The organism is Mesobaculum littorinae, assembly GCF_004011175.1.
Taxonomy (GTDB): Bacteria; Pseudomonadota; Alphaproteobacteria; order Rhodobacterales; family Rhodobacteraceae; genus Tranquillimonas; species Tranquillimonas littorinae.
Genome location: NZ_RQXX01000004.1, coordinates 1 through 111,232, shown reverse-complemented (window position 1 = coordinate 111,232; position 111,232 = coordinate 1). Strand labels below are relative to the sequence as shown.

Sequence of the window (111,232 nt, the reverse complement as noted above, 5' to 3'; positions counted from 1 at the left end):
TGACGTAGAAGGTATCGACGACCTGCGCGCCATAGGTCGCGATCACCGCGCTGGCGATCGAGATGTTGTTGGCCGCGAGCGTGCGCGTCAGGTCGTAAAGCAGGCCGGGGCGGTCGCGGGTATCAACCTCGATGATCGTGTAGATCTCGGACCCCTCGTTGTCGAAGGCGATCGAGGTCGGCACGCGGAACCCGCGTTCGCGTTTCTTGATCTTGTCGCGCGGCACCAGAGCGTCGCGCGCCACGACCTCGCCGCGCAGGGTGCGGTGGATCATCGTGGTCAGTCGGTCCAGCCGCGCCTCTTCGAAGGGCGAGCCGTCGGCGTCCTGGATCCAGAACACCGCCGTGGCGAACCCGTCCTTCGAGGTGTAGGTCCGCGCGTCGACCACGTTGGCGCCGACCAGCGCCAGTGCGCCGGCAAGCCGGCTGAAGATGCCGGGATGGTCCTGCATCGCGAAACAGGCGCGCGTGGCGTCGCGGTCCTCGTCCAGCATCAGGTCGATGCGGATCTCGCCGTTGTCCATCTGCCGCAGCAGCCGGGCAAACACGACATGGGCGGCCGTGGGCAGCCCCTGCCAGTAGGGCCCGTAGTGACGCGCCGTCTCGTCGCGCAGGTCGCGCCGGTCCCAGTCGGTCAGTGCCTCGCGCAGGCGCTTCTTGGCCTCGGTTTCGCGCGCTTCGCGGTTGAGATCCTCAAGCCCGTTTTCCAGCGCGTTCGCGGTTTCGTTGTAAAGCGCCCGCAAAAGCTGCGCCTTCCAGTTGTTCCATGTCCCGGGGCCCACGCCGATGATGTCGCAGGCGGTCAGCACGGTCAGCAGGTCCAGCCGCTTGCGGGTGCGCACCGCCTTGGCAAAGTCGCGCACCGTGCGGGGGTCGGACAGGTCGCGCTTCTGCGCCATGTCCGACATCAGAAGGTGATAGCGCACCAGCCATTCGACGGTGTCGGTCTCGGCCTGCTTGAGCCCCAGCCGCGGCCCCACCTTGCGGGCGATGCGGGCCCCGACGACAGAGTGGTCCTCGTCCCGGCCCTTGCCGATGTCGTGCATCAGAAGCGCGACGTAGAGAACCTTTCGGTTGATCCCGCTCTCTTTCATGATCCGGGTGCAGACGGGCAGCGGGTCGTCCAGCTCGCCCCGCTCGATCTGCGCCAGGGTCGAGATGCATTGGATGATGTGTTCGTCCACCGTGTAGTGGTGATACATGTTGAACTGCATCATCGCGACGACGGGTTCGAATTCGGGCAGGAAGGCGCCCAGCACGTTCAGCTCATTCATCCGCCGCAGGCCGCGTTCCGGGTTGCCGTGGCGCAGCAGGATGTCGAAGAAGATGCGGATCGCCTCGGGGTCGCGGCGCATCGCGTCGTCGATCCGGTCGAGGTTGGCGGCGATCAGGCGCATCGCATCGGGGTGGATCAGGTAGCCCGTGCGCATCGCCTCTTCGAAGATGCGCAGGAAGTTCAGCTTGTCGGCAAGGAACGCCTCGGGATCCACGTTCAGGCGGTTCTGCACCAGCCGGTAGCCCGCCTTGACCCGGCGCCGCCGGCGGAAGAAGCCCTGCAGCGTCGGCGCCTTCTTGACGTGGTCGGCTTCGAGCGCGGCAAGGAAGATCCGCGTCAGGTCGCCCACCTGCGTGGCGTGGCGGAAATAGGTCTGCATGAAGTGCTCGACGCCGCGGCGCCCGCCGCGATCGGCAAAGCCCATGCGCTCGGCCACCTCGATCTGCATGTCGAAGGTCAGAAGATCGGAGGCGCGGTTGGCGATGAGATGCATGTTGCAGCGCACCGCCAGCAGGAAATCCTCGGCCCGGATCAGTTCGTCGAACTCGGACCGGGAATAGACGCCGCGGTCGACGAGGGCCGAGGCATCGGTCACGCCGTGGACGTACTTGGCGATCCAGAACAGCGTCTGCATGTCGCGCAGCCCGCCCTTGCCCTCCTTCACGTTGGGCTCGACCACGTAGCGCTGGCCACCCTGCTTGCGGTGGCGTTCGTCACGCTCGGCCAGCTTGGCCTCGACGAAATCGGTGGCGGTGCCGCGGAAGAGGTCCGACCAGAGCCGGCGGCCAAGCTCTTCCTCCAGCGCGGGGTCGCCGGCCAGGAAGCGGTGTTCCAGCAGGGCGGTGCGGATGGTGTAATCCTCGCGCCCCAGACGCAGGCAGTCCTTCACAGTGCGGCTGGAATGCCCCACCTTCAGGTGCAGGTCCCACAGCACGTAGAGCATGGATTCGATCAGGCCCTCGGCCCAGGGCGACAGCTTCCACGGGCTGAGGAACAGCAGGTCTACGTCGGAAAACGGCGCCATCTCGGCGCGGCCATAGCCGCCGACGGCCAGCACGGCGAGGCGTTCGCCCTCGGTGGGGGTCGGGCGCGGGTGCAAATGTTGCAGCGCGCAGTCGAAGACCGTCGTGACGATGCAATCCGTCAGGTAGCTGTACGAGGCGACGACCTGTCGCGCCTGTCGCGGCGCTTCGGAAAAGGCGCGGGCGATCAGCGCGCGGCCGTCATCCATCGCCGCTTTGATCTCGGCGGTGATGATCCTGCGGCGCGCGCCGGTATCGCTGTCGTCCGCGGCAATGGCGGCGTCGATGCGGTGGCGCACGTCCACACGGTCGAAAATGTCGCGTGCCGGACGGATCAGACCGTCCGGCACGCGGTGGGTGTCGTTCGAGGGGGCCGGTTCAGAAACCGAAACCGCCGCCGAAGCTTCTGGGGGCAGGGTCAATCACAATCACCTGATTGTTGCGGATCTGCGCGACGGCAAGCGCGCGTTGATTGGTGCCGTCTGCCTGCAGGCGGAACACGCCGGAGGCGCCCGAGAAACCGTCGGTCTGCGTCAGGCTGCGGCGCGACAGGGCGTCGGCGCGCCCCTCGGCGACCAGCGCGCCGATCGCGGCGATGCCGTCATAGGCGGGCGCGGCCACGATGGGGTGCGGATCGCCGCCGTAGCGGGCGCGGTAGCGCGCGGCGAACTGGCCGGCGACGGCGCGGTCGGGAAGGGCGAACCACGATCCCTGCAGCCCGCGCACCGAAAGCGCCTCGGACGGGATGTCGAGCCGCTGCAGGCCGACATACTGCGCCACCTGCGGCGTCAGCCCGTTTTCGGGCAGGAGGTCGGCAAGGAACGGCAGGGCGCCGGTGTTGCCCGAGGTCAGGAACACCGCGTCGGCGCCCGAGGCGCGGGCTTCCTCGGCCAGGCGCGGCACCGACTGGGTGACGCCATTCTGGCTGAGCTCGAAGCCACCGGTGCCGACGACGCGGGCGCCTGCGTTACGAGCTGCTGCGGCGATCGCGTCGCGGCCCTGGATCTCGGCCACGTCGTTGCCGTGGATGACGTAGATGTTGCCCTTGCCCTGCGCGACGGCATAGCGGACCAGCCGGTCGGCGGTGTTCTGGAAGGTGTTGCCCAGGACGAAGACGTTGCCGCCCGCGATCGAGCTGTTGTTGCTGAGCGACAGCACGTTCACGCCCTTCGACGCGACGGCAAGCCCGGCGGCGTTCGAGGTCTGCGAGAAGACGGGCCCGAGGATCACCTTGGCGCCTTCGGACACGGCCTGGTTTGCCACCTGTGCGGCGCGCGACGGGTCGCCGCCGGTGTCGTAGACGCGCAGGTCGATCTCGACCCCGTTCAGGTCGGCCATGGCAAGACGCGCGGCATTCTCGGCACTTTGCGCGATGGTCGCGCCGCCGTCGGGGGCGCTGCGCGGCACCAGCAGGGCCACGGGCACGGGCGCACCGGGGTCGATTCGCTGTCCGGACCCGCCTCCGGGGCCGGTCAGCCCCACGGGTTCACAGGCGGCAACGGCGATAAGCGCGAGGCCGAGCACGATCCGGGCAAGTCGCGCCGGCAAGGTGCTTAGGGTGGCAAGCATGGGCTGATCCTCGTACAGGTTGGGAACGTCGCGGGGTCGGGGCGACCCTATGCGGATGCGACCTTGCTGTAAATTGCGGGAGAACTGGACAATGACCGAGCGCGCCGAAATCCGCCCGCTCAAGGCGGGGCTCTACCTTCTGGCCACGCCGATCGGGACGGCACGTGACATCACGTTGCGGGCGCTCGACATCCTGGCCTCGGCCGACGTGATCGCGGCCGAGGATACGCGCACCGCCCGCAAGCTGATGGAGATCCATGGCATCGCGGTGGGCGGGCGGCCGGTGATCTCGTACCACGATCACAACGGCCGCACGGTGCGTCCGCGGCTTCTGGCGATGATCGCCGAGGGCAGGTCGGTCGCCTATGCCTCCGAGGCCGGCACCCCGCTGGTCGCGGATCCCGGCTATGCGCTGGCGCGCGAGGCGGCGATCGCCGGGCACCACGTCACCGGTGCGCCGGGGCCCTCGGCGGCGCTGGCGGCGCTGACGCTGTCGGGCCTGCCCAGCGACAGGTTCCTGTTCGCGGGGTTCCTGCCGACGGGTGGCGCGGCGCGGCGCAAGGCGCTGGCGGAACTGGCCCCCGTGCCCGCGACCCTGATTATCTTTGAGTCGCCGAAGCGATGTTTGGAAACTGTTAAGGAAATGGAGACCACACTCGGCGACAGAGAGGCGGCGCTGTGCCGGGAATTGACCAAGAAATTCGAACAGGTGATGCGCGGGCCGCTCTCGGCCCTGCGGCAAAGGCTGGAAGAGGGCCCCGCCCTGAAGGGCGAGGTCGTTCTGGTGGTCGACCGCGACCGCGGCACTGCCAGCGATGAGGACATGCGCGCGGCCCTTGCCTCGGCCCTGCCGGGACAGAGCGTCAAGGATGCCGCACGCGAGGTGGCAGAGCGGCTGGGGCTGAAACGGCGCGATGTGTACCAGGCGGCGCTAGAGATGGGCGGCGCACAGGGAAGGGACGAGACATGAGTGGACGCGTTTCCTATCACGCGGGCCTTGCGGCCGAGGATCAGGTCGCCGCGCACTACACGGCCCGCGGCCATCGGATCGCGGGGCGCCGCTGGCGCGGTCGCTCCGGCGAAATCGACCTTATCGCCCGCGACGGCGACGATGTCGTCTTCATCGAGGTCAAGGCCAGCCGCAGCCATGCCGCCGCTGCCGCGCGGGTCTCGCCGCGCCAGATCGAGCGGATCTTTGCAGCGGCCGGCGAATACCTGGCGGGCGAACCGGCGGGGCAGAACACGCCGGCGCGCTTCGATGTCGCGCTGGTCGACCGCACCGGGCGTATCGACATCTGCGAGAACGCGTTTCTTTAGGGACCCGCGCGCGCTCTGCGTCCCCTTCCTGCCGTGCCGGGCATTGTCAGCCGGACGGTGCTGCGCCATGTAAGGTCGGCACAGCCCTAGCCGGATGGACCGCATGACCCTGACCGTCGCCTTTCAGATGGACCCTATCGAGGCCGTCGACATCAACGCCGACAGCACCTTTCGCCTGGCCGAGGCGGCGCAGGCCCGGGGGCACCGGTTGTTCGTCTACGGCCCGGACCAGATGGCGTGGCGCGATGGCAAGGTCACCGCGCGCGGTCGCTGGGCCGAGGTGCGTCGCGTCAAGGGCGACCATGTCACCCTGTCCGAGATCGAGGAGATCGACCTGTCGACGGTTGACGTGATCTGGTTGCGCCAGGATCCCCCCTTCGACATGGCCTATATCACCTCGACCCACATCCTCGACGTCCTGCACCCCAAGCCGCTCGTGGTGAACGATCCCTTCTGGGTGCGGAACTTCCCCGAGAAGCTGCTTGTCCTGCGGTTCCCCGAGCTTATCCCGCCGACGATGATCGCCCGCGACCTCGCCGCGCTGCGGCAGTTCAAGCGTGATCACGGCGACATCATCGTCAAGCCGCTCTACGGCAACGGCGGTGCCGGTGTCTTCCGGCTGGGCCCGGACGACCGCAACCTCGCCAGCCTGCACGAGCTCTTTTCGCAGCTGAATCGCGAGCCCCTGATCGCACAGGCCTTCCTGCCCGCCGTCTCGAAGGGCGACAAGCGGGTGATCCTCGTGGACGGCGAGCCGGTGGGCGCCATCAACCGCGTCCCGGCCGAGGGCGAAACCCGGTCGAACATGCATGTCGGGGGCAAGCCGGTGCCGTCCGAGCTGACCAAGCGCGACCGCGAGATCTGCGCCGCCATCGGCCCCACGCTGCGCGAGAAGGGCCAGATCTTCGTCGGTATCGACGTCATCGGCGACCGGCTGACCGAGATCAACGTGACCTCGCCCACCGGCATCCAGGAGCTGGAGCGTTTCGATGGTATCGACGTCGCGGGCCGCATCTGGGATGCGATCGAGAAACGGACAGGCGCCTGACAGGCGCCGCCCCGACCTCGCCGCCCGGACGATGCGAAGCTGTCGCTGTCGGTGAGGCCCCCCGGGGGTCACGGACACCCGCAGGGGCGCGAAACCCGGGGCGCGCGGACAGGGTATGGGGTGTGAGGCGCCTCACGCCCCCGGGCCGCGGCCCGACGCGGCGAAGGTTGCCGCCGCTTCAGGGCCGGTTGCCGCCGCGCCTTTTCCTGGCTCGACCGTCGCGCCATAGCGTGAAGATGCCCGCGCAGACGACGATACCGGTGCCTATGGCGACATTCGTCCGCACCGTTTCGCCGAACAGCGTCACCCCGATGATCGAGGCGAAGACAAGCTGAAGGTAGGCGAAGGGCTGCACCGCGCTGGCCTCTGCCAGCTCGTAGGTCTTGATCAGCAGCCAGTGCCCGATGGACGCCGTGACGCACAGGATCGCCATCCACGCCCAGTCGGGCGCGGTCATGGGCTCCCACTGCCAGATCCCGATGACGGTCAGCGCGGCCGCCCCCACGGTTCCGGTCCAGAAAAAGCTGGTGGCGGCGGTGTCGCGCCGCGCGGCATAGCGCGTAAGCAGGCCGTAGAGCGCGAAGAGCGTGGCAGAAGCAAGCGCGATGAGCGCGGCGGGCGAGAACATCGCGACCCCCGGCTGCAAAATCACGAGGATGCCGACAAAGCCGATGCCGATCGCGGTCCACCGCCGCCAGCCCACACGCTCGCCCAGGATCGGCCCCGAAAGCGCGGCGATGATCAGCGGATAGCAGGCAAAGATCGCGTGCGCCTCGACAAGTCCGAGGAACACGAAGGCGAGGATCATGATGTTGACCTCGAAGACCAGGATCAGCCCCCGTGCCGCCTGCAGCAGCGGCTGGGTCGTGGCGGCTGCCTTGCGCAGTCCTCCGGCCTTGCGGGTCGCGATGGCGATCACGAAGGCGGCGAAGAACCAGTAGCGGATCATCACCACCATCAGCACGTTGTATTCCGCCGCCAGGTGGCGCGAAATGCCGTCCTGCGCCGCGAAGATGAACGTCGTCAGGCACATGGCGAGGATGCCCAGACGCGTGGTGTCGCGGGGCCCGTCGCCCTGATCCGCGGCCAGCACCCGGGCGTCGCTGCGGGCGGCGTCGGGCGGGGTCATGCGATCACCGCGCGGGTCATGTGCCGTTTGCGGCCAAAGCCCGGGACGCGCGCCACGTCAAAGCCCGCCGATTGCAGCGCGCGGCGCACGTGGCCCGCGGCGGTATAGGTGGCGGCGGTCCCGCCGGGGCGGGTATGCCCGGCCACGGCCGACAAAAGGTCGGGGTCCCAAAGCTCGGGGTTGCGGGCCGGGGCGAAGCCGTCGAGGAACCAGGCATCCGCGGTGCCGGTCCAGGCCGGCAGGGTGGCGCGGGCATCACCCTCGATCACGCAGAGCTTCATCGGGCCCAGTCGCATCTCGCGCAGACCCCGCGCCCAGCCGTCGTGCAATGCCGCGGCGCGCGGCGCCAGCGCGGGAAAGGCCGACAGGGCACGCGCCATATCATCCCCCGTCATCGGGAAGGCCTCGAACGAGGTAAAGGTGAACGCGCCCGGGATCGCGGCGGCCTCCCATGCGGCGCAGGCGGCCAGCGCGTTCAGCCCGGTGCCGAAGCCCAGCTCGGCAATGGCGAAGCCGTCGCGAAACCGCCCCGGGAGGCCATTGCCGTCGAGGAACACGTGGTGCGTCTCTTCAAGCCCGTTATCGAGCGAGAAGTAGGGATCTTCGAACCGGGTCGAGACCGGGGTCCCCTCGGTCCGCCACTGGACTTCGGCAAAAGGCTCTGGCACCGCACCTCCCGAGGATAGGCCGGGATCCGGACCCGGCGCGTATCGGAAACGAGGTCCGAGAGAATGGCAGCGGCAGACGTCACCGTCATGGGCGCGGGGATCTTCGGACTCTCGGTTGCCTATGCCTGTCTCAAACGCGGTGCAAGGGTGCGCGTCGTCGATCCCGGCGGGCCGGGCGCGGGCGCATCGGGCGGGATCGTGGGCGCGCTGTCGCCGCACGTGCCCGAGAACTGGAACCCGAAAAAGGCGTTCCAGCTGGAAAGCCTTCTGTTGGCGCGCGAATTCTGGCCCGAGGTCGAGGCACTGTCGGGGCGCCCCACGGGCTATGCCCCCCATGGGCGCATCCAGCCCCTTGCCGATACACGGGCGGTCGAACTGGCGCAGTCCCGCGCCACGAGCGCGGCGGCGCTATGGCGGGGCGAGGCGGTCTGGGCGGTGATCGATGCCGAGGCCGCGGCGGCCGGACTGCCGCCGGGCTGGCTGCCCGAGGCCGGATCCGGCGCCTATGTCCGCGATACGCTCAGCGCGCACATCCATCCCGCGCAGGCGGTGGCGGCGCTTGCCGGAGCGATCCGGTCCCGCGGCGGGGAGATCACGACCGCCGCCGTGCCCGAAGCCGCCGTTTCCGAAGCCGCCCTTCCCGAAGCCGCCGCGCCCGAGGGCGCCGTGATCTGGGCCACCGGCGCCGCGGGGCTGGAGGATCTGAGCCGCGCCTTTGGGCGCGCCCTCGGCGTCGCGGTCAAGGGGCAGGCCGCCCTGCTGGGCACCGGCGCCGCGCTGGCGCCGCAGATCTTTGCCGGGGGGCTGCATATCGTGCCCCATCTCGACGGCACGACCGCCATCGGCTCGACCTCCGAGAGGGAGTTCGCGGGGACGGACACGGACGCCCAGCTGGACGACGTGATCGACCGCGCCCGCAGCGTCATCCCCGCGCTGCGGGAGGCGCCTGTTATCGCGCGCTGGGCGGGGCTGCGGCCGCGCGCCTATTCGCGCGCGCCGCTTCTGGGCGAATGGCCCGGCCGACCGGGCCACTTCGTCGCCAATGGCGGGTTCAAGATCGGCTTCGGCGTCGCGCCCATGGTGGGGCAGGTGATGGCCGACTTGGTGCTCGACGGGCGGGACGCGATCCCCGAAGGGTTCGGCTTCCCGCCCGATCTCTGACGCCTACATGCGGTCCAGCAGCGCCGGCGTGGGCCAGGCGTCGGCGGGCAGGCCCAGCTTTTCCTGCTCGGCCTGCACGGCCTCTCGCGTCATCTCGCCCAGGATGCCGTCGGCGCCGCCGACGTCATAGCCCCTGGCCTGCAGCGCCTCCTGCAGGCGGATCATCTGCGCCTCGCCCAGCCCGGGGTCGGGATTGCCCGCATCATAGACCGGCGCGCCCTCTAGCCGGGTGGCGAAATAGGCAGCCGTCGCCACGTAGACAAAGCTCTGGTTCCACTCGAAATAGACAATGAAGTTCGGATAGGCGACAAAGGCCGGCCCCTTGCGCCCCTGCGGCAGCAGCAGCGAGGCCGAGAGGTCGGCGCCGTCCCAGTCGCCATCGCGCGGGGTGACGCCCATCGCCTCCCAATCGGCGACCGGTAGCGTGGTGTCGAGCCCGGTGCGCGACCAGTCCAGATCGTCGGGCACCTCGACCTCTTCCAGCCAGGGCTCGCCCGCGCGCCAGCCCAGATCCCGCAGCATCGCCGCGCCCGAGGTCAGCGCATCGGGGGCCGAGGTCTTGAGCTCGACCGTGCCGTTGCCGTCGGCATCCACGCCGTTGTCCAGGATGTCCTCGGGCAGCATCTGCACCATGCCGATCTCGCCTGCCCAGGCACCGGTGGTGGTGTCGGGATCCATGCCGCCCTGCTGTGACAGCTCGATCGCGGCGAAGACCTGCGGCAGGAACAGCTCGGGCCGGCGGCAATCATGCGCGAGGGTGACGAGGGCATTGGCGGTGTTGAAGTCGCCCTGCACCGCGCCGTAGTCCGTCTCGAACGCCCAGAAGGCCAGCAGGACACCGCGCGAGACGCCGTAGTCGCGTTCGATCGCGGTGAAAACGTCGTCCCACTTGTCCGACATGGCCTGCCCGCGGTCGATCCGGGCCTGGCTGATCAGGCGGCGGGAAAAGTCGATGAAGGGAAGCTGGAACACGCCCTGACGACGGTCGGCGGCAATCACCTCGGGGTCGCGCCGGATACCGTCGAAGAACCGCGCGGCGGCGGCGGGGTCGGCGCCCTGCGCCACCGCGGCCTCTTCGGCGGCGGCCTTGAAGCTGGCGAAATCGCCACCGCATTGCACGGCGAGCGGGGGCTGCGCGTCGGTTTCGGCGGCGGTGGCGTCCTGTTGCGCCCATGCGGCGGGGGTAAGGGCCGTGGTGGCGGCGCCCAGCGTCAGGGCGGCCAATGTCAGCGTCGGTCGGGTCATTCGATCTGCCTTTTGCATCCTTGCAAGGGTCGGGGCGAAGTTGTGGCGGACCCTAGCAGGCTGGGCGGCTCAGACCAATGCAAGCGCCCCCACAACCGCGAGAGCGACAGCCCATCCCTGCCAGATCCGGCGCATGGCGGCGTCGATGTCCTCGGGCCCCGCGTCGTGCCGCCCGCGCGGATTGACGAAGGGAAAGGCCTTGCGCCGCCCGTGGTACGAGCGCGGCCCCGACAGCGCGACACCCAGCGCCCGGGCCAGTGCGGCCTCGGGCCAGCCCGCGTTGGGTGATCGGTGGCGCCGGGCCTCGGATGCGATGGCGTCGCGGTCGCGCAGGCACCGCCCGAGCGTGGCGAAGATCAGGGCGGTCAGCCGCGCGGGCACCCAGTTCAGCACATCGTCCAGCCGGGCGGCGGCCCAGCCGAAGGCCTCGTGCCGCGGCGTGCGGTAGCCGATCATGCTGTCGGCGGTGTTCACCATCTTGTAGACGGCGATCCCCGGCAGCCCCAGCAGCAGGAACCAGAAGGCCGGGGCGATCACCCCGTCGGAAAAGTTCTCGGCCCCGGATTCGATGGCGGCGCGGGCGATGTCGGGGTCCTGCATGCCCGCCGTGTCGCGGCCGACGATCATCGCGACCGCGCCGCGCGCCTCGCTCGTCGAGCGGCGCAGCGCCATGGCCACCGCGGCGACATGGTCACAGAGCGAGCGCTGTGCCAGAAGGATCGCCCCCGCGATGGCTTCGGGCAAGGGGCCCAGCGGCAGCGCCTCGACCAGGTCCGCGAGCACCCAGGCGGTGAGGCAGAGCGCGCCCAAGAGCGTCGCGCCACGCGCCCGCCGATGGCGCCCGCGGTTCAGCCAGGCATCACCCCGCCCGATGGCCCGGCCCATCAGCACCGCCGGATGCGGCCAGCGCCGCCACATCCAGTCGGGTTCGCCCAGCGCTGCGTCTAGGATCATGGCCAGAAAAAGGGGGTAGGCGGCGTCTAGCACAGCGCGGCCTCGACCCGTGGCCAGTCCCGCGGGGCGGGCAGGCCCAGCCGCAGCCAGTGCGGCGCGTAGGGAAAGACGCGCGACAGGATATGCGCGCGACCCAGCCGATCCTGCCAGTGCGCCGCATCCTCGACCTCGTAAAGCCGGAAGAGCGTGGTGCCCCCGGCGACCCGCGCCCCCGCGCCTTGCATCAGGCGATCCAGACGGTCCGCATCGCGGCCCAGCCTGTCGCGCGTGACCTTGGCCCAGGCGCTGTCTTCAAGCGCGCGCGCCCCGATCTCCAGCGCGGGGCCCGACACGGGCCAGGGGCCCAGCATCTCGGCCAGCCGCGACAGCGTGTCGGGCGTGGCCGCGGCAAAGCCCAGCCGCAGGCCGGCCAGGCCCCAGAACTTGCCGAAGCTTTTCAGCACCACGACACCGGGGCGGGCGGCGGCCGAGATATGCGAGGCCCCGGGGACCACGTCGCAGAAGCTTTCGTCGATGATCGTCCAGTCAGGGGCCGCAAAGGCGCGCCGTGTCCCGCCGGAGTGGGGCGCGCCCGACGGCTGGCTGCGCTGCGGGTGCCCGTGCGTCCTGCTGCTGCCCGCCCTGCTGATGCCCGTCTTGCTGCTGCCAGCCATGCCCGCCTCGGCGGCGCCGACGTCGGAAGTGGACCAGAGCCTACCGTCGGGGTTGTTGGGATGGACCAGCACCCGCACCGGCTGGCCGGTATCCATGCTCGCCACATCGTGGCCCGCGGCGCGAAAGGCGGCGGCGTGTTCGTTGTAGGTGGGCGCCGGGATATGGGCCGGGCCGCCGGTCACCGCGGGCAGCCGTGCGATAAGGGCCGAGGCGCCGGGCGCAGCCAGCACGCCCGCACCGTCGGGCACGCCCCAGAAGCTGCGCGCCGCCTGCGTGATCCGCGCCGTGGCGGCGCGGTCGGGCAGGGCGGTCCAGCAGCCGGGGGAAAGGTCCGGGATCGGATAGGGCACCGGGTTGATGCCGGTCGACAGGTCGATCCAGCCGTCCCGTTCGCCGCCCCAGCGGGCCATCGCCGCATCGATGCCGCCGCCATGGTCGCGCGGCGTGGACGGACGCGAGCGGGACGCGTGCGGGCCCGGGGCGGGGGCGCTCATGCCGCGCTCATGTCTCGGGCAGTGGTGGATGGCGGGTCACGAAATGCCCCTTCACCGCCGCGGGCCATGTCCGGTAGGGCACTTGGCCGCTGGGACTGGCCGCATGCAGCCGCGCCCAGTCGAGGATCCCCTGCGCCGTCTCGGGCCCCGCGTCGAACCGGCCGAGCGTATAGCACAGCTTGCCCGCCGCCTGGATCGCCACGTTGCAGCCCGACGCGCAGCCCATCAGGCAGGACGTGCGGCGCAGGCGCAGGTCGGGGTCCTCGGGCGACAGACGCTCTTCGATCAGCTCGAACAGATGGGTGCCGCGCGGTTGCGCCCCCTCGGGGCCGGGTACGCCGCCCTCCTTGCAGGTGTCGCACACCGTGATCCAGGTGGGCCCGACGCTCATGCGGCAGAACCTCGCCTATCGGTGGCCGAATGAAAGGAGTATTCTACCATATCACGAATTGAGGTGATTAGATGGCCATTTAGTGGCATTGTTCGCATCTCGGTGTTATGTTTGTCGCGAGAAGTGCTCGCAATCCTAGTCGTTGAGTGTTTTTTATGAAGATACTTATTGTTGCAAGCGAACTGGCCCTGGCCCAGCTCTGGTCCGCGCATCTCGGGCGCGTGGCAGGGGCCGAGGTGCGCATCGTGGATTCGCAGGACTCTGCGATCCAGGCGCTGCAGTTCGAGGATTTCGATGCGGTGGTGCTGGATCTGGGCCTGACCCGGGGCAGCCCGATGGCGGTGTCGGACTTCGTCAGTTACCGGCTGCCCGACATGCCGGTCATCCCGGTGACGCCGAGCAGCTTTTTCTCGGACGGGTCGGTGTTCCGCCACATTCCGAATGCCGCGACCTCGCTCAACAGCCGCACCCCACCCGGAGATCTGGCGGCGATCGTGGCGCATTACGCGGAACGCCCGGTATCGCGCGCCGACGTGGTCATGCGGACTGCGTCGCGCGCAGCGGTGGTGATGACCGCGGGCACGGTGTGCCCCGGGGTGGGCCCCGGGGCGAACGACCGCGTCAGTCGCCCCGATGATGCGGCTCTTCCCAGTCGAGTACCGGGTTGATCGGGATGATCCGGTAGGGGTTCACCGTGTCATGGCTGTAGTGGTAGTGTCGCACGATGTGGTCCAGGTGGACGGTATCGCGGATGGCGCCGCCCGGCCCCTCCCACTGGTATAGTTCGCGGGTGTAGGCCCAGAGGTTCGGGTAGTCGATGATCCGCTTGCGGTTGCACTTGAAGTGCAGGTGGTAGACCAGATCGAACCGCACCAGCGTCGAGAACAGCCGCCAGTCCGCTTCGGTGATCCGGTCGCCAAGCAGGTAGCGGTTTTCCGACAGGATGCCCTCAAGCCAGTCGAGCGAGTCGAACAGCGGGTGCACCGCCTCGTCATAAGCCTCCTGGCTGGTGGCGAAGCCGGCCTTGTAGACGCCGTTGTTGACGGTGTCGTAGACCCGGTCGTTGATCGGCGCGATGGCGTCGCGCAGCTCCTCGGGCCAGTAATCGTCGGTGTTGCCGGTGATCCCGTCGAAGGCCTCGTTGAACATGCGGATGATCTCGGCGCTTTCGTTCGACACGATGGTGCCGCGCTCCTTGTCCCAGATCACGGGCACGGTCACGCGGCCCGACATCTCGGGCGCCGCCTTGAGGTAGACGTCGCGCAGGTAGGGTAGCCCAAAGAGCTTGTCGCCCGTGGCGCCGGGCCAGTCGGTGCGCAGCTCCCACCCTTCGGACAGCATTTCGGGATGGACGACGGAGACGTCGATCAGGCCGTCGAGCTCTTTCAGCTTCATGAAGAACAGCGCCCTGTTGGCCCAGGGGCAGGCATAGCTGACATAGAGGTGGTAACGCCCCGCCTCGGCCTTGAACCCGCCCTCGCCCGAGGGGCCGGCGCTGCCGTCCGCGGTGATCCAGTTGCGGAAAGACTGCTCCGACCGCACGAACTTGCCGCCGGTTTTCGACGTGTCGTACCACTGGTCCTTCCAGACGCCTTCGACGAGTTTTCCCATGTGACCTCTCCTGCATGCTGCTGTTGGGCAAAGAGCTAGCATAGCCTGCCCCGACGCACAGAGGGGCAGGGGGGCGCGGGGCCCCTGCGCCAGCGCACACGGCACGCGGCGCAGGCGGGCAGGGCAGGCGGGCGGCGCAGGCGGACGGGCCCTGCCGGGGCCGGGGATCATCGTGGTCGGCGCCGGTCGGTCCCCGGCGGGCGGGTCAGGCCGAGAGGTTGGCCGTGTGCGGCTGGGCCGCGGGGGCCGGGCGCCGGGTCCCTGTGGCGGCATCGAAAAGATGCACCCGGGCGGGGTCGAAACCCAGCCATAATGCGCCCGGGTCGGGGGGAAGCGCGTGGCGCGGGGTGACCGCGGTCATCCGTCCGGCGTCGGTGTCGCAATGCAGGATCACGCCCGAGCCCGTCATCTCGGACAGCGTGACGCGGGCGCGCAGGGCGGGCCCGCCGGGGGCGGTGCCGTGCAGCGACAGCGCCTCGGGCCGCAGCCCGGCGATGCTGTCGCCCGGCGCCCGCAGTCCGGGCAGATCGCGGGCCAGGGCGAAGTTCATCGCGGGTTGCCCCAGGAACCCGGCGACGAAGCGGTTGGCGGGCCGGTCGTAGATCGCCTCGGGCGTGTCGAATTGCTGCAGGTGGCCGTCCTTCATGACGGCCACACGGTCGGCAAGCGACAGCGCCTCGGTCTGGTCGTGCGTGACGTAGACGATCGTTGCCTTGAGCTTGCCGTGAAGCTCCTTGATCTCGGTCCGCATCTCGGTGCGCAGCGCGTTGTCGAGGTTCGAGAGGGGCTCGTCCATCAGGAAGGTCGTGGTGTCGCGCGCCATGGCCCGGCCCATCGCCACCCGCTGCCGCTGCCCGCCCGACAGCGCGCCGGGCTTGCGGTCGAGATAGGGGGTCAGGCGCAGCATCGCGGCGACCTCTTCGGCCCGGGCGGTACGGACGGCCCTTGGCACGCGGCGCAATTCCAACCCGAAGGCGATGTTCTGGCGCACCGTCATGTGCGGATAAAGCGCGTAGTTCTGGAAGATCATCGCGATGTCGCGGTCCTGCGGCGCCATGTCGTTGGCGCGCTGCCCGCCGATGGTGATGTCCCCGCCCGAGACCTGTTCCAGCCCCGCGATCAGCCGCAGCAGCGTGGACTTGCCGCAGCCCGAGGGGCCGACGATCACGGCGAACTCGCCGTCGCGGATGTCCATCGACACGCCGTGCAGCACCTGCGGGCCGTGGGCGTAGCTCTTGACGATGTCGGTCAGCTGGATCGCGCTCATGCCGCGTCCCCCCGGAAAGCGGCGCGCCGCGCGATGGCAAGGCTGGGACGGTCGGTGGTGAAGACCTTGACGCCAAGCGCCAGAGCCGCGTCGATCTGCGTCGCGCCGTGGGCGCCCCAGACCCCGAAGTCGAGCCCCGCGTCCTGCACCCGTGCCATCAGCTCGGGCGTGGCGGTGTCGACATGCACCCCGATCTCGGGGATGGACCGTGCGCGGGCCAACTCGATCACGCCCGCTGTCCCCACCTGCCGCAGCACCGGCGGACTGACCAGCCACAGTCGCGGCCGGTCGCTGGCCTGTCCCAGCGCCTCGAGCGTTTCCAGCGGGAACGCGCTGAAGCCCGTCCGCTCCAGCATCCCGCCGTGGGCGAGCGCGTCGACCACCCGGGGTACGAAGCCTGCATAGGGCAGCCCGTCGACCCCGGGCTTGATCTCGCAGCGGAAGGCGACCGGGCTGTCGCGAAAGATCCCGCAGAGCTCGGCCAGCGAAATCGGGTGCCCGCCCGCGGCATGGTCGATCACCGCCGCGCGCACCTCGGCCTCGGTCAATGCGGCGATGGCGCCGCTTCGGTCGGTGGTGCGGTCGAGCGTGGCGTCGTGATGCACCATGATCGCGCCGTCCGCGGTGGGATGGACGTCGAATTCGACCTCCTCCAGCGGCAGGACGGCGGTGGCGGCAAAGCCTTGCGGCGTCGAGTCGCCGAATTCCAGCGTGCCGCCGCGGTGCGAGGCGATGCGGGTCATGTGATGCTCCATTACTTGACGGCCCCCATGGTGATGCCGCGCACGAGGTGGCGTTCGACCAGCAGGAAACCGAGGAGGACGGGCAGGATCGTCAGGGTCGAGGCCGCCATCACCAGCGGCCAGTCGATCGACCCCTCGCCCGGGTTCAGCTTGTAAAGCCGCGCCAGGCCGATCTGCAGGGTATAGAGGTCCTGGTCGCTGACGGCGACGAGCGGCCAGATGTAGTTGTTCCACTCGGATATGAAGATGAAGAGGCCCATCGACAGGATCGCGGGCCGCGCCACCGGCACGATCACCCGCCACAGCACCTGCAGGGGCGTGGCGCCGTCCATGTAGGCGGCTTCGTCCAGCGCGCGGGGGATGCCGCGGATGTACTGGCGCAGGAAGAACGCGGCGAAGCCGTTCGAGATCGCGGGCAGGATCAGCCCCGCGTAGGTGTCCAGAAGCCCGACCCGCGCTAGGGTAAGGTAGTTCGGGATCAGCGTGATGTGGCTGGGGATCATCAGCGTCGCGACCACGGCGGCGAACAGCAGATTGCCGCCGCGAAAGGTCCAGCGCGCGAAGGCAAAGGCCGCCATCGTCGCCATCGCCAGCCCCGCGATGGTGACGAGGCCCGAGACGATGATGCTGTTCATCAGGTAGCGGGCAAAGCCGTAGTCGCCGATCGACACGGCGTAGTTGCGCAGGGTGAAATCCAGCGTGCCGGTATAGTAGGCGTTCGCCGTCTGGAACGACATCCAGATCGAATAGAGCACCGGCGACAGGAACAGGAGCCCCGCCGCCAGCGCGCCCAGCGTCAGCATGCGGTCACGAGTCATAATGCACCTTCCGCCCGATCACGCGGGCCTTCACCACTGCCAGCGTGATGAGCAGGATGAACAGAAGTACCGCCAGCGCCGATCCGGTGCCGATGTCGAACAGGGTAAAGCCCACGCGGTAGAGCATGTTGACCAGCATGTCTGTCGCCCCCGCCGGGCCGCCCCGGGTCATCACGTCGACGATGGTAAAGACCTGGAACGCGTCGATGACCGAGATCACCAGCAGGAAATAGGTCGTCGGCATCACCAGCGGCACGGTCACCCGGCGAAACACGTGAAACCGTCGCCCGCCATCGACCGAAGCCGCATCGTAAAGCTCGCCCGGCACGGCCTGCAGTCCGGCGATGTAGATGATGATGTCGTAGCCCAGCTGCTTCCACGTGTTGACGAGGATCAGCACCCAAAGCGCCAGCTGCGGGTCCTGCATCCACGTCACCTTGGGCAGGCCCAGAAGCTGGAAGAGCCCGTTCACCAGCCCCTGGTCGGTCGCGAAGACCCAGGAGAAGACGACGCCGATCGCCACGGTCGAGGTGACGGCGGGCAAAAACAGCGCGCCGCGCAGAACCCGGGCGGGCAGGGTTTCGCGGACGAGGTAGCTGGCGATGGCCAACGCCAAAACCAGCCGCAGCGGCACCGAGACCAGCGCGAAGACCGCCGTCACCTGCAGCGAGTTCCAGAACTGGTGCGAGGTCAGCAGCAGGCGGTAGTTTTCGAACCCGACGAAGGGCTTGTCGGGCGACAGGAAATCCCATTCGCGAAAGCTGAGGTTCACGCTCATCGCGATGGGGAGGTAGGTGAAGGTGGCGATAAAGGCCAGAAGGGGCAGGACCAGCAGATAGGGCGTCGCCCGCCGCAAGACCTGCTGGCGGGCGGCCCCGGTCCGGCGGGCCCGTGCGGGGCCCGCCGACATGTCGGGGGTCAGGGTCAATTCTGCCGCTGCTCTTCGCGCCGGGTCTGCTCGGCGAAGTCCTGCAGCGTCTCCTCGACCTCGCGCTGGCCCAGCGCCATTGCCTGCCACATGTCGTATTCCGTGGCGCGCATCCACGTCACGACCGGCGGGCGCGGGCGGCCGCGCGCGACGTCGAGCTGGTTGATCGCCACGTCGATCCCGGGCTTGTCGGCCAGAGCGTCCTTGGCCAGCTGCTGGTCGGCGGTGTGGCGGTTGATCGGCATGTAGCCGGTTTCCGAGAACCAGATCGCGTTCGATTCCGGCGAGGCGGCGAAGCTGATGAAGTCGTAGGCGGCGTCCTGCACCCGGGCCTCGGCCGAGGCGATGATGCCGATGCCGGCGCCGCCGATGGGGGTGGCGCAGACCTTGTTGCAGGGCATCGGGCGGACCTTCAGCGCGTCGCCCAGCGCCTCTTTCGATTCACCGTAGTTGCCGGTCGAATTCATCATGATCGCGCTGCGCCCGGCCAGGAAATCCTCCTTCCCGGTATCTTCGTCGGTGACGTTGTCGGGCGAGGCGACATCGTGCTCGTGCACCAGGTCCGCCATCCATTCGTAGGCCTCGACCGTGTTCGGCGCGTCGATCAGGATCTCGCCCGTGGTGCTGTCGATCAGGTCGCTGTCATTGGCCATGATCAGGCCCCAGCGCGCGAACTGGCCCGGCGCCGAGATGCCGCGGATGCCTTCGTCGCCCAGCTCTTCCTGCACCTGTTGCGCCACGGTCAAAAGGTCGTCGTAGGTTTCCAGCGGCGGTTCCTCGTCGAACCCGGCCCGGTCGAGGATGTCGGCGTTGTAGTAGAGAACCGGGGTCGAGCTGTTGAAGGGCACGATGTAGTTCTTGCCCTCGAAGACCCCCACTTCGCGCGCGAAGTCGAAGAGATCGTCGGACAGCGGATCGGCGGCGACCTTGTCGGTCAGGTCCAGAAGCACGCCGCGGTCGGCGAAGAGACCGTAGCGCGTGACCTCCATGATCACCGCGTCGGGGGCGCGGTTCGCGGGGATCGCGGCCTGCAGGCGCGCGACGATGTCGTTGTAGTTCCCGACATGCTCGGCCTCGATGTCGATGTCGGGATGCGCGGCTTCGAAGTTTTCGATGATGCGGTCCAGCGCCGCGCCGGAACTGCCGCCGAAGCTGTGCCAGAACTCGACGGTGGTGGTGTCCGTCTGGGCCGTGGCCGGAATGGCGGTGCCCAGCAGGACAAGCGCGCCGGCGGACATGATGGTCTTGGTCACAGGGATTAGGGCCTCCAAACCCGGATAATCGCGAAACGGTGCGGCGGCCCGGGGGCGCGCCTCGGTCGTCCGTTTGCGGTGCGGGAATGTCCGTCAGGCGACGGATCGATAAACCTTTTGTAAAAGGCTTGACCGAGAGGTCGGGCAGATCAACTGATAGCTGTTGGTCTGCCCGGTGTGCTCGTCCAGAGGTGGCTGTGGCTGAAACGGCGCGCGGGCGCCGCCCCGCGGGTCCTAGCGGTAGACCTCGTCCTCGGACGGGAAGGCGCGGGTCTTGACGTCGTCGGCGTAGGATTTCACGGCCGCTTCGATCTGGTCTGCCATGCTGCCGTAGACCTTGACGAATTTCGGCGGTTTGGGGTTCAGCCCCAGCATGTCCTCGAGCACCAGGATCTGGCCGTCGCAGGCGGCGCTGGCGCCGATGCCGATGGTGGGGATGTCGACGGCCTTCGTGATCTCGGCCGCGAGCGGTTCGACCACGCCTTCGACCACCAGCGAAAACGCCCCGGCCTCGGCCACCGCGCGCGCGTCGGCGATGTGCTGCGGCCAGGTCTCTTCGTCGCGTCCCTGCGTGCGGAAGCCGCCCATTGTCAGCGTCGATTGCGGCGTCAGGCCGATATGCGCCATCACCGGGATGCCACGCTCGGTCAGGAAGCGGATCGTCTCGGCCATCCGGGCGCCGCCCTCCAGCTTCACCGCGCCGCACTGGGTCTCCTTGAGGATGGTGGCCGCGTTGCGGAACGCCACGGCGGGGCTTTCCTCGTAGGTGCCGAAAGGCATGTCGACGACGACCATTGCACGTTTCGTGCCGCGCACCACCGCGCGCCCGTGCACCAGCATGAGGTCCAGCGGCACGCCCACGGTTGATTCCATCCCGTGCATCACCATGCCCAGGCTGTCGCCGACCAGGATCACCTCGGCATGGCGGTCGACGATGGCGGCGGTGTGGGCGTGGTAGGAGGTCAGCGCCACGATCGGGTCGCCCCCCTTGCGCGCGGCGATCTGCGGCGCGGTGATGCGGCGAACGGGTTTCTGGGGTTGCGCGCTCATGCACTCACCTCTTTCTGGTCGATCAGGAGAACCTCGCCGAACCGGGCCGAGATCATGATGCCGATGAGCCCCTCGGGGCGGCCCGTGGCGGGGACGAAGCGCCCGGCTTCGACGATGTCGAGCCCGGTCAGTTCGGCGCGCGGTTCGGTGGCGACGACGTCGCGGATCGCCTGGGCCGCGGCCTCGACCGTGGCGCCGCTTTCGTAGACGGCGGCACCGGCCTGCAGTGCGCGGTGCAGCACCGGCGCGGCGGCGCGGTCGGCGGGCGTCAGGCGGACGTTGCGCGACGACAGTGCCAGCCCGTCGGCATCGCGGAAGGTCGCAACGCCGACGATGTCCAGCCCCATGTGCAGATCGCGCACCATCCGGCGGATCACGGCCAGCTGCTGATAGTCCTTTTCGCCGAAATAGGCGGCATCGGGGCGGATGATGTTGAAGAGCTTCGTGACCACCGTCGCCACGCCACGGAAATGGCCGGGGCGCACCGCGCCGTGAAACTGCGCGGCCAGGCGCGTGGTCTCGACGATGGTCTCGTCGTCGCGGGGATAGATCTCGGCGGCGTCGGGGATCAGCACCGCGTCGGCGCCGAGGGCGCGCAGAAGCTCCAGGTCGGCGGCTTCGCTGCGGGGGTAGGTCTCCAGGTCGCGCGGGTCGCCGAACTGCGTGGGATTGACGAAGATTGTCGCGACCACCCGGTCCCGCTCGGCCCTGGCCGCGGTCACCAGCGCGGCGTGACCGTCGTGCAGCGCGCCCATCGTGGGCACCAGCCCCACGCTGTCGCCCGCGCGGCGCCATGCCGCCAGCATCGTGCGCGTTTCGGCAATCGTGCGGCAGATCTGCATCGCGTGCTCCCCCTTCAGGGCGTCTCGATAGGCCAGAGCGGCGAGGCAGACAACACCCGCCGCGCGGCCACGGTGCCGTGTCGTCCAGCGTGCAGCGACCGCACGGGGCGCGATGCCGACGGCAACCGGGCTGGGGGGGATCAGTGCCGAAGCAGGCGACCTTCGGTGCAGCGGTGATCACGGGGGAGCGGCAGATCGGGCGGATGGCGGCAGCGTGCGGCGGCAACATGCGGGGGCAGGTCGGGTGGCCCGCGACGCCCGACGTCGCATTCGGCGCCCAACACGTCGGCTGTCGCGCCCAAGCCATCGCCGTTTCGCGCCTATTTGGGTCGGGGATGGCGCAGGGATGACTGATATGAAAACCCACGTAAAAGCACTGGTCGTCGGCGGCGGCGCCGTCGGCACCTCGATCGCCTATCACCTCGGCCGCGCCGGGTGGGACACGCTGCTGCTCGAACGGGACGAGCTGACGGCAGGCTCGACCTGGCACGCCGCGGGCCTTCTGCCCTACTTCAACATGTCCTACGCGACGACCCACCTGCACGACTACTCGATCAAGTTCTACAAGGGGCTGGAGGAGGAGACCGGTCTCAACCCCGGGTTCTTCGTCGTGGGCAACCTGCGCATGGCCCAGACCAGCGCGCGGATGGACGAATACCGCCTCTATGCCGCCACGGCCGAAACGGTGGGCGTGCCCTTCGAATGGATGACGCCCGACCAGATCAGGGAACGCTGGCCGCTGTTGCGCACCGACGATCTGGAGGGCGCGCTGTTCCACCCCACCGACGGCTACATCAACCCCGCCGACGTCACCATGGCCATGGCCAAGGGCGCCCGCCAGCTGGGCGTCACGGTCGAGCGTAAATGGCAGGTCGACAGCTACACCTGGACTGGGTCCGAGTGGCGCGTCGGGCTGTCGAAGATGGTCGAACGCGGCGGCAACCTCGTCCCCTCGGGCGAGACGTCCGAGATCGTGGCCGAACACGTCGTCACCGCCACCGGCAACCACGCGCAGCGCACCGCGCGGCTGCTGGGGATCAAGATCCCCGCGATCCCGGTCGAACATCAGTACATCGTCACCGAACCCGATCCGGCGTTGGTCGAGTACCGCAAGACCCATGAACAGCACCCCGTGCTGCGCGACGCCGATGCGAAATGGTACGTGCGCGAGGAACGCGGCGGCTGGATCCTTGGCCCTTACGAGGACGGCGCGCCGGCACGGTTCCTCTACGATGTGCCCGAAAGCTTCCGCGCCGACCTCTTCCCCCTCGATCTGGACCGGATCGAAGAGGAATACATGAGCATGATCCACCGCATCCCAAGCTCTGAGACGGTGGGGCTCAAGGACGACTACAACGGCCCGATCTGCTACACCCCCGACGGCAACCCCTTGCTGGGCCCCGCCCCGGGGCTGCGCAACATGTGGCTGGCCGAAGGCTTCAGCTTCGGGATCACCGCCGCGGGCGGGGCGGGCCACTACCTTGCGCAGGTGATGACCGAGGGCGAGGCCGAGATCGACATGGCATCCCTCGACCCCCGCCGCTACGGGCCGTGGATGACGACCGAGTATGCCGCGCGCAAGAACGAAGAGGCGTATTCCCACGTCTACGTCCTGCACCACCCCGACGAGGAGCGTCCTGCCGCGCGGCCCCTGCGCACCGCGCCGGCCTATGACCGGCAAAAGGCGCTGGGCGCCCAGTTCGGCACCGTCAACGGGTGGGAACGTCCCAACTACTACGGCCCCAAGGACGCGCCCGAAGGCTTCGACCACGACGCGCGGTCGTTCCGCCGCGGCAACTGGTGGCGCCACGCCGCGTCCGAGGCGCAGGCGGTGCGCGAAGCCGCGGGCCTGATCGACGCCACGGCCTTTGCCAAGCACCGCGTCTGGGGGCCCGGCGCGACCGCGTTCCTCGACTGGTTCACCACCAACCGCCTGCCCAAGGTCGGGCGCATCAACCTGACCTATGCCCTGACCGTCGCCGGCACGATCCGCGTCGAATACACCATCATCCGGACGGGCGAGGACGACTACACCCTGATCTCGTCCGGCGGCAACCACGCCTATGACCAGGATTTCCTCTACCACGCCATCGCAGAGAAGGAGCCCGAGGTCGGGCGCATCAACGTGCAGGACGTGACCACGCAATGGGGCGTCTTCGCGCTGGCAGGGCCGAAGGCACGCGACATCCTGTCGACCCTGATCCGCGATGCCGAGCCCGACACCGCACTGTCGAACAAGCGGTTCCCGTGGCTGTCGGTGCGCGATATCGAGCTGGGGATGGTCCCCGTCCGTGCCCTGCGCGTCGCCTACACGGGCGAGCTTGGGTGGGAGCTTCACCACCCCATCGAGATGCAGACCCACCTCTGGGACAAGCTGATGGAGGCTGGCGCGCCGCACGGAATGGTGCCCGTGGGCGCGCGGGCGCAGAACTGGCTGCGGCAGGAGAAATCCTACCGCGCCTACGGCAACGAGCTTGGCCGCGACGCCACCCCGCTCGAGGCAGGGCTGGACCGCTTCGTCGACCTGGGCAAGGAGTTCCACGGCAAGGCCGCGATGCAGGACAAGGGCGTGCGCACCGCCTGCGTGACGCTTCTGATCGACGGCCCCGAGGATGCCGACCCCTGGGGGCGCGAGGCGCTCTACCAGGGTGACCGCCGCGTCGGGCGGCTGACGTCGGGCGGATGGTCGGCGGCCTTCGGCAAGTCCATCGGCATGGGCTATGTCGTGCCCGACTGCGCGACGCCGGGCACCAGGCTCGAGGTGCGGATCATGGGCGACCTCTGGCCCGCCGAGGTGACCGAGGACAGCCCCTACGATCCGCAGAACCTGTCGCTGCGCGCCGACGGCTAGCCGCAGGCGGCGTCCGGTGCCGGTAGCCGGGGCAGGTGTCGGGGCAGCCGCCGACGGGGCGGTGCCGCGGACCCGTCCGGCTGCCAAGTGCGGGGAGCCGGGTTAAGGGGTCATGCCGCGGGCCCGTTGCATGGGCGGGGGACGCTGCCTATAGGAGGAAGGGACGACGCCCCGCACACCGGGGCCGGACAGGTGGCCGCCCGCGCTGCCGACCCAGACCGGGGGCAGGGGGCGGCATCGTCGAGGACGCGGCGCGGGCGCCCGGGGCAGAGGGCCCTGCAGGGGCCCGGGTCCCGCCGCGTCGGCGCGCCCTCCGGTCCGATGACAGACAGGACAGATCATGCGCATCGATTTCGATATCACGGCCCCCGTCCCGTCCCGCGGGCCCGGCATCGCCGCGGCGGCCACGCTCTGTCAGACATCCGGCGCGAAAACGGGTCCGGCCATGGGCGAGACGACGCGCGAAGCCGTCCCCCGCGCACGGGCGGTGGCCCTGCCGGGCGCGGCCGCGGCGGCACTGCTGGGCTCCGCCCTCGCCGCATCCGGGCATCCCGGACACGTGACGCATGTCGCGGGCCATGATCACTGGCTTGCCGCGCTCGCCCTCGCCGTGGCCGGGGCCCTCGCGGGCTTGGCGGTCCTGCGCGGCCTGCGCCGCCGGATCGCGGCGCCTCTCCCCACCTCCAAGCTGCAGGCTGACTGATACCCATGCCCCACGACACGCCCGCCGCCCGCCCCGCGACGCCCGCCAGCCCGGCGACCGCCACCTCTTCCGACACCGTGTCCGCTTCCGGCCCGGGCCCTCTGGGCCCCGAGGGGCTGCACCGCCACGACACCGTGCCGGCGCCGGATCAGCGCGTTGGCGTGATGCTCTGCGGTCACGGGTCTCGCAGCCAGTCGGCGGTGGACGAATTCGCCAACCTCGCGGCGCGCCTGCCCGAGCATCTGCCGCCGGACTGGCAGATGGAATACGGGTATCTCGAATTCGCCAACCCGGTCATCCGCGACGGGCTCGACCGTCTGCGCGACCGCGGCTGCACCCGGATCGTCGCGGTGCCCGGTATGCTCTTTGCCGCGATGCATTCCAAGAACGACATCCCCACCGTGCTGTCGACCTACGCCGCCACCCACGGGATCGAGGTCAGCTATGGCCGCGAACTGGGGGTCGATCCCAAGATGATCGCCGCGGCGGGCGACCGTATCGCCGCCGCGGTGGCCGAGGCCGACGCGACGCACGGGCCGGTGCCCGCGCACGACACCTGCCTCGTCGTCATCGGCCGCGGGGCCTCGGACCCCGACGCGAATGCCAACGTCGCCAAGGTCGCGCGCATGCTGTGGGAGGGGATGGGCTTCGGCTGGTGCGAAATCGGCTATTCCGGCGTGACCTTTCCGCTGGTCGAACCCTGCCTCGAACACGTGGCCAAACTGGGCTACCGCCGGGTGATCGTGTTCCCCTACTTCCTGTTCTCCGGCATCCTGATCGACCGGATCTACGGCTTCACCGACCGCGTGGCGACGGCCCACCCGGGGATCGAATGGGTCAAGGCCGGCTACCTCAACAACCACCCCGGCGTTCTCGCCACCTTTGCCGAGCGGGCCACCGAACAACTGGGCGAGACCCCGCCGCCCAATTGCCAGATGTGCAAGTACCGCACCCAGGTGCTGGGCTTCGAGGCCGAGGTCGGCGCGGTCCAGGAAAGCCACCACCACCATGTCGAGGGGCAGGGCGCCCAGGCGCCGGGATCCACGGTGGCCGACTGCACGCTTTGCGACACCTTCTGCACCGGTGAATGCCGCCTCGCCCCCGAGGCGCCGACCCACGACCCTGCTCAGGCCCATCCGCACGAGCATCACCATGACCACGACCACCGACCTGCCCACCACCATCCACACGCCGACGGGCACCAGCACCACGGGCACCACCACGACCACGGGCACGGCCACCAGCACGACCACGACCACGGCCATCACCACGCGCCCTACCCGCATGCCGACCACCCGCTCGGCCCCGAAAGCGCCCGGCGCAAGAAGGTCTGAGCCATGACGCCCCCGCTTCCGTCCGTCGCACAACCGCCCCGGCTTCTTCTCTTCCAAAATACTCCCGCCGGAGGCGCATCTTTCCACCCCACGCCGTCCGCAGGCCCCTGATGCGCCCCTACAAGAAGGACCCCGCCGCGATCTACGCGGAAAGCTTTGCCACGGTGCGCCGCGAAGCCCGGCTCGACCGCTTCCCGCCGGGGCTCGAGACGATGGCCGTCCGCCTGATCCACGCCTGCGGGATGATCGAGATCGCCGACCGCCTCGCCTTTTCGCCAGACGCGGCCGAAGCGGGGCGCGCGGCGCTGGCCGCGGGCGCCCCGATCCTGTGCGATTGCGAGATGGTCGCCGCCGGCATCATCCGCCGCCGCCTGCCCGCCGGGAACGAGGTCGCGGTGACGCTGAACGCCCCCGAGGTCCCCGATCTCGCCCGCGATCTCGGCACGACGCGCTCCGCCGCGGCGGTCGAGCTCTGGCACGACAGGATCGACGGCGCGGTGGTGGCCATCGGCAACGCGCCCACGGCACTGTTCCACCTTCTGGAAAAGCTCGACCGCGGCTGGCCGCGCCCGGCGCTGATCCTGGGCTTCCCCGTGGGCTTTGTCGGCGCCGCCGAAAGCAAGGCGGAACTGGCGGGCGATCCGCGCGGCGCCGAGTTCGTCGCCCTGCGCGGACGCCGGGGCGGCTCGGCCATGGCCTCGGCCGCCGTCAACGCGCTCGCCGCCGTGGAGGAGAGCGCATGATCCCGCGCCCGGTGCGCCGCGCGGCGCACGTCTCGCCGACGCCGGCAACGAGGGCCCGGAAGGAGCTGATACCCGATGTCTGAGCCCTGGCTGCATATCGTCGGCATCGGCGAAGACGGGATGGCTGGCCTCACCCCGGCCACCCGCGCCGCGGTCGAGGCGGCCGAGGTCATCATCGGCGGCGACCGGCACCATCACCTGTCCGACGCGGTCACGGCCGAGCGGCTGTCCTGGCCTTCGCCCTTCGACGCGATGATCGACACGATCCGCGCCCTGCGGGGGCGCCGCGCGGTGATCCTCGTCACCGGCGATCCGCTGTGGTTCTCGGTCGGTGCCCGCATCGGCCGCGCCATTCCGCCCGAAGAGATCGTCTACCATCCCCAACTCTCGGCCTTTCAGCTTGCCGCGGCCCGCATGGGGTGGAGCCTCGCGGACACCGAAACCCTCACCGTCCACGGCCGCCCGGTCGAGCAGATGATCGCCTTCATCCAGCCCGACGCCCGGCTTCTGATCCTGACCACCGGGTCGGACACCCCCGGGCAGATCGCCCGGTTCCTAGCCGATCGCGGCTTCGGCCAGTCGCGCCTGACCGTGCTGGCGAACATGGGCGGGTCGGGCGAGGTGCGCTTTGACGGCACGGCCGAAGGCTGGGCGCACGAGGTCCCGGCCTTCAACACGCTTGCGGTCGACTGTGTGGCCGCGCCGGATGCCGCCCTTCTGCCCCGGGTGCCCGGGCTCGAGGACACGCTCTTTACCCATGACGGCACGATGACCAAGCAGGAGGTGCGCGCCGCGACGCTGGCCAAGCTGATGCCGATGCGCGGTGCGCTTCTGTGGGACATCGGCACCGGATCGGGGTCGGTCGCCATCGAATGGATGCGCGCCGCGCGCTACGCCCGCGCCATCGGGATCGAACCGCGTGCCGACCGACGGGCCATGGCTGCTGCCAATGCGCTGGCGCTCGGCACCCCCAAGTTCGAGATCGTCGAGGGCGAAGCGCCCGCCGCGCTGGATGGCCTGCCCGCCCCCGATGCGATCTTTGCGGGCGGCGGATTCGACGCGCAGGTGTTCGCCGCCGCCTGGGCCGCGCTGAAACCGCTTGGCCGCTTCGTCGCCAACGCGGTGACGCTGGAAACCGAAACGCTGCTGATGCAGCTGCATGCCGAACATGGCGGGCGGCTGGTCCAGCTGTCCGTCGCGCGGGCCGAGCCGGTGGGCCCCTATCGCGGCTGGCGTCCGTCGATGCCGGTGACGCAATGGAGCCTCGTCAAGAGATGAGCGGCACGCTCTACGGCATCGGCGTGGGCCCGGGCGACCCGGAGCTTCTGACGCTCAAGGCCGCGCGGCTGATCGCGTCCTGTCCGGTCGTAGCCTACCCTGTGCTGCCCGGGACCGACAGCTTTGCCCGCCGCATCGCCGCCGCGCATATTCCGCCAACGGCGCGGGAAATCGCGATGGAGGTTCCGATGCGCCCCGACCGCGCGCCCGCCCAGGCCGCCTACGACACGGGCGCCGCGCACCTTGCCGATGCCTTGGCCGCCGGACAGGACGTTGCCTGCCTTTGCGAGGGCGATCCGCTGTTCTACGGCTCGTTCATGTATCTTTCGGCCCGCCTCTCGGGCCGCTTCCCGGTCGTGGCGGTGCCCGGGGTGACCTCGCTCACCGCCGCCGCCGCCGCCGCGCAGCGCCCGCTGGCCGCGCGCAACGACAGCGTCGCGGTGCTGCCCGGCACCCTGCCAGAGGACGTTCTGACCGCGCGGATCGCCGCGGCCGAAACCGTGGCGATCCTGAAGGTCGGGCGACACCTGCCGAAGATCGTCGCGGCGGTGCGCGGGGCCGGCTGTCTCGACCAAGCGAGCTATGTCGAGCGTGCCTCGATCCCGGGCGAGGAGCGGGTCTGCCCGCTGGCCCAGGCCCCGGCCGAGGCGCCCTATTTCAGCATGATCCTCATCTCGAAAGGCACGGACCCGTGGCTGTGACCCCGAAGACGCCCGCATCCGGTTCCGCGCCGCCGGGCGGCCCCGCCGCCGATGCGCCCACTGCGCCCGAGGCCGGGCCGGCAGCCGCCGCGACGCAGCGGGCGGCGGCCTTCGGGCCGTCCCCCGTCGTGCTGGCCCCCGTCGTGCTGGCCCTGTCGCGGTCGGGCGAGGCCGTGGCGCACCGCGTGGCGGCCGAGCTTGGCGCGCCGGTGCATGGGCGCGAGGGCCGTGTCGAGCGGGCCGACGTGGTCTTTGCCGACGCGCTGGCCCATGCCCGCGACCTCTTTGCCGCGGGCATTCCCGTCATCGGCGTCTGCGCTAGCGGCATCCTGATCCGCGGCATCGCGCCGCTTCTGTCGGACAAGCGGGCCGAACCTCCGGTGGTGTCGGTCTCGGACGACGGGGCCGTCGTGGTGCCCTTGCTGGGCGGTCATCGTGGGGCCAACCGGCTGGCCCGGCGGATCGCGGATGCGCTGGGCGGGATCGCGGCGGTCACCACGGCCGGCGACGTCAGCTTGGGCGTGTCGCTGGACGAACCGCCCGCGGGCTGGCGCGTGTCGGGGGCGGCCGATCCCAAGCGCGTCATGGCCGATCTGCTGGCCGGCGTGCCCTACGTGCTGAGCGGACAGGCCCCGGGGCTCGACGCTCTGGCGACCCGCGATGGCGTTGCCTCTGCGGATGGTCCCGAGGGCGAGGCGCGGCTGACACCCGCGGCGGGGGGCGACGCGCTGGTCTGGACCGAAACCCGGCTGGCCCTGGGCGTGGGCTGCGCCCGGGATACCGCGCCCGAGGATTTGCGCGCTCTGGTGCGCGACACGCTGGCCGAGGCGGGGCTGCGCCCCGAAGCGGTGGCCTGCGTCGCGACGCTGGATCTCAAGGCCGACGAGCCCGCGGTGCTGGCGCTGGCGGCCGATCTGGGCGTGCCCCTGTGCCTGTTTACCGCAACCGAGCTCGAGGCGGAGACGCCCCGGCTTGCCACCCCCTCCGACGTGGTCTTTGCCGAGGTCGGATGCCACGGCGTGTCCGAGGGCGCCGCCCTGGCGGTCGCGGGCGCCGGGGCGAACCTGGCGGTGACGAAGCGCAAGACCGCCAATGCCACCTGCGCCGTCGCCCGCGCTCCCGCGGCGCTGACCGCCCTGCCGGGGCGCCGTCGCGGGCACCTGGCGATCATCGGCATCGGTCCGGGGCAGGCGTCGTGGCGCACGCCCGAAGCCTCGCGCCTGATCGCCGAGGCCGAAGAGCTGGTGGGCTATAGCCTTTACATCGATCTGCTTGGGCCGCTGGCCGCGGGCAAGCCGCGCGCCGATTTCCCGCTGGGGGGCGAGGAGGCGCGCTGCCGCCACGCGCTGGAGCGTGCGGGCGCGGGCGCGCGCGTGGCGCTGATCTGTTCGGGCGACGCGGGGATCTATGCGATGGGCGCGCTGGTGCACGAGCTTCTGGACCGGGGGCCGGCGGCGGGTGGGGTTAGCGATGCCGCGCGGCGGGCCGAGGTGGTGACGGCACCGGGGATCTCGGCGCTGCAGGCGGCGGCGGCGCGATCCGGGGCGCTTCTGGGCCACGATTTCTGCGCGATCTCGCTGTCGGATCTGCTGACGCCGCGCGAAGACATCGTGAAACGCCTGCACGCGGCAGCCGAAGGCGATTTCGTCGTGGCCTTCTACAACCCCGTCTCGGCCCGCCGGCGGACGTTGCTGGCCGAGGCGCGCGACATCCTGCTGCGGCATCGCCCGGCGGGGACGCCCGTGCTGCTGGCCCGGTCGCTGGGCCGTCCGGACGAGTGTCTGGCGCACCGCACGCTGGAGACGCTGGCGGTCGACGAGGTCGACATGATGACGGTGGTGCTGGTGGGGTCGTCCCAGTCGCGCGGCTATGGCTCTGGCGAGGGGGCTCGGATCTATACGCCGCGGGGGTATGCGCGGAAGCTGGAGGGGCAGGATGGAGGGGCGTGATCGCCGCTGCGGAGGGGCGCGCTTGGTGCTGCGTGGGAGCCTCCGGCGGGAGTATTTTGGAAGAAAAGAAACAGGGTGGGGCGCGAACGTATCGAGCGTCGCGATCCCCTGGGGGTGTGCATGAAGGTTTGGTTCGTGGGGGCGGGGCCGGGGGATCCGGAACTGCTGACCCTGAAGGCGCAGCGCGTGATCGCGGCCTGTCCGGTCTGTCTTTATGCCGGGTCGCTGGTGCCGGCAGAGGTCGTAGCCGGGGCGCCCGTGGGGGCGCGGGTGCTGGATACCGCGCCTATGACGCTGGATGAGACGCATGCCGAGATCCTGGCCGCACGGGCCCGGGGCGAAGACGTGGCGCGGGTGCATTCGGGGGACCCGTCGCTTTACGGCGCCATCGCCGAGCAGATCCGGCGGTTGCAGGCCGATGGCATCCCCTTCGAGATCGTGCCGGGGGTTCCCGCCTATGCCGCGGCCGCCGCTGCCCTGGGGCAGGAGCTGACGGTGCCCGAGATCGCGCAGTCCGTCGTGCTGACGCGGATGTCGATGAAATCGACCTCGATGCCGGCGGGCGAGACTCTGGAGACCTTCGCCCGGTCGGGCGCGACGCTGGCGATCCATCTGGGCGTGCGGGCGCTGCGCGAGATCGAGCGGCAGCTGATCCCGCACTACGGCGCCGACTGCCCGGTGGCGGTCGCGGTGCGGGTGGGATGGCCCGACCAGATGCTGATCCGCGGCACGCTGTCGGATATCCGCGAAAAGGTGCGGGCGGCGAAGGTCACGCGAACGGCTCTGATCCTTGTCGGGCCGGCGATGGGACCGCAGGCGGGGTTCGCCGACTCGGCCCTTTACGATGCCGCGCGGCCGCACCTGCTGCGGCCCGGAAAGCGGGCGGGCTGAGGGCGGCAGGGCCTGCGGGACGGGCCGCCGCGCGGCGCTTCGAATCGCAGTGTGCATGACGGTGCGAGCCCCGGGGTGAATGCCTTGCAAGAGGTTGAGATCGGATGAAAATCGCCCTGACCCTGCTGGCAGAAGACTGTTTCGTGACAATTGTCTCGCTGTACTTGACCGGGCGCGGATTCCGGCCATCCTAGAGGGTGGGAGACAAGGGAGAGAGTCATGTCGGAGATCCTGCCTGATCACGTCCTCGAAGGACTGGATGCCGCGCGCCGGATGGCCCGGGGCCGCACCGCGCAGATGCGCATCGAGGTGCAGGGCGACGCCGGCGTGCAAAGCTATCCGCTGTCGCGCTACTGGGCGCGGGGCTTCGCCATTTCCGGCGGCGGGCTGTCGCGCCTGCGCGGCCTGGCCGACCTTTATGACGGCGACCGGCGTGTCGGGCCCTGCCTGATCGTCGCCACCCATCTCGACGACGACGAGACGGTGTTCGAGTTCAAGCGCGCGCCCACGCTGCTGGACCGCCCGCCCGCCGATTTCGCCCCCGACGATTTTGCCCCCGGTGACGTCGCATCGGGCGGGGGCGCGCCGATTGGGTTGCTGCCCCAGCCCGGGGGCTGAGGCAGGGCCCAAGGGGGCCGCGCGTGTCAGCCCAGCGTCGGCATGGTGAACTGCGGGTCGACCATGCCGGTGGGCCAACGCGTCGTCGTGGTCTTGACCCGGGTGTAGAAACGGACGCCCTCCATCCCGTGCATGTGGTGGTCGCCGAAGATCGACGCCTTCCACCCGCCGAAGCTGTGGAACGCCATTGGCACCGGGATGGGCACGTTGATGCCCACCATGCCGACCTCGATATCCTGGCTGAAGCGGCGCGCCGCGTCGCCGTCGCGGGTGAAGATCGCCGTGCCGTTGGCATAGGGATGCGCGTGGATCAGGTCGACGGCCTCCTGGTAGCTGTCGCGCCGCACCATCGACAGGACCGGGCCGAAGATCTCGTCCTGCCACAGGGTCATGTCGGGGGTGACATGGTCGACAAGGCTGCCGCCGATGAAATAGCCGCCCTCGAACCCCTGCGGGGCGGTGAAGTCGCGTCCGTCGACCGCCAGACTGGCGCCCTGAGCCTCGGCACCGTCGAGATACCCGCGCACCCGGTCGAGCGCTGCACGGCTGATCAGCGGCCCCATGTCCGTGGCGCGGTCCGAGGCCGGGCCGATCTTCAGCGCCTCGATCTTCGGCACGAGCTTTTCGACCAGCGCATCGGCTACCGCATCGGTTACAGGCACCGCGACCGACACCGCCATGCAGCGTTCTCCGGCCGAGCCGAAGGCGGCCCCTATCAGCGCGTTCGCCGCCATGTCGAGATCGGCGTCGGGCATGATCACCATGTGGTTCTTGGCCCCGCCCAGCGCCTGCACCCGCTTGCCGTTGGCCGTGCCGGTGCTGTGGATCTGCCGCGCGATCGGGGTCGAGCCCACGAAGCTGATCGCGCGGACGTCGGGATGTGCGAGCAGGGCGTCGACCGCGGCCTTGTCGCCCTGCACGACGTTGAAGACGCCGTTGGGCAGGCCGGCCTCGGTCAGCCAGGCGGCGATCAGCAACGCGGCCGAGGGATCGCGCTCGGACGGTTTCAGCACGAAGGTGTTGCCGCAGGCCAGCGCCACCGGGAACATCCACATCGGCACCATGGCGGGAAAGTTGAACGGCGTGATTCCCGCCACGACGCCCAGGCTTTGCCGGATCATGTGGCTGTCGACGCCGCCGCCCACGTTCTCGGAAAACTCGCCCTTCAGGAAACTCGGTGCCGAGGTTGCGAACTCGACGACCTCGAGCCCGCGCGTCACCTCGCCCAGGGCGTCGTCGTGGGTCTTGCCATGTTCGGCCGAAATCGCCTCGGCCAACTGGTCCGCGCGATCCCACAGGATCGACTTGAACCGGTCGAGCACGCGCGCCCGGCGCAGGGGCGGCGTGGCCGACCATGCAGGCCATGCGGCGTGCGCGGCGGCGACCGCGGCGTCGACCTCGTCCGCCGAGGCCAGAGCGACCGCGCCCGATTCCTCGCCCGTGGCGGGGTTGAAGACGGGCCCGGTCCGGCCCGAGGTGCCGGCCACGCTCTGGCCGCCGATGTAATGCGCGATGTCGGTCATGCTGTCCTCCGATGCAGTCCCGCCCTGTCTGGATCATCCATTTGCGTATAGGAAGGTCTGGATACGGAGAGCCGTTATGCAGATTCGGGGATCGGGATAAGGCCTGCGGTCGGGTGGAACAGGAGGGCGGCATGAACTGGGACGATGCGCGCTATTTCCTCGCCATTGCGCGGGCGGGGCAGATGCTGGGCGCGGCGCGGCGGCTTGGTGTCAGCCAGGCGACCCTGTCGCGGCGTCTGGCGACGCTCGAAGCGGCGCTGGGCGACCGGCTGGTCGAGCGCACGCCACGCGGGTCGCCCCTGACCGAGGCGGGGCAGGCCTTTCTGGCAACGGCCGAACGCATGGAATCCGCGGCGCTGGCCGGTGTGGCGCAGTTGGGCCATCCGGGCGAGGCGGTGGCGGGCACGCTGCGGCTGGGGGCGCCGGACGGGCTGGGCGGCGCGTTCCTCGCCCCGCGGCTGGGGCGGTTGCGCGCGGCGCATCCCGGCCTGCGGGTGCAACTGGTGCCGCTGCCGCGCAACTTTTCCCTGTCGCAACGCGAAGCCGACGTTGCCGTCACCGTGGGGCGCCCCGAACGGGGGCGTCTGCGCACCCGAAAGCTGACCGATTATTCGCTGGGGCTTTACGCCGCGCCAGGGTACCTGGCGGCGCGCGGGCACCCCGACAGGGCCGCGACGCTCGCGGACCACGACCTGGTGGGCTATGTCGACGACCTCGTCCACACGCCGGGCCTGCGCTACGCCGAAGAGTTCTGGCAGGGCTGGCGGTCCTGCGTCGAGGTGTCGACCGCCATCGGCCAGCTCGAGGCGGTCCGGGCCGGCGCGGGCATCGGCGCGCTGCACGACTTCATGGCGCGGGGGCAGGACGGGCTGGTGCCGGTGCTGCCCGAACTGCGCGCGGTGCGCAGCTACTGGGCGGTCTGGCACGAGGATCTGCGCGGCAGCCGCAGGGTGCGCGCCTGCCTCGATTTCCTGGATGCGGCGGTGTCCGAGGACCGGGCCGCGTTTCTCAGGCCGGTCGCAGGCACCGGAGCGGGCTGAGCCCGTCCGCCCCGTCGGGAAGGTTGGCCCCCAAGGTGGCCCCCCCGAAGTGGCTGCGGGGGAAGGGGCGAGGGCCGCGCCTCTTGTCGATCGGTCGGGCGCCGGGCCATCGCGAAAGGCCGGGCGTCCGAAGGCATGGCCGCGATTGGCGGGGCGGACGGCGAAAGCGGCCCGGCAAATCCGCGCGGGACGGGCAGGGACGGCCGAAGCTGCCAGAGATGGTCCGATCGCGCGGCGGCGTTTCAGCCGTTGCGGTCGCGGCGCATCTCGGCGATGGCCCGGGCGGTGTCGGTCAGCGCGGCCAGCTTGGCGGCCGCGTCATCTCCGCCCCACGCGGCGTTCAGGCGCGCGACCATGTCCTGGGTCTCGGTGTTCATCGCCTGCACGGTCGCCGTCGTCAGCGGCATGCGTTCGTGGGCGTCGACGAAATCCTCGGCCATCTGCGCGATCAGCAGCAGCGGTGCGGCGCGGTCGGGGTCGCTTTCGATCATCCGCGTCGCCCGGGCGACGATGATCTGGTAGGCCCGCAGGCCCTTGCCCTCTTCCTCAAGCGCGGTCAGCACGAAATCGAACATCAGTCTCTCTCCGGTTTGGCCGACCCGATGGTCAGCGGGTGGCGCGGCGCGGGCGAGCCGCCGTTGGCCCCCGACCATGCCGCGGGGTCGGCAAGAAATTCCTTAAGCGTCGCGAGCGCGGCGGCGGGAAAGCTGCCATCCTCTTCGGCCACGGCGATGACGTCCTGCCACGAAGCCAGGTGATGCAGGCGCAGCCCCTTGTCGGCCAGAGCATCCGCCGCGCCGGGCAGCGCATCGTAAAGGAAGATCACCAGCGCATCCGTCACCTCGGCGCCTGCACGGCGCAGCGCCTCGGCAAAGCGCAGCTTGGACGAGCCGTCGACGGTCATGTCCTCGATCAGCGCGACGCGCTGGCCCGGGCGCACCCGGCCCTCGACCTGCGCATGGGGGCCGAGCCCGCGCGGACGCTTGCGGACGTAGTGCATGGGCAGTCCCGCGGTCTGGGCGACCCAGGCGGCAAAGGGGATGCCCGCGGTTTCGCCGCCCGCGACGCTTTCGATGTCGCGGGTCCGCCGCGCCAGCGTCTCGGCCAGCCCCTCGATCACCACCTGCCGCGCGGAAGGATGCGAGATCAGGCGACGGCAATCGACGAAGACCGGCGCGGCCAGCCCGCTGCTCATCAGGAAGGGGCGGTCGATCTGCATCTCGATCGCGCCGACGTCGATCAGCGCCCGGGCGGTGGCGCGGCGCAGCGGCTCGGGGGGGACGGCGCCGCTCATCGCGCGGGGTCCGTCACGTAGTGGCTTAGGATGTCGGTCCCGGCGATCAGGTCCGCGACCTCCATCGCCTCGTCGGGGTTGTGCGATCCGTTGCGGTTGCGCACGAAGACCATGCCCGCGGGAATGCCCGCCTGGGCGAAGACCGCCGCGTCATGGCCGCCGCCCGAGGGCATCAGGAACGGATCCTGCCCGGCGCGCGCCATCGCGGATTCCAGCCCCATCACGACGTCGGGATCCATCATCGCCGGCGCGGCGGGGATCTCGGGGCCCAGGTCGAACCGCAGGCCGCGGGCGGCCTCGATCTCGGAGATGTCGCGGTGCAGCAGCTCTTTCATGGCCACAAGGGTGTCGGCGCTCTGGCTGCGGATGTCGAGCGAGAATGTCAGCTCGCCCGGGATCCGCGCGATGGCGTGCCGGTCGGGATCGGTGCCGAGGATGCCGCAGGTCAGCACCAGATCGCCGCCGCGCTGCAGGGTCTGGTCCCAGGTTTCGTCCAGCCGGTGCATCAGTTCGGCAAAGCCCATCACCGGGTCGTGGCGATAGGCCCGGGGCACGGCGCCGGAGTGCCCCGCCTCGCCCAGGCAGCGGGCTGCGCGGTGGCGGAAATTGCCGCGAATGCCGGTGACCGTCGCGGCGGGGATCCCCTTTTCGACCAGCAGCGGGCCCTGCTCGATATGCAGTTCAAGATAGGTGGCCACGTTCGACAGGTCGGCCAGCGCCCGCCCGGGCGCGGCGCCGGCGATGCCGCATTCGGCAATGTGCGCGGACAGCGGCCGCCCGTCGCCCCGGTGGGTCGAACCCAGCTCGTCCGCGGTGATCGCACCCGTCAAGAGCTTCGAGGCGATGTAGCAGGGCCCGAACCACGCGCTTTCCTCGCCCCGCATCGCGATGACGCGGACCGGCAGGGGCGGGCGCTGGCTCGACCGGCGCAACCGGGCCAGTACCAGGAGCCCCGCGACCACGCCCGCCAACCCGTCGAAGTTGCCGCCCTGCGGAACGCTGTCGACATGGCTGCCGATCAGGATGTGCCGCGCGCCGGGGGTGGAGTCGCCCGGCAGGCGGAAGACGCGGTTGCCGCCCGCATCGGTGTCGACCGCCAGTCCCAGGCCGCGGGCCGCCGCCGACAAGTGGTCCAGCACCCGGGTTTCCAGGGCCGAGAAGGCGGGGCGCGACACGCCCGCGGTGTCGGGGGACATCGCGGCGACCTCGTCCAGCAGCCGCGCGGCCAGGGCATGGTCGTCGAGACGGGGCAGATCGGTCATGACTGCGGCTCCGGTACAAGGTCGTGGGGGGCGGGATCGGCCGGCGCCAGGCTGCCCACCAGGTCGGCCAGGCGGGCGACGCCCTGCGCGTCGCACCATTCCTCGATCTCCCGGATCAGGCGGGGCATCAGCGCCGGGCTGCGGAAGGTGGCCGTGCCGACCTGCACCGCGCTCGCCCCCGCGATCAGGAACTCGAGCACGTCGTCGCGGGTGGCGATCCCGCCGCAGCCGATCACCGGGATCGCCACGGACGAGGCCGCCTGCCACGTCATCCGCAGGGCCAGCGGCTTCAGCGCGGGTCCCGAGATACCGCCCGTCACGTTGCCGAGCTTCGGCCGACGCGTCCGCACGTCGATGGCAAGCCCCAGCGCGGTGTTGGTGGTCACCAGCGCATCGGCGCCTGCGGCCTCGGCCGCGCGCGCGACCTCGCGCAGGACGCCGGTATTGGGGCTGAGCTTGGCCCAGAGCGGCAGGTGGGTGGCCGCGCGGATGCGTGCGATGGCCTCGAAGGTGGTGTCGGGCAGCATCGCGAAGGCGTGGCCGTCCGCCTCGATATTGGGGCAGGAGATATTGGCCTCGATCGCGGCGACGCCGGGCACCGTCATCTTTTCGGCGGCGCGGGCGAAATCCTCGGCCGTGTCGGCCGAGATCGACACGACAAGCGGCGCGCCCACGTCGCGCCACAGCGGGACCTGATCGCGCAGGAAGGCGTCGATCCCCTTGCTGGGGATGCCGATCGAATTGAGCATCCCGCCCTCGATCTCGCAAACGCGCGGGGTGGGGTTGCCGCCGCGGCGGGCCTCGGTCACCGTCTTGGTGACCAGCGCGCCCAGACAGGAGAGGTCGAAGACCTCGCCCAGTTCGGCCGAGAACGTGCCCGAGGCGGGCATGATCGGGTTGGCCAGCGTCAGGCTGCCGATGCGGGTGGTCAGGTCGGTCATGCCGCTGCCTCGGGGATCGCCTCGGCCAGCGGAAAGACGGGGCCTTCGCGGCAGACGCGGTCGTGCACGATGCGCCCGTCGCGGCGGAAGGGGCGCACGCAGCACTGGCACATGCCCAGCCCGCAGGCCATCTGCTGCTCCATCGCGATCTGGCCAGGAAGGCCGTGCCGCGCCGCGATCTCCTGCAACAGCGACGTCAGGCGGCGTGACCCGCAGGTGAAGACCGCGTCGACGCCGGGGCCCGCGATCTCGTCCTCGATCAGCGCGCGCACGCGCGCGGGGTCCGAGGTGCCATCGCTGTCGGTCACCAGCCTCACCTCGGCCCCGTGCGCGCGGAACCGGTCGAGCGACAGCGCAAGCTCGGGCGTGCGGGCCGAGCAGATGGCGGTTAGCGCAAGGCCGCGGCGCTGCGCCTCGGCCGCCAGGGGGGCCAGCGTGGCAAGGCCCACGCCCCGCGCCAGCACCAGAAGCCGTCGCCAGTCGGGCGCAAGGGTGAAGCCACGGCCCAGCGGGCCCAGCACGTCGATCCGGTCCCCCGGGCGCAGCCCGGCCAGCGCCCGGGTGCCAGCGCCCGAGACCTTGTAGAGAAACGACAGCCGCCCCTGCGCCCGGTCCCAGCCGTAGATCGACATGGGGCGACGCAGGAACGGACGTTCGGCCCCGGTTTCGGGGCAGAGGATCTGGAAGAACTGGCCCGGCTTGCAATCAAGGATGTGGTCCGGCGCGGCGAGGTGCAGCAACCGGTAGTCGGCATTCGCGGCGTCGTTCGACACGACCTCGACAAGGGCTTCGTGGACTTTCGGGGTCATCGGCAGGTGACGCTCGTTCAGAAGGGGAAAAGGGGCCGGCGCAGTCCGCGCCCGGCTGTGTTACCCCGAATGATTTCGCCGCGGCCTCACCAGGTCAAGACAAAAATCTAATTTTTGAGACGGTGCGCCTGCGGGTGCTTATTCTTCGGGCACTCCGAAGCGGTCTATCAGCGTTTCCACATGGGCGGCCGCCTCGCCTCCCTTGAGCGCGGTCGTCCACAGGCGGCGCGAGATGCCTTCGTGCAGCTCCAGCGCCTCGGGCGCGCGGGTGACCATGCCGACGCCGATGCCGATATTAGGCTGTTGCCCCAGCCGGAAGGGGCTGATCGTCAGCGCAGAGCCCGCCGGGCTGCGCATGATCTGGAACGAGGTCGCCGGCATCGGTTCGCACGCGACGCCCAGTTGCTGGCCGATCGGCTGGTCGCGCAGCAGCGACACGATATAGCGCGTCTCCTCAAGCGCGGCGCGGCGGCGCTGCGCCAGGGTGGCGGCGTCCAGGTCGTTGCGTCCGGTCATGCCGACCTGAAGGAACCGCTCGAGATCCGGGCTCGAGATGATCGAGGCGATGAGGGGGCGGTGGCGGCGGAACCCATCCTTGCGTCGCCGCAGGATGGTCAGGATCTGCGCGATCCGGTCGCGGCCTTCCGGGGCGTCTTCGGGCAGGGATTCGTGCAGCACCTCGGCCAGGATCGTGTCGTAGCGGTCCGAGGTCAGCAGGTAAGAGACGGGGGAGAACACGCCGATGATCTGGTCGCAGCCTTCCTCGAGCTGGCGCATCCGTTCGAAAAAGCCGCTGGCCGTGGGAATGTACTCGGTGCCCACCCCCAGAAGCGTGGGCAGCGACACGCCGAGTTCGGCCGAAATCGCGGTCAGCATGTCGATCTTGGCGATTTCGCCCTTTTCCGCGCGGTAGAGCGCGGCGCGCGAGATCCCCAGGCGGTCGGCCAGCGTTCCCGGCGACAGGCCGCGCCCCATCCGGTGCGCACGCAGGCGCGCACCGATATCGGAAAAGCTGTTGGACGCGGCGCGTTGGTCGTCTGGCATGGATCACAGAATGGTGCGCGGCCCGAAGACTGTCGATCCCAAAATTGATGGCGTCTGACGGCTCGGGCGTTCGGGCGGCCCTTGGCGTCGCGGATCGCGGGGGCGCACCGGCACCGTCTCAAAATAAATCCCGGGTGGCGCACGGGCCTGTCGACCGGCCTAGCCAGCACGGGCCGTATACCGCGGGGCCTGCGCGATGGGGCCAGCGGGGTTCGCCCTTGGAAAGGCTGTTTCCGAAATTAAGGGAGGGAAGCGTGAACCCCGTTGGTAGGCGGGGTTGCAAATGGTGCCCAGGAGAGGACTCGAACCTCCACGACCTTGCGGTCACTGGCACCTGAAGCCAGCGCGTCTACCAATTCCGCCACCTGGGCCGGTGTGCGTGAGGCGGTGAATTACGCATCTCGCGGTGAGGTGTCAACGCGGAAATCGTCAGGTTTCCGCTACGGCGCCTATCTGCGGCCTTGTCTGCCCTTTCGGTCGTGGTAAGACCCCGATCAGGCGAAATCCGGCGAAAGGTCCATCATGGCGAAGCTTGTCACCATCTATGGCGGGTCGGGTTTTATCGGCCGGCATGTTGCGCGACGCATGGCGGCGCAGGGCTGGCGCGTCCGTGTCGCGGTGCGCAAACCCAACGATGCCCACTTCGTGCGTACCTACGGCGTGGTCGGACAGGTCGCCCCGGTGTTCTGCAACATCCGCGACGACGACTCGGTCCGCGCGGTGATGACCGGCTCGGACGCGGTGGTGAACTGCGTCGGGATCCTTGCCGAACATGGGCGCCAGACCTTCGAGGCGCTGCAAGAGGCCGGGGCCGAGCGCATTGCCCGCATCGCGTCCGAAGAGGGTGTCGATCGTCTGGTCCAGATCTCGGCCATCGGGGCCGACAGCGAAAGCGCCAGTGCCTATGCCCGTACCAAGGCCGCGGGCGAGGCTGCGGTGCTCAGGCACATGCCCGACGCGGTGATCCTGCGGCCCTCGATCGTCTTCGGGCCCGAGGATTCGTTCTTCAACCGCTTTGCCGGCATGGCCCGGGGTGGCCCCGTTGTGCCGCTGGTCGGCGCCGACACGAAGTTCCAGCCGGTCTATGTCGACGACGTGGCGCATGCGGCGGCGATGGCGGCATTGGGCGAGGCGCGGCCGGGCGTCTACGAACTGGGCGGCCCCGACGTGAACACGTTCCGCGAGCTCATGCAGCACATGCTGACCGTGGTGCAGCGCAAGCGCGTGCTGCTGCCGATCCCGTTCTGGATGGCGCGGATCATGGCGGGCGGCTTCGGGCTGATCCGCAAAGTCAGCCTTGGGCTGATCCGCGAACCGCTCAGCTCGGACCAGGTGGCGAACCTGCGGCGCGACAATGTAGTGGGCGACGGCGTGATGACCTTGGCCGACCTGGGTATCACGCCCACCGCGCTTGAGGCGGTGCTGCCGGATTACCTGTGGCGCTTCCGTCCCTCGGGCCAGTATGCCGCGATCAAGGACAGCGCCCGGAACCTGCGCAAGTCCTAGGCCGCGCCGGGCCTAGGAATAGGCCAGCGCCAGCAGCACGATCCCGAGGATGATGCGGTAGATCACGTAGGGCGTGTAGCTGACCGCCCGCAAAAGCCGCATCATCAGCGTCAGCGCCAGAAGCGCCGCGCCAAAGGCGAAGACGGCGCCGATGGCCGCGTTGCGCCACAGCTCGGCATCCGCCTCGCCCACCACGTCCGCGCCCAGCAGCGTCGCCGAGGCGAGGATCGTCGGTATCGACATCAGCATCGACAGCCGCGCCGCGTCCTCGCGTCCGTAGCCCAGGACCCGCGCGCCCGAGATCGTGATGCCCGACCGTGACGTGCCGGGGATCAGCGCGAGGGCCTGCCACAGTCCCATGATCACCGCGTGGCGCAGCGACCAATCGCGCGCCTCGTGCGGTTCGGGGCGGCGGTCGGCCCACCAGAGCACGATCCCGAAGATCAGCATCGCCCAGCCGATGACCGCCAGTGAGCGCAGCATAAGGTCGAGCCCCAGAAGCTTGATGACCAGGCCCGCCGCCATCACCGGAATGGTCGCGACGACAAGGCAGAGCGCCAGCCGTGCGCCCGGCGTGTCGGCGCGCCCGGTCAGCAGGCGGGGCAGGCCCGAAAGCCCCAGCGACACGTCGCGCCAGAAATATAGCACGACCGCCCCCAGTGTGCCGACATGTACCGCGACATCGATGGCAAGGCCCTGATCGGTCATCCCCGTCAGAAGCGGCAGCAGGATTAGGTGACCCGAGGACGAGACCGGCAGGAACTCGGTCACGCCCTGAACGATGGCGACCAGCAAGAGGTTGAAGAGGGTCATGATGCGCCTGCCCCGACTCGGTTTCGGCGCCACCCTTAACCGCAGGTCCGGCGAAGGGAAGCGGGGATATAGGTCCGATACGGATCTAAAAATGTCGCGTCAATCGCTGGGATTTTCCGCGAAACTGAAAAATCATTGCATATAGGTCAGCAGTTATGCCTTTTACTGGCGGGCGGCCTGTTTTATAGGGCGCGGGACGAGTGGGAGAACGTGCCATGGCTGTGCAGAAGATGCTGAAATTCGTGACCGTGCCGCGGGACATGCCCGAAAAGCGGGGCGCGGACGAACGGCGCGAGGATTTCGCCGAGATCTACCGTGAGTTCGCGGATGCCAAGGCGGCAGAGCAGGCGGGGCGGTGCAGCCAGTGCGGCGTGCCCTATTGCCAATCGCATTGCCCGCTGCACAACAACATCCCCGACTGGCTGCGCCTGACTGCCGAGGGGCGCCTGCGCGAAGCCTATGAGGTCAGCCAGGCCACCAATACCTTCCCCGAGATCTGCGGCCGGATCTGCCCGCAGGACCGCCTGTGCGAGGGCAACTGCGTGATCGAGCAGTCGGGCCACGGCACCGTCACCATCGGCACGGTCGAGAAATACATCAACGACACGGCGTGGGACGAAGGCTGGGTGCAGCCGATCCGCCCCGGCACCGAGCGTCCCGAAAGCGTCGGCATCATCGGCGCGGGGCCGGGCGGGCTGGCCGCTGCGGACCGGCTGCGGCGGATGGGGTTCCAGGTCACCGTCTACGACCGGCACGACCGGGCCGGCGGGCTGATGACCTACGGCATCCCCGGGTTCAAGCTGGAAAAGGACGTGGTGATGAAACGCGTCGCCCAGCTTGAGGATGGCGGCGTCGAGTTCGTGCTGAACTGCAACGTGGGCGAGGATCTGTCCTTCGACGCGATCCGCGGCAAGCATGACGCCGTGCTGATCGCCACCGGCGTCTACAAGGGGCGCGATCTGACCGGGCCCGGGTCGGGCGCCGAGGGGATCGTGCGCGCGCTCGACTACCTGACCGCGTCGAACCGCGTCGGCTTTGGCGACGAGGTCGAGGATTACCTGTCGGGCGAGCTGAACGCCCAAGGCAAGCGCGTGGTCGTGATCGGCGGCGGCGACACCGCGATGGACTGCGTGCGCACCGCGATCCGGCAGGGCGCAACCAGCGTGAAGTGCCTTTACCGCCGCGACCGCGCCAACATGCCGGGCTCGCAGCGCGAGGTCGCCAATGCCGAGGAAGAGGGGGTCGAGTTCGTCTGGCTTTCGGCGCCGCGCGGGTTCTCCGGTGATACGGTCGAGGGCGTGATGGTCCAGCGCATGCGCCTGGGCGCGCCCGACGCCACCGGCCGCCAGACGCCCGAGCTGATCGAAGGGTCGGACTACGTCGAAGACGCCGACCTGGTGATCAAGGCGCTGGGGTTCGAGCCCGAGGACCTGCCCAAGCTTTGGGGGGTCGAGGGGCTCGAGGTCACGCGCTGGGGGACGGTCAAGGCCGATTTCCGCAGCCACGCGACCAGTCTCGAGGGCGTTTATGCCTGCGGTGACATCCAGCGCGGGGCGAGCCTTGTGGTCTGGGCGATCCGCGACGGCCGCGAGGCCGCAGACGCCATCGCCGAATACATCGGCGCCAGCGCCGAGATCGCCGCCGAGTAAGCCCGGGCCGCGTTCCGCGCCCCAGGGCGCGGCGACGCCCGGCCCGACCGGCGCGGCCCGATCATCGGGTCGCACCGCGCCGGACCTGCCGACCGCCCCGGGGGATGTGCCCCCGGCTTCGCGAAAAGAACCGTCCGAAGGCCGGTCCGACGCCCCCCACTGCGAAACCGGGGCGCGCCTGCCCCAAGCCCGAGGTCCGATCGCAGGTCGGGCCGCCCTGATCCCGCCCACTGCCTTCGCCGCCCTCGCGTGGCAAAGGCCCCACCCGGAGCCCCGAGATGCGCGACAGAACCGGCCAGTGCCTGTGCGGCGACGTCCGCTTTACCGCCCGCGGGGTGGAGTCGGATTTCGGCGTCTGCTCCTGCAAGATGTGCCAGCGCTGGGGCGGAGCGAGCTTTGTTGCCGTCACCGCGGCCGAGGTCGCGTGGCAGGGCGAAGAGCATATCCGCCGCCGCGCCTCGTCCGACTGGGCCGAACGCGGGTGGTGCGACACCTGCGGCACGCACCTGTTTTACCGCGTGACCGCCCCGGGCATCGACGGCGCGGGATGCCACGAGATCCCGCTGGGCCTGCTGGACGATACCGACGGCCTGCGCATGACGCGCGAGATATTCACCGACCGGCGCCCGGCCGCCTACGATTTCGCGGGCCCGCACGAACGTCTGACCGAAGCCCGGACGCTGGCGATGTTCGCCGGCGGGGAGGGCGCGGAATGACCCCGATCCTTTCGACCTGCGCGACGTCCGATCTGTCCGGCGCGCAGACAGCAATCCTCGTTTCGTCGCAGGGGCGCCGCGCCCCGGCGGCGCGACCGCAAGCCCGGGCGACGCAAGCCGCCGCCCCCCGCCAGGGAGATGACCTATGACCAAGTACGATGCCGAATGGGTTGCGCAGGAAGAAGCGCGGCGCGCCTGGATGGCCGAGAATTCGCTGTACCGCGAAGATGACGAGCACGCCTCCTGCGGCGTCGGCCTTGTCGTGTCGGTGGACGGGTCGAAATCCCGCCGCGTGGTCGAGAACGGGATCGACGCGCTCAAGGCCGTGTGGCACCGCGGCGCGGTCGATGCCGACGGGCGCACCGGCGACGGCGCCGGCATCCACGTGCAGATCCCGCTGCCCTTTTTCCGCGACCAGATTGGCCGCACCGGCCACACCCCGCGCGAGGACGAGATGATCGCCGTGGGCCAGGTGTTCCTGCCGCGCACCGACTTCGCCGCGCAGGAGACCTGCCGCACGATCGTCGAAACCGAAGTGCTGCGGATGGGCTACTACATCTACGGCTGGCGCCACGTGCCGGTGCAGATCGAATGCCTGGGCGAAAAGGCCAACGCCACCCGCCCCGAGATCGAGCAGATCCTGATTTCGAACGCCCGCGGCGTCGACGAAGAGACCTTCGAACGCGAACTCTACGTGATCCGCCGCCGGATCGAGAAGGCCGCCGCTGCCGCACAGGTGGGCGAGCTTTACATCTGTTCGCTGTCCTGCCGGTCGATCATCTACAAGGGCATGATGCTGGCGCAGGACGTGGCCGAGTTCTATCCCGACCTGCTGGATGAACGGTTCGAAAGCGCCTTCGCGATCTACCACCAGCGCTATTCCACCAACACCTTCCCGCGGTGGTGGCTGGCGCAGCCCTTCCGCATGCTGGCCCATAACGGCGAGATCAACACGCTCAAGGGCAACATCAACTGGATGAAAAGCCACGAGATCCGCATGGCGCACAGCGCCTTCGGGGACCTGGCCGAGGATATCAAGCCGATCGTCGCGCAAGGGTCGAGTGATTCCGCCGCGCTGGATTCGGTGTTCGAGGTCCTGGTGCGGGCCGGACGCTCGGCGCCGATGGCCAAGACGATGATGGTGCCGGAAAGCTGGTCGAAGCAGGCCGAGGAGCTGCCGAAGCCCTGGCGCGACATGTACTCCTACTGCAACAGCGTGATGGAGCCCTGGGACGGGCCCGCCGCGCTGGCGATGACCGACGGGCGCTGGGTCTGCGCCGGGCTCGACCGCAACGGCCTGCGCCCGCTGCGCTATGTCGTCACCAACGACGGCATGGTCATCGCCGGGTCCGAGGCCGGGATGGTCCCGGTCGACGAAAGCACCGTGGTCGAAAAGGGCGCGCTGGGTCCGGGGCAGATGCTGGCCGTGGACATGGCCGAGGGCAAGCTTTACCACGACGTCGAAATCAAGAATAAACTGGCCGCGGGCCAGCCCTTCGGCGACTGGGTCGGCAAGATCACCGAGCTGGACGAGGATCTGGCCAAGGTATCCGAGACGCCGCTGTTTTCCGGCGACGACCTGCGCCGCCGCCAGATCGCCGCGGGCTATTCGCTGGAAGAGCTGGAGCAAGTGCTGGCGCCGATGGCCGAAGACGGCAAGGAGGCGATCGCCTCGATGGGCGACGACACGCCCTCGGCCGTGCTGTCTAAGACCTACCGCCCGCTGTCGCACTTCTTCCGCCAGAACTTCAGCCAGGTCACCAACCCGCCGATCGACAGCTTGCGCGAATACCGGGTGATGAGCCTCAAGACCCGGTTCGGCAACCTCAAGAACGTGCTGGACGAAAGCAGCGCGCAGACCGAGATCGTGGTGCTCGACAGCCCCTTCGTCGGCAACGCGCAGTTCGACCGGCTGGTCGAGCAGCTGAATTCGCCGGTGGTCGAGATCGACTGCTCCTTCGATGCCGAGGGCGGCCGCCTGGGCGATGCGCTGCGGCGGATTCGGGGCGAGGCCGAGGATGCCGTGCGCTCGGGCGCGGGGCACCTTGTCCTGACCGACCAGCACCAGGGCCCCGACCGGGTGGCGATGCCGATGATCCTGGCGACCAGCGCGGTGCACAGCTGGCTGACGCAGAAGGGCCTGCGCACCTTCTGTTCGCTGAACGTGCGGTCGGCGGAGTGCATTGACCCGCATTACTTTGCCGTGCTGATCGGCTGCGGCGCGACCACGGTGAACGCCTACCTCGCCGAGGACAGCATCGCCGACCGGATCGAACGCGGCCTGATCGACGGCAGCCTGACCGATGCCGTGGCGCGCTATCGCACCGCCATCGACATGGGGCTGCTCAAGATCATGGCGAAGATGGGGATCTCGGTGATCTCCTCCTATCGCGGCGGTCTGAACTTCGAGGCGGTGGGCCTCAGCCGCGCGATGGTGGCCGAGTATTTCCCCGGCATGCACAGCCGGATCTCGGGCATCGGTGTGTCCGGCATCCAGAAAAGCCTGACGGCGGTGCATGACCGCGGCTTCCGCTCGGCCGGTGGCGGCGTCGCCGTGCTGCCCATCGGCGGGTTCTACAAGGCCCGGAGGTCGGGCGAGACCCACGCGTGGGAGGCGCAGGGCATGCACATGCTGCAGGCCGCCTGCGACCGCGCGTCCTTTGAACTGTGGAAGCAGTATTCGGCCAAGATGCGCTCGCAGGCGCCGATCCACCTGCGCGACCTTCTGGATATCAAGCCGCTGGGCAAGCCGGTGCCGATCGAGGAGGTGGAGAGCATCACTTCGATCCGCAAGCGGTTCGTGACGCCGGGCATGTCGCTGGGCGCGCTGTCGCCCGAGGCGCACAAGACGCTGAACGTCGCGATGAACCGCATCGGCGCGAAATCCGACAGCGGCGAGGGTGGCGAGGATCCGGCGCATTTCGTTCCCGAAAGCAACGGCGACAACCCGTCGGCGAAGATCAAGCAGGTCGCCTCGGGCCGCTTCGGGGTGACGGCAGAGTACCTCAACCAGTGCGAGGAGCTTGAGATCAAGGTCGCGCAGGGCGCCAAGCCCGGCGAGGGCGGGCAGCTGCCCGGCATGAAGGTCACCAAGCTGATCGCCCGGCTGCGGCACTCGACCCCCGGCGTGACGCTGATCTCGCCGCCGCCGCACCACGACATCTACTCGATCGAGGACCTCGCGCAGCTGATCTACGACCTCAAGCAGATCAACCCGCGCGCCAAGGTGACGGTCAAGCTGGTGGCCTCAAGCGGTGTCGGCACGATCGCCGCGGGCGTCGCCAAGGCCAAGGCCGACGTCATCCTGATCTCGGGCCACAACGGCGGGACGGGGGCGTCGCCTGCGACCTCGATCAAGTACGCGGGCCTGCCGTGGGAGATGGGCCTGACCGAGGCGCACCAGGTGCTGGCGATGAACAACCTGCGCGAGCGGGTGACTCTGCGCACCGACGGCGGGCTGCGCACCGGGCGCGACATCGTCATGGCGGCGATGATGGGGGCCGAGGAATACGGCATCGGCACCGCCGCGCTGATCGCGATGGGCTGCATCATGGTGCGTCAGTGCCAGTCCAACACCTGCCCGGTGGGGGTCTGCACGCAGGACGAACGCCTGCGCGAGAAGTTCACCGGGTCGGCCGAAAAGGTGGTGAACCTCATCACCTTCTACGCCCAGGAGGTGCGCGAGATCCTCAGCCAAATCGGGGCGCGCAGCCTCGACGAGGTGATCGGGCGGGCCGACCTGCTCAGCCAGGTCAGCCGCGGGTCGGCGCATCTCGACGACCTCGATCTCAACCCGCTGCTGATCACCGTCGACGGCACCAACCGCATCTCCTACGACCGCGACCGGGCCCGGACGGCGACGCTCGACACGCTCGACGCCGATATCGTCAAGGACGCCGCGCGGTTCCTGAATGACGGCGAGAAGATGCAGCTGTCCTACGCGGTGCGGAACACCTACCGCACCATCGGGGCCCGCACCTCGAGCCATATCGTCAGCCGGTTCGGCATGCGCAACGCGCTGCAGCCCGACCACCTGCATGTCAAGCTGACGGGCAGTGCGGGGCAGTCGCTGGGGGCCTTCGGCGCCCCGGGGCTGAAGCTCGAGGTGTCTGGCGATGCCAACGACTATGTCGCCAAGGGGCTGTCGGGCGCCACGGTGGTGGTGCGGCCGCCGATGCATTCGCCGCTGGTGGCGGCGGACAACACGATCATCGGCAACACCGTGCTTTACGGGGCGACGGGCGGCTACCTCTTCGCCGCCGGGCGTGCGGGTGAACGCTTTGCCGTGCGCAACTCGGGCGCCCATACGGTGATCGAGGGCTGCGGCTCGAACGGCTGTGAATACATGACCGGCGGCATCGCGGTGATCCTGGGCGAGATCGGCGCCAACTTCGGTGCCGGGATGACCGGCGGCATGGCCTATCTCTGGGACCCCGAGGGCAAGGCGCAGACGCTCATGAACATGGAGACGCTGGTGACCTGCCCCGTGACCCAGGAGCACTGGGAGGCCGAGCTGAAGGGCCTGATCGAGAGGCACCTGGCCGAAACCAAGAGCCGGCGCGCCGCCGACATCCTGCAGCACTGGGAGGAGTCGCGCGGCAGCTTCCTGCAGGTCTGCCCGCGGGAGATGCTGGCCCACCTGTCGCACCCCCTGGGTATCGAAGAGGCGCAGGTCCCGGCCGAGTGATGCGGGCGCCTGCCGCCTGATCGCAATCGCGGCCGGCTGCCCCCCCGGGGTGGCCGGCCGTTTCACATCGCGCGCCGGGGCCGTATGCCCCGGCCCGGCGCGTGGCCCCCGCGGGGCGCCCGGGGCACAGTCCCCGGCAACCGGGACGGGCGGCTTGACCCGCCGCCGGGCGCATCGGATAGGGTGCAGCTTCGGGTAGGGGACGGTCGAACACAGGGCGGGGCAGGCGCGCAGGTGGCCAGGCGAAGCAAGAAGACGGCGAAAGCCAGGCCCCGGCCCATGCGCTGGCTGATGCGCTGGGCGCTGCGGGGGGCGCTGGCGGTGCTGTGCCTTGTCGCGCTGGGGATCCTCGCCTTCGACTTCATCAATCCGCCGACAACGCCCTACATGGCCGCGGAATCGCGGCGGCTGGGCGGGGTGTCACACGAATGGGTGGCGATCGACGCCATCGCCCCGGTGATGCAGCGGTCGGTCGTCGCTGCCGAGGACGCCAATTTCTGCGCCCACTGGGGTTTCGATATCGGCGCGATCCGGGCCGCGCTGGACGCGGGCGCGTCGCGCGGCGGCTCGACCATCAGCCAGCAGACCGTGAAGAACGTCTACCTGTGGCAGGGCCGCAGCTGGCCGCGCAAGGCGCTGGAGGCCGCGCTGACCCCGCTGGTCGAAGCGGCCTGGTCCAAGCGGCGCATCCTCGAGGTCTATCTCAACGTGGCCGAGTTCGACGCGGGCGTCTTCGGCGTCGAGGCCGCGGCGCGGCACTACTACGGCGTGCGTGCCGCGGACCTGAGCGCGGGGCAGGCCGCCTATCTGGCCGCGATCCTGCCCGACCCCAAGGACTGGTCGCCGCTGCGCCCGTCCGACAGGGTGCGCCGGCGCGCGGCTCAGATCCGCGACGGGGCCGCGACAATCGCCGCGGACGGCCGCGCCGCCTGCTTCGCACCGGATGCCTGACCCGCGGCCGTCCCTGCGGTAGCCTGCCGTCCGGTCCGACACGCCCAGCCGATGATCCGCGGCGGCTCGTATGGCTGGGCAGGGGGGCTCGGGATCCGACGCTCCGACACACCCCGACGCACAGGAAACCCGACGTGCGGCAAGGGGCTTAACCCGGTGCTGCCCCGGGCACATCACGGGCTCGCCTCGTCGCGCCACATGCCCAGGGGCGCCGGGGCGGGGTGCGTGGCGGGGGATGGCGACGCGTGGGCAGCACGTGGGCGCATCTCGGAAAGGCCGGACCCGGCACGGGCGCGGGCTTGACTGTTGAACCGGCTTCGGTGGTCGGGCATTGAGGGGCAGAACCGTAAGGATCGAACCCCCCTATGAACCGACTATTCCACGTTCCGCTCTCGCCCTTCTGCCGCAAGGTCCGGCTGTGTCTCGCCGAAAAGAAGATCGAGATCGAGCTGATCGAGGAACGCTATTGGGAGCAGGACCCCGATTTCCTGCGCCGCAATCCCGCCGCCAAGGTGCCCGTGCTGCGCCTGGGTGGCATGACGCTGGCCGAATCCACGCCGATCTGCGAGTATCTCGAAGAAATCTATCCCGATCCGCCGCTGCTGCCCGGCAGCCCCGAAGCGCGATTCGAGGTGCGGCGCCTGGTGTCGTGGTTCGACGACAAGTTCCACTCCGAGGTCACGTCGAAACTGCTCTACGAGCGGGTGAACAAGAAGATCACCGGCCAGGGTTATCCCGATTCGGCCAACGTGAAGGCCGGCGCCAAGGCGGTGAAATTCCACCTCGACTACATGGGGTGGCTGCTGGATCAACGGCGCTGGCTGGCGGGCGACCACATGACGCTGGCCGATTTCGCCGCCGCCGCGCATCTGAGCTGTCTCGACTACATCTCGGACGTGGACTGGAACCGCAGCGAATCGCTGAAGGACTGGTATGCCAAGATCAAGTCGCGACCGGCCTTCCGGTCGATCCTCGCCGATCAGGTGCCCGGCTTCCTGCCGCCTCGGCACTACGCCGACCTCGATTTCTGACCCCGCCCCGCGGCGCCCGGCCCGCGCCGCTTCCTCGGCCCCGGCGGGGCGCGGCGGCCCGCGTCCCGACCGGTTGCGCCTCGTCCGCCCTCGCAAGATCGGTGCTGCGGCCCCCCGGAGTGGGGCGCGGCTGACGGGTGCCCCCCTTTCCCGACGCATGGGCCAGGCATGAGCGCGGATCTGAAATCGCGGCTGGTCGCGCAGGCCCTGTCGGACGGCTTTGTCGCCTGCGGCGTGACGCGTCCCGATGCGGCACCGCAGACCGCGGGGCGGTTGCGGTCGTTCCTTGCGCAGGGACGGCATGGCCAGATGGACTGGATGGAGGCGCGCGAAGGCTGGCGCGGCAGCCCCTCGGCGCTTTGGCCGCAGGCGCGGTCGGTCATCATGCTGGCCGAAAGCTATGCGCCGGAAACCGATCCGATGGCCGTGCTGGACCTGCGCGACCGCGCGGCGATCAGCGTCTACGCGCAAGGGCGCGATTACCACGACGTGGTCAAGAAGCGGCTGAAGCGCGTCGGTCGCTGGCTTCTGGAGCAGGCCCCGGGCGAAGAGATCAAGGTCTTCGTCGACACCGCGCCGGTGATGGAGAAGCCGCTGGCGCAGGCCGCGGGGCTCGGCTGGCAGGGCAAGCACACCAACCTCCTCAGCCGCGAGTTCGGCAACTGGGTGTTCCTGGGCGCGATCTTCACCACCATCGACCTGCCCCCCGACACGGCCGAGGACGAACATTGCGGATCCTGCACGCGCTGCCTGGATATCTGCCCGACGAACGCCTTTCCCGCGCCCTTCCAGCTGGATGCGCGGCGCTGCATCTCGTACCTGACGATCGAACACGACGGGCCGGTGGACCCCGACCTGCGCCCCGCGCTGGGCAACCGGATCTACGGCTGCGACGATTGTCTTGCGGTCTGCCCGTGGAACAAGTTCGCGGTCGAGGCGCGGGATCTGCGGCTCTTGGGCGACGGCAGCCTGGTCGCGCCGCCGCTGGCCGAGCTTGCGGCGCTGGACGATGCTGCATTCAGGGCACGGTTTTCGGGTTCTCCGATCAAACGGATCGGACGGGGAAGATTTGTCCGCAATGTGTGCTATGCCATTGGCAATTCTCAAGATCCGTCCCTTTTGCCCGCCGTCCAGGCGCTGACCGGGGACGGGGACGACACGGTCGCCGACGCCGCCGCCTGGGCGGTCGGGCGGCTAAACGGGGGACGACAGGAGTGCAGGCTGCCCGCGCGCTCTTCCACCGGCTCGCCCTCTGGGTCGAGCGGGTCGCAGAACGACTGACCCGACGGCGGCGCGCACGTGATCCGCTGCTCGAACCCTATCGCGGGTTCTCCACTCCCGACCGGCTGATCCTGCGGGGGCGAGTGCTGACCGCGTTGCGGCGTACCCACCCGGAGCCCGAATCCAGCCGGTGGCAGAACCTCAAGCAGATGGCAGGCCTGTTCCTGACGGACGAGGTCGCAGGCGTGGCGGCTGTTGCGCCCTCGCAAGGCGTGCAGGAAACGAGCGACCCCGAGGGGTACCTGTGGATCGAGGTGCCGCGCGGCGAGATGGGACCGGGCTGGCACGAGGTCGCGGTCGAGATCGCCGGGCGTCCGGGGACGCGCACCGGCTTTCCGGTGCTGGTCCCGGCCGAGGATGCGCGGCTGGGCGTGATCACCGATATCGACGACACGATGATGGAGACCGGCGCCTATTCCCTGCTGCGCAATCTCTGGACGACCTTCACCGGCTCGGCGCTGACGCGGAAGGTCTTTCCCGACAGCGTCGTGCTGATCGACCACCTGTCGCGGCATGGGCGGAATCCCGTCTACTACGTCAGCTCCTCGCCCTGGAACCTGCATGCGTTCCTGGACAAGGTTTTTTCACGGGCCGGCCTTGTGGCGGGCCCGATGTTCCTGCGCGATCTCGGGTTCCGCGCGGGCGAAGCCGGGGGCACGGGGCACATGGGACACAAGAGCGCGGCGATCGACCGGGTGATGGCGGCCAATCCGGGCCTGCCCTTCGTGCTGATCGGCGACACCGGACAGGCGGATGCGCATGTCTATCTCGAGGCCTGCCGACGCCATGGCGGCCGTGTTTCGGCGGTGGTGCTGCGCCAGCCCGGGCCGGGACCGGATGCGGAAAGCCGCCGTGCCCTCGCGATGATCCGGTCGATGGGCGTGGCGGTCGTCACCGGCACGGACCTGGCCCACGCCCCGGTCGATCTGAACCGGGCGCGGGTGCGCGCATGACCCGCACGCCGGGCGACGACACCCCCGCAGGTCGGGCCGGCGCGGGCGATCCCGCGGCCGACACGCGCCGTGCAACGTCCGATCCGGCGCCGACAGGCGCCCCGGGTGCGCGGTCCGTCGCGCGGTCGGGGCCGGGCCGTGACGCCGGGGCGGCGCATGGCAACGGTACCGCAGGCACGGGGGCCCGCGCACAGACGGGGCAGGCGGGCCCGGACGGGGCGGGCCGGGACAACGTGGACCGGGACGGGGTGGGTTCGGATCGGGCGGACCTTGGTGAACGGCCGGATCAGGCGGCCCGGGGACGGTCAGACGCTGCTTCGGGTTCGGTCGGAGGCGCGGCGGCGAGTTCTGGCGCGGGACCGGACGCAAGCGCATTGATCGGAGCCCGGGACGACCCCGCGGATGGCGCCGGGGAGCCTTCGCGCCGCTGGCTGGAGGACGACGACCCCGATCGCGCACAGCCCCTGCGGGGCATCGCGCTCAAGGTCTGCGCCGTGGCGCTCTTCGTCGTCATGTCGGCGATGATCAAGGCCGCCTCGGCCAGCGTGCCGCCGGGCGAGACGGTGTTCTTCCGCTCGGCCTTTGCGGTGCCGGTGATCCTGGTCTGGCTGGCGTGGCGGGGCGAGCTTGGGCGGGGCCTGCGCACCGCCGACCCGATGAAGCACGTCTGGCGGGGGCTCGTGGGCTCGACCTCGATGGGGCTGACCTTCACCGGGCTGGGTCTGCTGCCGCTCTTCGAAGTGCAGGCGATCCAGTATGCGACCCCGCTGCTCGTCGTGGTCTTCGCGGCGATGTTTTTGGGCGAGGAGGTGCGGCTTTTCCGTCTGAGCGCCGTGGCGCTGGGCCTCGTGGGCGTGCTGATCGTGCTGTCGCCCCGCCTGACGGTGCTGAGCGGCGGCGCGGTCGAGGCGGCGGATGCCGTGGGCGCGCTGGCGGTGCTTGGGGCCGCGGTGCTGGCGGCGCTGGCGCAGGTCTTCGTGCGGCAGATGGTGCGGACGGAAACCACCGCCTCGATCGTCTTCTACTTTTCGATAACCGGCACCGTCCTGTCACTGGCGACCCTGCCCTTCGGCTGGGTCGTGCCCAGCCCCGGGGTGCTGGCGCTTTTGATCGGGGCGGGCCTTCTGGGGGGCACGGGGCAGATCTGCGTGACGTCCAGCTACCGCTTCGCCGATGCCTCGCTGGTGGCGCCCTTTGACTATACCTCGATCCTCCTGGCGCTGGCCATCGGCTACGGCGTCTTCGGCGAGGTGCCGACCGGCGTGATGCTGATTGGCGCCGCGCTGGTCACCGCGGCCGGGGTGCTGATCATCTGGCGCGAACATCAGCTGGGGCTGGAACGCGGCCGGTCGCGCCGCGGGGTGACGCCGCAGGGCTGAGGGCCTTGTCGCCCCGCGCCCCGGATCGGGGCGGCAGGGCCCTGGGCTTGTCCTCAGACCCGCCCGCGTCTTGCCGCGCGAAAGCTGGCATAGGCCAAGGCGCAGGTGGCCGAGATCAGCAGCATCTCGCCCCCGTCCTCGGCCACGGCCAGCGTGGCGTCGAGCCAGCTGGACGGCTGCGCCCCGGCGACCAGCGAATGCACCATGTCCAGCCCGATCCCCACCAGGATCAGTGCGCAGAAGAGGGCAAAGAACTGTCCCACGCGGACCCGCGTCCGCGACCGGCCCCACGCAAGGGCGAAGAGCGTCAGGACCAGCACGCCGAGCGCCGCCCAGATGGCAAGTTCGCCCAGGTCCTGCGCCCGAAGCCCGGCGACGCCGGGCACGCCCAGCCGGTCGACGAGGGCGCCGCCCAGGCGTTCGTGCAGCCGTCCCGCATCGTCGAGGAACAGGATCGCGTAGGCGCCCGAAAGCAGCGCGTAGCCCTGCTGCGGCATCGCCCGCCCGGCCCGCCAGAGCAGCACGGCAATGGCGATCCATTTGAAGAAGTTGCCGTATTCCGAAACGCTGGTGTCGGAATTCAGCGACAGGTCATCGGGAGGCGCACCGACGGTCGCGATGAACGCCACGTGGATGGCGATCAGTACGATGTCGAAGAGCAGGAGCGCGCTGAGAAGCCGCAGCGCGGCACGGCGGTCTTGGTCTGCCATCGGGCATTCATAAATCCCCCGCCAAGGTGCGGCAAGCTGCCCCCGGCGGGCGTGACGGGACGTCCGCGGCGGCCCTGGTGGCCTTTGCCGTCCGGCGACGGACGCGCCCCGCCGCGAGAAAAACCGCTGACCCGGCCCCCATGTGTGCTATGCCACGTGAAACATCCAAGGGGAGCGTATGGGGGGCGTATGACCGTCAAACGTATCGTCGCGAATATCGCGGCCTCACCGATCGCGGATGTCGTGGCCTTCTACGAACGGCTTTTCGGCCTGCACGTGGTCATGGATCACGGATGGATCGCGACGCTGGCCTCAGGCGAAACCATGCAGACTCAGCTTTCGATCGCGTCCGAGGGCGGGTCGGGGACGGCTGTCCCGGATCTGTCGATCGAGGTCGAGGATGCCGGGGCAACCTATCGGCGGGCGCGGGACCTGGGGTGCGATATCGTCTACGACCTGACGGACGAACCCTGGGGTGTGCGCCGGTTCTATCTGACCGACCCGGCAGGCAAGCTGGTCAACGTCCTGTCGCATCGCGACTGATCGCGACCGAGAAAGCCGGGCGTTGACCCCCGGGAGGGGCTGCACCTTTTCCCCTTGTGGGATCGAGCAAAAGAAAACCCGGCCGCATGAGGCCGGGTTTTTTGGGGTGGCGGGATGGCCCGGCGGGCTTTGCGGCCGCGGGCCGGCCGCGCACGGGCGGGGGTCAGGCCGGGGCACGGGCCGGTGCGCGATGCCCTGGCCCTGCCCAGGCGGGGCCCGCCCTGCGGTATTAGCTGCGGACCATCGTCTCGTAGGCCTGCGAGATGTCTCTAGCCAGGGCGCCGACCTCGAAATTGTAGTCGCCGATCTGGCCCACCGGCGTCACCTCGGCCGCGGTGCCCGTCAGCCAGCACTGTTCGAAGCCTTCCAGTTCTTCGGGCATGATGTGGCGTTCGTGAACGGTCACGCCGCGGTCCTTCAGCATCGCGATGACCGTCTGGCGGGTCAGCCCGTTCAGGAAGCAGTCGGCCAGCGGCGTGTGCACCTCGCCGTCCTTGACGAAGAAGATGTTCGCGCCCGTCGCCTCGGCCACGTAGCCGCGATAGTCGAACATCATCGCGTCCGAACAGCCCTTGGCCTCGGCCGCGTGCTTGGACATCGTGCAGATCATGTAAAGCCCGGCGGCCTTCGCCTCGCTCGGGATCGTCTCGGGGCTGGGGCGCTTCCATTTCGAGATGTCGAGCTTGGCGCCCGACATCTTGGCATCGCCATAGTAGTTGCCCCATTCCCAGCCTGCCACGACCAGCCGCACCGGGTTCTTCGACGACGACACGCCCATATCCTCGCCCGCGCCACGGAAGGCGACGGCGCGCACATAGGCGTTGTCCCAGTTGTTGGCCTTCAGCATCGCGTCCTTGGCGACGTCGATCTCGTCGGCCGTATAGGGGATTTCCATGTCGATCAGGCGGCCCGACTTCAACAGCCGTTCCGAGTGGTCGTGCCCGCGGAAGATCTTGCCGTTGTAGCAGCGCTCGCCCTCGAACACGGAAGAGGCGTAGTGCAGCGCGTGGGTCAGCACGTGGACCTGCGCATCGCGCCAGTCCACCAGTTTGCCGTCCATCCAGATCTTGCCGTCGCGGTCGTCGTAGCCGGCCATCGTCTCGCTCTCCTTCACCCCGGGCCGTTCGCCCATTTCCGAAAGTTGCGCAATTGCGTCCGTAGTGGACCTAATGTTGCGAAATTACCTCGGCGGGCTAACAGTCAGGTCTTGGAATGTCAATAAGGCTGACGTAGTATCTGACCGAATTTTAGGCGGACCGCGAAAAGGGGACGGGATGACGGACAGGCCCCAGGCCAGTGGCGAGACGCTGCTGTTTCTCACCGACGATCAGGTGCGACGGGGGATCGAGGCGATGTTTTTCGCCTATCGCGGGTTTACCGCCGACCCCGACCGGATCCTGGCCGAGTATGGCTATGGCCGGGCGCATCACCGGGCGATCCACTTCATCAACCGGCGGCCAGGGCTGACGGTCACCGCGCTTTTGGCGACGCTGGGGGTGACCAAGCAATCGCTGAACCGGGTGCTGCGCGCGCTGGTCGAGGACGGTCTGGTCGAAAGCCGGGTCGGTCCGCGCGACAAGCGCGAGCGCAATTTGTACCTGACCGACAGCGGCATCGCGCTGGAGGCCGCGCTGTCCGAGGTGCAGGGCCGCCGGGTACGCGCCGCGTATCGCGCGGCGGGGCCCGAGGCGGTCGCCGGGTTCCGCCGCGTGCTCGAGGCGATGATGGATCCCGACCTGCACGGCCTTTACGCACGGGAGGCAGAGCGGATCTGATGGCGAGCGACGAGGGGACAGCCGGGACGGGCCCCGACGAGGGCACGGCTGGTCGCGCCGATCCGGTCGCAGCCGACGCGCATCTGCTGATCGTCGACGATGACGAACGGATCCGCACCCTTCTGCGCAGGTTCCTGCGGCGGCACGGTTTCCTGGCCACGGCGGCGCGCGATGCGGCGCAGGCGCGGCGGCTTCTGGCGGGGTTGCAGTTCGATCTGGTCGTGCTCGACGTGATGATGCCGGGCGAGGACGGGATCGCCTTCACCCGCGCTTTGCGCGCGGACTCGGCGGTGCCGATCCTGCTGTTGACCGCGCGGGGCGAGACCGAGGCGCGGATCGCCGGGCTGGAGGCCGGGGCGGATGACTACCTGGCCAAGCCCTTCGAACCCAAGGAGCTTTTGCTGCGGATCGGCGCCATCCTGCGCCGGGTGCCGCAACCCGAACGCCCCGAGGCCGCGCCGAAGGTGCTGCAACTGGGCCGCGTGCGCTACGACATCGCGCGGGGCGAGCTGTGGCAGGGCGACGCGCCGGTGCGGCTGACCGCTACCGAGGCGCAGCTGATGCGGATCTTCTCGGCCGCGCCGGGGCAGGCGATCACCCGCGCCCGGCTGGTCGAAGAGCTTGGCCGCGGCGGGCGCGAGGGCGGCGGCGCTCAGGAGCGCGCGGTCGACGTGCAGATCACCCGCCTGCGCCGCAAGATCGAGGCCGACCCGAAAGAGCCGCGCTACCTGCAGACCGTCCGCGGCGCAGGTTACATGCTGCTGGGCGACTGACGCGGCGGGCTCGGGGAGAGACGGCCGGACAGGTCCGGGGCGCCCGGACCTTGCAATCGCGATCCCGTTAAACCCGGCCCGCAACCCTGACCGCCGCGATCCCGGCAATCGGCAGGCCCCGTGCGGCGGGCGCTCCGGCGGCTCTTTGCCGACCGTGCCCCAGGCGTCACCCTCCTGCGTCCGCCCCGCTGCCCTGTGCCCCCCGCATGTGATACTATCGGTGCGGTGGAACGACGGAGGGTCGGCATGCGCGGCAGTCATCACTACGGGGCCTTTGACGAACAGGCGGCGGCCGCGAGCCGGGCGGATGGCGAAGGCCTTTATGGTCTCTTCCTCTTGGCGCTCGCGCTTGTCCCGGCGACGATCATCGTGGGGCCGTGGTTCCTGCCCAGCCTGTGGCTGGGACAGGCGATCTGGCAGACGGACCTGTCCGAGGGGGTCAGGCTTCTGTTGATCGCCGGGGTGCTGGTCGTGAACGTGACGCTGGTCCTTCTGGCGCTGACGCGCCTGCCGAAGCGCGCCATCGCGTGGATCGGCGCGGCCCAGGGCGTCGTTCTGGGCTCGGCCTTCCAGCCCTTCGTCAGCACGCTCTGGACCTGCGTGATCGTCGTGGTCGCGGCGATCGCGTTCTACCTGATCTTCGGCGTCGTCGCGGAAAAGGTGCAGGGCGCCGGGCCCGCAACCGAACACAAGTCGTAACGCGGCCTGCCGGTCGCGGCGGCCCCGCCCGCGGACGAAAGGTCCAGCTGGCAGGATCGCCCCGTCCGGCGGTGGCAGGCGCGGTACTGCAGGGCAGGCGATTGCCGATCTCGTGCGGGGCGCTACTGTGACTGTCCATGACCACAGCCTATTTCTCGCATCCCTCCAGCTTCGATCACGCCACGCCGCCGGGCCACCCCGAACGGATGGACCGCGCCTATGTGCTGGCCGAAACGCTGCGGGCCCCGGCCTTTGCGGCGCTCGACCGGCGGCGCGCGCCGTCCTGCGAGGCCGAAGAGATCCTGCGTTGTCACCCCGAGGCCTATCTCGACCTGATCGAGGCGAAATCGCCCGGCCACGGGGTCACGCAGCTCGACCCCGATACGTTCCTGTCGCCGGGCAGTTTCACCGCCGCGCGTCACGGGGTTGGCGGCTGCGCCGCGGCGGTGGACGCGGTGCTGTCGGGCGAGGTGGCGAACGCCTTCGTGGGCTGCCGCCCGCCGGGTCATCATGCGGAACGCGAAACCGCGATGGGGTTCTGTTTCTTCGGCAACGTGGCCATCGCGGCAAAGCGGGCGCTGGACCATCACGGGCTGTCCCGCGTCGCGGTGCTGGATTTCGACGTGCACCATGGCAACGGAACGCAGGACCTGCTGTGGGACGAGCCGCGGGCGCTGTTCTGCTCGTCGCACCAGATGCCGCTGTTTCCCGGTACCGGCGCGGCGTCCGAGACCGGAGGATCGGGCAACGTGATGAACCTGTCGCTGGCGCCTGGGTCCGGCGGGGACGAGATGCGCGAGGCCTGGGCGGGCACGATCCTGCCCGCCGTGCGCGACTTTTCCCCCGAACTTATCCTGGTGTCGGCGGGCTTCGACGCGGATGCCCGCGATCCGCTGGCGCAATTGACCTGGAACACCGACGATTTTGCGTGGCTGACACGGGCCATCGGCGAGGTCGCGGACGAGGTCTGCGGCGGGCGCGTGGTCTCGACACTCGAAGGCGGGTATGATCTGGAAGCCTTGGCCGCCGGTGTGGCGGCACATGTGACGGGTCTGATGGAGCTTGGGGCATGACCGACAGCGATACCGCGAAACCCGCCGCCCGGCCGGTGGACGAGATGAGCTTTGAAGAGGCGATGCGCGAGCTTGAGGGCGTCGTCGCCCGGCTTGAATCCGGCGACGTGCCGCTGGAGGATTCGATCAAGCTTTACGAGCGTGGCGCCGAGCTCAAGGCCCGCTGCGAGGCCAAGCTGAAAGAGGCCGAGGAGAAGGTTGCGCGCATCACGCTCGACGATGCGGGCCAGCCCCGGGGCACCGAGCCTCTCGACCCGTGAGCGCTGCGTTCGAGGCCGGGCTTGCCGATGCTGCGCACCGGGCCCACGTCCGGCTGGACGCGGCTCTGACGGCGCTGGGCGACCTGCCGGTGATGCAGGGCATGCGCTGGGCCCTGGCGGGCGGCAAGGGGCTGCGCGCCTTTCTCGTGCTTGAAAGCGCGCGCCTGCACGGCGTGGCGGGGGACGCCGCCGTCGATGCCGCCGCCGCGATCGAGGCCCTGCACGCCTATTCACTGATCCACGACGACCTGCCCGCCATGGACGACGACGACCTGCGCCGCGGTCGCCCCACGGTGCACGTGCAGTGGGACGAGGCGACCGCCATTCTTGCCGGGGACGCTTTGCAAAGCCTCGCCTTCGAGCTTTTGTCGGCCATGGATCTGCCGGCCGCGCCGCGGATCGCGCTGGTCGGGCGGCTGGCCCGCGCGGCCGGGGCGGCGGGCATGGTGCGGGGTCAGGCGCTTGATATCGCGGCGGAAACCGCGCCCGTGCCGCTGACGCTGGACGAGATCATCGAATTGCAGACCGGCAAGACAGGTGCCCTCTTCGGCTGGGCGGCAAGCGCCGGAGCGGTGATGGCCGGGGCCGATCCCGCGCCGCTTGAACGCTATGCCGCGGCGTTGGGGCTGGCGTTCCAGATCGCCGACGATGTGCTGGATGTCGAAGGCGACGCGGGACTGGCCGGCAAGCGGCTGGGCAAGGACGCGGCCGCGGGCAAGGCGACCTTCGTGTCGCTTCTGGGGCTGGACGCGGCCAAGCATCGCGCCGCCGAACTGGTGGCCGAAGCTCAGCTGGCGCTGGCCCCCTACGGCGAAGACGCCGCCGCCCTGCGCGAAGCCGCCGCTTACGTGGTGGCCCGCGACCGCTAGGCGGTGCGGACGGCCGGGTTAGGGCGATGGACGCCGAACCGCGGGCGCGTGCGCGGGTGCCACGGGGTCTGCCCTAAACCGTGCCCTCGGTTTCGATATGCACGGTATGGCCGCAATGCTTGCAGTGCACGGCGTCCGAGTCGTGCAGTTGCAGCCCGCATTCGGGGCAGGGCGCCTTGACCTTCGCGGGGCGGAACAGCACCGTCGCCAGCCGCAGGAACAGCGTCACGCCGCAGATCATGATGACCACCGCCAGCAGGCGCCCGACCGTCCCGGGCAGTGTGATGTCGCCGAACCCCGTCGTGGTCAGCGCCGTGACGGTGAAGTAGAGCGCATCGAGATAGTTGCCGATGTCGTCGGTGCGCCCGTGCTCGGTCGCATAGACCAGCCCCGTCATCACGAAGAGGAAGACCACGAGGTTGACCGTCGCCCCGATGGTCTGTTCGTGCCGACGGAACAGCGGCAGGTCGGTGCGCAGACGCTCGACCAGCTGGTAGGTGTGCAAAAGGCGCAAGGTCCGCAGCACCCGCAGGAAACCCAGGCCCTCGACCAGAGCCGAGGCGAGGAACGACAGCGTGGCCACGATGTCGGCCAGCGTTATGGGCGAGACGAGGAACTTCCATTTCGAGGGCGCGATCCAGGCGCGCGCTACCAGGTCGGCCAGTACCCCCGCCCCGAAGATCAGGCCGATGGTGTCGAAGACGGGACGCCGTTCGAAGAACGACACCAGGATCACGAAGAGGATGGTCACGAGGTCGAAGGCGACCAGTGCGTAGCGGAACCGGTGCGCCCGGTCGCTGTGGCCGTCGTAAAGCTCGGTCAGTGTCGCGCGCATGCCCGCCCTCGTTGAATGGGCGTTCAACCTGCCGGGGTCCGGGGCGGTGGGCAAGGGGGATCGTCCTCGGCAAGGCCCCGCTGCCTGCCGCGCGGTCCGATTGCGGCCGGGGCGCCGGGCGGCTAGGCGGGCGCCGAGGCACGGGGCCAAGGGGGGCAAGCCGATGATGTCGCTGAAAAAGATCAGTCGCATGCCGGTTCTTCGGTCCTTTGCGGTCATTGCGCTGCTGCTGGGGATCGCCGGTGCCGGCTGGCAGGGGTATCGTCACTGGCAGGCCCGCGTCGTCTTCACGTCGCGGGATCTGGGCGCGGCCGAACGCGCGGCCCTCGTCGCGCGGCTGGCGGCCTATGGACGCGCATGGCAGGAGGAGGATGCCGCCACCCTCGCAGACATGCTGCCGCCCGGGTACCTCGATGCCGGAAGCGAAGGCGCGGAGCGTCCGCCCGAGGGGGTGCGCGATCTTTACCGGAGCAACCTCGAAGAATTCTTCGATGGTGTCGATGTGATGCGCGCGGAACCTGACCCGGTGATGGGGTCTTCGGGCGCGGGGCGTGGCGATCTGGTCTTCGCACAGGTCGAGGTGCCCATCGACCTCATGGGGCGCGGCGGCATGCGCCGGATGCAGTTCCCCATCGTCGCGGTCTTGGACGGCGGCGCATGGTGGCTGCTGCAGATTTCGAGCGTCAAGACCCGCGAGGTTCTGAACCTGGGCTATCCCGACCTGCGGGGGCTGACGTTCCAGCGTTTGGCCCCGCCGTCCGACTAGGGCTCGTACATGGCCGCGTGCCCGCTTGATCCCCCGGCCTGCGCCGCGCTAGGCCTGCACTCCATGCTGGTCCTGCCCAACATCATATCCGACCGCGGGTCGCGCTACGCGGTGTCCGGCGGGCCCTGCCGGTCCGAGGCCGAGGCGCGCGACTTCGTGAAAGAGCTCTGCCGGCGCAAGAAATTCGCGAAGGCCACGCATCACTCCTGGGGCCTGCTGACGGCGGAGGGGCCGCTCAAGTCCGATGACGGGGAAAGCGGCGCGGGCGCCGTGATCCTGCGGATGCTGGAGCGCGAGGAGGTCGCCGACCACCTTGTCGTCGTCACCCGCTGGTACGGCGGCAAGCACCTGGGCGGCGACCGGTTCCGCCATGTGCAGGAGGCGGTGCGGCTTTACGTCGAAGAGGCGCGGCCGTGACTTTCGGGGGCAGCCCCGCGGCGGACCTCGAACGGACGCTCGAAAGGTTGGCGCGTTCGGCCTTTCGCGCGCGGTTCCGGCTGGACCCCAAGGATCGCGCCTATGCCGATGCCAAGGGGCGCGGGGTGATTGCGGCCCACGCGGCGGACTTCGTGGCCTCCCGGCTCGCACCCGCCGCGCCACGCAACGACGGGCGGCAGACGCCGATGCGCGGCCATCCCGCCTTTGTCGCGCAGCATGCGACGGCCACCTGCTGCCGGGGCTGCCTTGCCAAATGGCACGGCGTCCCGCAGGGGCGCGAGATGACCGGCGACGAACAGGCCCGCGCCGCCGCTCTGATCATCGCGTGGATCGACCGGCAAATGGGGTATCACCCGCCGCGGCGCGTGTCTCCGGCATCTGCGCCCGTGTCACCCTCCGACGGCGCGGAGGACTAGCCCCCGGGCGCGTCCCGGCGCCGGTCGCGCAGTCGTCGCCTCTACCCTCATCGGGCGCCGGTGCGGGCTTTGTCCGGGATGCCCGGCGCCGCGATCTGTGGAACATCCCGGCGCCCGGCATTGCGGGGGTCAGGCGCCCTGCCGATGGCCGCGACGGCACAGGCGGGTCGGATGCGGCGAAGGTTGCGGCAATCGTGCCCCTTGGATAACACGGCGCGACCCCCATAATGGGTTATGGGGAAGGAGGCCCGCCCATGACGACCCGACCGACCACGCCGCTGCTCGACACCGTTCACAGCCCGGCCGACCTGCGCCGGATGAGCGACGGCGACCTGCGGCGCCTGGCCGACGAGGTGCGCGCCGAAACGATCTCGGCCGTGTCCGAAACGGGCGGCCACCTTGGCGCGGGGCTGGGCGTGGTCGAACTGACCGTCGCGCTGCACGCCGTCTTCGACACCCCCCGCGACCGGCTGATCTGGGACGTGAGCCACCAGACCTATCCGCACAAGATCCTGACCGGCCGCCGCGACCGGATCCGCACCCTGCGGCAGAAGGACGGGCTGTCGGGCTTCACCAAGCGAACCGAAAGCGTCTACGACGCGTTCGGCGCCGCCCACAGCTCGACCTCGATCTCGGCCGCGCTGGGCTTTGCCGTCGCGCGCGACCTGGGCGGCAGGCCCGAGGATGCGGCACTGGGCGACGCCATCGCGGTGATCGGCGACGGCGCGATCAGCGCCGGCATGGCCTATGAGGCGATGAACAACGCGGGCCACCTGGGCAAGCGGCTGATCGTGATCCTGAACGATAACGAGATGTCGATCGCCCCGCCCGTGGGCGCCATGTCCTCCTACCTGTCGCGGCTTTATTCCGAGGCGCCGTTCCAGGAGCTGAAGGCGGTCGCCAAGGGCGCCGTCGGCTTCCTGCCGCCCCCCTTCCAGGAGGGCGCGCGGCGCGCCAAGGAGATGCTGAAAAGCCTGACCGTCGGCGGCACGCTCTTCGAAGAGCTGGGATTCTCCTATATCGGCCCCATCGACGGGCACGACATGGACCAGATCCTTCCGATCCTGCGTACCGTCAAGGACAGGGCGACGGGGCCGATCCTGATCCATGCGATCACCCGCAAGGGCAAGGGCTACGCCCCCGCCGAAGAGGCCGCCGACCGTGGCCACGGCGTGTCCAAGTTCGACGTGGTGACCGGCGCGCAGAAAAAGGCCAAGTCGAACGCGCCGGCCTATACGAAGGTCTTTGCCAAGGGGCTTCTGGCCGAGGCCGCCGCCGACGACCGGGTGGTCGCCGTCACGGCCGCGATGCCCGACGGCACGGGGCTGAACCTCTTTGCCGAACGCCACCCCGACCGCTGCTTCGACGTGGGGATCGCCGAACAGCACGGCGTGACCTTCGCCGCGGGGCTGGCGGCCGGGGGAATGAAGCCCTTCGCCGCGATCTACTCGACCTTCCTGCAGCGCGGCTACGACCAGATCGTGCACGACGTGGCGATCCAGCGTCTGCCGGTGCGCTTTGCCATCGACCGTGCGGGCCTCGTGGGGGCAGACGGCGCAACCCACGCCGGGGCCTTCGATACCGCGTTTCTGGCGAACCTGCCCGGGTTCGTCGTGATGGCTGCCTCGGACGAGGCCGAGCTGATGCACATGGTGGCCACCGCCGCGGCGCATGACGACGGGCCCATCGCCTTTCGCTACCCGCGCGGCGAAGGGCGCGGGGTCGAGCTGCCCGAGCGGGGGACCCCCCTTGAAATCGGGCGTGGCCGCATCGTGCAGGAGGGTAGCAAGGTCGCGCTTCTGTCCTTCGGCGCGCGCCTGGCCGAGGTCGAGCAGGCGTCCGAGGCGCTGGCCGCCCGCGGGATCACCCCCACCGTGGCCGATGCGCGCTTTGCCAAGCCGCTCGACCGCGACCTGATCCTCGACCTGGCCGCGCGCCACGAGGTGCTGATCACGGTCGAAGAGGGGGCTATCGGCGGGTTCGGCAGCCATGTCGCCCAGCTTCTGGCCGAGGAAGGCGTTTTCGACAGCGGCCTGCGGTTCCGGTCGATGGTGCTGCCCGACATCTTTATCGACCAGGCCTCTCCGCGCGACATGTACACGGTCGCGGGCCTGAATGCCGAGGATATCGAGGCCAAGGTGCTGGACACCCTGGGGCTCGACCGGATCGAACGCAGCGCCTGAGCGCCTGAGCGCCGGTCGAGGGGGCGGGAGCCATCCGCCCGCCACCCCCGTTACGGCCTGCCCTCGCTACTCCTCGTCGTCGCGCAGCGCCGCAAGGCCTTCGCGGTAGGTGGGATAGGCGAGGCGGACGCCGAGGTCATGCTTGATCCTGTCGTTCCGCACGCGCTTCGACTCGGCATAGAAGCTGCGAGCCATCGCGGACATCTCGGCCTCGTCAAAGGGCACCTCGGGCGGAACGGGCAGGCCCAGCAGCCGGGCCGCGTGGGCGATGACGTCCTGCGGCGGGGCGGGGTCGTCGTCGCACAGGTTGTAGACCGCGCCTGGATCCGGCCGCGCGATCGAGGCGTCGAGCACCTGCGCGATATCTTCGACATGGATGCGGCTGAAGACCTGCCCGGGCTTGACGATCCGCCGCGCGGTGCCCGCACGCACCTTGGCAAACGGGCCGCGGCCCGGCCCGTAGATCCCCGCGAGGCGGAAGATGTGCAGGGGCAGCCCGCTGTCCTGCGCGAGGCGCTGCCAGTCAGCCTCGGCCGCGACGCGCATCTCGCCGCGCCGCGTGGTCGGCGCAAGCGGCGTCGCCTCGTCCACCCAGCCGCCGCCGTGATCGCCGTAGACCCCGGTGGTCGAAAGATACCCCGCCCAGTCGAGATGTGGCGCCGCCCGCGCCACCGCGTCGCGCGAGACCTGCAACAGGGGATCGCCGCCCGCGTCCGGCCCGGCCGAGACCAGAAGGTGCGAGGCCCGCGCAAGCGCGGCCTCCAGCGCGCCGCGGCCTTCGGGCGTCGGTGCGGCCGCGTCGATGACGACGGCCGCGATGCCGTCCGCGGCCAGATCTGCGGCCTTGTCGGCGCTGCGCGTGGTGGCGGTGATGTGCCAGCCCCGGGGACGCAGCCGCTGCGCAAGCGCCCGGGCCGAATAGCCGTGGCCGAAGGAAAGAAGATGTCCGCTCATGCCCCTTGTGTTGCGTCCCGGCGGGCGGGACGCAAGGCCTGATCGGCGCCCGACCTTCAGGGTGCGCCGGTATCCCCCCCTGCGCGACCGGTCGGTCGCCTCTGGGCGCCTCTCCGGGGAACCTGCATGCCGCGCTTGTCGTTTCGACGCCAGTCCAAGAAAGGGAGGCCGCGATTCCATGTCCGTTCCGAAGAAATACGACGACATCGATTTCACGCCGCCCGCCGCGGCGGCGGACGCGGCCGAAAAGGGGCTGGAGCTGCGCCGCAAGTTCGGGCGCGGCGGCACCGACGTGGGCGTCGCCCGGGCTCGCGATCTGAAGAACCGCAAAACCGTGTCGCCCGATACGGTCGAGCGGATGGTGAATTACTTCGCCCGCCACGAAGTCGACAAGCGGGCCGGCAATTTCGGCGACGACGATGATCCCTCGGCCGGCTACATCGCCTGGCTGCTGTGGGGCGGCGATCCCGGGCGTGAGTGGGCAGACGGCGTGGCCGACAAGATGGAAAAGGCCGACGCAGCCGCGTCCTGACCCCGCTGGTCGCGGGCAGTCGTCCCCATTCCCATAACTCGCCGGAGCCCCCTGATGATGCAGCTTTATCATGCGCCCGCCTCGCCCTTCGTCCGCAAGGTGATGCTGGTTTTGCACGAGACCGGGCAATTGGATCAGGTCGACCCGATCGCGGCCCGCCCCCAGCCCATCGGTCCCGCCGATCCGGTCGCAGGGGCGAACCCGCTGGGGAAGATCCCCACGCTGGTCCGCCCGGACGGCCCGGCGCTTTACGACAGCCGGGTGATCTGCCGCTATCTCGATGCCCGTGCGGGCGGGCGGCTTTATCCCGAGGCCCGGATCTGGGAGACGCTGACGCTTGAGGCCATGGCCGACGGGATCATGGAGGCGGCGCTCCTTCTGGTCTACGAGGCGAGGGACCGCGCGCCCGAAGCGCAGTCGGCGGACTATATGGCGGGGCAGTGGGACAAGATCGACCGCGCGCTCGATGCGATCGAGGAGCGCTGGATGGCCCATCTGGCCGCGAACCGGCGTGACATCGGGCATCTGGCCGTGGCCGCCGCGCTGGGATACCTCGATTTTCGCCATGCGGATCATGGCTGGCGATCGGCGCGCCCGGCACTTGCCGCGTGGTATGCCCGGGCGGTGGACTGGCCCGCGATGGTCGCCACCGCACCCGGGTGAACCGGGGCGCGCGGCGCCCGTGCTGATACCCAAGAGAATCGCTTTGTTTTGACGCCGACCGGCGTGGACGGCGTGGCCTGTGCCGCGTCCCGGGGCCGTGCGACGCGCGAAACGGCGGGACGCGTCCCGGGACGGGGCTATGGGCCCTGCCTCAACTCTCGCAAACGTTACCCTTTTGCGACAGGTCGGCGCGAAGGCGGGGTGCCCCGGCGGCTGTGGTGAAGATGCGCGCCTTTGTCCGCTGGACGGGCCGGGATGAGGATTATAGACAACGCGACAGGCGACTGCGGCGGTTCCGCCGCCGCCTTCGCATGTGATTGGCCCGGCGCGCCCCGGGTCGGAAACGTTGGAGAGGCTCCGTGTCCCACGCAGAAGACCATCATGGCACACGCCGGGATTTCCTGTACTACGCCACCGCCGGGGCGGGCACCGTGGTTGCAGGGGCGGCGGTCTGGCCGCTGGTGAACCAGATGAACCCGTCCGAGGACGTGCAGGCGCTGAGCTCGATCCGCGTCGACATCTCCGGCATCGAACCCGGTACGCAGCTGACCGTGAAGTGGCTGGGCAAGCCGGTTTTCATCCGTCGCCGTACCGAGGATGAGATCGCGCAGGCGAAAGAGGTCGACGTGGCGACGCTGCCCGACCCGATCGCGCGTAACGCGAACATCGACGATACCGCCCCCGCCACCGACCAGAACCGCGCCCTTCCCCCTGCAGGGGTCGAAGAGGGCGCCGAGGGCTCGGAAGAGTGGCTGGTGATGATGGGCGTCTGCACGCACCTTGGCTGCGTGCCGCTGGGCGAGGCCGGCGATTTCGGCGGGTGGTTCTGCCCCTGCCACGGCTCGCACTACGATTCGGCCGGCCGCATCCGTCGCGGCCCCGCGCCCGAGAACCTGCCGGTTCCGGTCGCCGCCTTTGCCGACGAATCCACGATCGTGCTGGGATAAGGAGAGAGAGATGGCTGGCATTCCGCACGACCATTACGAACCGAAGACCGGGGGCGAGCGCTGGCTGCATCGCCGCCTGCCGGTCCTGGGGCTCGTGTACGACACGATCATGATCCCCACCCCGAAGAACCTGAACTGGATGTGGATCTGGGGCATCGTTCTGGCCTTCTGCCTGGCACTGCAGATCGGCACCGGCGTCGTGCTGGTGATGCACTATTCGCCCGACACCGACCTGGCCTTCGCCAGCGTCGAGCACATCATGCGTGACGTGAACGGCGGCTTCATGCTGCGCTACATGCACGCCAACGGCGCGTCGCTGTTCTTCGTCGCCGTGTACATGCACATCTTCCGCGGCCTCTACTACGGTTCCTACAAGGAACCGCGCGAGGTGACGTGGATCATCGGCATCCTGATGTACCTTCTGATGATGGGCACGGCCTTCATGGGCTACGTCCTTCCCTGGGGGCAGATGTCGTTCTGGGGCGCCACCGTGATCACCGGCCTCTTCGGCGCGATCCCCTTCGTGGGCGAGACGCTGCAGACCTGGCTGCTGGGCGGACCCGCCGTCGACAACTACACGCTGACGCGCTTCTTCTCGCTGCACTACCTGATGCCGATGGTCCTGGCCGGGCTGACGCTGGTGCACATCTGGGCCTTCCACACCACCGGCAACAACAACCCCACCGGGGTCGAGGTGCGCCGCGACAGCAAGGACATCGCCAAGCGCGACACACTGCCGTTCTGGCCCTACTTCGTGATCAAGGACCTGTTCGCGCTGGTCGTGATCCTGGCCGTGTTCTTCGCGGTCGTGGGCTTCATGCCGAACTACCTGGGCCACCCCGACAACTATATCGAGGCGAACCCCCTGGCGACGCCGGCGCACATCGTGCCGGAGTGGTACTTCCTGCCCTTCTACGCGATCCTGCGGGCCTTCACCGGCGACGTCTGGGTGGTGATGGGCGCAAGCTGGATCACCGGCGGGATCATCGACGCCAAGTTCTTCGGCGTGCTGGCGATGTTCGGCGCGATCGCGGTGATGGCGCTGGTGCCGTGGCTCGACACGTCGCGGGTCCGCTCGGGCCGCTACCGGCCGCTGTTCCGCTGGTTCTTCGCGCTGCTCATCGTCGACTTCATGCTCCTGATGTGGTGCGGGGCGATGCCGGCCGAGGAACCCTATGCCTCGATCTCGCTGGTCGCCGCGGCCTACTGGTTCGCCTACTTCCTGGTGATCCTGCCGCTTCTGGGCGTGCTGGAACGGCCCGTGGCTGCGCCGGCAACCATCGAAGACGATTTCAATGCGCACTACGCGCCGCACACCGGGGGCACGCAGACCCTCGTGAAGCCGGCCGAGTGAGAAGGGGACAGCCAGCAATGCTGAAACAGTTCGCAACCGCCGCCCTTCTCGGTCTTGGCGCTGCCGGCGGGATCGCCGGCGCCGCCTCGGCCGCCGGAGAGGAATCGCACACGGTCGATGTCGACTTCTCGTTCGAAGGCCCGTTCGGGGTCTACGATCAACACCAGCTGCAGCGCGGGCTGCAGATCTACACCGAGGTTTGTTCGGCCTGTCACGGTCTGCGCTACGTGCCTTACCGGACCCTGTCGGACGAGCACGGGATCGGCTGGACCGACGACATGGTCCGCGCCTATGCCGCCCAGTACGAGGTTTTCGACCCCGAGCTGGACGACTACCGCACCGCGATTCCGACCGACCACTTCGGGGAAAGCTCGCTGTCGAACGCCCCCGACCTCAGCCTGATGGCGAAGTCGCGGGCGGGGTTCCACGGGCCCTACGGTCTTGGGATCAACCAGTTCTTCAAGGGCATCGGCGGGCCCGAGCACACCTACTCGATCCTCACCGGCTATACCGGCGAGACGCGGGAACAGGCGGGCACCGTGCTTTACGAGAACCACGCCTTTGATTCGGGCTGGATCGCGATGCCGCCGCCGCTGACCGATGGGCAGGTCGAGTTCGCCGACGGCCACGACAACAGTGTCGAATCCATGTCCAAGGATGTCTCGGCCTTCCTGATGTGGGCGGCCGAGCCCAAGATGATGGCGCGCAAGCGCGCGGGCTTTGCCGGCGTGCTGATGCTAAGCGTCCTGGCCGTGCTTCTCTACCTGACGAACAAGCGGATCTGGAAACCGATCAAGCATCGTCACGCGGCCGAACACCGCGAAAGCTGAGGCCGTCCCGGCCACGGCCGACACCGATCACAGGCGCGTCCCCCAGGGGGCGCGCCTTTTTTCGTTCGGGCGGCGCGGGGCCCGGCCGCCGCGGTCCGGTCTCGGTCCGGCGCAGGAGGGATGTGGTGGGTCTCTGCCACCCGGGCGGGGCGGGTCGCGGCGGAGAATTCGCGCGCGTTCCGCGCCCCTCGACGGCACCCGGCGCCACGGCGGCTGTGCCGCAGGCGCCGCGCTTGCGGGCCGGGTCGCGGATAGCCGGGGTGCGGGCGGGCTCAGCCCTCCAAATAGGTCCGCAAGGCAGGGGGCGGCTGGTCCAGCAGATGCGCGGTCGGGGCGGGCGCGTGGGCGCGTCCGCCGGCCACGAAGACCGTTTGGCCGCCCAACCGGCGGGCATCCTGCGGATCATGGCTGACCATGAGGACCGTCGCACCGATCTCGGTCGCGACCTCGTCGACCAGCGCCAGCATCCGTCGTTTCAAGGCCGGGCCGAGCGCCGCGAAGGGTTCGTCGAGCAGCATCACCGGCTGCGCCCGCAGCAGGATCCGCGCCAGGGCCACGCGCCCCTGTTGCCCGCCGGAGAGCGCGCCGGGCTTGCGGTCGCCCAGCCCCTCCAGTCCTACGCGGTCGAGGCTGCGGGCAACCCGGTCTCGTTCCTCCCGCGTCAGGCGGCCCGAAAGGCGCAGCCCCAGCGCGGCATTTTCGAAGGCGGTGAGATGCGGAAACAGGTTGCCGTCCTGAAAGATCATCGACACGGGCCGCCGGCCCGGGGGCAGCGGCGCAAGATCCCGCCCGTCAAAGGCGACGCGGCCGGCATCCGGCAGGAGGAACCCGGCGATCGCCGACAGCAACGTGGACTTGCCCGCGCCCGAGGGGCCCAGGACCGACACCCGCGCGCCGTTTTCGATCGCAAGGTCGGCGGCAAGGGCAAAGCCCGGGCGCCGGATCTCGACCCCCTCAAGTGTCAGCATCAAGCCGTCCTCCGCGGTCGAACAGCCAGAACAGCGCGAGGCTGCTGGCCAGAAGAATCAGCGCGGCGCCTGCGGCCGCGTCCATCCGGTAGGCGCCCATCAGGCCGTAGAGCGCAAAGGGCAGGGTCCCGGCCGAGGGATCGGTGAAAAGCGCGATCACCCCGAGGTCCCCCATGCTGAGCGCCGCCGCCAGCGCCATCGCAAAGCCCATGGGCCGACGCAGGCGCGGCAGGATCAGCCGCCGCAGTCGCGCGCGCCCCTGCAGACCCAGTTGATCGGCCAGCGGGCCATAGATGGCCTCGGTCGCGCGGGCCGCGGGGATCAGGGCGCGCAGGGCAAAGGGAAGGCTCATCGCGGCATTGACCAGCGCCGTCACCGGCAGGGCGAGGGCCGTGGGATTGGCGATCGGGCGAACCAGCAGGAACAGGCCGACCCCGATGACGAGGGGCGAGACCGCGACGCTCAGATACCCCGCCGCCTCGACCATCCGCGCGCCGGGGCGGGGCCGTGCGGCGGCCAGCGCCATCGGCAGGGCCAGAGCGAGGGTCAGAGCACCCGACGCCAGCGCCACGGCGAGCGAGCGCAGCGCGGCGCCCCATATGCTGGCGGGCATCCGGGCCAGACCCGGCACGCCGTCGAGGAAGATCGCCAGAAGAGGCAGGACGAGGAAGGCCGCCGCCAGCGCGATCAGCGCGGCATCGCCGCCGCGGTGCCAAGGTCCCTGCGCGTCCCAGCGTTCGACGGCCCGGTCCAGCCCGCCCGCCGCCGCCTGCGGCACCGCGAGCCCTAGCGCCAGCAGCGCCGCTACGCCCGACAGCGCGAGTTGCACCAGCGCCAGAAGGGCAGCCTTGCCGAGGTCGAACTCGAACCGGAAGGCCTGGTATATGGCCAGCTCGACCGTGGTGGCGCGGGGGCCGCCGCCCAGTGTCAGGGCCACCGCGAAGGAGGTCGTGCAGACCAGGAAGATCACGATCAGCGTGCCGGGGCAGACCTCGCGCAGCATCGGCCATTCAATATGGCGCCTGATCTGGGGCGGGCCGAAGCCCAGGTCGGCGGCAAGGCGAAAGCGTTCGGACGGCACCGCCAGCCAGCCCTGAAGGATCAGCCGGGTGGCCAGCGGCAGGTTCAGGAAGACGTGCGCCAGGATCACGCCATGCCCGCCGTAGATGTCGAGCGGCGGCAGACCCGCCAGGTCCAGCGCGGCACTGGCCCAGCCATTGCGCCCGAAGACGGTCAGCAGGCCCAGCACCGCGACGATCACCGGCAGGATGAACGGCGCGCCCAGAAGCGTCACCAGCGCCGCGCGCCCGGCAAAGCGGCGCCGCGCCAGCGCCCGGGCGACCGGGATCGCCAACGCCACCGACAGCCCCGCCGATATCGCCGCCTGTCCCAGCGTGAACCGGATCGCGGCCCAGTCCGCAGCGCCCAGTCGCGCCACGCCCTGGGCCCGCGACAGGGTCAGCAGCGCGGTGCCCAGCGTCAGCGCCAGTACCACCGCCGCCGCGATCAGCCCCGCGGCGCCCGCCGCGCCTAGCGGCTGAGGGCGGTCAGCCATTCGTCCAAGGCGGTGTCGCGGATCGCGCGCGCCTCGTCCGGCGACAGAAGCAGCGCGGTCCCGGGGCGGATCAACCCGTCATAGGCGGCGGGCAGTCCCGCCTCCGGGGTGACGGCGGGATACATCCAGTTGGTTTCGGGGATCGCCGTCTGGAACGGTGCAGTCAGCATGAAGTCGAGAAAGTCCCGCGCCAGTTCGGGTTGGTCCGACCCTGCCAGCCGGGCCGCGACCTCGACCTGCAGGTAGTGGCCTTCGTCGAAGGGCGCCGCGGTCTTGGTGTCGTCCGCCTCGGCCGCGACGTGGTAGGCGGGCGAGGTGGTGTAGGACAGCACCATGTCGGCCTCGCCATCCAGGAACAGGCCATAGGCCTCGGACCAGCCCTTTGTCACGGTGACGATGTTGTCGGCCAGCCCCTCCCAGATTTCGGGCGCCGCGTCGCCATAGGCCGCCTTGACCCACATCAGCAGCCCCAGCCCGGGGGTGGAGGAGCGGGGATCCTGGATCACCACCTGCGCCTCGCTGTCGGCGAGGTCGCGGAAATTGGCGGGCGGGTCGAAATCGCGGGCGTGCACGAAGGCGAAATAACCCCAGTCGAAGGGTACGAAGGTATCGTCCTGCCAGTCGACGGGCAGGTCGAGCGGCGGCACCTCGATCCCGTGGGGGGCAAAGAGGCCGGTGTCGCGCGCGGCGGCGGTCAGCGCGGTGTCGAGCCCCAGCACGACGTCGGCATCGGTATTGCCCCCTTCCAGCCTGAGCCGCGCCAGCAAGGCCGCCCCGTCGCCCGCGCCCACGAATTGCAGGTCGCAGCCGCATCGTTCTTCGAACGCGGGTTCGATCCGCGGGCCGGGGCCCCATTCGGTATCGAAGCTGTCATAGGTATAGACGGTCAGCACCGGCGTTTCCTGCGCGGCAGCGTGCAGGGCAGGCAGGGCTGTCAGCGCCGCGAAGATGGCAAGTGGGGTGCGGCGCATCGGGCTCTCCCATAAATCGGAGAGAAGCGGGCAGGCGCAAAACGGCATGACCTTCCCTCCGCCGGTTCTAACCGGTTCAGGTTCGACGGGTCCGCCATCATCGGCGTCTCAGCCCCCGTTCGAGGGGCACCCCGAGGTTCCGATCAACGTAGTGCGTCGAGGGGCGGACGGCAAGGGGCACCATCCGCATCCCTAAGATCGACGCCATAAGGCCGGGTCGCGGGCCGGATTGTGTGGCTTGGCCGGCGGGCTTGAACGGCAGGCTCGATCGGAGGATGGCGAGTTCGTCGGAAGGCCCGTTCGGATGCCGGCCTGTTCCCGCGGACTTGAGCGTTCGGGGCAGCACGGCTAGACCGCGCGGATCAGAGGGGAGATCGGCGATGAGCATCAACACCTACGGGCACCTGTTCCGCGTCACCACCTGGGGCGAAAGCCACGGCCCTGCGCTGGGGGCCACGGTCGACGGCTGCCCCCCGGGCATCCCCCTGGACGCGGCGCAGTTGCAGCAGTGGCTGGACCGGCGCAAGCCCGGGCAGAACCGCTATACCACCCAGCGGCGCGAGGCGGACGAGGTCGAAATCCTGTCGGGCGTGTTCGAGGGGGTGACCACCGGCACCCCGATCCAGCTGATGATCCGCAACACCGACCAGCGGTCCAAGGATTACGGCGAGATCGCCGAGACCTTCCGCCCCGGCCATGCGGACATCACCTACTGGCAGAAATACGGGATCCGCGATTATCGCGGCGGCGGCCGGTCCTCGGCCCGCGAAACCGCCGCGCGGGTCGCGGCGGGGGGTGTTGCACGTGCGGCGCTGGCCGCGCTGGTGCCGGGGTTGAGCCTGCGCGCCTACATGGTGCAGATCGGTCCGCACCGGATCGACCGCGACCGCTTCGACTGGGACGAGGTCGAACGTAATCCCTTCTGGACCCCCGACGCACAGGCGGCCGAAGTCTGGGCCGGCTACCTGGACGACCTGCGAAAGTCCGGCAATTCCGCCGGCGCCGCGGTCGAGCTGTGTCTTTCAGGCGTGCCCGTCGGGCTGGGCGCGCCGGTCTACGGCAAGCTCGACACCGATCTCGCCGCGGCGATGATGTCGATCAACGCGGTCAAGGGGGTCGAGATCGGCGAGGGCATGAACGCCGCCGCCCTGACGGGCGAGGACAATGCCGACGAAATCTCGATGGGCCCCGACGGCCCCGTCTACGGATCGAACCGGTCAGGCGGGATCCTTGGCGGTATCTCGACCGGGCAGGACATCGTGGTGCGCTTCGCGGTCAAGCCGACGTCGTCGATCCTGAAGCCGCGCGCCACGATCACCAAGGGCGGCGCGCCCACCGAGATCATCACCAAGGGGCGGCACGACCCCTGCGTTGGCATCCGCGCGGTTCCGGTGGCCGAGGCGATGGCGGCAGCCGTGATCCTCGATCACCTTCTGCTGGACCGCGGCCAGACCGGCGGCGTGCGCGGCCGGATCGGCTGACCGGCGAAGGGCGGCGACGGCGATCTAGCCCTCGGGCGGCAGGGCCTGCTTCAGAAGCGCCGTCACCGCGGCCTTGCCGTCGCCGGGCGATACGCGCCCCAGCTCACCCTCCGGCGCAAGCAGCACCAGCGTGCCGGGCCCCGACACGCCCAGCCGCTTGGGCAGCGGGTCCTTCTGAGACATCTTCCAGTCGATCGTCACCATCGACACCACCGCAGCACGCGCCCGGTCGCCACTGTGCCAGTCGTCGATAGTGGTCTGCTGCATCCTGCAGTCTTCGCAGTCGGGTGCGGTGAAGATCAGCAGCACCTTGCGCCCGGCCGAAAGCTCTTCTCTCAGTAGGCCGGGCGTGTAGTCCATCATCGCCCCCGCCTGCGCCGTTGCCCAAGTCATCATCAGGGCCAGGGCGGCAAACCCCGGGATCATCGGTCTGGCGGCGGAGTGGGCGGGCGGCATGTCGAACCTCGGCATCAGTGGCAGCTGTGCTGTTAACCGCCGGGGGCCGATTTGGATGCGTCGCTGCTCCGTATTGTGATCGATGCGGAGCGACCCGGCAGTCTTTCGCGCATCCGCGCATCCGCGCATCCGCGCGCGCACCGGGCCGGTCAGGCGAGGCCGGGGCGCGGCGCCTTCTGGCGCGATAGCTGCACCGCCAGGATCCCCCCCGCGATGATCGCGACGCCGATGCCGTCGAGCATGCTCAGCTCCTCGCCCAGGAGGACGGCGGCGATGGCAACGCCGAGAAAGGGATTGAGAAAGTGGAAAGTCGCCGCCTTCACCGCGCCGATCCGATGCACAAGCAGGAACCAGACCACCGTCGCGGCAAGGCCCGGAACCAGTGTGGTGTAGGCGAAGGCCGCGACGAGACGCGCGCTCCAGTCGACGCGGAACTCTTCGAACCCCAGCGCAACGAGGCCGAGCGCGGCGGCGCCGACCAGCATCTGCAGGCCGACGACCATCAGGACGTTGCCGCCGGAACTGGCGCCGCGTACCGACAGCGTGGCAAAGGTCAGCGCCAGCACGCCCAGGACAAGCAGTGCCAGCCCCCCGAGGTCCACGCCCGCGGACAGGCGCGAACCCATGATGACCGCGACGCCCAGAAGCCCGGCAACCAGCCCGGCGACGCCCAGGCGGGGCACGCGGCGACCAAAGAACAGCCATTCCGACAGCGCGACCAGAAGCGGCATGGTCGAAGCCACGATCGCGGCAAGCCCGGCTTGAACCTGCTGCATGGCGACGAAATAGGCGCCCAAGTATAGGGTGTTCTGGCAGATGCCAAAGATCAGGGTGCCGCGCAGTTGCGCACGGGTCAGCCGCCATGTCTGGCCCAGGGCCAGGGCGATGCCGACACCGATGACACCGGAGATCGCGAAACGAAGGCACAGCGCCCAGAGCGGCGAGGCGGCGGCGACGATGATATGGGCCGCCGTGAAGGCCGAGGACCACATCAGCGCAAAAGCCAGTCCCATGCCGAAAGAGCGCAGATCCATGGCCGTCGTCCGATCGTGGCAGGTAGTCCGGGAGAGGACATCCCCGCGCTGCGCCTGAAGATCGGGGCGCGGGGATCGGGGCCCGGGATGCGCGCGGCACCGCGGGCCCAAACGGCCTTAGCCGTTGACGCTGTCTTTCAGCGCCTTGGCGATGGTCATCTTGACGACCTTGTCGGCGTCTTTCTTGATCTGCTCGCCGGTGGCCGGGTTGCGCACCATGCGCTCGGGCCGCTCGCGGCAGTAGATCTTGCCGACGCCGGGCAGGGTGACCGCGCCGCCCTGGCTGACTTCTTCGGTGATGATGCCGGTGATGGCATCCAGCGCTTCGCCCGCGCTTTTCTTGTCGCTGTCCATCTTTTCGGCCAGCGCCGCAACGAGCTGCGTCTTGGTCATCGGTTTCGCCATTTTTATCTCCTCAATTCGCCCTCGCACCGGGGCCATTGGGCGCATGTAACGTGAAGTTCATTCGGGACACAACGATTTCACTCAGCAAAACAAGGCAAGCGGCACATGCTCGCCGGTTTCCGCAACGTCAGCGTCCCTCTGCGGGGCTGAGTGGCGAAAACCTGCGCGCGCCCATCCGCAACCGCGTGGAGGCGGCGGGCCGCAGCCGGGCCCCGGGATCGGGTCGATCCTCGGGGCCTTGGGCGCAATATCACAGCAAACTGCGGTAGGGATCCCATTTCTCCTCGTTCCGGCAGACCTCGCGGTAATATGCCAGTCCTTCAAGATCCGATGCGGCTTCGTCGTCTAGGATCACCTTGCAATGGGTGTGCAGCTGGATCGCCGAGGCCGAGATCCGCGCGGTCAGCGGCCCCTCGACCGCCTTTGCCACGACCGACGCCTTGGCCCGGCCCGAGGCCAGCAGCACAAGTTCCCGCGACTCGAGGATCGTCTCGACCCCCATGGTCAGCGCGCGTTTCGGCACCGCGTCGGGGTCGCCGCCGAACATGCCCGCGTTCTGTGCCCGGGTGACGGGGGTCAGGATCTTGTCGCGGGTACGCGACCTCAGGGCCGACAGGGGTTCGTTGAACCCGATATGGCCGGCTTCGCCGATTCCCAGAAGTTGCAGGTCGATGCCGCCCGCCCCCGCGATGCGGCGTTCGTAGTCCGCGGCCGCGACGGACAGGTCGTCGGCCATGCCGTCGGGAAGGTTTATCCGCGCCGGGTCGATATCGACGTGGTCGAAAAGGTGATGGCGCATGTAGGCGGCGTAGGAGTTCGGATCCTCCGGCGGCAGGCCCACGTATTCGTCGAGGTTGAAGGTCGTGCACCGCGCGAAGGACACGCCCGAGGCGACGAGTCTCGCATAGACCTCTTCCATCGTGCGGCCCGTGGCGAGGCCCAGCACCAGGTTGGGTTTGTCGCGCAGGCGCGATTCGATCAGTTTCGCGGTCAGCGCGACGGCGGCGTCGCGCGTCGGGGCGGGAACGATTTCCATGGGCTACCTTTCGGGCAGGATGTCGGTGCCGTCCTTCAGCACGCGGCCAAGCGTGAGGTCGGCGTCAAGGCTCAGAAGATCGGCATGGGCGCCGGGGGCGATCCGCCCGATCCGGCTCAGGCCCAGCCAGTCGGCGGGCAGGGTGGACAGGCGGCGCGCGGCCTCGTCCAGCGGCAGGCCTATGGCCACGAGGTTGCGCAGCGCCTGATCCATGGTCAGGGCGGAGCCCGCCAGCGTGCCGTCGGCCAGCCGCATGGCGCCGTCGCGCTTGATCACGTCGTGCCGGCCCAGCCGGTAGTCGCCATCCGGCATGCCCGCCCCCGCAGTGGCGTCGGTCACGCCGTATAGGTCGGGGATCGCGCGGCGGGCGGCCAGGATCGCGCCCGCCTCGACATGGACGAGATCGGGAATGACCTCGGCGAAACGCGCCTGTGCCAGCGCGGCGCCGGCCAGCCCGTTGCCGCGATGGGCAATCCCGCTCATCGCGTTGAAAAGATGCGTCACGCCACAGCCTGCGGCCAGAGCGGCGGCACCCTGGGCGTAGGTGCACAGCGAATGTCCGGCCTGCGCCCGGATCTCTGCGGCGGCCAGTGCGTCGCGCAGGGCGTGGTCCGCGTCCATCTCGGGCGCGAAAGTCATCACCCGCACGCGGGCGCGCCGGGTCCAGTCGCGAAGCCGCTCGAGGTCGGGAGCCCGGGCAAAGGGCGGCTGCGCGCCCAGCTTGTCGGGGTTGATGAACGGCCCTTCGAGATGTGCGCCCAGTACCCGCGCCGCGTCGGGCCAGTTTGCCTCCATCGCCGCGGCCACGCCATCGAGAAAGCGTTCGGTGTCGTCGTCCGGCGCGGTCACCGAGGTCGGGCAGATCGAGGTCGTGCCGTGCCTGACATGGGCCCGGGCCGCGGTGCGGATCGCCTCGGCCCCCTCCATCATGTCGGCCCCGCCGCCGCCATGGACATGGGTGTCGACGAAACCGGGCAGGATATAGGGCGGCCGCGGCAGCCCCGTTGGCGTGCCCTCGACGGCCGTGATCCGGTCGCCGAAGGTGACGCGGCCCGCGATCCAGCCGCCGGGCGTCAGGATGGAGCCATCGAGGTGGTCGGTCATCGGAAGGTCCCTCACGAAAGTTCTGTCACGAAATCCCAGCGGTCGCCGCGAAAGGTCGAGCGGGTGAATTCCACCGCCCGGTCGTCGGCGGCATAGCCGATGCGATTGATCAGAAGGGCCGGCGCGCCCGGCGCAACCTTGAGCAGGCCGGCGGCATAGGCGTCGATCGCTACCGCGGTCAGGCGCTGCACCGCGCGCACCGGGCGCATCCCGCGGTCGCCCAGCACCGCGTAAAGCGAGGTCGTGACCATGTCGGGATCGGGCAGCGCGTCGTGCAGGACGGTCGAGGCCTCGAGCGCCAGGGGCTGGCCATCGGCCGAGCGCAGGCGGGTGATGCGGGTGACGGCGGTGCCCGGCGGCACGCCGAGGCCGATCACCTCTTCGGGGCTGGCGATGCCGGTGCCGCTGCTGACCAGCCGCGATTTCGCGACCATGCCTCGGGCGGCGACGTCTTCGGAAAAGCTCGTCAGGATCGACAGGGGCTGCGACACCCGGCGGGCGACGAAGGTGCCCGCGCCGCGCCGTTGTTCGACCAGCCCGACGCCGGACAGCTGTTCGATGGCCTTGCGGATGGTGACGCGGCTGACGGCGTGCATCTCGGCCAGGGCGCGTTCGGGCGGCAGGGCGGCGCCGGGCGCGAACTCGCCGCTTTCGATCTGTTGCGTCAGAAGGTTGGCCAGCGCGCGGTAGCGCGGCAACTCGGGGGTGGAATTTGTCCCGGGGTCATGGTCAGGGGCTGTCATGCCGGGGCTCCTCGGGGGGCAGCGGGGCCAGCGCCTCGCGCCAGCCGTCGCGCGCCATCAGCGCCGCCCCGTCCAGCGCCGTGCCCCGGGGCTCGATCAGCCGCGCGCGCAGGTCGAGCGGGAACCGCGGCGCAAAGGTCGGGGCAAGTCCGCCCAGCAGTGCCACCGGCCCGTCGGGCGCGACGGCCTGCACCGCACGGACGAGCTCTGCGGTGGCGTCATCCAGCAGGGACAGGGCAAACGCATCGCCGCCTCGGGCCGCGTCGATCACGAGGGGGGCAAGGGTGGCGAACTGCGTCGCCCCGGCCGCGGCAAGCCAGACCTGGATCGCGTCGAACTCGTCTCCGATCGCGGCGCCGAGGCTGTCCCAAAGCGGCGAGGGCGTGGTGATCCGTCCGTCCAGCCACTGGGTCAGGCAGGTCACGGCGCGGCGCCCCAGCCATGCCCCGCCGCCTTCGTCGCCGACGGCGAACCCCCAGGCGCTGGCACTGCGCACCCCGCCGCCTGCGTCCAGCGCGAAGGCCGCAACGCCGGTGCCGATGGCCAGCACCGCCCCCGGGGCCCCGGCGAGCGCGCCCAGCAGGGAGGCATAGCCATCCGTCGCCACGACGATTTCGGCGCAGCCCAGCGGATCTGTGCGGTGGAACTCGGCGCGCCGGGTCGGGCTGCGTCCGCCCGCCAGCCCGCAGAACAGCCGCGGTGCCCGCAGGGGCAGGCCGTCCGCGGCGACGGCGACCGCGGCGGAGATGTTGCGCCAGGCTTGATCCACCCCGAGGGTCAGCGACGAGGGGCCGGCGCTGCCTTCGCCCAGCACCCGGCCGGTCGCGGGCTCCAGTAGCCGTACACGGGTGCTGGTGGCGCCGCCATCGACGGCGATCAGGGGACTGGTATCGTTCATGCGCAAGACCGCCCTTTCACAACGCCTACGGGAAAACGCTATACCGCCCTGCGGACCGCCATCAATACCAAAGTTGCGGATTGGTATGCTTGTGCGAAGGTTGGTGTTGAAAATGGTCTGGTCATTGGCAATGCTCTGTCGCAAGATCGATTCGGATTTGTCCATGGGAGGATGCATGAGCACCGAGGCTGTCAGCCCGCGTTTTGCCGCACTCGACACCTGGCCCGTGGCGGATGTGACCACCGCCCTGGTCGAATCGCAGCTGGGTGCCGCCGCGCTGGTCCGGGCCGCCCAACCATGCCTTGCCGCCGCCGCTGACGCCGCCGCCGCGCGGCTTGGGGACGGGGCGGGCCGGATCGTCTATTGCGGGGCCGGGGCCTCGGGGCGGCTGGCCGTGCAGGACGGGGTCGAACTGCATCCTACCTACAACTGGCCGCACGACCGTCTGGTCTACCTGATGGCGGGGGGTGAGCCCGCGCTCGTCCGCTCGGTCGAGGGGGCGGAGGACGCGACCGGGGTCGCGGAAGAGATCGACGCGATGGACCTGGGCCCCGCAGATGTTCTGATCGCGGTCGCGGCGAGCGGGCGCACGCCTTACGCGGTGGCCGCAGCCGATGCGGCCCGCGCACGCGGCGCCCTGACCATCGGGGTGATGAACAACGAAGGCGCGCCGCTGGCCGCCGCCTGCGACCACGCGATCGAGCTGCCGACGGGTGGCGAGGTCGTCGCCGGGTCGACCCGGATGGCGGCGGGGACGGCGCAGAAGATCGCGCTCAACGTCCTGTCGACGGCGGTGATGGTGCGGCTGGGGCGGACCTACGGCAACCTCATGTCCGATCTTGCCTCGTCGAACATCAAGCTGGAAAAGCGCCGCCTGTCGATCCTGCGGAGCATCGTCGATGCGCCCGAGGACGCCGCGCGCGCGGCTTTGACCCGAGCCGGGGGGGATATCAAGACCGCGGCGCTGGTGCTGCGCGGGCTCGACCCGGCCGAGGCCTCGACCCGGCTGGAGGCGGCGCGCGGCCGCCTGCGCACCGCGCTGGAAACGCTGGACCGGGAGAGGGCCTGAGGCTTTGCCCGGCGCAACGAGAGGCGTGACAAGGAGACGACCGCCGGTGCATGGATCGCCGCGGCGACACGGACAAAACAGGGAGACGACCATGAAACATCTGCTGATGAAGACCACCGCCGGCGCGGCCTTGTGCCTGCTGGGCGGCACCGCCGTGGCGCAGGAGGTCACGCTGACCGTGGAAAGCTGGCGGTCCGAGGATCAGGCGATCTGGGACAACACGCTGATCCCCGCGTTCGAGGAAAGCCACCCCGACATCAAGATCGATTTCACCCCCACCGCACCCACCGAATACAACGCCGCGCTGAACGCCCGGCTCGAGGGCGGCACCGCGGGCGACATCATCACCTGCCGGTCCTTCGACGGCTCTCTGCCGCTTTACAACAAGGGCCAGCTGGCCGACATCACCGACCTAGAGGGGCTTGAGAACTTCCCCGATTTCGCCAAGGCGGCGTGGTCGACGGATGACGGCGCCAACACCTTCTGCGTGCCGATGGCCAGCGTCATCCACGGCTTCATCTACAACCGCGAGGCCTTTGACGAGCTGGGGCTGGAAGAGCCCGAGACCGTCGACGAGTTCTTCGCCGTCCTCGACGCGATCAAGGAAGACGGCACCTACATCCCGCTGGCCATGGGCTCGGCCGACCAGTGGGAGGCCGCGACGATGGCCTACACCAACATCGGCCCGAACTACTGGAAGGGCGAAGAGGGCCGGCAGGCGCTGATCGACGGCGAGGCCAAGTTCACCGACGAGGAGTTCGTCGCGCCCTACGAACAGATGGTGCGCTGGACCGACTACATGGGCTCGGCCTACCAGGCGCAAAGCTACTCGGACAGCCAGAACCTGTTCACGCTGGGCCGGGCCGCGATCTACCCCGCCGGTTCGTGGGAAATCTCGGGCTTCACCGAACAGGCGTTCTTTGAAATGGGCGCGTTCCCCCCGCCGGTTCAGGCCGAGGGCGACACCTGCTACATCTCGGACCATACCGACATCGGCATCGGGATGAACGGCAACACCGAACATCCCGAAGCGGCGCGCGAATTCCTGAACTGGGTCGCCAGCCCCGAGTTCGCCGAGCTTTACACCAACGCGCTGCCCGGCTTCTTCTCGCTGTCGAACGCCGAGTTCGAGATCGAGAACCCGCTGGCGCAGGAGTTCATGTCGTTCCGGGACAACTGCGAAAGCACCGTCCGGGTCGCCAGCCAGATCCTGTCGCGCGGCGAACCGAACCTCTGGAACGAGATGTGGGTGCTGTCGGCCAACGTGCTGAACGAATCGACCTCGCCCGAAGAGGCGGGACAGCAGCTTCAGGACGGCCTCGCCTCCTGGTATGAGCCGCAGCAGAACTGATGCGGTGTAGGCCCGTCCCCCGGTGCGGGGGGCGGGTCGCCACGACCGGAGCGCCCACATGACCGACGCAACGACCCAGATGGCGGACCGCCGTCCGACCCGCCGCCGCCGCAGGCGGGCCGGCACGGCGCATATCGTCGTGTTCCTGGCGCCGGCGCTGCTGATCTACACGATCTTCTCGATCTACCCGCTGGTTGAAAGCCTGCGCCTGTCGCTGTTCGACGGGCTGGACGACGGGTCCGCCGTCTGGACGGGGTTGGGAAACTACGCCCGGCTGCTGTTCGATTCCAACTGGTCGGTGCGGTTCTGGAACGCGCTCTGGAACAACCTGATCCTCTTCTTCATCCACATGGTGGTGCAGAACCCGCTTGGCCTTCTGCTGGCGGCGCTTCTGTCGCTGGCGCCGCGCTTTGGCGGCGCCTACCGCACGCTGATCTTCGTGCCGACGCTTCTTTCCGTGGTCATCGTCGGCTTCGTTTGGGAGCTGATCCTGTCGCCGCTCTGGGGCGTGGCCGAGGGGATGCTGAGCGCCGTGGGCCTCGGCTTTCTCTACGCGCCCTGGCTGGGACTTGAGGATTCGGCGCTGACCGCGGTGTCGCTGATCTCGGTCTGGCAATACGTGGGCATCCCCATGATGCTGATCTACGCCGCGCTGCTGTCGATCCCGGACGAGCTTCTGGATGCCGCGCGGGTCGACGGGCTTTCGGGGTGGTGGATCTTCTGGAAGGTCAAGCTGCCGCTGATCCTGCCGACACTGGGGATCGTCGCGATCCTGACCTATATCGGCAACTTCACCAGCGCCTTCGACCTGATCTATTCGATCCAGGGCGTGCTTGGCCCCCCCGACTATTCGACCGACATCATGGGCACGCTGATGTTCCGCACCTTCTTCGGACAGCAGACCCAGATCGGTGACATCTACATGGGCGCGACCGTGGCCAGCATGATGTTCTTCGTGATCCTCGTCGGCGTCACGATCTACCTCGTCGGCGTACAGCGCCGCCTGACCCGCTACGAGATGTGAGGCGGCCATGACCGACACACCCGACACCAGCAGATCCCGCCGCGGCCGCAGCAAAAGCTGGGGCACCGCGGCGACGGTGCACGCCGTCCTTCTGGGCTACACGATCATCGCGCTGTTTCCGGTGATCGTCGTCATCCTCAACAGCTTCAAGAACCGCCGCGGCATCTTCACCGAGCCGCTGGCCCTGCCGGGGCCCGAGACCTTCAGCCTCGAAGGCTATTCCACGGTGCTGAGCGAAGGCAGCTTCCTTCTCTATTACGGCAATTCGCTGATCGTGACGGTCGTGTCGCTGTTTCTGATCCTGCTCCTTGGTGCCATGGCGGCGCATGCGCTGTCGGAATACCGGTTCAGGCTGAACGGGATCCTCAGCGTCTACATGATTCTCGGGATCATGGTGCCGATCCGGCTGGGCACGGTGGCGATCCTGCAGCTGATGGTGCAGCTCGATCTCGTCAACACGCTTGTGTCGCTGATCTTCGTCTACACCGCGCAGGGCCTGCCCATCGCGGTGTTCATCCTGACCGAGTTCATGCGGACCCTGAGCCGCGACATCAAGGACTGCGCCCGCGTCGACGGGCTGTCGGAATACCGCATCTTCTTCGAGGTGGTGCTGCCGCTGGTGCGCCCGGTGCTGGCCACGGTCGCGGTCTTCTCGATGATCCCGATCTGGAACGACCTGTGGTTCCCGCTGATCCTGGCCTCGTCCGACGCGACCAAGACCGTGACGCTGGGTGTGCAGCAGTTCATCGGGCAGTACACCGTCAACTGGAGCGCGGTGCTCGCCTCGCTTTCCATCGCCATTCTTCCGGTGCTGGTGCTCTACGCGATCTTCTCGCGTCAGCTCATCTCGGGCATCACCTCCGGCGCCGTTAAGGGATAAGACATGTCCGACCTCGTTCTGAAAGACGTGCGCAAGGCCTTCGGTAAGACCGAGGTCATCCACGGCATCGACCTGCACGTGACCGACGGCGAATTCGTCGTCTTTGTCGGCCCCTCGGGCTGCGGCAAGTCCACGCTTCTGCGGATGATCGCGGGGCTTGAGGAGATCTCGGGCGGCGACGTGGTGATCGGCGACGAGACGGTGAACGACATCGCGCCGTCGGATCGTGGCATCGCCATGGTGTTCCAAAGCTACGCGCTTTACCCGCACAAGGACGTCTACGGCAACATGGCCTTCGCCCTGCGCCACGCGGGCGAGGACAAGAAGCTGATCAACGAACGGGTGCGCAAGGCTGCCGATATCCTGGGGCTAGAGCATCTGCTGAAACGCCGCCCGAAAGAGCTGTCCGGCGGCCAGCGCCAGCGTGTCGCCATCGGCCGTGCCATCGTTCGCGACCCCGAGATCTTCCTCTTCGACGAACCGCTGTCGAACCTCGACGCAGCGCTGCGCGTGCAGATGCGGGTCGAGCTTCTGCGCCTGCACCAGCGGCTGGAGACGACGATGATCTACGTCACCCACGACCAGGTCGAGGCGATGACGCTGGCCGACCGCATCGTGGTGCTGCGCGATGGCCGGATCGAGCAGGTGGGCACGCCGCTGGAGCTTTATCACCACCCGCGCAACGCTTTCGTCGCGGGCTTCATCGGCAGCCCCAAGATGAATTTCCTTGCCGCCGAGCGTCAGGGGGCCACGACCGTGACCACCCACGGCTCGGCGCAGATCGAGGTTCCGGTCGAGGCCCGCGACGGCACCGGTCCGGTGACACTGGGCATCCGGCCTGAGCATGTCGAGATGGTGGCGCCCGAGGAGGGCACCCTTTCGGGCGAAGTTCTCGTGGCCGAGCGTCTGGGCGGCGAGACCTACCTGCACGTCGATCTCGGCAACGAAGAGCCCTTCGTGGTTAAGGCCGATGGCGGCGTGATGCAGAAGACGGGCGAACGCATCGGCCTGCGCTTCCCGCCGCAGGCGCTGCATTTGTTCGACGAGGATGGCACCGCGTTCGAACATCGCGAACGGCACGCCCTGATTGCCTGAGGTTTCGGACCGAGGCTTTGCCGCGGCCTGCGCCCTGATCGACACGGCCGTGGCGGCGGGCCGCATCCCGGGCGCGTGTTTCGGCGTGGTGGAACCGGGGCGACGCCGGGTTCACGTGACGGGTCATGCCCAGCATGTCCCCTCGCGGCGCGGGATGACGCGGGCGACGGTCTTCGACCTCGCCTCGCTGACCAAGCCGCTCTTTACCGCCGCGCGCATCCTGGACCATGTCGCCGCGGGGCGCATTGCCCTCGATGCGCCGCTGACGGACGCGATCCCGGATCTTGCGATGCACGTGCAGCAAAGCCCGCTGCGGCACGTCACCTTCGCACAGGCGCTTTCACATGAAACGTCGCTGCCCGCGTCGCATCCGATCTACACCTACGGCGCCGATCCCGCGACGCTGCGCGCCTTCGTGCTGCAACGCGACTGGCCCGTGGGCCCGGCGGTCTACTCGGACCTCAACTTCATCCTGCTGGGAATCGCCCTGGAGCGGCTCGAGGGGCGATCGATCCGTGACATGGATCCCGGGGAGGGCTTCAGTTTTGCCCCCGATCCCGCGGCCTGCGCGGCGACCGAGCTCTGTCCGTGGCGCGGCCGCGTTCTGTGCGGCGAGGTGCATGACGAAAACGCGGCCGCCCTGCAGGGGGCCGGGCATGCCGGTCTCTTCGGGACGCTCGACGCGGTTCTGGATGGGGGCGCGCGACTGCTGGCCCAGCCCGGCGCGCTGGCCGCCCGGCGCATGTCGCCCACCCGCACGCTGGGGTGGGAGGCGCAGCATCCCGGTTGGCCCGGCGGGGACCATGCCGGCGCGGCGGCATTCGGGCATACGGGGTTCACGGGAACGGGGCTTTGGATCGACCCGGGGCGCGGCATCGCCTGGGCGCTGCTGACGAACCGTGTGCATCCGACGCGCCATGCCGACAGCGGCATCCACGCGCTGCGCCGCGCCGTGTCGGACGCGCTGCTGGGCTAGGTTTCGATGGCCGCGCGGCTGGGGCAGCGGGGGGCCTGCGCCCCCCGGCTTGGGTCAGCGTTTCGCGGCGACCATGGCCGTGGCATAATCGAGTGCCGACAGCATGTTGACGTGGTTGGCCTTGCCGGTGCCGGCGATGTCGAAGGCAGTGCCGTGATCGACGGAGCAACGGTCGATCGGCAGGCCCAGCGACACGTTCACCGCCGAATCAAAGGCCACCAGCTTGATCGGGATGTGCCCCTGATCGTGGTACTGCGCGATCACCAGGTCGAAAGCGCCGTTATAGGCGCGGTGATAGACGGTATCGGCCGAAATCGGGCCCTGAGCGTCGATCCCCTCGGCCTGCGCGGCCTCGACCGCCGGGCGGATGGCATCGTCATCCTCGGTCCCGAAAAGGCCGTTTTCGCCGCAATGCGGGTTGATCCCGGCCACCGCGATGCGCGGAGCGGACAGGCCCATGCGCTTCAGGTGCCGGTCGCCGGTGCGGATGGTTTCAAGCACGCGTTCCGTCGTTGCACGCCCGATGGCATCCTTCAGCGACACATGGGTCGAAACATGGACGACGTTCAGCCGCTCGGACGCCAGAAGCATCCACGAGGACTTCGACCCCGTCAGGTGCGCCAGCATGCCGGTGTGGCCGTCGTAGTGATGGCCGGCGGCGTTCAGCGCCTCCTTGTTGATCGGCGCGGTGACGATGCAACCGGCCTTGCCGCTGCTCGTCAGCTTGACCGCGTGGTCGATGTAGCGAAACGCGGCTTCGCCGCAGGCGGGGTCGAGCACGCCGAATTTCCCGGGCAGCCCATCCACCGCGACGTGATCGACGCGGATTCCGTCGCCCGCATCGCCGGGGGCGAGGATCGGCAGATCAATACCGCAGGCATGCGCCGCGCGCTGCATCGTGTCGCGGTCGCCGATCACATGCGTCGCGGCGCGGATCTCGGGGTCGCGGGCCGCCAGCGCCTTGACGCTGACCTCGGCGCCGACGCCGGACGGATCGCCCATGGTGATTACGATTGGCGCAGTCATCTTGTCTCTCCTCCGCGTCTGTCAGGTTCGGGATAACCTATAGGTAAATAGGTTACAACGGCTATCGACGCAGGCGGCGCGCTCTGGCATGGTTGGGCGAAGAATTTGGGAATAACAGGCAATTCCCGCATGACAGGGAAAGTTTACAACATGGCCGAAAGAATGGCCGACAGCGGGGCTGGTCACATCGAAGACAGCGGCTTCGGTCCGCAGGTCCTGGTGATCGCGGATGATCTGACCGGAACGCTCGATTCCGCCGTGGCCTTCGCCGGGCCGGGGCGGCGCGTCTGCGTCGCGCGGCGGGTCGAGGCCGTGCCGCAGGCCCTGGCAACCGGTGCGGCGGTGATTGCCGTCAACACCGCCAGCCGCGAAATCCCCGAGGCCGAGGCGCTGGCCCGGTTGCAGGGTCTTTTCGCGATGCTGGACCTTGGCGCCGTTCCCCTGGTCTTCAAGAAGGTGGATTCGCGGTTGAAAGGGCACGTGGCGGCCGAAAGCCGGGCCGTCGCGCAGGCGGCGGGGGCCGCGCGCATCCTCGCCCTGCCGGCGATCCCCGACATGGGCCGCGTGCAGCAGGGGGGGCAGATCACCGGGACAGGCGTCGACCGCCCGATCGATATCGCCGACCGCTTCGGCGGCGGGGCCCGTGACGGGATCGAGGTGCCTGAGGCGGGGTCCGACGCCGAGATCGACGCCTGCGTGGCAGGGGCGCCCGGCGGCACGCTTTGGGCCGGGGCGCGGGGGCTGGCCTTTGCGCTGGCGCGCGCGCGGTTCGGCGCGGCGGGGCAGGGGGCGGTCCCGTTTCTGCCCGCGCCCGCGATCTTTGCGTTGGGGTCGCGCGATCCGATCACCGTGGTGCAGGCCGAGGAGCTGGCCGACCATGCCCCCCGGATCTGCGCGCCCGACGGGCTGCTGCAGCCGGGCGGGGCCGGCGCGCCGCTGACTTTGGTGCAGCTGACCGATGGCGGGGCCGGGCGCCCGGCGCGCGAGGCGGGCGCCGATTTTGCCCATGGGGTCGCGGCGCTGGTGCGCGAATCCGGCACGCGGTTCCTTCTGGCCTCGGGCGGAGAGACGGCGGACGCCATCCTCGACCGGCTGGGCATCGACGTGGTCGACGTGATGGCGGAACTCGCCCCCGGGCTTCCGGTTTGCAGCGCGCCTGCAAGCTGGGGTAGTTTTCTGATCGCGACGAAGTCCGGCGGCTTCGGCGCCCCCGACCTGTTGTGCCGCCTGGCCGGATGGGTCGGGCAGGAGGAGAGTGGCGCGCCGGCGGAGCCGAGGAAGACATGACGCAGAACGCCGAACCCAGGGCCCGCCCGCCTTTGGCCGAAAAGGTCTATGACGCGATGCACGCGCGGATCATGCGCGGCGATTACGGCGCCAACGAAAAGCTGCCCGCCGAGAAAGAGCTTTCGGTCCAGTTCGGCGTGTCGCGCCCGGTGCTTCGTGTGGCATTGGAGCGATTGCGCGACGAGGGGCTGATCTATTCGCGGCAGGGCGCGGGCAACTTCGTCCGGGTCAAGCGCGACAACGCGCTGGGATATGCCAAGGTCGAGACGATTGCCGACATCCAACGCTGCTACGAGTTCCGGCTGACGCTCGAGGGGGACGCCGCCGCGCTGGCCGCCAGGCGCCGCAACCAAGGGGTGCTGGACGAGATGAGCCGCGCCCTGGACATGCTGGCCGACGCTACCGGGTCGCGGCTGCACCGCGAGGATGCTGATTTCACCTTTCACGTCGCAATCGCGAAGGGGGCCAACAACTCGTACTACGTCGAGTCGCTGCGTGCCCTGCGCGAACACATCAATGTCGGCATGAAGCTGCACGGCGAGTCGCTGATGTCCGATGGTGCCTGGGCGCTTGAGGAGGTTCTGGCCGAGCATCGCGCGATCTTCGACGCGATCGAGGCGGGGGATGCGGCCGCCGCGTCCGACGTCATGCGCCGCCACATCATGCATTCGCGCAACCGCCTGTTCGGCGGCAGCCTGCTGGACCTGTCGCTTTAGGCAGTTCGACCGGGCTTTGGGGGGCGTGACGCCCCCCTTCGGGATCGTGCCTCAGCCCAGGTCGTAGCGCGCGAGGATGTCGCGGATGGCCTGATCCTGTTTCGGATCGGGCAGAAGGGCGGGCTGGCGGCTGGCGCCGACCGAGGGGTCCATGCACCACAGCGCCCGCTTTACCAGCGCGGGCGGGTAGCCAAGGGCGTAAAGGTCGGTGCGGAACGCGGTGTAGCGCTCTTGCGCGGCGCGCGCGGCCTCCATGTCGCCGGCGTCGAAGGCACGGATGATTTCGGCCAGCGTTTCGGGCATCGCGTTGCCGAGGCCCGAGATGCAGCCAGCGGCACCGTTTTCCAGCGCCCAGAGGACAAGGTGATCGGGGCCGGAATAGACGTCGAAGCCGTCAACCTCGCGCCCGATCTCCATGTAGGCCTCAAGCGTGTCCTGCTTGCCGCCGGAATCCTTGATGCCGTGGATATTGCCATGCGCGGCAAGGCGGCGGGCGGTGTCGGGCTCGATGTGGTTCTGGGTGCGGGCCGGGATGTCGTACAGGTAGACCGGCGTCTGCACCGCGTCGGCGACACGGGCAAAATGCCGCTCCAGCCCGTCCTGCGTGGCGGCGATGAAGTAGGGCGTGATGACGGCGATGCCGTTCACGCCGATGCGGTCGAACTCCTGCGCCAGCTTGACCGTCTCGTAGGTTGCGGGAGTGCCTGCATTGGCGAAGACCGGCACGGCGCCCGCGGCTTCGTCCACCGCGGCCTCGACCAGCGCGACACGCTCGTCGAAGGTCAGCGCGGTAAAGTCGCCGTTGGTGCCGGCGGCCATGATGGCGTTGCCGGCCGCGACCTGGCGGCGGACCTGCGCGCGGGTGGCGGCCAGGTCGAGCGTCTCATCCTCGGCAAAGCAGGTGACGAGGGCGGTAAAGGCGGTTGAGGGCATGTGGGGCGTCCTTAGTAGGCGGCGTCGTAGATGCGGGCCACGTCCTCGACCGACATGTCGCGCGGGTTGTTGTCCATCAGGCGGCGAATGGCATGGGCCTCGGCCGCCCAGTCGGGCAGGGCGGCGCGGTCGGCGCCGTGTTTCTCCAGCCGCATCTCGACGCCGAGATCCCGGCAGAAGCCGTGCGCGCTGTGCAGCAGGGTCTCTTCGGTGGCGGCGTCGGCCAGTCCCAGCGCGGCGGCGATCTCGGCGGTCTTCTCGGGGGCCACGCTCTGGTTATAAGCCAGCACGTGGGGGAAGATGATGGCGTTGGCCAGCCCGTGCGGCAGCGACAGCCGCGTGCCCAGCGGATAGGACAGCGCATGGCCCGCCGCGGTGTTCACGGGGCCGAGGCAGAGCCCGCCGTAGTAGGAGGCCAGCATCATGCCGGCCCGCGCCTCGGTGTCCGTCCCGTCCTCGACCGCGCGGCGCAGGTACTTGCCCACCAGGTTGAAGCCCATGCGCGCGTAGCCGTCGATCAGGTCATGGGCGCGGATGTTGGTGAAGGCCTCGACGCAATGCGCCATGGCGTCGATCCCCGTCGCCGCGGTGACGGCGGGGGGCACGGAATAGGTAAGTTCCGGGTCGAGGATCGCGATATCGGCCAGCAGGTGCGGGCTTTCGGTGGCGATCTTCGACTTCGTCTCGGGGTCGGTGATCAGCGCGCGGATGCCCGCCTCGGACCCCGTTCCGGCGGTGGTCGCGACCTGCGCCAGCCGCGACGTGCGGCCCGCCACCTTGTTGGGGCCCGCGACGCTGCGCAGATCGGTCTCGGCATCCCAGAGCGCGGCCAGAAGCTTGGCCACATCCAGCACCGACCCGCCGCCCAGACCGACGACAAGGTCGGGCTTGTGGGCGCGGGCGGCGGCCAGCGCGGCCTCGAAGGCGGGCAGGTCGGGTTCGGGCGGGATGTCGTCCAGCACCTTGATGTCGCCCGACAGGCCCAGCCGGTCGACATACTGTGCCGTCGGGCCGCTGGCCACGATCAGCGGCCGCTGCGCGCCCTCGGCCCAGGCGCCCAGGCGCTCCGCCGCGCCGGCGCCGATCTCCAGCCGTTTAGGCTGGTGCAGGGTGATCGGGGTGTCCATTCCGCTCATGTTCGGTCCTCCCATCCGGCGATTGCGACCGCCGAGTATTTCATGTGTTCACGCCGATCCGCGCCACGGTGTCGGCCGAGAGGCGGACATGCTTGATGGCGCGGCGGTGGTAGGTGAAGGCGATGTCGATCCCGCCATCCGCACGGGGCAGAAGCGCAGGATAGGACAGTTCCTGATTGCGGCCGTCGAGCGAATCGTTCGACAGGCAGGTGCCGGGGCCATCCTCGACGATCAGGCGGTGCGGAAAGGTCCGGCCGCCATCATCGCTGATCGCAAGCGTCAGGGGCGCGCGTTCGACGCCCCAGACCGGCTGGCAGCCCCCCTGCGCGTCGGGGCGGTCGTCGGTTTCGCCAAGCTCGTCGTAGAGCGAGGCGCGCCGCGCCGTCGAGGTCGCGGCCGAGATCGGGTTGCAGACCATGGCGACGCGCCCGTCGGGCAGGGCCGCGGCGCAGATCGAAGAATTGTTGTTGGGGATGTCGGTGGGGGCGGGGGCGGACCAAGTCCGTCCGCCATCGTCGCTGTGCGAGCGATGGACCGCATCGGCCTGACGGCGCCGGTAGAGCGCCGCCAACCGGTTATCGCCCAGCGGAACCGGCGTCATGTGCACGGACCCGAGCGAGCCCGGTACGGGCTCCACGGTCCAGCTGGCGCCCTCGTCCCGGCTGACGCCCATCGCGGCGGTGTCATGCGCGCCGGTCCAGCGTTCGCCGGGGCGCGGGTTGCACAGGAACAGCGGCAGCATCCATGCGCCGTCATCGCGCAGGGTCAGCGGGCCACGGATGAAGGTGCCGGGCGGCAACCCGGTTTCGCGCGGATCGCGGGCGGCAAGGCGGTCGCCGTCGCGCACCAGTTCACGCTGCCAGACGCGGGATTCGTCCTGGTTACCCGCGGGCTGCGCGGTGTTGAAAAGCCATGTCCGCCCGTCGGGCGCCACGAAGATCACCGGGTTCTGCTCGGACCGGTCGTCAAGATGCGACAGCCGTGCGGCGGGGCCCCAGGCGGTGGCGCCTTCGTCCAGAAGGCAGGCATGGATCGCGATGTCGGACTTGCCTTCGAGCGATCCGCCGAACCATGCGCAGGCCAGCGTCCCGTCGGCCAGCCGCGCCAGGAAGGCCGCGTGGTTCTGGACCATGGGCGAGGGCAGGAACGCCGCGGCGCCGCCGTCGCGGTCGGCCAGGCGCCCGTCCATGCGCTGCGCGATCTCTTCGGGTGTCATGCGTGGTCTCCTCCCTGCTATGGGCTGAACACTGTCCCTTTATCGGTAAACTTGTCAAGTCGAGCGAGGGTGCGCGGTGCGGGTCGCCTCCATATTGAGAATTATAACCTTAGGAAAGAGGGGGTTATACACGCGCCTAACGTTTCTCAGAAGGTATTTGACATGTCTTATCAAGTTGACCAATATCCGATCAGTTGACGGAGGAGGCCGATGCCGACCGGATTTCAGGCACAGGTTGTAAAGGCCGCGACCCGCTGCGCCGCGGCGGGTGGGGTCGCCGGCGTGACGGCCCGGCTTCTCCGGAGTTTTTGGGATTGCGGGGCCGCGGTCGTGACCGCCGGGCGCTGCGATGCGCGTCGCGGGCGTTGACCCGGGGCGGTGACGAAAGACCAACGATAAGGTTTTTAGGGAGGATACCATGAAACCGAGATACGCACTGGCGGGGCTGCTGCTCGCCACCACAACGGCCGGCGCCGCGCTGGCGCAGGACAGCGAAGTGACCATCGTGCTGGGTGAAGAGCTCGACCTGGTCGAGCCCTGCATGTCCACGCGGTCGAATATCGGCCGGGTCATCCTGCAGAACATCTCCGAGACGCTGACGGAACTGGACGTGCGCGGCGACGGGGGCGTGCAGCCGCGTCTTGCCGAAAGCTGGGAAGAGACCGAGGACGGCACCTGGCGGTTCCACCTGCGCGAGGGCGTGACCTTCTCCGACGGGTCGAGCTTTGACGCAGAGGACGTGAAGCATTCGTTCGAGCGGACGCAGAGCGACCAGAACACCTGCGAGATCTCGCGCTACTACGAAGGCATCGACATGCAGTTCGAGGTGGTCGACGACCTGACCCTCGACATCACCGCGGACCCGGCGCAGCCGATCATGCCGCTTCTGATGACGCTGCTGACCATCGTGCCCTCCGAGACGCCGATGGAATTCGTGCGCGAACCCGTGGGCACCGGCCCCTATGTGCTCAGTGCCTGGAACCCCGGCCAGGACATCCGGCTGGAGCTGCGCGACGACTACTGGGGCGAGACGCCCGAGGTGACCGCCGCGACCTACGTCTTCCGCTCGGACGAAGCGGTGCGGGCGGCGATGGTCGAAACCGGCGAGGCCGACATCGCGCCCTCGATCTCGGTCATCGAGGCGGATGACGAGGCGCTCGACCACGCCTACCCGAACTCGGAAACCACCTACCTGCGGCTCGATCATTCGGTCGCGCCCATGGATGACGCGCGGGTGCGCGAGGCGCTGAACCTCGCCATCGACCGCGAGGCGTTCCTGGGCACCATCCTGCCCGAAGGCGCCGAGATCGCGACCGCCATCGTGCCGCCGACGACCATCGGCTGGAACCCGGATATCGAGCCCTGGGCCTTCGATCCCGAGCGGGCGACCGAGCTTCTGGAAGAGGCCGAGGCCGACGGCGTGCCGGTCGACACCCAGATCCGCCTGATCGGCCGCACCGGCAACTTCCCCGGCGCAACCGAGGTGTACGAGGCGATTGCCGCGATGCTGACCGACGTGGGCTTCAACATCGACCTGCAGATGGTCGAGGTGGCCGAGCACGAGCAGTACTACTCGAAGCCCTTCGTCACCGACGGTCCGGTCATCGTCGGCGCGCAGCACGACAACTCGCGCGGGGATCCGGTGTTCTCGATGTTCTTCAAGTACGACAGCGAAGGCCGTCAGTCGGGGATCTCGGACGAGAAGGTGGACGACCTGATCGACCGCGCCACGGCTGCCTCGGGCGACGAACGCACCGCGCTGTGGTCGGAGCTTTTCGCCTACCTGCATGACGAGGTCATCGCCGACGGGCTGCTGTTCCACATGGTGGGCTTCGCCCGGGTCGCGGAAGACATCGATTTTACCCCGACCATCGCCACCAACAGCCAGCTTCAGCTTGCCGAAATCGGCCTGAACTGACCTAAGCAGACCACGACAGGGGCCGCGCGGTGCAATCCGCGCGGCCCCGCCACCCCGGGAGGAGGACCGCCATGCAACGAATGATCGGCAAACGCGCGATTTCTAGCCTGATCTCGCTATTCGGCCTGATCGTGCTGGTCTTTTTCCTGTCGCGCCTGACGGGGGATCCCTCGGCGCTGTTCCTGCCCGTCGATGCGTCCGAGGAGATGCGGCAGAACTTCCGTGAACTTCATGGCCTGAACGACCCGGTGCTGGTCCAGTTCGGCCACTACCTGGGTGACCTGGTGCGCGGCGATTTCGGCGACAGCCTTCGCAAGGCGCGGCCGGCGCTCGACGTCGTGCTCGAAGCCTTCGTCTGGACGCTGCAGCTCGCTGTCATCACCATGACGCTGGTCACCGTCGCGGCGATCGTCGTCGGCTCGGTCGCGGCCTTCAAGGTGGGCACCAAGTTCGACCGCGTCGCGTCGCTTTTGTCGTTGATCGGCGCGTCGGCCCCCGATTTCTGGATCGCCATCGTCGCGATCGTCCTCTTTTCGGTCAATCTGGGATGGGTGCCGACCTCGGGAACCGGGTCGGTGTGGCACTGGATCCTGCCCATCGCCGTGCTGTTCATCCGTCCCTTCGGCCTGATCCTGCAGGTCGTGCGCGGTTCGATGCTGACGGCGCTGGGCTCGCCCTACGTCAAGACCGCCCGCGCAAAGGGTGTGAAAAACCGCCCCATCATCTTCGTTCACACGCTGCGCAACGCGATGCTGCCGGTCATCACCGTGATCGGCGACCAGGCCGCGGCCCTGCTGAACGGCGCCGTGGTGGTCGAGACGATCTTCGGCTTTCCCGGCGTCGGCAAGCTGATGATCGATTCCATCCTGCAGCGCGACTTCAACGTGATCCTCGCCGCGATCATGGTCACGGCGCTGGCCATCTTCCTCATGAACCTGCTGATCGATCTGGCCTATGCCCTGCTCGATCCGCGGATCCGCACCTGAAGGAGGCGCGCGCCCATGTCCGCCACCACTGCCGAAACTACGCCGGCCAAACCGACCCCGCCCGCCAAGAGGGGTTATCTGGGGATGCTCTGGGCCGACAAGTTCGCCACCTTCGCGGCGATCTTCCTGATCATCGTCGTGTTCTGCGCGCTGTTCGGTCCGCTGCTGCTGGGCGACGCCGCGAGCGGCCAGAACCTGCGGGCGCGCAATGCCGCCCCCTTCACGCTGGAGCGCGGGTTCCTCTACATCCTGGGCGGCGACGCGCTGGGGCGGCCGCTGTTGCCGCGCATCGTCGTCGCGGCGCAGAACACGATCATGGTGGCCGCGGGCGCGGTCGCCGCGTCGTTCCTGATCGGCGCGACGCTGGGGCTGATCGCAGGCTATTCGCGCAAGATCCTGAGCGAGGTCATCATGCGCCTTGCCGACGTCATCATGTCCTTCCCGTCGCTGCTGCTGGCGGTGATCGTGCTCTACATCCTCGAACCCTCGGTCGGGAACCTGATCATCGTTCTGGCGATCACCCGGATCCCGATCTACCTGCGGACCACCCGCGCCGAGGTGCTGGAGGTCCGGGAACGGATGTTCGTGCAGGCCGCGCAGGTGATGGGCGCCTCGACCTTCCGGATCGTGTTCCGCCATATCCTGCCGGTTATCCTGCCCACGCTCGTCACCATCGCCACGCTCGACTTCGCCTTCGTGATGCTGGCCGAGTCGGCGCTGTCCTTCCTCGGCATCGGCATCCAGCCGCCCGAGATCACCTGGGGCCTGATGGTCAGCCAGGGCCGGCAGTACCTGACCAGCGCATGGTGGCTCGCGTTCTGGCCGGGCCTCGTGATCATTCTGACGACGATGTCTCTCAACTTGCTCAGCTCGTGGATGCGCGTCGCGCTTGATCCCACGCAGCGCTGGCGCCTGGAAATCGGAGGCAAGAATGCCTGACCATCTGCTCGAGGTACGCAACCTCTCGGTCCGCTTCCACACGGCGCAGGGGGTCGTGAACGCGGTCAACGACGTGTCGTGGCATGTCGACCGGGGCGAGACGCTGGCGATCCTGGGCGAGTCCGGGTCGGGCAAGTCGGTGTCGTCCTCGGCGATCATGAACCTGATCGATTGCCCCCCGGGCGAAATCCACTCGGGCGAGATCTGGTTCGACGGCAAGGACCTCCTGACATTGTCCGAGGAAGAGCGGCGCGCGCTGAACGGCAAGCGCATCGCGATGATCTTTCAGGATCCGCTGAGCCACCTGAACCCGGTCTACACCGTCGGCTGGCAGATCGCCGAGACGGTCACCGCGCATGGGCGGCCGGGCCAGATGGCGCGGGACCGCGCGCTTGAACTGGTGCGGCGCGTCGGGATCCCGAACCCGGAGGCGGCGCTGAAGAAATACCCCCACCAGTTCTCTGGCGGGCAGCGGCAGCGCCTGATGATCGCGATGGCCCTGGCGTTGAAGCCCGACATCCTGATCGCCGACGAACCCACCACCGCGCTCGACGTCACGGTGCAGGCCGAGGTCCTGACCCTGCTCGAAGAGCTGCAGGCCGAGACCGGAATGGGGCTGGTTCTGATCACCCACGACCTCGGCGTTGTGGCCGAATCCGCAGACCGCGTCGTGGTGATGGAGGGCGGCAAGATCGTCGAGACCGGCACGCCGCACGAGATCTACCATGCCGCCAAACACCCCTATACCCGCAAGCTGATCGCCGCGGCGCCGGGGCAGGGCGAGATGCGCGTGCCGGACGAGACGGCCGAGCCGATCCTGTCCTGCCGCAACATGAAGAAAAGCTATGGCGCCTTCGACGCGCTGAAGGGCGCGAGCTTTGATCTGATGGCGGCCGAGACGCTGGCCGTCGTGGGCGAATCCGGGTCGGGCAAGTCGACGCTCGCCCGCCTGATCCTGCGGCTGGAAGAGGCCAGCGGAGGCGAGGCGCTGTGGAAGGGCCAGGACCTGCTGCAGATGTCGCCGCGCGAGATGGGCAAGGTCCGCCGGCAGATCCAGATGGTGTTCCAGGATCCGACCCAGTCGCTCAACCCGCGGATGTCGGTGCATGACATCATCTCCGAGGCATGGGTGATCCACCGCGACGTTCTGGAGAAACGGCGCTGGCGCGACCGCGTCGTCGAACTGCTTGAACAAGTCGGGCTGGAGGCGAGCCACGCCGGGCGTTATCCGCACCAGTTCTCGGGCGGGCAGCGGCAGCGGATCGCCATCGCCCGCGCGCTGGCTCTGGAACCCGATCTGATCATCTGCGACGAGGCCGTCAGCGCGCTCGACGTCTCCATCCAGGCGCAGGTGATCGAGCTTCTGGGGCGGCTGCGGGACGAGCTTGGCATCGCCTTCATGTTCATCGCCCACGACCTTCCGGTGGTGCGCGACTTCGCCGACCGGGTGCTGGTGATGAAATCGGGCGACATCGTCGAACAGGGCCCGGTGCGCCGCATCTTCGAGGACCCGCGCGAAGGGTATACCCAGCGTCTGCTGGCCGCCGGGCTCGACCCCGACCCCGAGGTGCAGCGCCAGCGCCGCGAGGCCCGGCTGAAGCTGACGGCCTGAGGCGGCGGACCGGCAGGGCGACCGGGGTCCGAGCTTAGTGGAGGAGGAGACGACCATGAGACGTGACAGCGGCTTTGGGCCGATCCGGGGCGCATTGGCGGCCTTGGCGCTTGGCATCGCCGGCCCGGTTGGGGCCGAGATCGTGGATATCACGCCCGATCGCGCCGATCGCCTGCCTGTCGATCTGTTGACCGGCATCCAGTTCGCCCAGAACGATCACGGGTTCAAGCGCGATGCGCTCTACCTCGACCTGCTGCGACCGGTGACCGATGTGGCCACGCCCGTGGTGGTCTTCGTCCTCGGCAGCGGCTGGCAACCGATCGAACGCGAGCGCGTGCTGCCCCAGCTGACCCGGCTGGCCGAGGCCGGGTTCGCCGTTGCCACGGTCGATTACCGCGGCATTGGCGAGGCGCAGTTCCCCGTCCCGCAAGAGGACGTGAAGCGCGCGATCCGGTTCCTGCGCGCCAATGCCGACAGCTTCAACATAGATCCCGACGCGATGGCGCTCATGGGCAACTCGGCCGGTGGGCACATCGCGCTTCTGGCCGGGCTGTCGGACGAGGATGCCTTCGGTCCCGGCACAGGCACGGGCCCCGAGGACAGCAGCGCCGCCGTGCAGGCCATCGCGGCGATCTATCCCGCCATCTACGTCGATGAGATGGCGCCCGAGGGGCTCGGCCTCGTGAACCAGCATTTCGGCTTGATGGCGGGGGACCCCGCGAATGCGGACGCCGTGGCGCCGGGCCTGCCCGAAACCCACATCGATGCCGGCGATCCGCCGGTCTTTCTGGTTCACGGCACCGCCGATCCCATCGTACCCGTTGACCAGAGCGTCCGCCTGCATGATGCACTGGCCGGCGCGGGCGTTGATGCGACGCTGCTTCGGGTCGAGGGGCTGGGCCATTCGATCGAGGACACGATGACCACCCGGCAGGTCGAGGAGGGGCTCGTGTCCTTCTTCGAACGTACGCTGCGGCCCGGCGGCTGAGGCTCGAGAGAAACACATTGGGCAGGGGCTGCACCGCCCCGCCCTGCAATCTGCCGGAGATTTCATGTCCACCGCGCTACACTACTTCAAATGGGCCTTCCTGGTCACCGCCCTGGGCCTTGCCGGAGCCTTCTGGCTGGGGTTCAGGTACGAGGGGACGGTGTCGGGCGCCCTGGCGTTCCTGCTGGTGGGGTCGGTGCTGGCGGTGCTTGAGATCTCGCTCAGCTTCGACAACGCCATCGTCAACGCCAACAAGCTGAAGACGATGGACCCGGTCTGGCAGCGGCGGTTCCTGACGTGGGGCATCGTGATCGCGGTCTTCGGGATGCGCATCGTCTTTCCGCTGGCCGTCGTCGCCATCGCTGCATGGATCGGCCCGTGGGAGGCGCTGCGCCTCGCCGCGACCGACCCGCAGCGCTATGCCGAGATCATGCATGACAGCCACCTGTCGATCTCGGCCTTCGGCGGGACCTTCCTGATGCTCGTCGCGCTGAGCTTTTTCATAGACGAGGACAAGGACATCGACTGGATCGGGCGGGTCGAGGACCGGCTGCGCCGGCTTTCCGCCATCCAGGGCTTGGCCTACGGGCTGGTCCTGCTGATCGTGCTGATCTTCGGCAGCCTCTTGCCCGAGGCGCGGCAGGCCGAGTTCTTCGGGGCCGCGATCCTGGGCGCCGTGGTGTTCATGGCGGTCGAGGCGCTCAGCCATTTCCTGGATGCGGAAACCGACGTCACCGGTGCCGCCGCGCGGGGTGGGTTCGGCGCGTTCCTCTATCTCGAAGTGCTCGACGCCAGCTTTTCCTTCGACGGGGTCATCGGGGCCTTCGCGCTGACGCAGAACCTGTTCCTGATCGCCATCGGCCTGGGGATCGGGGCGATGTACGTGCGGTCGATGACGATCATGCTGGTGGAAAAGCAGACGCTCAGCCAGTTCCGGTTCCTGGAGCACGGCGCCTTCTACTCGATCCTCGCGCTCAGCATCATCATGTTCGCGCAAAGCATGCTGCACGTGCCCGAGGTCGTCACCGGTCTGATCGGCGCGGCGATCATCGGCGTCTCCTTCGTGTCGTCGATCCGGTTCAACCACCGCAGCGCGGGCTGAAACCGGGCGGCCGCCGCCCCCGTCATTATCCGCGCGGCGCAAGTCGGACAGCAAAAAGGGGCGCCCCGTCGGGGCGCCCCTTTCTTCGTTCAGGTGACTGCGGCCTGGCGAGCTTAGCTGACGCCGGCCGGGATCATCTTGGGATAAAGCACCACCGTCGCATTCATCGGAACCTTGGTATAAAGCAGCTTGATCTGCTCGTTCGTCAGGCCTGCACAGCCGTTCGATACGGCGCGGCCGATGGACCACTCGTCCGCCGTTCCGTGGATCCGCAGGTAGGTGTCGCCGCGTCCCTCCTGGAAGAGGTAGAGCGCGCGGGCACCCAGCGGGTTGTTCGGCCCGCCTTCCATGCCCTCTTCGGCGTATTTCCCGTAATGCTCGGGCTCACGCTCGATCATGTCGGGCGTGGGTTTCCACGATGGCCATTCCTTTTTGGCGCCGACGTAGTAGCGGCCGGGCTCGTACAGGCCCTTGCGGCCGACGCGGATGCCGTAGCGCCAGGCCTGCCGGTTGGGCAGGGTCCAGAACAGCTGGAAGTGGTCGGGGAAGACGTGGACCTGTCCGGCCGGAAGGTTGGCGCGCATGGTCACCAGGGCTGGGCGCAGGCGGGCCGGCAGATCGGGGTCGACCGCGGCTTCGGCGGCATCGGGGGCAAGCGGCGCGGCCCCGGCGGCGGCTCCGGCCTCGGTCGCGGCGGCCTGCGCGAGCGCGCTGCCGGTCCAGAGGCTGGCGCCGAAGGCGGCAAGGCCCGAGGCCATCATGTCTCTGCGGTTCATCGTCATGGTGTTTCGGTCTCCAGATGACAGTCTTTTCCAGCCGGTGCGGCGCCGGTGACGACGCGGACGCTGCGGCAGTGCTATCGCCTCAATCGAAGGGCTTTGCCCCAGGTTCCCCGACATGGGCGGTGATGTGGCTTCTGTGCCATGTCCGATACGCCACTGCCAGTATCTACGCAGCAAAAGGGGGCAACGGTTTCGTTCAGGCCACGCCCGTGGGTAACTTTGTCGCGAGGCGGGGCCGCAAACGGGGGCGCGGGCGCAGATGATCGACAAGCTTGAGATGTTCATCGCCGTCGCGACCGAAGGGCATTTCGGCCGGGCGGCGCAGACGCTGGGCATCAGCCAGCCGACCCTGTCGTCGGGGATCAAGCAGCTTGAGGACCAGCTTGGGGTCAAGCTGATCTTTCGCGGCTCGCGCTACGGCGGCCTGACGCCCGAGGGCGAGCGGGCGCTGGTGCGCGCCCGCGGCATAGTCGGCGAAACCCGCCGCCTGCGCGACGAGATGCGCGCGACGCGCGGCGGCGTGTCCGGGCGGCTGCGTGTGGCGGTGGTGCCCACTGCGCTGACCTGGGCGGCCGACCTGCTCAGCCGGTTCGGCGCGCGCCACCCCGGGGTGCGCTTCACCATCCTGTCGCGCAACTCGTCCGAAGTGCTGCGGATGCTCGAGAACCTCGAGGTCGACGCCGGCCTGTCCTATCTCGACAACGAACCGCTCGGGCGGCACGCGACGCAGGAGCTCTACCGCGAAAGCTACATGCTGGTCTGCGCGGCGGGGTCCGAGCTGGCCAGCCGCAGCCACGTGGGGTGGGAGGCGTTCCGCGGTCAGAAGCTGGCGCTGCTCACTCCCGACATGCAGAACCGCCGCATTCTTGACCGCAACCTGGCCGAAGCGGGGGTCGAAGCCGAGGTCTGGATCGAGTCGAGCTCGATCATCGTGCTGGCGGCCAAGGCCGGGGCCAGCGACTGCATGACGATCCTGCCCCGTGACATCGCCACCTTTCTCGCCGCCGGCCGCCCGCTGGCCACCGTGCCGATCGAGGGCGGGCGGGCCGGGCATGCCATGGGTATCGTCGCCCCGCGGGCCGAGCCGCAGACGCCGATGATCCGCGAATTGCTGGCCGAGGGCCGGAGGATGCACGACGAGGCGTCTGGCTGAATCAGCGCGCATGATCGGGAAATCCGATCAATCGACGGGAATCGATTATTGATTCCCGCATGCAAATGCGGTGATGCTCCCCACGACCCAAGGGAGGACAGCCATGTCAGCCAGTGCCGCCACGTCGGGCGCCAGCATTGTGGCCACGGAACAGGACCTGCACGAGATCGGCGAGATCGTCGCCCGTCACGCGCAGCTTGAAGGTCCGCTTTTGCCGATGCTTCACGCACTTCAGGATATGTTCGGCCATGTTCCGCAGGCCGCGATCCCGGTGATCGCCGACGCGCTGAACCTGACGCGTGCCGAGGTGCATGGCGTGATGTCCTTCTACCACGACTTCCGCAAGGCGAAGGCCGGGCGCCACACGGTCAAGATCTGCCGGGCCGAGGCCTGCCAGGCCCGCGGCGCCAATACCCTTGCGGCAACGGCGCTGGCCAAGCTGGGGGTCGAGTGGCACGGCACGACCACCGACGGCGCGATCACGGTCGAGCCTGTCTATTGCCTGGGCCTGTGCGCCAACGGCCCCAACGCGATGGTCGACGGACGGGTCGTGGCCGGGCTGGACGAGACGCGTCTGGACGCGCTTCTCGCGGAGGCGCGGACATGAAGATCTACCTGTCCCGCGATGCCGTGGCCAAGGCCCTGGGCGCCGAGGATGTCGCAGTTGCGATCCGCGACGAGGCAGAGGCGCGCGGCATCACGGTCGAGCTGATCCGCGTCGGCAGCCGCGGCATGACCTGGTTGGAACCTCTGGTCGAAATCGATGCGGGGCAGGGGCGGTTGGCCTACGGACCCGTGCGGGCCGCGGATGTGCCGGCCCTTCTGGGTGGCGAGATCGACACGCTGGGACGGGTCGAGGATATTCCGTTCTTCGCCCGCCAGACCCGGCTGACCTTTGCCCGGTGCGGCGTGATCGATCCGCTCGACCTTGACGCCTACGAGGCGACCGGCGGGCTGAAGGGCCTGCGCCGGGCGCTGGCCATGTCGGGCGAGGCGATTGTCGACGAGCTTAAACTGTCGGGCCTGCGCGGTCGCGGCGGCGCGGGGTTCCCTACGGGGATCAAGTGGGACACGGTGCGGCTGGCCAGGGCCGATCAGAAATACATCGTCTGCAACGCGGACGAAGGCGACTCGGGCACCTTTGCCGACCGCATGATCATGGAAGGCGATCCCTTCTCGCTGATCGAGGGGATGGCCATCGCCGGGATCGCGACCGGCGCCACCCGGGGCTATGTCTACCTGCGGTCCGAATACCCCGACGCGATCGAGGTGATGCAGGAGGCCGTGCGCATCGGCCGGGCCCGCGGGCTTCTGGGGGCCGACGTCCTGGGGTCCGGGCGAAGCTACGACATGGAGATCCGCGTTGGCGCAGGCGCCTATGTCTGCGGCGAGGAGACCTCGCTTCTCAACAGCCTGGAAGGCAAGCGTGGCGTGGTCCGGGCCAAGCCGCCGCTGCCCGCGCTGCACGGGTTTCTGGGCAAGCCCACGGTCGTCAACAACGTGATCTCGCTGGCCACGGTGCCGGTGATCTTCGAACGCGGGGCCGAGCATTTCGCCAATTTCGGGTTGGGCCGGTCGAAGGGCACGATCCCGGTGCAGATCGCCGGCAACGTCCGCTTCGGCGGACTGTTCGAGACGGCGTTCGGCCTGCCGCTGGGCGAGTTGGTGGACGATGTCGCCGGGGGCACCGCCAGCGGGCGCCCGGTCAAGGCGGTTCAGGTCGGCGGGCCCCTGGGGGCCTATTTCCCGCGCGAGAAGTTCGACACGCCCTTCGGCTACGAGGAATTCGACGGGCAGGGCGGGCTGATCGGCCATGCCGGCATCACCGTTTTCGACGACACCGCCGACATGCTGGGCATGGCCCGCTTCGCGATGGAATTCTGCGCCGTTGAAAGCTGCGGCAAGTGCACGCCCTGCCGTCTGGGGGCGACACGCGGGGTCGAGACGATCGACCGCATCGCCGCCGGGGACCCGGCGGCCGCGGCGCTTCTGACCGATTTGTGCGAGACGATGACCGACGGATCGCTCTGTGCGCTGGGGGGTTTCACGCCCTACCCGGTGATGAGCGCGCTCACCCACTTCCCCGACGACTTTGCGCGTCAGAAGGAGGCCGCCGAATGAAGGACTTCATCATCCCCTGGGACGATCGCGACATGGGCACCCCCGCCAAGGAGGGCAAGCCCGTCTCGCTGACCATCGACGGTTTCGAGGTGACGGTCCCCGAAGGCACCTCGGTCATGCGGGCCGCTGCCGAGGCGGGGCTGGATATCCCGAAGCTCTGCGCCAGCGACAACCTCGAGGCCTGGGGGTCGTGCCGGCTTTGCGTGGTCGAGATCGAGGGCCGGCGCGGCACGCCCGCCTCCTGCACCACGCCGGTGCACCCGGGCATGGTGGTGCACACCCAGTCGCAGAAGGTGAAGAAGATCCGCCGCGGGGTGATGGAGCTGTACATCTCCGACCACCCGCTGGACTGCCTGACCTGCGCGGCCAACGGCGATTGCGAGCTGCAGGACCAGGCGGGCGCGGTGGGCCTGCGCGACGTGCGCTACACCCCGGGGCGCAACCACTACGACCGGTCTGGCGCGGGCACGCTGGCGCAGGGAGACGCGCGGGCGCGGGCGCCGCAGATGGATCTGGGTAACCCCGATTACATCCCCGCCGACGATTCGAACCCCTATTTCACCTACGACCCGTCGAAATGCATCCTGTGCAATCGGTGTGTCCGCGCCTGTGACGAAGTTCAGGGCACCTTTGCCCTGACGATCGAGGGGCGCGGTTTCGATGCCCGCGTCAGCGCCGGGATGTCGACCGACGATTTCCTGTCCTCCGACTGCGTCAGCTGCGGCGCCTGCGTGCAGGCCTGTCCGACCGCGACGTTGCAGGAGAAGTCGGTGATCGAGATGGGCACGCCCGAACGCTCGGTCGTGACCACCTGCGCCTATTGCGGCGTCGGCTGTTCGTTCAAGGCCGAGCTTCAGGGCGACCAGCTGGTGCGCATGGTGCCCTACAAGCACGGCAAGGCGAACCGCGGCCATTCCTGCGTGAAGGGCCGCTTTGCCTATGGCTATGCCGAGCATTCCGACCGCATCCTGAGCCCGATGATCCGCGACCGCATCGACGAGCCCTGGCGCGAGGTCGGTTGGGACGAGGCGCTGAGCTTTGCCGCGACCAAGATGCGCGGGCTGCAGGAGGACTATGGCCGCCGGTCCATCGGCGTCATCACCTCGAGCCGCTGCACCAACGAAGAGACGTTCCTGGTGCAGAAGCTGGCGCGCGGCGTCTTCGGCAACAACAACACCGACACCTGCGCGCGGGTGTGCCATTCGCCCACCGGTTATGGCCTGGGCCAGACCTACGGCACCTCGGCCGGCACGCAGGATTTCGACAGCGTCGAACACTCGGACGTGGTCATGGTGATCGGCGCCAACCCGACCGACGGCCACCCGGTCTTTGCCTCGCGCCTCAAAAAGCGGCTGCGGCAGGGGGCAAAACTGATCGTCGTCGATCCGCGCCGCATCGACCTTGTCCGGTCGGCGCATATCGAGGCGTCGCACCACCTGGCCCTGCGCCCCGGCACCAACGTCGCCGTCGTCACCGCGATGGCACATGTCATCGTGAACGAGGGCCTGACCGATGACGCCTTCATCGCCGAACGCTGCGACGACGCAAGCTTTGCCGACTACATGGAGTTCGTGCGCGATCCGCGCCACGCGCCCGAGGCGGTGGAAAGCCTGACCGGCGTGCCCGCGGCGGATTTGCGGCAGGCGGCCCGGCTTTATGCCAAGGGCGGCAACGGGGCGATCTACTATGGCCTCGGGGTGACCGAGCACAGCCAGGGCTCGACCACCGTCATCGGCATCGCCAACCTCGCCATGCTGACGGGCAATATCGGTCGCGCGGGCGTGGGCGTGAACCCGTTGCGCGGGCAGAACAACGTTCAGGGGTCGTGCGACATGGGCTCCTTCCCGCACGAGCTGCCGGGCTATCGCCATGTCAAAAGCCCCGAGACGCGTGGCATCTTCGAACGCCTCTGGGGGGTCGAGATCGACCACGAGCCGGGTCTGCGCATTCCCAACATGCTGGATGCCGCGGTCGAAGGCACGTTCAAGGGGCTCTATTGCCAAGGAGAGGACATCCTGCAGTCCGACCCCGACACCAAGCACGTCGCGGCGGGCCTCGCCGCGATGGAATGCGTGATCGTCCACGACCTGTTCCTGAACGAAACTTCGAACTACGCGCATGTCTTTCTGCCGGGCTCGACCTTCTTGGAAAAGGACGGGACCTTCACCAACGCCGAACGCCGCATCAACCGCGTGCGCAAGGTGATGGCGCCCAAGGCCCGCTATGCCGACTGGGAGGTGACGCAGCTTCTGGCGCAGGCGATGGGGGCCGACTGGAACTATACCCATCCCAGCCAGATCATGGACGAGATCGCGGCGACCACGCCCAGCTTCTCTGGCGTGTCCTACGAAAAGCTCGAAGAAATGGGGTCGGTCCAGTGGCCCTGCAACGACGCATCGCCCGACGGCATGCCGATGATGCATGTCGACGGCTTCGTGCGCGGCAAGGGGCGGTTCATCGTCACCGAATACGTGGCGACCGACGAACGCACCGGCCCGCGTTTCCCGTTGCTGCTGACAACGGGACGCATCCTGTCGCAGTACAACGTGGGGGCGCAGACCCGGCGCACGGGCAACATCGCGTGGCATGCCGAGGATCTGCTCGAGATCCATCCGCATGATGCCGAGAACCGGGGCGTCAACGACGGCGACTTCGTGCGGCTGGCGAGCCGGTCCGGTGAGACCACCCTGCGGGCCAAGATCACCGATCGCGTCAGTCCCGGTGTGGTCTACACCACGTTCCACCATCCCGACACGCAGGCCAACGTGATTACCACGGATTACTCCGACTGGGCCACGAACTGCCCCGAGTACAAGGTGACGGCGGTTCAGGTCAGCCCCTCGAACGGCCCGTCGGACTGGCAGGAGGACTACGCCAGCCAGGCCCGCCAGGCGCGTCGGATACTTCCGGCCGCGGAGTGAGCCCGAGGGTCCCGGGCAGCGCAGGGCCGGTTCCGGCCCGCGCCGTCACCCCAGACGGCGCCGTCCGGCAGGTCTGCCGCGCGCTGCCAGAAGAGACCCCTGTCGCCGTCGTCTGCAACGGCACCACGCAGGCCGTGATGATGGCCACGCCCGACCATATCCCGGACTTTGCGCACGGCTTTGCCCTGAGCGAAGGGTTCATCCGCGATCTGAACGACATCGAGGAGTTCGAGGTCGTTACACACGACGCCGGGCTGGAAGCGCGGTTCTGGCTGGTGGCGGAGCGTGAGCAGGCGCTGGCCGCCCGCCGTCGGACCATGGCCGGGCCAGTGGGTTGCGGTCTTTGCGGGATCGACAGCCTCGACCAGGCGGCGCGCAGCCTTCCCGCGATCACAGCGCCGGGCGCGGCCTTCTCCGCGAGCGAGATCTCGGAGGCGACGGATGCCTTGCGGGGCCAGCAGCCTTTGCACGATGCCACCCGGGCCGTGCATGCGGCGGGGCTGCTTCTGCCGGGGCGGGGGATCATCCTCGCGCGCGAAGATGTCGGCCGACACAACGCGCTCGACAAACTTCTGGGCGCCATGCTGCGGGACGGGATCAACCCCGGCGCGGGCGCCGTCGTGATGACAAGCCGCGTGTCGCTGGAACTCGTGCAGAAATGCGCGGTCGCGGGGGTGCCCATACTGGTGGCTGTCTCGGCGCCGACCGCTGCGGCACTTCGTGCAGCCGAAGCTGCAGGCCTGACCGTCGCGGCGAATGCCCGTGGCGGCGGCTTCGATCTCTATTCCCATCCCCATCGCCTGAGCGGAGAGCCCGATGACGCCTGAAAAGACGGTCCACATGGCCAACCAGATCGCCACCTTCTTCAAGACGCAGCCAAGCATGGACAGCGCCGAACGCCTGGCGGCCCATATCAACGACTTCTGGGAGCCGCGTATGCGGCGCAAGCTGTTCGATCACGTGGCTGACGGGGGCGAGGGGCTGGAGCTCTTGGTGATGGAGGCCATGCGCCGCGATCTGGTCACGCCCCCCGATGCTCCGGTGGACCGCCCCCATAGCGACCACACGACGACTCGCGGCGGCGCCCCGGAATAAATTTCGCCCGGAATCGCGACTCGCCGACTCGATTTTGCCGCTCGGAAGGGCAGCGAGTCGGCCCCGATCCCTAGAATGCCCCTGAATCGTGCGCGCCGAGGCTCGGGTCACCCAGGGGCAACTTTTCCAGAGGCCAAAAGCTTGATCCCCGGCGGGGCGGCCTATCTACCTTTAAAACAAGGACTGTGGCGGTGGCTCGTGACGGGGCCGGCGAAGTTTTTCCCGGTTTCTGCAAAAAACCACTTGCGG

At 69.1% G+C, this 111,232-nt stretch carries 104 protein-coding genes, 1 tRNA gene and 1 riboswitch (1 of these 106 cut by a window edge); of the genes, 61 read left to right on the top strand and 44 right to left on the bottom strand.

Annotated features, from left to right (window positions below):
* Nucleotides 1-2,719 carry the 5' portion of a [protein-PII] uridylyltransferase gene (locus EKE94_RS12770; protein WP_127907015.1) on the bottom strand. The gene continues 107 nt to the left of window position 1, outside the view, so 2,719 of the gene's 2,826 nt are visible here — the first part of the coding sequence; its start codon is at nt 2,717-2,719; the stop codon falls past the left edge of the window.
* On the bottom strand, nt 2,676-3,866 hold the full coding sequence (locus EKE94_RS12765) for a penicillin-binding protein activator (RefSeq protein ID WP_127907014.1): 1,191 nt from the start codon (nt 3,864-3,866) through the stop codon (nt 2,676-2,678). The genes EKE94_RS12770 and EKE94_RS12765 overlap by 44 nt, the downstream gene beginning before the upstream one ends.
* Nucleotides 3,867-3,957: 91 nt before the next feature.
* Between EKE94_RS12765 and rsmI the strand changes: the two genes are divergently transcribed.
* The 3 genes from rsmI (at nt 3,958) to gshB (ending at nt 6,231) form a co-directional block, all read left to right on the top strand.
* The gene (gene rsmI, locus EKE94_RS12760; RefSeq protein ID WP_127907013.1) at nt 3,958-4,836 is read left to right on the top strand and encodes a 16S rRNA (cytidine(1402)-2'-O)-methyltransferase; all 879 of its coding nucleotides are present in this window, start codon (nt 3,958-3,960) and stop codon (nt 4,834-4,836) included.
* A complete protein-coding gene (locus EKE94_RS12755; protein WP_127907012.1) occupies nt 4,833-5,183 on the top strand; it encodes a YraN family protein in 351 nt (116 codons plus the stop codon). Before rsmI ends, EKE94_RS12755 begins: the two co-directional genes overlap by 4 nt.
* 103 nt (nt 5,184-5,286) lie before the next feature.
* Entirely contained in the window at nt 5,287-6,231 is a 945-nt protein-coding gene (gshB, locus tag EKE94_RS12750) for a glutathione synthase (RefSeq protein ID WP_127907011.1), read from the top strand.
* A gap of 178 nt (nt 6,232-6,409) precedes the next feature.
* Here the strand turns inward: gshB and EKE94_RS12745 are convergent, their stop codons facing one another.
* Together EKE94_RS12745 and mnmD are read right to left on the bottom strand one after the other, a co-directional pair.
* A complete protein-coding gene (locus tag EKE94_RS12745) occupies nt 6,410-7,360 on the bottom strand; it encodes a DMT family transporter (protein WP_127907010.1) in 951 nt (316 codons plus the stop codon).
* Nucleotides 7,357-8,028 carry a tRNA (5-methylaminomethyl-2-thiouridine)(34)-methyltransferase MnmD gene (gene mnmD, locus EKE94_RS12740; protein ID WP_127907009.1) on the bottom strand — a complete coding sequence of 224 codons (672 nt, stop codon included), beginning with the start codon at nt 8,026-8,028 and terminating at the stop codon, nt 7,357-7,359. The genes EKE94_RS12745 and mnmD overlap by 4 nt, the downstream gene beginning before the upstream one ends.
* Before the next feature lie 63 nt (nt 8,029-8,091).
* Between mnmD and EKE94_RS12735 the strand changes: the two genes are divergently transcribed.
* Nucleotides 8,092-9,189, top strand: coding sequence for an NAD(P)/FAD-dependent oxidoreductase (locus EKE94_RS12735; protein WP_127907008.1), 1,098 nt, complete (start codon nt 8,092-8,094; stop codon nt 9,187-9,189).
* A 3-nt stretch (nt 9,190-9,192) separates the two neighbouring features.
* On the opposite strand, the gene EKE94_RS12730 is transcribed toward EKE94_RS12735, so the two are convergent.
* From EKE94_RS12730 to EKE94_RS12715, 4 genes are all read right to left on the bottom strand, one after another.
* The gene (locus EKE94_RS12730; RefSeq protein WP_127907007.1) at nt 9,193-10,434 is read right to left on the bottom strand and encodes a lytic murein transglycosylase; all 1,242 of its coding nucleotides are present in this window, start codon (nt 10,432-10,434) and stop codon (nt 9,193-9,195) included.
* Between the two features lie 69 nt (nt 10,435-10,503).
* Nucleotides 10,504-11,388 carry an adenosylcobinamide-phosphate synthase CbiB gene (cbiB, locus tag EKE94_RS12725; protein WP_127907006.1) on the bottom strand — a complete coding sequence of 295 codons (885 nt, stop codon included), beginning with the start codon at nt 11,386-11,388 and terminating at the stop codon, nt 10,504-10,506.
* Between the two features lie 26 nt (nt 11,389-11,414).
* Nucleotides 11,415-12,536 (bottom strand): threonine-phosphate decarboxylase, encoded by a 1,122-nt coding sequence (locus EKE94_RS18925; RefSeq protein ID WP_235856017.1) that lies wholly within the window; start codon nt 12,534-12,536, stop codon nt 11,415-11,417.
* Between the two features lie 7 nt (nt 12,537-12,543).
* On the bottom strand, nt 12,544-12,927 hold the full coding sequence (locus EKE94_RS12715) for a DUF1636 family protein (protein ID WP_127907005.1): 384 nt from the start codon (nt 12,925-12,927) through the stop codon (nt 12,544-12,546).
* A 155-nt stretch (nt 12,928-13,082) separates the two neighbouring features.
* Between EKE94_RS12715 and EKE94_RS12710 the strand changes: the two genes are divergently transcribed.
* A complete protein-coding gene (locus EKE94_RS12710) occupies nt 13,083-13,595 on the top strand; it encodes a hypothetical protein (RefSeq protein ID WP_328590494.1) in 513 nt (170 codons plus the stop codon).
* Here the strand turns inward: EKE94_RS12710 and EKE94_RS12705 are convergent.
* The 8 genes from EKE94_RS12705 to panC form a co-directional block, all read right to left on the bottom strand.
* Nucleotides 13,549-14,538 carry a glutathione S-transferase family protein gene (locus EKE94_RS12705; RefSeq protein WP_127907004.1) on the bottom strand — a complete coding sequence of 330 codons (990 nt, stop codon included), beginning with the start codon at nt 14,536-14,538 and terminating at the stop codon, nt 13,549-13,551. The two genes, EKE94_RS12710 and EKE94_RS12705, sit on opposite strands and share 47 nt — an antisense overlap.
* A 205-nt stretch (nt 14,539-14,743) precedes the next feature.
* Nucleotides 14,744-15,805: an ABC transporter ATP-binding protein gene (locus EKE94_RS12700; protein WP_127907003.1), complete on the bottom strand. Its 1,062-nt coding sequence runs from the start codon at nt 15,803-15,805 to the stop codon at nt 14,744-14,746.
* Complete coding sequence (locus tag EKE94_RS12695) at nt 15,802-16,548, bottom strand: glycerophosphodiester phosphodiesterase family protein (RefSeq protein ID WP_127907002.1); 747 nt, start codon at nt 16,546-16,548, stop codon at nt 15,802-15,804. The genes EKE94_RS12700 and EKE94_RS12695 overlap by 4 nt, the downstream gene beginning before the upstream one ends.
* Nucleotides 16,549-16,559: 11 nt before the next feature.
* Nucleotides 16,560-17,366 carry a carbohydrate ABC transporter permease gene (locus tag EKE94_RS12690; protein WP_127907001.1) on the bottom strand — a complete coding sequence of 269 codons (807 nt, stop codon included), beginning with the start codon at nt 17,364-17,366 and terminating at the stop codon, nt 16,560-16,562.
* Nucleotides 17,356-18,294, bottom strand: a complete 939-nt coding sequence (locus tag EKE94_RS12685; protein WP_235856016.1) for a carbohydrate ABC transporter permease — start codon at nt 18,292-18,294, stop codon at nt 17,356-17,358. Before EKE94_RS12685 ends, EKE94_RS12690 begins: the two co-directional genes overlap by 11 nt.
* Entirely contained in the window at nt 18,291-19,547 is a 1,257-nt protein-coding gene (locus tag EKE94_RS12680) for an ABC transporter substrate-binding protein (protein ID WP_235856015.1), read from the bottom strand. Before EKE94_RS12680 ends, EKE94_RS12685 begins: the two co-directional genes overlap by 4 nt.
* Before the next feature lie 234 nt (nt 19,548-19,781).
* Nucleotides 19,782-20,597 (bottom strand): 3-methyl-2-oxobutanoate hydroxymethyltransferase, encoded by an 816-nt coding sequence (gene panB, locus EKE94_RS12675; protein ID WP_127907000.1) that lies wholly within the window; start codon nt 20,595-20,597, stop codon nt 19,782-19,784.
* Nucleotides 20,594-21,439, bottom strand: a complete 846-nt coding sequence (gene panC, locus EKE94_RS12670; RefSeq protein ID WP_127906999.1) for a pantoate--beta-alanine ligase — start codon at nt 21,437-21,439, stop codon at nt 20,594-20,596. The genes panB and panC overlap by 4 nt, the downstream gene beginning before the upstream one ends.
* A 355-nt stretch (nt 21,440-21,794) precedes the next feature.
* Between panC and EKE94_RS12665 the strand changes: the two genes are divergently transcribed.
* The 9 genes from EKE94_RS12665 to EKE94_RS12625 all read left to right on the top strand — a co-directional run bounded on the left by EKE94_RS12665 (nt 21,795) and on the right by EKE94_RS12625 (nt 32,507).
* Nucleotides 21,795-24,290: a GcvT family protein gene (locus tag EKE94_RS12665; RefSeq protein WP_127906998.1), complete on the top strand. Its 2,496-nt coding sequence runs from the start codon at nt 21,795-21,797 to the stop codon at nt 24,288-24,290.
* Between the two features lie 340 nt (nt 24,291-24,630).
* The gene (locus EKE94_RS18920) at nt 24,631-24,993 is read left to right on the top strand and encodes a DUF6732 family protein (protein WP_235856014.1); all 363 of its coding nucleotides are present in this window, start codon (nt 24,631-24,633) and stop codon (nt 24,991-24,993) included.
* 164 nt (nt 24,994-25,157) lie between these two features.
* A complete protein-coding gene (locus EKE94_RS12655; protein WP_127907253.1) occupies nt 25,158-26,327 on the top strand; it encodes a sirohydrochlorin chelatase in 1,170 nt (389 codons plus the stop codon).
* Nucleotides 26,328-26,437: 110 nt separating this feature from the next.
* Complete coding sequence (locus EKE94_RS12650; RefSeq protein ID WP_127906997.1) at nt 26,438-27,070, top strand: precorrin-8X methylmutase; 633 nt, start codon at nt 26,438-26,440, stop codon at nt 27,068-27,070.
* Nucleotides 27,071-27,145: 75 nt separating this feature from the next.
* Entirely contained in the window at nt 27,146-28,348 is a 1,203-nt protein-coding gene (cbiE, locus tag EKE94_RS12645) for a precorrin-6y C5,15-methyltransferase (decarboxylating) subunit CbiE (RefSeq protein WP_127906996.1), read from the top strand.
* A complete protein-coding gene (cobI, locus tag EKE94_RS12640) occupies nt 28,345-29,049 on the top strand; it encodes a precorrin-2 C(20)-methyltransferase (protein ID WP_127906995.1) in 705 nt (234 codons plus the stop codon). Before cbiE ends, cobI begins: the two co-directional genes overlap by 4 nt.
* A 131-nt stretch (nt 29,050-29,180) precedes the next feature.
* Nucleotides 29,181-30,998: a precorrin-3B C(17)-methyltransferase gene (cobJ, locus tag EKE94_RS12635; RefSeq protein ID WP_127907252.1), complete on the top strand. Its 1,818-nt coding sequence runs from the start codon at nt 29,181-29,183 to the stop codon at nt 30,996-30,998.
* Nucleotides 30,999-31,118: 120 nt separating this feature from the next.
* Nucleotides 31,119-31,889, top strand: coding sequence for a precorrin-4 C(11)-methyltransferase (gene cobM / locus EKE94_RS12630; RefSeq protein ID WP_127907251.1), 771 nt, complete (start codon nt 31,119-31,121; stop codon nt 31,887-31,889).
* 219 nt (nt 31,890-32,108) lie between these two features.
* Complete coding sequence (locus EKE94_RS12625) at nt 32,109-32,507, top strand: hypothetical protein (protein WP_127906994.1); 399 nt, start codon at nt 32,109-32,111, stop codon at nt 32,505-32,507.
* 26 nt (nt 32,508-32,533) lie between these two features.
* Here the strand turns inward: EKE94_RS12625 and EKE94_RS12620 are convergent, their stop codons facing one another.
* Nucleotides 32,534-34,030: a CoA-acylating methylmalonate-semialdehyde dehydrogenase gene (locus tag EKE94_RS12620; protein WP_127906993.1), complete on the bottom strand. Its 1,497-nt coding sequence runs from the start codon at nt 34,028-34,030 to the stop codon at nt 32,534-32,536.
* Between the two features lie 131 nt (nt 34,031-34,161).
* Between EKE94_RS12620 and EKE94_RS12615 the strand changes: the two genes are divergently transcribed.
* Nucleotides 34,162-35,070, top strand: a complete 909-nt coding sequence (locus tag EKE94_RS12615) for a LysR family transcriptional regulator (RefSeq protein ID WP_127906992.1) — start codon at nt 34,162-34,164, stop codon at nt 35,068-35,070.
* Between the two features lie 242 nt (nt 35,071-35,312).
* Here the strand turns inward: EKE94_RS12615 and EKE94_RS12610 are convergent, their stop codons facing one another.
* The 7 genes from EKE94_RS12610 to EKE94_RS12580 form a co-directional block, all read right to left on the bottom strand.
* Nucleotides 35,313-35,645 (bottom strand): hypothetical protein, encoded by a 333-nt coding sequence (locus EKE94_RS12610; protein WP_127906991.1) that lies wholly within the window; start codon nt 35,643-35,645, stop codon nt 35,313-35,315.
* The gene (locus EKE94_RS12605; RefSeq protein ID WP_127906990.1) at nt 35,645-36,364 is read right to left on the bottom strand and encodes an orotate phosphoribosyltransferase; all 720 of its coding nucleotides are present in this window, start codon (nt 36,362-36,364) and stop codon (nt 35,645-35,647) included. Before EKE94_RS12605 ends, EKE94_RS12610 begins: the two co-directional genes overlap by 1 nt.
* Nucleotides 36,361-37,626 (bottom strand): Zn-dependent hydrolase, encoded by a 1,266-nt coding sequence (locus tag EKE94_RS12600; RefSeq protein WP_127906989.1) that lies wholly within the window; start codon nt 37,624-37,626, stop codon nt 36,361-36,363. The genes EKE94_RS12605 and EKE94_RS12600 overlap by 4 nt, the downstream gene beginning before the upstream one ends.
* The gene (locus EKE94_RS12595; RefSeq protein ID WP_127906988.1) at nt 37,623-38,567 is read right to left on the bottom strand and encodes a dihydroorotate dehydrogenase; all 945 of its coding nucleotides are present in this window, start codon (nt 38,565-38,567) and stop codon (nt 37,623-37,625) included. The genes EKE94_RS12600 and EKE94_RS12595 overlap by 4 nt, the downstream gene beginning before the upstream one ends.
* The gene (locus tag EKE94_RS12590; RefSeq protein WP_127906987.1) at nt 38,564-39,376 is read right to left on the bottom strand and encodes a dihydroorotate dehydrogenase electron transfer subunit; all 813 of its coding nucleotides are present in this window, start codon (nt 39,374-39,376) and stop codon (nt 38,564-38,566) included. Before EKE94_RS12590 ends, EKE94_RS12595 begins: the two co-directional genes overlap by 4 nt.
* A gap of 138 nt (nt 39,377-39,514) precedes the next feature.
* Nucleotides 39,515-40,420 (bottom strand): helix-turn-helix domain-containing protein, encoded by a 906-nt coding sequence (locus EKE94_RS12585; RefSeq protein WP_127906986.1) that lies wholly within the window; start codon nt 40,418-40,420, stop codon nt 39,515-39,517.
* 284 nt (nt 40,421-40,704) lie between these two features.
* Nucleotides 40,705-40,791: transfer RNA gene (locus EKE94_RS12580), tRNA-Leu, on the bottom strand.
* Nucleotides 40,792-40,942: 151 nt separating this feature from the next.
* Here EKE94_RS12580 and EKE94_RS12575 point away from each other — a divergent pair.
* Nucleotides 40,943-41,926: a complex I NDUFA9 subunit family protein gene (locus EKE94_RS12575; protein ID WP_127906985.1), complete on the top strand. Its 984-nt coding sequence runs from the start codon at nt 40,943-40,945 to the stop codon at nt 41,924-41,926.
* A 12-nt stretch (nt 41,927-41,938) separates the two neighbouring features.
* On the opposite strand, the gene EKE94_RS12570 is transcribed toward EKE94_RS12575, so the two are convergent.
* Nucleotides 41,939-42,739 (bottom strand): undecaprenyl-diphosphate phosphatase, encoded by an 801-nt coding sequence (locus tag EKE94_RS12570; protein WP_127906984.1) that lies wholly within the window; start codon nt 42,737-42,739, stop codon nt 41,939-41,941.
* A gap of 215 nt (nt 42,740-42,954) precedes the next feature.
* On the opposite strand from EKE94_RS12570, the gene EKE94_RS12565 reads away from it, so the two are divergent.
* From EKE94_RS12565 to EKE94_RS12520, 8 genes are all read left to right on the top strand, one after another.
* Nucleotides 42,955-44,388, top strand: coding sequence for an NAD(P)-dependent oxidoreductase (locus EKE94_RS12565; protein WP_127906983.1), 1,434 nt, complete (start codon nt 42,955-42,957; stop codon nt 44,386-44,388).
* Between the two features lie 278 nt (nt 44,389-44,666).
* The gene (locus EKE94_RS12555) at nt 44,667-45,104 is read left to right on the top strand and encodes a GFA family protein (protein WP_235856013.1); all 438 of its coding nucleotides are present in this window, start codon (nt 44,667-44,669) and stop codon (nt 45,102-45,104) included.
* A 145-nt stretch (nt 45,105-45,249) separates the two neighbouring features.
* Nucleotides 45,250-49,791, top strand: a complete 4,542-nt coding sequence (gene gltB / locus EKE94_RS12550) for a glutamate synthase large subunit (RefSeq protein ID WP_127906982.1) — start codon at nt 45,250-45,252, stop codon at nt 49,789-49,791.
* A 279-nt stretch (nt 49,792-50,070) separates the two neighbouring features.
* The gene (gene mtgA, locus EKE94_RS12545; protein ID WP_127906981.1) at nt 50,071-50,742 is read left to right on the top strand and encodes a monofunctional biosynthetic peptidoglycan transglycosylase; all 672 of its coding nucleotides are present in this window, start codon (nt 50,071-50,073) and stop codon (nt 50,740-50,742) included.
* Nucleotides 50,743-51,107: 365 nt separating this feature from the next.
* Nucleotides 51,108-51,773 (top strand): FtsZ-binding protein FzlA, encoded by a 666-nt coding sequence (fzlA, locus tag EKE94_RS12540; protein WP_127906980.1) that lies wholly within the window; start codon nt 51,108-51,110, stop codon nt 51,771-51,773.
* Between the two features lie 168 nt (nt 51,774-51,941).
* Nucleotides 51,942-53,054, top strand: a complete 1,113-nt coding sequence (queG, locus tag EKE94_RS12535; RefSeq protein WP_127906979.1) for a tRNA epoxyqueuosine(34) reductase QueG — start codon at nt 51,942-51,944, stop codon at nt 53,052-53,054.
* On the top strand, nt 52,988-54,007 hold the full coding sequence (locus tag EKE94_RS12530) for a phosphatase domain-containing protein (protein ID WP_127906978.1): 1,020 nt from the start codon (nt 52,988-52,990) through the stop codon (nt 54,005-54,007). Before queG ends, EKE94_RS12530 begins: the two co-directional genes overlap by 67 nt.
* 431 nt (nt 54,008-54,438) lie before the next feature.
* Entirely contained in the window at nt 54,439-55,386 is a 948-nt protein-coding gene (locus tag EKE94_RS12520; RefSeq protein ID WP_268878285.1) for a DMT family transporter, read from the top strand.
* Nucleotides 55,387-55,439: 53 nt separating this feature from the next.
* Here EKE94_RS12520 and EKE94_RS12515 read toward each other — a convergent pair whose 3' ends face one another.
* A complete protein-coding gene (locus EKE94_RS12515) occupies nt 55,440-56,096 on the bottom strand; it encodes a hypothetical protein (RefSeq protein WP_127906977.1) in 657 nt (218 codons plus the stop codon).
* Between the two features lie 189 nt (nt 56,097-56,285).
* Here EKE94_RS12515 and EKE94_RS12510 point away from each other — a divergent pair, with 189 nt between their 5' ends.
* Nucleotides 56,286-56,639: a VOC family protein gene (locus EKE94_RS12510; RefSeq protein WP_127906976.1), complete on the top strand. Its 354-nt coding sequence runs from the start codon at nt 56,286-56,288 to the stop codon at nt 56,637-56,639.
* A gap of 229 nt (nt 56,640-56,868) precedes the next feature.
* Here the strand turns inward: EKE94_RS12510 and EKE94_RS12505 are convergent, their stop codons facing one another.
* Nucleotides 56,869-57,735: a branched-chain amino acid aminotransferase gene (locus tag EKE94_RS12505; RefSeq protein WP_127906975.1), complete on the bottom strand. Its 867-nt coding sequence runs from the start codon at nt 57,733-57,735 to the stop codon at nt 56,869-56,871.
* Between the two features lie 178 nt (nt 57,736-57,913).
* Between EKE94_RS12505 and EKE94_RS12500 the strand changes: the two genes are divergently transcribed.
* From EKE94_RS12500 to EKE94_RS12475, 6 genes are all read left to right on the top strand, one after another.
* Nucleotides 57,914-58,414 carry a MarR family winged helix-turn-helix transcriptional regulator gene (locus tag EKE94_RS12500; RefSeq protein WP_127906974.1) on the top strand — a complete coding sequence of 167 codons (501 nt, stop codon included), beginning with the start codon at nt 57,914-57,916 and terminating at the stop codon, nt 58,412-58,414.
* Complete coding sequence (locus tag EKE94_RS12495; protein ID WP_127906973.1) at nt 58,414-59,187, top strand: response regulator; 774 nt, start codon at nt 58,414-58,416, stop codon at nt 59,185-59,187. Before EKE94_RS12500 ends, EKE94_RS12495 begins: the two co-directional genes overlap by 1 nt.
* Before the next feature lie 246 nt (nt 59,188-59,433).
* On the top strand, nt 59,434-59,886 hold the full coding sequence (locus EKE94_RS12490) for a hypothetical protein (RefSeq protein WP_127906972.1): 453 nt from the start codon (nt 59,434-59,436) through the stop codon (nt 59,884-59,886).
* A gap of 137 nt (nt 59,887-60,023) precedes the next feature.
* Entirely contained in the window at nt 60,024-60,959 is a 936-nt protein-coding gene (locus EKE94_RS12485) for a histone deacetylase family protein (RefSeq protein WP_127906971.1), read from the top strand.
* Nucleotides 60,956-61,219, top strand: coding sequence for an exodeoxyribonuclease VII small subunit (locus EKE94_RS12480; protein ID WP_127906970.1), 264 nt, complete (start codon nt 60,956-60,958; stop codon nt 61,217-61,219). Before EKE94_RS12485 ends, EKE94_RS12480 begins: the two co-directional genes overlap by 4 nt.
* Nucleotides 61,216-62,088 carry a polyprenyl synthetase family protein gene (locus EKE94_RS12475; RefSeq protein ID WP_407940908.1) on the top strand — a complete coding sequence of 291 codons (873 nt, stop codon included), beginning with the start codon at nt 61,216-61,218 and terminating at the stop codon, nt 62,086-62,088. Before EKE94_RS12480 ends, EKE94_RS12475 begins: the two co-directional genes overlap by 4 nt.
* Before the next feature lie 73 nt (nt 62,089-62,161).
* Here EKE94_RS12475 and EKE94_RS12470 read toward each other — a convergent pair whose 3' ends face one another.
* On the bottom strand, nt 62,162-62,923 hold the full coding sequence (locus EKE94_RS12470) for an ion transporter (protein ID WP_127906969.1): 762 nt from the start codon (nt 62,921-62,923) through the stop codon (nt 62,162-62,164).
* 190 nt (nt 62,924-63,113) lie between these two features.
* Here EKE94_RS12470 and EKE94_RS12465 point away from each other — a divergent pair, with 190 nt between their 5' ends.
* From EKE94_RS12465 to dxs, 4 genes are all read left to right on the top strand, one after another.
* Nucleotides 63,114-63,689 (top strand): hypothetical protein, encoded by a 576-nt coding sequence (locus EKE94_RS12465; protein WP_127906968.1) that lies wholly within the window; start codon nt 63,114-63,116, stop codon nt 63,687-63,689.
* 63 nt (nt 63,690-63,752) lie between these two features.
* Nucleotides 63,753-64,106: a YigZ family protein gene (locus tag EKE94_RS12460; protein WP_127906967.1), complete on the top strand. Its 354-nt coding sequence runs from the start codon at nt 63,753-63,755 to the stop codon at nt 64,104-64,106.
* Nucleotides 64,103-64,543, top strand: a complete 441-nt coding sequence (locus EKE94_RS12455) for a DUF4186 domain-containing protein (protein ID WP_127906966.1) — start codon at nt 64,103-64,105, stop codon at nt 64,541-64,543. The genes EKE94_RS12460 and EKE94_RS12455 overlap by 4 nt, the downstream gene beginning before the upstream one ends.
* Nucleotides 64,544-64,797: 254 nt before the next feature.
* Nucleotides 64,798-66,726 (top strand): 1-deoxy-D-xylulose-5-phosphate synthase, encoded by a 1,929-nt coding sequence (gene dxs, locus EKE94_RS12450; RefSeq protein WP_127906965.1) that lies wholly within the window; start codon nt 64,798-64,800, stop codon nt 66,724-66,726.
* 66 nt (nt 66,727-66,792) lie between these two features.
* Here dxs and EKE94_RS12445 read toward each other — a convergent pair whose 3' ends face one another.
* Nucleotides 66,793-67,680, bottom strand: a complete 888-nt coding sequence (locus EKE94_RS12445) for an SDR family oxidoreductase (protein ID WP_127906964.1) — start codon at nt 67,678-67,680, stop codon at nt 66,793-66,795.
* 178 nt (nt 67,681-67,858) lie between these two features.
* Between EKE94_RS12445 and EKE94_RS12440 the strand changes: the two genes are divergently transcribed.
* From EKE94_RS12440 to EKE94_RS12420, 5 genes are all read left to right on the top strand, one after another.
* Nucleotides 67,859-68,212 carry a hypothetical protein gene (locus EKE94_RS12440; RefSeq protein ID WP_127906963.1) on the top strand — a complete coding sequence of 118 codons (354 nt, stop codon included), beginning with the start codon at nt 67,859-67,861 and terminating at the stop codon, nt 68,210-68,212.
* A gap of 57 nt (nt 68,213-68,269) precedes the next feature.
* Nucleotides 68,270-68,875, top strand: a complete 606-nt coding sequence (locus EKE94_RS12435) for a glutathione S-transferase (protein WP_127907246.1) — start codon at nt 68,270-68,272, stop codon at nt 68,873-68,875.
* 359 nt (nt 68,876-69,234) lie between these two features.
* A complete protein-coding gene (gene petA, locus EKE94_RS12430) occupies nt 69,235-69,822 on the top strand; it encodes a ubiquinol-cytochrome c reductase iron-sulfur subunit (RefSeq protein ID WP_127906962.1) in 588 nt (195 codons plus the stop codon).
* Nucleotides 69,823-69,832: 10 nt separating this feature from the next.
* On the top strand, nt 69,833-71,176 hold the full coding sequence (locus EKE94_RS12425) for a cytochrome b (protein ID WP_127906961.1): 1,344 nt from the start codon (nt 69,833-69,835) through the stop codon (nt 71,174-71,176).
* Nucleotides 71,177-71,193: 17 nt separating this feature from the next.
* Complete coding sequence (locus EKE94_RS12420; RefSeq protein ID WP_127906960.1) at nt 71,194-72,006, top strand: cytochrome c1; 813 nt, start codon at nt 71,194-71,196, stop codon at nt 72,004-72,006.
* Nucleotides 72,007-72,278: 272 nt separating this feature from the next.
* On the opposite strand, the gene EKE94_RS12415 is transcribed toward EKE94_RS12420, so the two are convergent.
* Genes EKE94_RS12415 through thiB form a run of 3 tightly spaced genes read right to left on the bottom strand, consistent with a single transcriptional unit; the run spans nt 72,279 to nt 75,500 of the window.
* Nucleotides 72,279-72,974, bottom strand: coding sequence for a thiamine ABC transporter ATP-binding protein (locus tag EKE94_RS12415; RefSeq protein WP_127906959.1), 696 nt, complete (start codon nt 72,972-72,974; stop codon nt 72,279-72,281).
* Complete coding sequence (locus EKE94_RS12410; RefSeq protein WP_127906958.1) at nt 72,961-74,529, bottom strand: ABC transporter permease family protein; 1,569 nt, start codon at nt 74,527-74,529, stop codon at nt 72,961-72,963. Before EKE94_RS12410 ends, EKE94_RS12415 begins: the two co-directional genes overlap by 14 nt.
* Nucleotides 74,505-75,500 (bottom strand): thiamine ABC transporter substrate binding subunit, encoded by a 996-nt coding sequence (gene thiB, locus EKE94_RS12405; protein WP_127906957.1) that lies wholly within the window; start codon nt 75,498-75,500, stop codon nt 74,505-74,507. The genes EKE94_RS12410 and thiB overlap by 25 nt, the downstream gene beginning before the upstream one ends.
* A 36-nt stretch (nt 75,501-75,536) precedes the next feature.
* Nucleotides 75,537-75,644, bottom strand: a riboswitch (TPP riboswitch).
* A 236-nt stretch (nt 75,645-75,880) separates the two neighbouring features.
* On the opposite strand from thiB, the gene aroC reads away from it, so the two are divergent.
* Nucleotides 75,881-76,981, top strand: coding sequence for a chorismate synthase (gene aroC, locus EKE94_RS12400; RefSeq protein ID WP_127906956.1), 1,101 nt, complete (start codon nt 75,881-75,883; stop codon nt 76,979-76,981).
* Nucleotides 76,982-77,005: 24 nt separating this feature from the next.
* On the opposite strand, the gene EKE94_RS12395 is transcribed toward aroC, so the two are convergent.
* From EKE94_RS12395 to EKE94_RS12365, 7 genes are all read right to left on the bottom strand, one after another.
* On the bottom strand, nt 77,006-77,452 hold the full coding sequence (locus EKE94_RS12395) for a thioredoxin domain-containing protein (protein ID WP_127906955.1): 447 nt from the start codon (nt 77,450-77,452) through the stop codon (nt 77,006-77,008).
* A 134-nt stretch (nt 77,453-77,586) separates the two neighbouring features.
* Nucleotides 77,587-78,471 carry a DMT family transporter gene (locus EKE94_RS12390; protein WP_127906954.1) on the bottom strand — a complete coding sequence of 295 codons (885 nt, stop codon included), beginning with the start codon at nt 78,469-78,471 and terminating at the stop codon, nt 77,587-77,589.
* Nucleotides 78,472-78,588: 117 nt separating this feature from the next.
* The gene (locus EKE94_RS12385; protein WP_127906953.1) at nt 78,589-78,876 is read right to left on the bottom strand and encodes an HU family DNA-binding protein; all 288 of its coding nucleotides are present in this window, start codon (nt 78,874-78,876) and stop codon (nt 78,589-78,591) included.
* Nucleotides 78,877-79,126: 250 nt separating this feature from the next.
* A complete protein-coding gene (nagB, locus tag EKE94_RS12380) occupies nt 79,127-79,912 on the bottom strand; it encodes a glucosamine-6-phosphate deaminase (RefSeq protein ID WP_127906952.1) in 786 nt (261 codons plus the stop codon).
* A 3-nt stretch (nt 79,913-79,915) separates the two neighbouring features.
* On the bottom strand, nt 79,916-81,016 hold the full coding sequence (locus EKE94_RS12375; RefSeq protein WP_127906951.1) for an N-acetylglucosamine-6-phosphate deacetylase: 1,101 nt from the start codon (nt 81,014-81,016) through the stop codon (nt 79,916-79,918).
* Between the two features lie 11 nt (nt 81,017-81,027).
* Nucleotides 81,028-81,759: a GntR family transcriptional regulator gene (locus EKE94_RS12370; RefSeq protein WP_127906950.1), complete on the bottom strand. Its 732-nt coding sequence runs from the start codon at nt 81,757-81,759 to the stop codon at nt 81,028-81,030.
* Nucleotides 81,746-82,657, bottom strand: a complete 912-nt coding sequence (locus EKE94_RS12365) for a BadF/BadG/BcrA/BcrD ATPase family protein (protein ID WP_164870917.1) — start codon at nt 82,655-82,657, stop codon at nt 81,746-81,748. The genes EKE94_RS12370 and EKE94_RS12365 overlap by 14 nt, the downstream gene beginning before the upstream one ends.
* 175 nt (nt 82,658-82,832) lie before the next feature.
* Between EKE94_RS12365 and EKE94_RS12360 the strand changes: the two genes are divergently transcribed.
* The 6 genes from EKE94_RS12360 to EKE94_RS12335 all read left to right on the top strand — a co-directional run bounded on the left by EKE94_RS12360 (nt 82,833) and on the right by EKE94_RS12335 (nt 89,052).
* A complete protein-coding gene (locus EKE94_RS12360; RefSeq protein WP_127906948.1) occupies nt 82,833-83,726 on the top strand; it encodes an N-acetylmuramic acid 6-phosphate etherase in 894 nt (297 codons plus the stop codon).
* Between the two features lie 91 nt (nt 83,727-83,817).
* Nucleotides 83,818-85,077: an ABC transporter substrate-binding protein gene (locus EKE94_RS12355; RefSeq protein ID WP_235856012.1), complete on the top strand. Its 1,260-nt coding sequence runs from the start codon at nt 83,818-83,820 to the stop codon at nt 85,075-85,077.
* 79 nt (nt 85,078-85,156) lie between these two features.
* A complete protein-coding gene (locus EKE94_RS12350) occupies nt 85,157-86,101 on the top strand; it encodes a carbohydrate ABC transporter permease (protein ID WP_206615077.1) in 945 nt (314 codons plus the stop codon).
* Nucleotides 86,102-86,108: 7 nt separating this feature from the next.
* Nucleotides 86,109-86,981, top strand: a complete 873-nt coding sequence (locus EKE94_RS12345; protein WP_127906946.1) for a carbohydrate ABC transporter permease — start codon at nt 86,109-86,111, stop codon at nt 86,979-86,981.
* 3 nt (nt 86,982-86,984) lie between these two features.
* Nucleotides 86,985-88,076, top strand: a complete 1,092-nt coding sequence (locus EKE94_RS12340; RefSeq protein ID WP_127906945.1) for an ABC transporter ATP-binding protein — start codon at nt 86,985-86,987, stop codon at nt 88,074-88,076.
* Nucleotides 88,069-89,052: a serine hydrolase domain-containing protein gene (locus EKE94_RS12335; protein WP_127906944.1), complete on the top strand. Its 984-nt coding sequence runs from the start codon at nt 88,069-88,071 to the stop codon at nt 89,050-89,052. Before EKE94_RS12340 ends, EKE94_RS12335 begins: the two co-directional genes overlap by 8 nt.
* 54 nt (nt 89,053-89,106) lie before the next feature.
* On the opposite strand, the gene pdxA is transcribed toward EKE94_RS12335, so the two are convergent.
* Complete coding sequence (gene pdxA / locus EKE94_RS12330) at nt 89,107-90,078, bottom strand: 4-hydroxythreonine-4-phosphate dehydrogenase PdxA (protein WP_127906943.1); 972 nt, start codon at nt 90,076-90,078, stop codon at nt 89,107-89,109.
* Nucleotides 90,079-90,207: 129 nt separating this feature from the next.
* On the opposite strand from pdxA, the gene EKE94_RS12325 reads away from it, so the two are divergent.
* On the top strand, nt 90,208-91,365 hold the full coding sequence (locus tag EKE94_RS12325) for a four-carbon acid sugar kinase family protein (protein WP_127906942.1): 1,158 nt from the start codon (nt 90,208-90,210) through the stop codon (nt 91,363-91,365).
* Entirely contained in the window at nt 91,362-92,081 is a 720-nt protein-coding gene (locus tag EKE94_RS12320) for a FadR/GntR family transcriptional regulator (protein WP_127906941.1), read from the top strand. The genes EKE94_RS12325 and EKE94_RS12320 overlap by 4 nt, the downstream gene beginning before the upstream one ends.
* 51 nt (nt 92,082-92,132) lie before the next feature.
* Here the strand turns inward: EKE94_RS12320 and dapA are convergent, their stop codons facing one another.
* From dapA to EKE94_RS12305, 3 genes are read right to left on the bottom strand one after another with little or no spacing between them, the layout of a single operon-like run.
* Entirely contained in the window at nt 92,133-93,014 is an 882-nt protein-coding gene (dapA, locus tag EKE94_RS12315) for a 4-hydroxy-tetrahydrodipicolinate synthase (protein WP_127906940.1), read from the bottom strand.
* Nucleotides 93,015-93,025: 11 nt separating this feature from the next.
* On the bottom strand, nt 93,026-94,150 hold the full coding sequence (locus EKE94_RS12310; RefSeq protein WP_127906939.1) for an iron-containing alcohol dehydrogenase: 1,125 nt from the start codon (nt 94,148-94,150) through the stop codon (nt 93,026-93,028).
* 40 nt (nt 94,151-94,190) lie between these two features.
* The gene (locus EKE94_RS12305) at nt 94,191-95,366 is read right to left on the bottom strand and encodes a sialidase family protein (protein WP_127906938.1); all 1,176 of its coding nucleotides are present in this window, start codon (nt 95,364-95,366) and stop codon (nt 94,191-94,193) included.
* 418 nt (nt 95,367-95,784) lie between these two features.
* Between EKE94_RS12305 and EKE94_RS12300 the strand changes: the two genes are divergently transcribed.
* The 6 genes from EKE94_RS12300 (at nt 95,785) to EKE94_RS12275 (ending at nt 102,911) form a co-directional block, all read left to right on the top strand.
* Nucleotides 95,785-97,284: an ABC transporter substrate-binding protein gene (locus EKE94_RS12300; protein ID WP_127906937.1), complete on the top strand. Its 1,500-nt coding sequence runs from the start codon at nt 95,785-95,787 to the stop codon at nt 97,282-97,284.
* Between the two features lie 71 nt (nt 97,285-97,355).
* Nucleotides 97,356-98,270: an ABC transporter permease gene (locus EKE94_RS12295; RefSeq protein ID WP_127906936.1), complete on the top strand. Its 915-nt coding sequence runs from the start codon at nt 97,356-97,358 to the stop codon at nt 98,268-98,270.
* A 15-nt stretch (nt 98,271-98,285) separates the two neighbouring features.
* Nucleotides 98,286-99,209 carry an ABC transporter permease gene (locus EKE94_RS12290; RefSeq protein ID WP_127906935.1) on the top strand — a complete coding sequence of 308 codons (924 nt, stop codon included), beginning with the start codon at nt 98,286-98,288 and terminating at the stop codon, nt 99,207-99,209.
* Nucleotides 99,202-100,821, top strand: a complete 1,620-nt coding sequence (locus tag EKE94_RS12285) for an ABC transporter ATP-binding protein (protein ID WP_127906934.1) — start codon at nt 99,202-99,204, stop codon at nt 100,819-100,821. The genes EKE94_RS12290 and EKE94_RS12285 overlap by 8 nt, the downstream gene beginning before the upstream one ends.
* A 55-nt stretch (nt 100,822-100,876) precedes the next feature.
* Nucleotides 100,877-101,809, top strand: coding sequence for an alpha/beta hydrolase (locus tag EKE94_RS12280; protein ID WP_127906933.1), 933 nt, complete (start codon nt 100,877-100,879; stop codon nt 101,807-101,809).
* Nucleotides 101,810-101,873: 64 nt separating this feature from the next.
* Nucleotides 101,874-102,911, top strand: a complete 1,038-nt coding sequence (locus EKE94_RS12275) for a DUF475 domain-containing protein (RefSeq protein WP_127906932.1) — start codon at nt 101,874-101,876, stop codon at nt 102,909-102,911.
* A gap of 113 nt (nt 102,912-103,024) precedes the next feature.
* Here the strand turns inward: EKE94_RS12275 and EKE94_RS12270 are convergent, their stop codons facing one another.
* Nucleotides 103,025-103,687 carry a L,D-transpeptidase gene (locus EKE94_RS12270; RefSeq protein ID WP_127906931.1) on the bottom strand — a complete coding sequence of 221 codons (663 nt, stop codon included), beginning with the start codon at nt 103,685-103,687 and terminating at the stop codon, nt 103,025-103,027.
* Between the two features lie 265 nt (nt 103,688-103,952).
* Here EKE94_RS12270 and EKE94_RS12265 point away from each other — a divergent pair, with 265 nt between their 5' ends.
* The 6 genes from EKE94_RS12265 (at nt 103,953) to EKE94_RS12240 (ending at nt 110,983) form a co-directional block, all read left to right on the top strand.
* Nucleotides 103,953-104,846 carry a LysR family transcriptional regulator gene (locus EKE94_RS12265; protein WP_127906930.1) on the top strand — a complete coding sequence of 298 codons (894 nt, stop codon included), beginning with the start codon at nt 103,953-103,955 and terminating at the stop codon, nt 104,844-104,846.
* A gap of 103 nt (nt 104,847-104,949) precedes the next feature.
* On the top strand, nt 104,950-105,453 hold the full coding sequence (locus EKE94_RS12260; RefSeq protein ID WP_127906929.1) for a formate dehydrogenase subunit gamma: 504 nt from the start codon (nt 104,950-104,952) through the stop codon (nt 105,451-105,453).
* The gene (locus EKE94_RS12255; RefSeq protein ID WP_127906928.1) at nt 105,450-106,967 is read left to right on the top strand and encodes a formate dehydrogenase beta subunit; all 1,518 of its coding nucleotides are present in this window, start codon (nt 105,450-105,452) and stop codon (nt 106,965-106,967) included. The genes EKE94_RS12260 and EKE94_RS12255 overlap by 4 nt, the downstream gene beginning before the upstream one ends.
* Entirely contained in the window at nt 106,964-109,888 is a 2,925-nt protein-coding gene (gene fdhF, locus EKE94_RS12250; RefSeq protein WP_127906927.1) for a formate dehydrogenase subunit alpha, read from the top strand. The genes EKE94_RS12255 and fdhF overlap by 4 nt, the downstream gene beginning before the upstream one ends.
* Nucleotides 109,885-110,715 (top strand): formate dehydrogenase accessory sulfurtransferase FdhD, encoded by an 831-nt coding sequence (gene fdhD, locus EKE94_RS12245; protein WP_127906926.1) that lies wholly within the window; start codon nt 109,885-109,887, stop codon nt 110,713-110,715. Before fdhF ends, fdhD begins: the two co-directional genes overlap by 4 nt.
* Entirely contained in the window at nt 110,705-110,983 is a 279-nt protein-coding gene (locus EKE94_RS12240; RefSeq protein WP_127906925.1) for a formate dehydrogenase subunit delta, read from the top strand. Before fdhD ends, EKE94_RS12240 begins: the two co-directional genes overlap by 11 nt.
* Nucleotides 110,984-111,232: the final 249 nt, after the last annotated feature.

Excerpts from the sequence above, each read along its gene's own strand:
- EKE94_RS12765 (WP_127907014.1), bottom strand. The coding sequence starts at position 3,866 with ATGCTTGCCACCCTAAGCACCTTGCCGGCGCGACTTGCCCGGATCGTG.
- rsmI (WP_127907013.1), top strand. The coding sequence starts at position 3,958 with ATGACCGAGCGCGCCGAAATCCGCCCGCTCAAGGCGGGGCTCTACCTT.
- EKE94_RS12755 (WP_127907012.1), top strand. The coding sequence starts at position 4,833 with ATGAGTGGACGCGTTTCCTATCACGCGGGCCTTGCGGCCGAGGATCAG.
- gshB (WP_127907011.1), top strand. The coding sequence starts at position 5,287 with ATGACCCTGACCGTCGCCTTTCAGATGGACCCTATCGAGGCCGTCGAC.
- EKE94_RS12745 (WP_127907010.1), bottom strand. The coding sequence starts at position 7,360 with ATGACCCCGCCCGACGCCGCCCGCAGCGACGCCCGGGTGCTGGCCGCG.
- EKE94_RS12735 (WP_127907008.1), top strand. The coding sequence starts at position 8,092 with ATGGCAGCGGCAGACGTCACCGTCATGGGCGCGGGGATCTTCGGACTC.
- EKE94_RS12730 (WP_127907007.1), bottom strand. The coding sequence starts at position 10,434 with ATGACCCGACCGACGCTGACATTGGCCGCCCTGACGCTGGGCGCCGCC.
- cbiB (WP_127907006.1), bottom strand. The coding sequence starts at position 11,388 with ATGATCCTAGACGCAGCGCTGGGCGAACCCGACTGGATGTGGCGGCGC.
- EKE94_RS18925 (WP_235856017.1), bottom strand. The coding sequence starts at position 12,536 with ATGAGCGCCCCCGCCCCGGGCCCGCACGCGTCCCGCTCGCGTCCGTCC.
- EKE94_RS12715 (WP_127907005.1), bottom strand. The coding sequence starts at position 12,927 with ATGAGCGTCGGGCCCACCTGGATCACGGTGTGCGACACCTGCAAGGAG.
- EKE94_RS12710 (WP_328590494.1), top strand. The coding sequence starts at position 13,083 with ATGAAGATACTTATTGTTGCAAGCGAACTGGCCCTGGCCCAGCTCTGG.
- EKE94_RS12705 (WP_127907004.1), bottom strand. The coding sequence starts at position 14,538 with ATGGGAAAACTCGTCGAAGGCGTCTGGAAGGACCAGTGGTACGACACG.
- EKE94_RS12700 (WP_127907003.1), bottom strand. The coding sequence starts at position 15,805 with ATGAGCGCGATCCAGCTGACCGACATCGTCAAGAGCTACGCCCACGGC.
- EKE94_RS12695 (WP_127907002.1), bottom strand. The coding sequence starts at position 16,548 with ATGACCCGCATCGCCTCGCACCGCGGCGGCACGCTGGAATTCGGCGAC.
- EKE94_RS12690 (WP_127907001.1), bottom strand. The coding sequence starts at position 17,366 with ATGACTCGTGACCGCATGCTGACGCTGGGCGCGCTGGCGGCGGGGCTC.
- panB (WP_127907000.1), bottom strand. The coding sequence starts at position 20,597 with ATGAGCGCGCAACCCCAGAAACCCGTTCGCCGCATCACCGCGCCGCAG.
- panC (WP_127906999.1), bottom strand. The coding sequence starts at position 21,439 with ATGCAGATCTGCCGCACGATTGCCGAAACGCGCACGATGCTGGCGGCA.
- EKE94_RS12665 (WP_127906998.1), top strand. The coding sequence starts at position 21,795 with ATGAAAACCCACGTAAAAGCACTGGTCGTCGGCGGCGGCGCCGTCGGC.
- EKE94_RS18920 (WP_235856014.1), top strand. The coding sequence starts at position 24,631 with ATGCGCATCGATTTCGATATCACGGCCCCCGTCCCGTCCCGCGGGCCC.
- EKE94_RS12655 (WP_127907253.1), top strand. The coding sequence starts at position 25,158 with ATGCTCTGCGGTCACGGGTCTCGCAGCCAGTCGGCGGTGGACGAATTC.
- EKE94_RS12650 (WP_127906997.1), top strand. The coding sequence starts at position 26,438 with ATGCGCCCCTACAAGAAGGACCCCGCCGCGATCTACGCGGAAAGCTTT.
- cbiE (WP_127906996.1), top strand. The coding sequence starts at position 27,146 with ATGTCTGAGCCCTGGCTGCATATCGTCGGCATCGGCGAAGACGGGATG.
- cobI (WP_127906995.1), top strand. The coding sequence starts at position 28,345 with ATGAGCGGCACGCTCTACGGCATCGGCGTGGGCCCGGGCGACCCGGAG.
- cobM (WP_127907251.1), top strand. The coding sequence starts at position 31,119 with ATGAAGGTTTGGTTCGTGGGGGCGGGGCCGGGGGATCCGGAACTGCTG.
- EKE94_RS12625 (WP_127906994.1), top strand. The coding sequence starts at position 32,109 with ATGTCGGAGATCCTGCCTGATCACGTCCTCGAAGGACTGGATGCCGCG.
- EKE94_RS12620 (WP_127906993.1), bottom strand. The coding sequence starts at position 34,030 with ATGACCGACATCGCGCATTACATCGGCGGCCAGAGCGTGGCCGGCACC.
- EKE94_RS12615 (WP_127906992.1), top strand. The coding sequence starts at position 34,162 with ATGAACTGGGACGATGCGCGCTATTTCCTCGCCATTGCGCGGGCGGGG.
- EKE94_RS12610 (WP_127906991.1), bottom strand. The coding sequence starts at position 35,645 with ATGTTCGATTTCGTGCTGACCGCGCTTGAGGAAGAGGGCAAGGGCCTG.
- EKE94_RS12605 (WP_127906990.1), bottom strand. The coding sequence starts at position 36,364 with ATGAGCGGCGCCGTCCCCCCCGAGCCGCTGCGCCGCGCCACCGCCCGG.
- EKE94_RS12600 (WP_127906989.1), bottom strand. The coding sequence starts at position 37,626 with ATGACCGATCTGCCCCGTCTCGACGACCATGCCCTGGCCGCGCGGCTG.
- EKE94_RS12595 (WP_127906988.1), bottom strand. The coding sequence starts at position 38,567 with ATGACCGACCTGACCACCCGCATCGGCAGCCTGACGCTGGCCAACCCG.
- EKE94_RS12590 (WP_127906987.1), bottom strand. The coding sequence starts at position 39,376 with ATGACCCCGAAAGTCCACGAAGCCCTTGTCGAGGTCGTGTCGAACGAC.
- EKE94_RS12585 (WP_127906986.1), bottom strand. The coding sequence starts at position 40,420 with ATGCCAGACGACCAACGCGCCGCGTCCAACAGCTTTTCCGATATCGGT.
- EKE94_RS12575 (WP_127906985.1), top strand. The coding sequence starts at position 40,943 with ATGGCGAAGCTTGTCACCATCTATGGCGGGTCGGGTTTTATCGGCCGG.
- EKE94_RS12570 (WP_127906984.1), bottom strand. The coding sequence starts at position 42,739 with ATGACCCTCTTCAACCTCTTGCTGGTCGCCATCGTTCAGGGCGTGACC.
- EKE94_RS12565 (WP_127906983.1), top strand. The coding sequence starts at position 42,955 with ATGGCTGTGCAGAAGATGCTGAAATTCGTGACCGTGCCGCGGGACATG.
- EKE94_RS12555 (WP_235856013.1), top strand. The coding sequence starts at position 44,667 with ATGCGCGACAGAACCGGCCAGTGCCTGTGCGGCGACGTCCGCTTTACC.
- gltB (WP_127906982.1), top strand. The coding sequence starts at position 45,250 with ATGACCAAGTACGATGCCGAATGGGTTGCGCAGGAAGAAGCGCGGCGC.
- mtgA (WP_127906981.1), top strand. The coding sequence starts at position 50,071 with ATGCGCTGGCTGATGCGCTGGGCGCTGCGGGGGGCGCTGGCGGTGCTG.
- fzlA (WP_127906980.1), top strand. The coding sequence starts at position 51,108 with ATGAACCGACTATTCCACGTTCCGCTCTCGCCCTTCTGCCGCAAGGTC.
- queG (WP_127906979.1), top strand. The coding sequence starts at position 51,942 with ATGAGCGCGGATCTGAAATCGCGGCTGGTCGCGCAGGCCCTGTCGGAC.
- EKE94_RS12515 (WP_127906977.1), bottom strand. The coding sequence starts at position 56,096 with ATGGCAGACCAAGACCGCCGTGCCGCGCTGCGGCTTCTCAGCGCGCTC.
- EKE94_RS12510 (WP_127906976.1), top strand. The coding sequence starts at position 56,286 with ATGACCGTCAAACGTATCGTCGCGAATATCGCGGCCTCACCGATCGCG.
- EKE94_RS12505 (WP_127906975.1), bottom strand. The coding sequence starts at position 57,735 with ATGGCCGGCTACGACGACCGCGACGGCAAGATCTGGATGGACGGCAAA.
- EKE94_RS12500 (WP_127906974.1), top strand. The coding sequence starts at position 57,914 with ATGACGGACAGGCCCCAGGCCAGTGGCGAGACGCTGCTGTTTCTCACC.
- EKE94_RS12495 (WP_127906973.1), top strand. The coding sequence starts at position 58,414 with ATGGCGAGCGACGAGGGGACAGCCGGGACGGGCCCCGACGAGGGCACG.
- EKE94_RS12490 (WP_127906972.1), top strand. The coding sequence starts at position 59,434 with ATGCGCGGCAGTCATCACTACGGGGCCTTTGACGAACAGGCGGCGGCC.
- EKE94_RS12485 (WP_127906971.1), top strand. The coding sequence starts at position 60,024 with ATGACCACAGCCTATTTCTCGCATCCCTCCAGCTTCGATCACGCCACG.
- EKE94_RS12480 (WP_127906970.1), top strand. The coding sequence starts at position 60,956 with ATGACCGACAGCGATACCGCGAAACCCGCCGCCCGGCCGGTGGACGAG.
- EKE94_RS12470 (WP_127906969.1), bottom strand. The coding sequence starts at position 62,923 with ATGCGCGCGACACTGACCGAGCTTTACGACGGCCACAGCGACCGGGCG.
- EKE94_RS12465 (WP_127906968.1), top strand. The coding sequence starts at position 63,114 with ATGCCGGTTCTTCGGTCCTTTGCGGTCATTGCGCTGCTGCTGGGGATC.
- EKE94_RS12460 (WP_127906967.1), top strand. The coding sequence starts at position 63,753 with ATGCTGGTCCTGCCCAACATCATATCCGACCGCGGGTCGCGCTACGCG.
- dxs (WP_127906965.1), top strand. The coding sequence starts at position 64,798 with ATGACGACCCGACCGACCACGCCGCTGCTCGACACCGTTCACAGCCCG.
- EKE94_RS12445 (WP_127906964.1), bottom strand. The coding sequence starts at position 67,680 with ATGAGCGGACATCTTCTTTCCTTCGGCCACGGCTATTCGGCCCGGGCG.
- EKE94_RS12440 (WP_127906963.1), top strand. The coding sequence starts at position 67,859 with ATGTCCGTTCCGAAGAAATACGACGACATCGATTTCACGCCGCCCGCC.
- EKE94_RS12435 (WP_127907246.1), top strand. The coding sequence starts at position 68,270 with ATGCAGCTTTATCATGCGCCCGCCTCGCCCTTCGTCCGCAAGGTGATG.
- EKE94_RS12425 (WP_127906961.1), top strand. The coding sequence starts at position 69,833 with ATGGCTGGCATTCCGCACGACCATTACGAACCGAAGACCGGGGGCGAG.
- EKE94_RS12420 (WP_127906960.1), top strand. The coding sequence starts at position 71,194 with ATGCTGAAACAGTTCGCAACCGCCGCCCTTCTCGGTCTTGGCGCTGCC.
- EKE94_RS12415 (WP_127906959.1), bottom strand. The coding sequence starts at position 72,974 with ATGCTGACACTTGAGGGGGTCGAGATCCGGCGCCCGGGCTTTGCCCTT.
- EKE94_RS12410 (WP_127906958.1), bottom strand. The coding sequence starts at position 74,529 with ATGGCTGACCGCCCTCAGCCGCTAGGCGCGGCGGGCGCCGCGGGGCTG.
- thiB (WP_127906957.1), bottom strand. The coding sequence starts at position 75,500 with ATGCGCCGCACCCCACTTGCCATCTTCGCGGCGCTGACAGCCCTGCCT.
- aroC (WP_127906956.1), top strand. The coding sequence starts at position 75,881 with ATGAGCATCAACACCTACGGGCACCTGTTCCGCGTCACCACCTGGGGC.
- EKE94_RS12395 (WP_127906955.1), bottom strand. The coding sequence starts at position 77,452 with ATGCCGAGGTTCGACATGCCGCCCGCCCACTCCGCCGCCAGACCGATG.
- EKE94_RS12390 (WP_127906954.1), bottom strand. The coding sequence starts at position 78,471 with ATGGATCTGCGCTCTTTCGGCATGGGACTGGCTTTTGCGCTGATGTGG.
- EKE94_RS12385 (WP_127906953.1), bottom strand. The coding sequence starts at position 78,876 with ATGGCGAAACCGATGACCAAGACGCAGCTCGTTGCGGCGCTGGCCGAA.
- nagB (WP_127906952.1), bottom strand. The coding sequence starts at position 79,912 with ATGGAAATCGTTCCCGCCCCGACGCGCGACGCCGCCGTCGCGCTGACC.
- EKE94_RS12375 (WP_127906951.1), bottom strand. The coding sequence starts at position 81,016 with ATGACCGACCACCTCGATGGCTCCATCCTGACGCCCGGCGGCTGGATC.
- EKE94_RS12370 (WP_127906950.1), bottom strand. The coding sequence starts at position 81,759 with ATGACAGCCCCTGACCATGACCCCGGGACAAATTCCACCCCCGAGTTG.
- EKE94_RS12365 (WP_164870917.1), bottom strand. The coding sequence starts at position 82,657 with ATGAACGATACCAGTCCCCTGATCGCCGTCGATGGCGGCGCCACCAGC.
- EKE94_RS12360 (WP_127906948.1), top strand. The coding sequence starts at position 82,833 with ATGAGCACCGAGGCTGTCAGCCCGCGTTTTGCCGCACTCGACACCTGG.
- EKE94_RS12355 (WP_235856012.1), top strand. The coding sequence starts at position 83,818 with ATGAAACATCTGCTGATGAAGACCACCGCCGGCGCGGCCTTGTGCCTG.
- EKE94_RS12350 (WP_206615077.1), top strand. The coding sequence starts at position 85,157 with ATGGCGGACCGCCGTCCGACCCGCCGCCGCCGCAGGCGGGCCGGCACG.
- EKE94_RS12345 (WP_127906946.1), top strand. The coding sequence starts at position 86,109 with ATGACCGACACACCCGACACCAGCAGATCCCGCCGCGGCCGCAGCAAA.
- EKE94_RS12340 (WP_127906945.1), top strand. The coding sequence starts at position 86,985 with ATGTCCGACCTCGTTCTGAAAGACGTGCGCAAGGCCTTCGGTAAGACC.
- pdxA (WP_127906943.1), bottom strand. The coding sequence starts at position 90,078 with ATGACTGCGCCAATCGTAATCACCATGGGCGATCCGTCCGGCGTCGGC.
- EKE94_RS12325 (WP_127906942.1), top strand. The coding sequence starts at position 90,208 with ATGACAGGGAAAGTTTACAACATGGCCGAAAGAATGGCCGACAGCGGG.
- EKE94_RS12320 (WP_127906941.1), top strand. The coding sequence starts at position 91,362 with ATGACGCAGAACGCCGAACCCAGGGCCCGCCCGCCTTTGGCCGAAAAG.
- dapA (WP_127906940.1), bottom strand. The coding sequence starts at position 93,014 with ATGCCCTCAACCGCCTTTACCGCCCTCGTCACCTGCTTTGCCGAGGAT.
- EKE94_RS12310 (WP_127906939.1), bottom strand. The coding sequence starts at position 94,150 with ATGAGCGGAATGGACACCCCGATCACCCTGCACCAGCCTAAACGGCTG.
- EKE94_RS12305 (WP_127906938.1), bottom strand. The coding sequence starts at position 95,366 with ATGACACCCGAAGAGATCGCGCAGCGCATGGACGGGCGCCTGGCCGAC.
- EKE94_RS12300 (WP_127906937.1), top strand. The coding sequence starts at position 95,785 with ATGAAACCGAGATACGCACTGGCGGGGCTGCTGCTCGCCACCACAACG.
- EKE94_RS12295 (WP_127906936.1), top strand. The coding sequence starts at position 97,356 with ATGCAACGAATGATCGGCAAACGCGCGATTTCTAGCCTGATCTCGCTA.
- EKE94_RS12290 (WP_127906935.1), top strand. The coding sequence starts at position 98,286 with ATGTCCGCCACCACTGCCGAAACTACGCCGGCCAAACCGACCCCGCCC.
- EKE94_RS12285 (WP_127906934.1), top strand. The coding sequence starts at position 99,202 with ATGCCTGACCATCTGCTCGAGGTACGCAACCTCTCGGTCCGCTTCCAC.
- EKE94_RS12280 (WP_127906933.1), top strand. The coding sequence starts at position 100,877 with ATGAGACGTGACAGCGGCTTTGGGCCGATCCGGGGCGCATTGGCGGCC.
- EKE94_RS12275 (WP_127906932.1), top strand. The coding sequence starts at position 101,874 with ATGTCCACCGCGCTACACTACTTCAAATGGGCCTTCCTGGTCACCGCC.
- EKE94_RS12270 (WP_127906931.1), bottom strand. The coding sequence starts at position 103,687 with ATGAACCGCAGAGACATGATGGCCTCGGGCCTTGCCGCCTTCGGCGCC.
- EKE94_RS12265 (WP_127906930.1), top strand. The coding sequence starts at position 103,953 with ATGATCGACAAGCTTGAGATGTTCATCGCCGTCGCGACCGAAGGGCAT.
- EKE94_RS12260 (WP_127906929.1), top strand. The coding sequence starts at position 104,950 with ATGTCAGCCAGTGCCGCCACGTCGGGCGCCAGCATTGTGGCCACGGAA.
- EKE94_RS12255 (WP_127906928.1), top strand. The coding sequence starts at position 105,450 with ATGAAGATCTACCTGTCCCGCGATGCCGTGGCCAAGGCCCTGGGCGCC.
- fdhF (WP_127906927.1), top strand. The coding sequence starts at position 106,964 with ATGAAGGACTTCATCATCCCCTGGGACGATCGCGACATGGGCACCCCC.
- EKE94_RS12240 (WP_127906925.1), top strand. The coding sequence starts at position 110,705 with ATGACGCCTGAAAAGACGGTCCACATGGCCAACCAGATCGCCACCTTC.